The following is a 115,343-nucleotide window of genomic DNA, read 5'->3' on the forward strand; positions in this document are numbered from 1 at the left end:
GCTTTCCTTTTGTTTGTTGCATAAAAGCTTCCACAACTTGATTTAAAGTACGGAAGTCGCCTTTTACCTTTAAAAGTGTAGTTAGATATTTAAACTTTCCGATCTCGGTAGTACCAGCGTAATGATCATTAATCCAAGAGTTAATTAAACCGTCGTCAGACAACCGTCTATTTAATTCCGGCACAATAATATTTTGAACGTCAGTGCTAACATCCGAAACAACCTTATCCAAATTATCTGCCGTATTAACGCTCCACCAAAAATCGGGACTTCCCGACATAAACGAACCAATTCTTGCCTCCCACTGACATTGGCCGATTTCCGGCTTATTCAAATTATGAAAACCATTTACCAATTCCCCTAACACATTAGAGTAAACTCCAAAATTAATAGTAAATTTAAGTACGTCCTCAGTACTATCTCTACCTTTCTGAAAGTTAATGATGCCATAGTTTTTGTCGGCAACTTTGTAAAAATCATTACCTTTTTTAACAAAGTCAAATTGCTTCAAAAAAGGGCTTAATTCTTTAATAATATTTTTAAACATATGCGTTGAAATTACCAATTAGCAGGTTTTCGTACTAGGTTTACTTCATAACCCTGAGATCTAAGCCATCCATCTTTTAATCTTTGTAAAGTAAAATAACGAGACCCGCCAACCTTTGTCTCTATACCACCCAGATTAACTCCATTATACCACACATCCAAGTCCATATAACGTCTCCCAAACGGCGTCCATTTATACACCTCGGTTCTTACCACGCGCCCTTCGGCCCTTAATGCATCAGCCAACTCATCTCTAAATAAATTTCCAGCGGTCCTGTTTGCTTGAACCGTTGATTGAGTTCCAGCCCTAGCAATTCCGACATCAACAATTTGTTGCTGTGTATTTGATCTAAAAGGAATTCGAGGGCCAGCACCGACTTTAGGAAACAATCCTTGTGTTGCAACAAATATAGCGGTATTTGCCCCTTCTCTGAAAATTCCAGCTACGCCGCTTTGCTCATCCTTAATTCCGGCCTCAACAATTGCTATTCTTTTAATATCGCTAATTTGACCTCCACCACTTATTACAGTTCTATCCAACTTGTCAAAGTCATCCCTACACCACCAAGCCATCAAATTTAGGCCTTTTAAATAATTTGCAGCCATTGTAGTAACAACTGCTTTATCCAAATCCGGTAGAGCGTGTTGATATGCATAAAAATCAATTGCAAGTTTAAGTTGCGATTGCACAGCTGGCGAAGACAGTTTGTTATTTAACGCATCTGATGCTAATTGAGCCCTTACAACTGTAGCTGCGATGTTAATTGACGCCATTGCCAATGAAGCAACTTTTGATGTAATGTCTCCTGTTACTGTCACCGGTTTAACGGCCTTTATCGCAATAACAATTACCTCCGCTTGTTCGATTGTTTTGCTACCCTGGAAAACGTCCGAAACAATCCCGCTCCCTGGAAGGCTGACGCCTCCGCTTGGATCTGTCAAGGCTATAGGATCGTTACCCATACCAGTGTAGGGACTTGGAAACTGGTCAAACGGATCTTGTTGTACAAACCTTCCAATTTGTGCATCATAGTTTCGCAAAGCAAAATCCTGCCATTGAATATCTTCATCCAGTTCTGAATAGGCTCCTTGATATAAGTAATTATTTTTAATAGTGCCTTCGTTTGAGTTTGGCAGCTTATGGCTACTAAGGGCTGCTATTTTTAAACCAAAGGCATAATAATGATTCTCTTCAACAATGTTGCCAGCACTGGTTTGTACCTTAAAATTATCGAAGTACACGCTTTGGTCACTACGGTTACTCAAATACACGTATACATAACCGTTTTTCGGTGCTGTAACAGGCAGAGGCCCCAGAGACGATCCTTGATCACTCACAGAGCTTGATACCTGCGCTTGCTGTACTCCACCGTCTGCTGCTGGTATAAGATTAAATCGTTCGTCAAAAAATAAAATAGTTAGGTATGCCTGGGGGGCGCTCGGGTTACTGGTACTTGGCTGTACGTCATTGGCAAATGCGGGTAATGAGCCGAGTTGTGAAGATATACTGGTAGCTCCTGCTTTTACAGCACTACTTACAGGGCCACTAGCCAGGGAAGCGATAAGGCTGCTCAACACATTTGTTACAATATTCGAGTTATTACCCGGTGCTCCCGATTGAAACCAATACTGCGCAGAAGCGCTTATCCGATCACCTGCCATAACCTTTTGTAAAACATTCGGCCCAATATTATGTCCCGCGATATTTCCAAGCTCGCTCACCGAAGAGCCATCGCTAGAATTGTTCCAACCAATAGGTTTAGCAACACGTGTCGTGCTCACCTCATTGGCAGGGCCTAACTGCCCAAAGAGAGACTCCTCGCTGGTCGCAGTTGCCGTCTCCATTGTACATGTATTTGCAGCACTCTGCGTTTCTTCGGTAAGAATCATGCGCACATTTTGCTGATAATCCAGTACGAAATAGTCATAAGCTCCTTGTTTGCTATCCGGCAGTGTCATATTGCCGCTTATTAGAAGTCCGTTGCTCGCGTCACCTGTATTTACGGGAGTAATTGGACGAATCCTACCTTCTTCAAAGTTGATGCAATCAAGTACATCCGAACCTGTGCCGGTAGCTTTGTACACAAAGGCATCGATATAAGTTGTGGTGACAGCATCGCCGCTTTCGGGTGTAAATGTCCGTTTAAGTTTACGACCATCGGCATCATATACGATTTGAATGGTGCCTTTACCTCCGATTTTTATCAGTTCGGGTTTGTCCAGAAAATTGTAACTGATACCTGGGGTATTGGCGCCGCCATTATTGAGGTTTTGTACATTTTTGTTAAGATCCACAATCAAATTACCGTTGGCATCATACACATAGTCCGGCGTAGTTGAACTGTTTGCTCCATCTTTAAAATCGCCACTCATACCGTTTTGGCTAGGTGAAATCATATTATCCGTTACACTCTGCAACTTATTGCCAATTGCTGCGTAACTATAATGCAAGTCATCAACGATTAGTGGGGTATTTTGTCCTGGCACCACCCCTTTTTGCAACATAGTAAGCAAGTTGCCATTTAAGTCATAGGTTATTTTGCCACCTGTGCCGTTCACGCTGAAATCCATTTTGGCATTGCTCCAGCCATCACCCGGATGTGCCTGCTCATTAAAAGTTGCACTTGTTAATCTTCCGGCATTATCATACAGGTAATCATATCTACGCTGCACGTCATCACCCATGGTGTTCCATAGTTGCCCAGTGACCTGGCCATTTAATTGATTATTGGCAAATACTCCATCTTTATTGTCAAAACCCAGGTACATTCCAAAGTAGTGGCTCCATTTATTATAGGTGACAGTTTTTAGCGCAAAATCTTTATTGATTCCTGTGATCTGTCCATGAATATTATAGCTATAGTTAAGTGCTTCCAATTCAGCATTGCCCGTTGTCAAGTTGTTATAGCCCGGATCAAGATGCTTGGTTTTAAGACGTCCTAGATCATCATAGTCATATGATACTACCGTTTTAAAATCATTGCTGCCATACTTCTTTTGTAAAGAAGTAACACGACCAATCTTATCAAAATTGTATTTGCTTAGGGTAATAAAATTACTATAGGCCGTTCCCGGCGCCGTATGGGTATTACAGGTACTTAACACGCGTCCGTCCCAATGATATTGCCTAGTCGTGATATCGTTGCCGCCTTTTATATTATCCTCCTGCGATTGTAAAGGGCTTCCATCCTTATCATAATAGTCGGTCGCATTCAGAAAGATTGTGGTTCCGAGTACACGGGTCGTAGTGCCCGTTGTCATATTGAGCGTACGCATATCTTGCACAATGGGCAACACATTCACGTCAGCGCCGTATGCGCTTGTATTGGTAAAGCCAGTGTTAAAGCCTTTAGCTGTATTAAAACTGTAGTCATCATAGTATGAAAACTTCAGCATGGTTATGGTCAAGGGATCATTCAGATTAGCAGTGCTAATTGGATTAAGTGATGTAACCTTAGACGATACCGAAGCTGCACCCATTGTAACATTGATGGCAAAAGTGGTTGGTGCATTGTTGATGTCAGTCTGCAATGCATTGGGAGTTTTCGTGGTGTTGTAAAGCGCTGTGGCAAGCGGCCTATCCAGGTCGTCATACAAAGTAACCATCCATTGGTTATTGAGGCGCTGGTTGCCGTCCTGCGTAAAGACTTGCCTGTTACGATTGTCATACATAATATACAATGGGTCAGCGCCTGGCGTCTTTTTCCAGGTCATCCTGCCACGCTCATCATAGAAGTATTGAAAGCACCATTCATTAAGCACGTTCGTACCATTAGTACCTGCAAATGACCAACTGTTCGCATCAAGATATTTTACCGCTTCTGGCTGTAAAGTGAAACGTAAACGGCCAAAATCGTCATATACACTATAAGTACAAATCCAACCGCTGTAAGTAGCACCGGGCGCATCATCCAATTGTACTTTCTTTAGAATCGACCTTCCAGCGTTATCGGTGAATTCAACAATTTTCTTTCCATTTTCATCTGTATACGTGACTTTGAGTAAAGTACCAGGATTATAGATGCCTACTACGAGTGGTGCATCGCCTTTTACAAAATCTGCAGAAAGGATGCGAACAACGTCAGTTGGACTATTTACCTCATAAGTTATACTGGTGCCTGCTCCTGCAGCCCATGACGAACCCGGCTGTTTAGCATTAACCAACCGATTGAGCGGGCTATTGTCAAAGGTTAAGGAAGAAAAGGCGGATGTTTCATTAAAGACATTCGTGTAATATTGGGGATGTTCAGTGGCTGTTGCGGTTTTATATTTTCCAATTTCACTAGTAGTTGTGTATGACAAATATTTCTTTGCCTCTCGTCCCATCGCATCGTACTGCGAAAATTTAACCACATCGCCCCAAGTATTGCTTCCTTGTGCCGGCGTAGCCACTTCCCTACCCACCTGTTGAACTGGTCTGCCGAGACCATCGAGGTAAGTGGTGGTTTGAAACTTATTGCCAATGGGAAGTTGATCAACTTGTTTCCAGTCTGTTTGTCCCGATATTGTCACGACATGCTCCCGAATGTAATTGACATCTTCCCAGTTTTGCGATACAAGAGTTAGTTTGATAACATTTGAATACATTGATGATACTGCCCCAAATCTTGTCTGCCTTCTGTACCACATATTTTTTGTGAGTGCCGAAGTAAAATGATAGCTCGATCCTGAAGCTCCACTAATAGGCGTGAAAGTACCGGTTGGGGCATCACATGATTCCCACTGATAATATACTGTCAGGCCCAAAAGATTTGTCGTCACAGCAGGAATAACTTCCACAAGGTCGTCGGGAACCTGATTGTAGGAAAACGAGTAGACACCACTGACAGTTCCGATGGTATGATCAGGATTAAAAAGCTGTGCATTTACTTTAGCAATTGATCCTAACAAAAAGATTAAGACTAACCAACTGTATATTTTAAAAGCATGCTTCATATGCCTGATTGTTTTATTTTTAATTGGATAACGTCAAAGGTGAATTTCGAATCCTCGTTTTTATTGGATTATCGCGTCAAACGCCTGGCTTTTTATTGTTCGATGAATTCGCAGGATCAGCCACATTTTTATTTTTCGACGGCTTGGATAATATTCGGTCCATCACAGCATTTGAAAACGACACATGGTATCCAAGTACGCCATAAAGAGTACCTTGTTCATCGACAAAAAACTTCTGCCCTGGAGCAAGTACATCCTGGTCAAAGTGAAAGTTGTTTTCTCTCCTCGTTAGCCACTGAAAAAGCGAATCCTGTTGTTCGGCGGATTTTTTTGTGACTTTCATTCCTCCAGCAAGGATAAAGTTGGCCGGCATTTTTTGGTAAAGTGCTTTTATCTCGCGATCCATAGATTTCTGACAGCCAAACTCCACAGCCGGTATGCCGATAGCAACCAAAGAAGTATCATACTTTGACAGCAATCCTTTTAGCGACTTAATGTCCAGCAAGCTGTCCTGGGAAGAAACTGGCACCACTACAAAGAGAATCTTCTTTCCGTGAAATGCACTTATGCTTATTTTTTTATCATCCATATCCTTAATCGAAAGACTATAAATACTTCTGGCTTTCTGAATATTAAAGGAGAACAACAGCGAGAATAGAACTAAAGAAAAAATGTATCTCATAACAAATGATGTAAAAAATTACTATTTAAAAGATTAATGAATCTCCAACACGTTGTCGTACCCGGAATCATCAATGGTGACACCATACAAATACGCTTCAGAACCACCCCAGGTACTGGAAGTACCGGCTATGTATAAATGATCAAATGTGCTGGGATCATAGAAAGAACCCGAAAAATGGACGTCATAAGTACCCGGTAGAACATAACCCATACTTACGTTGGAACCAGGGTATTGTATATCAAAATAATAGTAGTCGTTGGTAGTCGTATTATGCAACTCAACTGTATAATAATTGGAACCAGAATAGTTGTAATAGATTTGAATAGGACTAGGTGTTGTACATCCGCCATATTGGTTTGCTTGTGATTGTGCATAAGCTATTACTTGGTTGTTCGCATCTGCTTGTGATATAGTAGATGAAAACTGCCCTGGTAGTATAGAAACATAATAAGGCAATGCGACATTGCCGCCACAGTTTTGTGAATAATAGTCATCATTGATGCCAATGCTGAAATAGGTGTTAGACGGACATTCATCCTGTACACCCATATCCAACCATTGTCTTTGATTATAAGTGGAGCTATTAGGATTGATGTCCCTCGCCCATCCGAACCGGTGGGCGGGTAGCTGCCCATTCACTGTAAAGCAATAGGCAGACTCGCCATCCTTCCAGACCCATTCCGCAGTGGTGTTAGGCGTACATACCTTATGTGCTGAATCATTTGCATTTACCTGTCCGTTAGCAGCAATTTCATCTAATGCCATCTGATTGGCAACCTCTTTACTTACAAGCGAGGAGTATTTATTGGCAGGTACTGAATATGTCACAGACCCACCTCTATAGCCTATACTGCATGCCCCATCATTCGTGGTGAAGGTTTGGGATTTGGGATCATTATACCAAATTATCGCGCATCCATTCGCGGAACTTGTATTATCTGCATTTACCTGGCCATAAACCAACAATTCTTGCTGTGCCAGCATGTCTGCATACCATTGTCCCAGAGGCGATGAATATTTATTTGCGGGTATGGTATAGGAGATACTCTTTCCTGCATAGCCTGTAGTGCAATTAGACTTAACAAATGTTTCGGCAATTGCCTTATTATAATACATGCCAGGACAGCCATTTTGCTTAGTAACAGAAACGTTATTGTACTCGTGCATTTTTATGATATTGCCGTTCTCGTCCTTTTCCAAGCGCATACGTCCGAGATTATCATATTCATAGTAGGTTATCCGGTTGTTTTCATCACAATCTGAAGTCTTTCCGATAACCGGATCATAGGTCACTGTGCGCATACGGGCATTCTGGGGGTATAAACGCAATTCGTCAATAATCGCAGTGCCGTACATCGTTACAGCATTCGTTGTAGGTAGCACCAGATATTCATAGTATGTCAAGCCATTAATAATGGGCCCTGACTTTGTCAGCGTGGCATTGTTGCTGGCTATGGTTAAAGGTGCCGTCGCCCACATTGAAAGAATATATTTCTTTGATGTATTAATAAAGGAAGAAAGCTGTTGTCCACTTGAAAGGCTTAATGCAGAATTACCGGTAACATATTTGACATTACTATACACCGGGGTACCTTGCAAACTCCAGATGCCAAAATCTCCAGATGTTTCAAAACTGCTATAGGCACATTTGTCCGCTATAGCATCAGCGTTTATAACAGATGCAACCACATATTTATCAGCATAACCATATATGTTAGTGACAGTCCTATTGCCTTCATCCTGCACTCCAATCAAATTATCTGTTGCACCATAAGTATTAACCTGGGTAATGGCATACGCACTAATATTACTGCCTGGGCCACCATAATAAGTAATATTAACTGAAGGATCCGTAAACCTTTGTTGCAAAAGCCGATAGGGTTTAATGTTTCCTGAAGAAGTTTGTATATATTCTGAAATTGCGTTGCCCACATTTTCCCATGTACCGGAAGCTTTTTGCACACGTTCGGTTGTCGAGACAGGAACCGAAAAAATATTATTGCTGGAAAGTGTTGACAAGGGAGCTGAACTATAATTACAGTTGTATGTAATATTTTTAAGACTAATGTCTCCATTGCTTTTCTTAACCAGTATTTGATTTACTTCATAATTGCTTGCCGGCAGTCCTGAGGTTTCGCCACCATCATTATATGCATAGTCAGTTTCGGTTTGGGCGTAGGTCTGATCATCGCCCGACTTATAAGATCTTTCGTAACTCGTAACTAATTCTACCCTTCCTGTATACGCACTATACAAATCAACCCCCATTGCTGCATCTGAAGTGGTAGAATATACATCATTGTTATATTTTGCAGGAGTCGTCCAGTCATCGCTCCTTTGAGAAGTGGTTTGTTTTACTAGACATTTACAGCCTATTAAATCACTCATCAAAGGATCGTTATTTTCAGTACCAGGGTATGGCCAAGCCAGCTTTACATCCTGGTCAACAAACTTTTGCGCATTATTAAAATTATAGAGGTTTTCTATTTCTTTAACCTTCTTACCATCTTTGTCATACACCGTGTTTTTCTTTAACAATCCATAGGCCCATGGTCCAAACCGTTGCTTAGGTGTAAACAAAGGATTGGTTGGATACCAGATGTTATGGTCATCGGAGCTGGTAAATTCACTGACCGTTTTTCCAGAGGTTCCCCCTCCTTCTGTGACCACGACCCTTTTAAACTGTGCGGGCAAAGGACTTACGGAGTTCAAATCCGAATTATAAAACACAGTCGAGAAATCGTCTTTTGCATTACTTCTACAGGTGAATATATACTGCAAAACACCAGCGATTACGTCTAGCACAATGGCTATAATGGCGAGTGGTCCTTGGTCCAGGCATATATTGACAATATCTACAACTGTTGATATCACACTAAGTATTCCCAACACCGGTGCCATGGTATTCATAAATTCCTGAAACCCGGTTAGGCTTATTGCGCCGCTTCGCGATAATATACCAGGATATTGATATTCCCAATAGCAACAGCCTGTTAAACACTGCAAGCCCATATGCCATCCCCTCGACTCAGGTTCCCAATGGCTGCCCATTCCCATCGAATTGACCGGCATTTCAAGGCCCCACAGCGAAGACGAGGTTCCATCACTGTTCACATAACTATAGTTGGTTACAATGGGGTTACCGCAGCCATTCGAGTAGCCCCCATCTGTTGAACTCGTTTGAGATACATGCACTCCACCAATTGTAACATCACCTGATCCTAATGAACCGACATTCTGTAAATATTGGTAGGATAAGGTTCCGCCGGTTGGATAAATGATTTGTCGCAACAACCCGAATTGCGCAAATCCGGATTTCGGATTTAAAGAAATGGTAGAGCCGTTGTTGTCGCGTAAAAAAACCAATCCCTTAAGTTGGCTATTGGTAAGCTGTGTTATTTTCCCGGTTAATGGTATTGGAGTCGTATTATCAGATGCAATACTACTGCTGCCGTTATAATAGCCCCAAATATCCTTGACATAACTGAATGGAGGGGGTACCATTTCATCCGTACCGGAAGATCCCGTATAATAGTCAAAATTATAGGGCGGGGAATCATCCTTTAAATCTACACCTATTTTTTTTACAGACTTCAGGCACAAACGAGCAGCGCCCTTTTGATAGTCAGATACCGGTTGACCGTATCTGTTTAAAATAAAATAGGTTGTATTTAATTTGTATTGTGACAGGCTCCTTGAGCCATACTTAATATCAACCGATGACAAGATGTAATCACCTTTTAAATCGGCCCTTTCGGCACCATAGTTAAAGGTTAAGGTGTGCGAGTCCGGGAACACAATTGAACTTAGCTCCGGTAATGTGGTAATTGATCTCTTGAAAGTTATTATCGAATAATCCTTGTCTTTATTATAAGTAATATCTGCACCTCCCGTGTTATCTAGTGTACGAACCACATAATTAAACGTAATGGTGCGCGATGTTAGTGGATCTTTTATTTCAGTGAGATACCACCCGTCAATAATATACGGGTTCGTCGTTACATTGTCGAAGCTACCCTGGTAATATACATTGCCTCCTTTGAACGTAGGCTGGGACAGAGCCTGTATCAGATTAGCATCGCAATACTCCGTCTTTAGCACTTTGGTCAATGCATGCTGTGAAAATTTATAAATAAGTCCATCCACATCTTGAATGGTAAATGAAGTAATCGTTGTTCTTGTATGCTCAGTATTTTTCAAATTATTATCTACTGTAAAAGTGATTTTCATTTTGGTATCACCCAATGCAGCACACACCGTCTGACCTTGCTTCGCTTTTACATCTAATACGAACATCCCCGCCTTACCATTAAACTGGAAAGCAAAGCGGTCCATCTCTCTGTCTTCTGCTGTGATGTTATGCTGCGCATACAATTGATTCATTGGATTGTAGATGGGATATTTAGTCAAGGCCCTGGGGCAACCCGTTTGTGCGCTTTTAGTTGCATACATATAACCGGCAGGATACTGGTTTTTATCTTCACCTCCGCTATATGCCTGCTGATCATCAGGTTCTCCTATTTGCAACCTCGTTATACAACCACCAGCGAGCAGGCTCCAATTTTGACCGACATTTGAGGCGATGTCATTCGCCTTCACTCCATTTCCAGAATTGTATGAAAGGGTAACCCCATTATACAACCGGCTTTTACTTTCCTGCCAGCTAAACATAGGCAAGGAAAAAACCGCGCTACCAGTTTGAAGATTCACCTGTGCTGAAAGTTCAAAAGCGCTTAACAGCAATAGAAAAAAACAGAAAACTCTAACCTTTGCCATTGAGATATATTTAAGATAAGATGTAAGCACAAAAAAATATTTGATTAAAATTTATACCTATTAAACCTGTGAATAACGACAATGTTGGACCGTATTACTAGTTTGTATAATGATCCGCGGTCTCAAAAATCTGTTGATCAATAATATTTTTAAAGAAGAAATTGACAGTCCCATATTTAGATCACATCCCAATCTATAAATCAAATGATCATCACTTAATAAGGGAAAATGTTTATTAACATCTTGGATGTCTTGTTGAGGAGACTGACACTCATCACTTAAATGCAGCATGTCTTGAATTATCAAACGAACGAAGAAAAGGACTTCGGGAATATTTTTTTTAAGCATTTTCTGATAAGGTATTTGATTACATTTGTATTTGCTCTCCGATTATTTCAACCCTATCCCAACTCTAAATTTCACGGGTTGGCCATTTGGTACCTGTTGACGCCACAGGAAGTCATAAAGCAATTGAACGTTATTGGTATATTTACCCACCGCTATTTTTTTGGTAACGCCAAGTAATGCGCTATGTTGCCAAACCGTAACGTTATCATGCAATTCCCGTAGACTTTTAAAGGATTGCATATAGTTCATTTCCACTCCTCCGCTGGCCCACCATCCTCCCTTTATCTTATAATCGAGATAGCTTCGCAATCCAAAGCCTTCATGGCTGATGTGAATGTCTTTTACAGGAGCGCCCCAACCCATTTTATAGGACAATCCAACCCCAATGACACTTTTATCATTTAGTTTATAGCCGAGAGTTGCGGCTATGTCGGTAGCTGCCGGAAGAAAAGTAGTGGCTCCTGCTGACTGGATATTAAACCCAGGTTGCAAGCGTTGTAAAAAGGTTTTAGTATGCTGTGTATTCGGCTTGAAATCTGGTTATTCAATATTACTGCTATTGCCAATATTGCTCAGTTTATTTCGTAACTGATCCACCTGGCCTTGCGCAGCACTAATATTTTGTTGCAACGGGTTGGCGACTGCATTTGTGGCGTTTGAGGGTGTTGATAAGGCAGATCCTGCTCTTTCTTGTAACAGTTGCTGCACTTGGGTTCTTGTTTGTAATCCTGGAATACTATTCGCAGAAGCCTCTCCTACACTTCCACCAGAGGGCGATGGAAACAACTCGGAGAGATAGCTATTGTGTTGCAAAAACTTTTGAAAAGCTGGAAGCTGACGAAGTGTTGACAGTGCTTTTTCTTCGAGTTTCTGTTGGTCATTAAAAATGCCTTTATATTCTTCTATTTGTTGTCGATAGTAATAGGCTTGATTTTTCAAGTTGGCTATCTCCTTGGTCATTCCAAATTTTTCGAGCTGTGCAGTTAACAACTCCTTTCTTTGCTTGAGATAAGCTTCGATCTGTTCTGCTGAATAAAAATTTCCTTCAAGCTTTTGCAAATCCCCACTTACTCGCTTAACATTATCAATTTGGGTAGAATTGATAAGATTACCCTGAGTTAAAAACTTTGACGCGGTTTGCAAACTATCCAGTTTGGGAATATAGTTCGATATCCTCTTACCATTGAGAGGATTATTTACGAGCTGTTTTAGTCTTTCTAATTCTTGTTGTGATTTCGCGAAGGTTTGATATGCCGCAGTACTGTCTTTTTTTGCAAGTTTTCGCTGAAGTCTACTTTCGAGTCTTTGTTGCTTACAAAGCTCGTTGGCTAAAAACTTATTTATTCGATTATTTAAGGAGGAGTATTTTTCATCAATTACAGAGAGAGATTTATTGGATATACCTTCGATGCTTAAATCATTTGATGAAGCAACTTGCGCCTTTATCTGCTGAAAATTAACGACAACCAAAACTGCAAACATGAATTTACCGGCAATTTCCCGGGCAGGTACATTTAGGGTTGATTTCATAAAGAAGGTTTAACGGGCAAATACAGAACGGTTACATTTTATGAACTAAAATATTATTCTGACGCACATATACAATCGTAGCTCTAATGTATTTTTCATTTTTAAATCTTGCAAGTGCCTAGTAACAGAAAAGAAATTTATTTCTGGCTTGAACCGTAAAATCCGAAGTAACTAAACAATAACTTCTTATGAAGTTTTCACTGTTAAAAGAAAATTGAACCATGCTTTTCTTTAACGGGAAAATTTGATCTGTAAAGGATCTACAATTTCGTTAGAGAATTCTTCGATTGCATTTTCAAACAATTAAACCGTCGAAAAACAGCGACCGGGCTAAGATGATTAACATACGTTAATCATTAGTTAACGCAATATTCAAACGATTGCACAACTTATCGGCAGAAAACTTATAATCAGATCAACTTATTACTAAGACTAAATAAGAAAACCTGTAAAACATCTTGTGTTGAGATTTGATATAGTATAGCCCTGATTAACGACTTAAAGAAGCAGATAAAAAAACACCGCGTTATAACTTCGGTAAAACTTATGCTGAACTGAACTCGATAGACTATGCTAAGGATATTCTCTTATCTCAACAATTTTCTAAAAGTGTGTGACACACTTTAACCTAAGTTCTCTATTGGAGGACGGATCACTATTCGGTTGTTTCAATTACCGAGACTCTACGATTTACTCGTGATTATTTTTCAATGACGCTAATTGCATTGTCCAAGAAGCCAATTAATACATTTATGTTTCCTTGCCCATTAAGCCATAGTAAAGTATCATTGTATTTAGTACAATGAATTTTCAGCGATTCTATTGGAATATCAGCGATTTCTAATAAAACGCTGCTCAACAAATAGCGGCATAATCTACCCCTCAATATACCACCATTGAGGCTAGTGACTAATTATTTGGCGTGCCTGTCAAATGAACAATATCGCAAACAAAGTCTACCTGATATTGTCTGGGCATGCGAGGCATGATTGTCAAGTATGAAATAATAGTTAAATGCAAAGCCACTAGAAATACCATCGTTGACGACTGCCACCAGGTTACTGGTGATTGATACCGCGGATAACAAAACCAATCTAAAAACACTCCGTCATACACAATAATCGAAGGCCGATAGCCAACAGATAACACGAGATATTATCAGGATAAAAGTTGTTGATTCAAGGAGTATGTGGAACGGTAAGCGCTACAAGTAAATTCAACTAATCCATTTGCTATCGAATTAAAACAAAAGGGCCGGACGGCCCTTAGTGATTAAATTTTCAATTAGAATTTGATGAACTTTTTAACAGCGCTTGCAGATTTACCATCTACCATTATCTGCATATAGTAAACACCTTGAGGAAGTTTGGAAACGTCCAGTTGTTGTTGGAAGTCGGAAGTGCGTTTATCGTAGTTCGCTGTCATTTGCACTTTGCCGGTAGCGTCAAATATTGCAATCTGCACTTTTCCGGTAAGTGTATTATTCAACAATAGCTTGTCTGATTCGCGTACCGGATTTGGATACAGCAATGCAGAGCCCCATTTGCACAAAGATCACCTCTAAGTGTTCCCACCAGCAACTGATTGGGAACAACAGTTTCGCTGTTGGATGGTATTACCGTAAACTGTTACAAAATCGGCAGATGAGAATCCTGGGTCATCTGTTACAACCATCACAAATCTGTAAACACCACGCGCTGGCCCTGAAACTGTTGGGAACATGGTATTTCCGCTTATAATGGTTGCAGTTGAAGTTCCGAATACCTGTTCCCATTTGAACGTTGCGATGTGACCTTCGAGATCGAAAGAACCTGCACCACTCAAGTATGTCCAAGAGTCAGATGTAACAAAGTCGAATCTTGCTTTGCTACAGGAGGAAAATCTGTTGTCACAATCACATGTATGAGCACAGAGTCTTGACCGCCCCTGTTATCTGTTACAACCAGTTTCACCCATGAATCACCAACGTTCATGACTCTTAACCACAGTTCCCGTTGTAGGATTGATTAGATTTAAAGGTTTGTCCGAGATAGTCCATTTGTATGAAACAACAGTGCCGTCAGTATCATAAGATTGAGTTGTATTGATATCGGCTTCACTTTTTGGTACTGTGATGAAGAACTGTGTGAATTCCCACTCAGCGCCTACAATCAATGCAGCCCCATACTTAAAAAAGAAATTTTCCTAGAATAGCGGCATTCAATTTTTTTCCACAGTTGCAAACCTTCTGTTCTCACAAGCTGTTGAATATTTTACGACAATCATTCCTCTGAAAGCACTAAATGTCCCTATTTAACAATTGAAGCGTCCCAATTATTCGTCCCAAGTGAGTAACACAAACTTTTAAAACCGAAATAATTTATCTGTAGGTTACAATGTTGCTACTCTCAGACTTGTGCTTCGAGTGCTACCACAACCCCACTTCACTCACAATTCACTTCCTCGGAGTGATTTCGCATCCTTGTCACCCTGAAAATCAATGCACGAATCCATTGAATACTAGTAAAGTTTACGTGATCCCTTTTGAAAAGCATATTTCTTGGATGTTTAAACGCTTATTGTATGAAGAAAACTTTCCTGCAAAATGGCAGACGCTATTATGCACTGCTTATACTTTTCATTGCACTTATAACTAACAGCGCCACCGGGCAGCTTACTCAATTCACGGCATCTACATCTGCACAGCCAATTAATATTTGCGGCCCTGCGGCAACATTTACAGTCTTAATGAATCCTGGTACCACTGCTTCCACCACCAATAAATTGACCATTACGCTACCTGTCGGATTATCATATGTGGCGGGTTCTGCCGGGATTGACAATGGTGCCAACATTAGCAGCATTGGCGGCACAGCCACAGCACCTGTATTCAATGTCCCGACCTTACCTGCATCCAGTGCCACGACGTTAAGTTTTAACGTGGTGGCCAATTGTAGCTATGGCGGTGGTTCATCGTTCGCCGCATCAATAACTACCGCCAATATTGGTAGCAGCTCAACCAATAGTTCTAATATTAATGCAAATGCTGCGGTATTTATCATTAATGCAATAACCAACCAAAATTTTAATGGTGCTTTGTTAACCAGCTACAGCCGGGCAATTACGATAACGAATACCGGAGGCGGCTATGTAGACACTTTATTATTTAAGGACACTGTAGGCAATGCACGTACAGCTACAAGCCTCACAGGTCCAGCCGGTTCTGTAATAACTTTGGTGAGTAAAGTAGCGATCAACAGTGGCAATGACACTGCGTATGTCTGGAAAATAACCAATTTAACTGGTGTTGGAGACGGAGATTCTCATTTTGAGAACAGTGAAAGTTTTACCGTAACTCAAAACCTTACCATTGTAAAATGCACCAATACCAGTGACCGCATGTCCACTGAATTAAATTGTACTGGCAACAATGCCTGCAATCAAGGCAAAGCAACAGGCGGCGTGACGATTCCCACTGTATCCCAACCCAATATCTCCATCACAGTAGATAATTATTCCTCATCACCCTACTACCCGTGTGTAGATGGCTCTACGCCCGTTACGCAAAGCTTCGTAATAAAAAACACCGCTGGACCGGCCTATAATGTACACATCGTAATAGGAACCGCGGATGCCAGTGGAGTAGGATTTGCGGAATCATTTGGCACGACATGGATTGACCCGTCTACTTTGCAAATCAAAACCAATACTGGAAGTTTTCAGACCGTAGCGTCTGACAGCACCCGCACCATTACCGGCGCCGCTCTTTCTTCCATGTGCGCATTTGGGAAAACACGTCTTGTGAGAATAACCGTTCCAGTATTAAATGCCAACGATTCGGTACGGGTGAAATTTAATGTGTATGCCTGCCTGTTCAATTTTACATCGTGCGTATCAACCGTAAATCTGGCCAAAGCACCAGTAATTACACAGATAGGATACTCCGCTTCCTGTGCAAGTGCTGAAGCCAAATCTGCCATTACCCAACTTCTGGCTATACAATCCGAAAGCACCACCGTGATAAAGGCAAGCGGCCTTAGCAGCATTTTCCCCAATGAAAATTATACATTGGTGTATACAAATAGCACTTCCTCATTTACAGCTACTCAGTTTCCAACGGCAACAACGGTTTTTAGTTATGAAGTAAAATTACCAGCATTTTTAAGTTTATCGCGTCTTACTTCGAATGTTGATCTTGTACCTAAAACGGGGTCGATTTCACATCCGGTAACCATTACACAGCTAGCGGCCACTTCATCGGATACTACCTGGGAGATCACTTTCCGGTCCACCCCCATTAGTGCAACTAATTTGAGCGGAACGCTTTTATACTTAAAAAACCTTGTATCAACTTCGTGTATCGCAAATACCGGTGTAACGTATGCGCCGGTGAATATAAAGTTTAAAATAAGAGGTGCGGAAACTTCCTGCTATCCCTACGAGTACTTAAGTTGCCTGAATGATACATTAGCGTTCAGCTGTCCGGCTAATTGTGTCAGGGGAGGTTTGTCCGGTGAACGATTTAACTTTACCCGCACCAACTATGGTCTCGCGGATTCCAACAATGATGGCATTCCGGATGGAACATTGGATATGAGCAAAGTGCGCACAGATCTTCTTATCAAGGGAGACACAGCGGCGGCGACAATTTCTGCCAATGTGGTAGCTGGTGCCAACGATTTTATCTATGGTTATTTTGAGCCCAATACCAGCAGCTTTTCATTCGCGGACAACAGCTTACAAATAATCGATGCCGGCTTATCCATTTATCGGGGCGGAAGCCTGTTGGGCACCTGTAATAATTTGCCACTTACAAAAACCCAAAAGAATCAGTGGCGCATGGATTTTAGTATTTCCAAAATAAGCACATGTATTGCCGGTTATTCGAAATTTGAAGATGGCGACTCTCTTGTCGCTCAAATGAGGTATTATAACGATTATGGAATACTTACTTCACCTCTCGCAACTGTGTCCGCAAACATAATGGGGGATTTTTATTTGAGTAACATCGCCAATCCTGTTGCAGCCGCAGATAAATATGCCTGCGATACCAGTTATGCCAGCCTGCAGATACTACCGGTTTATTATACGGAGGTCGTAAATGCAGCAACCGGCAATGGATGTGACACCATAGTCGTATCCAGCAACCACTACTTTAGCGTTGGACCATGTTGCAGCAATTACAACAATCTGCAGTTCTGGTTCGAATACCGGCCTGTTGCAGCTTTTGACAGAATTGTAATAGGGATACCTTCTAATTTGAAATGGGCGGGCAAAGCAACAATCACTGCTTTGACTAACCAGCCAGGCATTTTTCCGCTTGACATCAGCGGCTACGCTACAGTGTATGCTGATAGTGTCGTTTTTAATATCCGGCAACTGTATGCAGATAATGGAGGTCCGCTGCGAATTAACGACGAAGGGTTTGTTGGCACTGTTCAAACAAAATTCTTGCCTTTGTGTGCAACTGGACAAACAACTACCAAGCTCAGTTATCAAACCTATTTCAAAGGAATAAGTTCAACTGCCTATAATTCTGCGGCTGTTATCGTACCTATCCAACCTATTATTACTGTCAATGCTCCTGCGATAAATATTGCCACTTCGCCCCAGACAATCACGGTAACAGGCAATACAGCAGTGTGGGATCTGCAGATCAGTAATACTTCTTCATTGGCAGCCGCTAACTTCACTTGGCTCGCACAAAATATCGGGGGTACAACTTTTATCCAAAAACTTGAAAAACTTAGCGGCGTTAATGGCACAGTGATCGCTCTTGTAACTCCTGCAAACGGCATCTACCAGCTTGGTGACTTCGACAAGGCCACCAATACATACTACCGGTTAACGGTAGGTTATGCCAACTGTATAAAAGATACTATTAACCTGAAATATGGATACAGTTGCTTTGGATATCCTTCGTCGCTCAGTGCCTCTCTATGTAGCTTTAGCGCCCTACCACTTTACATCGTATCTCAACAGGCTCAATTGCAGTTCCAGGTACAGGTACAACCAACAGGACCGCAAACACTTTGTACGGATACGGTCTATCGTGTTAAGCTCACCAATGTGCAGCCAGGTACAGTGTATGGCCCCACCATTCAAAGTAATTTGCCTGCCAGTGGTTTTATTATTGAACCGGGCACCAGCCAGGTGGAATATCCCAGGAATACTTTTACCAACATTGCAGACCCCGTGCTTGTGAACGGGTCGTACAAATGGGATATAGCGGCATCTATCCCATCCCTGGCGGCTACCGGTATGGTTGGCAACGATTCGCTAAAACTTACTTTTAAAGGACAAGCTAAAGATTGCAGCTTCACTAGCGGAGACTATCTCACCTTCCAGGGTTCAGGTGTTACGGGATGCGGAACATCTATCTCAACACTAAAAACTTCCAGCAATCCATTTATTTTAGTTGGGGATCCCCTTACAAGCGTCAATAACTTCAAGCTTCGCAAAACAGTGGACAACTCCAATATACTTGCATGCGCCGGCCAAAGTTTTACCTACACCTATGTCGCAGTAAACAATGGTCCCAACGTAAGTGATGTTAGCCGTGAAGCGGTGGAAATTGAAGTGCCGAGCTGGCTGACGATCAGCAACTTTACACCCTCTTCAAATGGAGGCACTGCACCGGATAATGGTTCTATGCGGCAACAAAATACGGGCAGCATAACCATCTATTCGTGGACAATGCCGGCTAATGTCGCAGTTGGTGATTCAGTGAAGTTTAGTGTGCTGTTTACCGTTAACAATACAGTTCCGACAACGATTGGTTGTACACCCGAAAATGTTGAACTGCGTGACATGGTCGTTAATTCATTTTCTACTCCTGCCACCTGTGTACCAGGAGGATTATGTCAAAGCGCCACCATTAAAGGATCAGATACAATTAGCCTTTCTATACAAAAATACCAGGCAAAAGCTGCATCCCTGCAAATCAGCGCTGGTAACACCGCAACTCTTACAATCACTAATACGGGCGCCATTGCCATACCTGCGGGTACATTGCAATATTCGCTGTACGCAGACATGAATAGCAACGGTGTTTATGATGCGGCAGACAATGTGCTGCTGGCAGGCCCACTGGTGGTAGATATGGCGTTATCTCCTGCGGCTGTAGATAGCTTCGCGAAAGTGATCAACCTCACTCCTATCCCTGTCGATGCTTCGGGTAAATCTGTCTTGCTGGTAGTAAAACAAGGCTCTTGCAATTGTGAAAGCTGGAGACCTTCTCAAATAAATTCTGTACCGTTGCCTGTTGAATTATTAAGCTTTACAGTAACGAATATCAATTGTGAAAATACAATTAACTGGACTACCATTAAAGAACAAAACATCGTCAGCTATAGTGTGGAACGTAGTGTCAACGGTCGTAATTACGAGAGCGTAGCTGTGCTTCAGCCTGCGGGTTCTTATGAATTGCAGCACAGTTATAACTTTAGCGATAATCACATAACCAATGACGCCGTCTATTATTATCGCTTACGAACAAACGACGCAGACGGAAAATATAGTATTGGTACAACGGTATCAGTTAATGTGAAAAGTTGTAATGATGGAACAAATATTGTAACGATTTTTCCTAACCCGTTACGAAGCGGTGCACAAATGTTATCAGTAGAGATGAATAGCCTGCATACCGGTAGTTATCAATTACGTCTGTATGATATGTATGGTCGTGTTGTAAATCAACACCTGCTCTCAGTTTCTACAAGTACGGGCATTTTAAAAAACTTGATAAATGTTAAAGATTTATCAGCTGGAGTTTATATTGTTCAACTTATAAAAACCGACAATACCTTTAGTTATCAGAAGAAGGTGATTATACAATAAAAGAGTTGTATAAATAGATTGGCAAATGACAGCATACCTGAATTGAAATTTCAAATGTCACAATATCAGGTTTAGCTATAATGCTTTTACCAGAATTTGCTTGTTTTACCTAGTCGTACGGACATACGAACTGATAAACTTGGTCTTACAATTATACTCTTTAAAAAATCCTTAAAAGTACTCTAGTGGATTTGACTCACAAATGGCACATCACAAAGTTTCTGCTTTAGACGCCTTTAGTATGAACAATATTGGTATATCCTGCTTTATTTGCGAGTATTTTTTTTGAATAAATTCGTTTTGTACCGAACTCGAAATGACAATTTCTATATAGTTCGTCTGTTTTTTTTATTTGTTTAGTTTCGTTAGTGATGGAACAGTTAAATACCTTCAATTCTATTTGGCAATCAGGATCATCAGCCACCATCCCACGAAGTCACCACTGGAATGTGCTGAAATTCTCGAAGGACGATGATGGATACAAATATAAATACGAAGGCGGGAGCTTTATACTTAGGATGATTTTAAGGAAAAAAACGATGATAGATGTCACAGGGAGCCAAGAAGATATAGACAGTTCGAACGAATTTAGGATATGGTGCGATGAAAAAAACCGTCCAAAAATTATCAAAGCCTTTAATCATTTACCCAAACTCTTTGGGGCGCCGGCTCCTTTAACATTTTGAGCACGCTAATGAAGTATTCAGTAAAGACTCAAGTTTAAAAAGTACGAGCCTAGCGCAATAACACAGAAAATTTCTTTAGCCGTGAAACAATGCTATTCAGTAAACTTAAACAGTATAGCCCCGATAAACAGCAGCGGCCAGCATTTCTAATTGTCCCTTTTGACTCTCATTTTATTTTTGAAACGGCCGGTGGCATCCACCTTCCGTCCAACACTTCTTCTTTTGGCCAGTAAGTACGCAAGTAAAGGGAAAATTCACCTTTTTCCACTGCCGGCAACCAGTTCGATTCGTACTCTTTCGCCGGCGGTGCAGACTGGACATAAATCGTTAAGGATCCATCACTATTGGTCTTCATTGATTTATTCTTGGTTCCCAATGAATACCGGTTTAAATTGTTTAGTTCAAAAAAATGATGTTGATTATACAATGTGAGTGACCAAAATCCATTAACCGGTGGCATATTTTCTTTTGTAAATGTTATTTCGTATTTGTTGGCACTATTTAACCTTATACCCGCTGAATCACGATCCTGGTAAAAATATTTTGCCTCTTTTTCCTTATTCACCAGGATATTCGATTTAGCAGTAGCAGTCCGTGTAAAGTAATCGGTGCCAAATGCAGCACCATTGTTAATGGTACTCCAATAAAAAGGCAATTGTCGTCCAAAATTTCGGAACTCAAACAGTGGTTTAATCACCTGCGCTTCAACCTCTGCTGCTGCTTCTATCATGGCCTTTTTTATAGCCGGATCTTTTCTCGCGGCAGCAATCACAGCCAGGACCTGTGCATAGCGGGCCTCTTCACCAGGCATGGGAGGAGCGTCCGCAAGAACGATGGGCAATTCATCAAAGAATTTATCAGGAAACACCCAAGACATTTCCTGGTTACCCATCGACGCTGCTGGAAGTGTTTTCACATTTTTCCAATCTTTTTTCTTCATTTTCCCATCAAAATCTGATAAAGGATACATTACTACTGATTGCAAAACGGGCTGAATGGCCGCGCGATCTTCCGGCGTATCATCCATAAAAATCCTGGGACCAACAATGCCGGTATTGCTGCTGGACCGAAAAACTTTTGCAATGCCACCGGGAACTTTTCCATTCCAATTTGGTCCTACAAGCAAATAAAATCCAGGCTTTGTATCATACATCTGGCCAAGCTGTACAAATCCATCGGTACGAAGATCAACGATCTGGTACACCCAGAAACGCTTACCAAAATCAGGAACTTGTATTACCACAGGTGACAGGTCCAATGCCAAAGCACCGATACCATACACGACGTCCTGGTTCGGACATGCGATAGCCCTTTCAGTGGGTATGACATAATCTGTAAGTAACCCAAATTGATTGAGTGGCGCTTGTATCAAAGGGCCAGACATTACAATTTCTTTCACTTGCGAAAATGCGAGGCGCCGGTTGTAAATATTTACCATCGGCCAGGCCCAGAAATAGGCATCCTTCGCGACTAACCTGGCATATTCTACGGTAATTTTAGTAGTGGAATCCGGGCTGGGTGGCAGCACCCGTGAGGTTTGATTTGGAGTTGAGCTATCAGCTATAGTGGCCGCGGTGGTCGTAGCTTGTTTATTTGAGTTTTGATTGCAGGAACACATGATTACCGGCAATACAATCAGGAGGATTTTTTTATACATCTAAAAGATTTTATTTAGTGAGCGTTGCCTATTACCTTATTTTTTTTATGATCTTGTACACGTCAAGGATGGTTTGCGATTATGTACTTTGTCAATGACCTATTTCTCTTTTTCAATATCTCCAAGTTTCCAGGTTTTTTCAAACAATGCTTTTTCTGGTCCGTATAATCTAAATAACACTTCAAATTGCCCTTTGGGATCTGTTGGCACCCAATTAGACTGTTTGCCAGCAGGTGATTGCGGAGCAAAATAAACATCCACGGAACCATCCGTGTTTTTCTGAACCGTTTTATCGTTGGAGGCGCAACTGGCACGCGAAAGGTTCTTAATTAATGCGTGTGTTTGGCGGTCATATACGGTGGCTGACCAATACTGCTTCGTAGGCACATTGGCAGGCACATGAAGACGATAGATCTCGGCACCGCTGAGTGCATTGCCGTCTTTGTCCTTGCCGGCTATAAGATAAATCTGTGCAGTACCCAAACGCTTTATTCCGACATAACCAATTGCATAAGTCAAACTGCGCGCATCCACTGGATAAATGTCAGTTTCAGTATACCCTGACGACCCCGCTTTCACGAGCTCCGGCATAGCCGGCACTGCCCAATGCGCATCGCTATTAAGCGGTGGAAAACCTGCATCATACATTACTTCGATATAATCATGGGCTGCTTTTGCAGCAGCGTTTAGGATATCGTTGGTTTTAGTATCCGGATTAAATTGTTTACCTTTTTCTATGCCGATGGTTTTTAATAAATCAATCATCGCCTTATCGCGGGTAAGCCAGGGCTGGCTTTGCACAATGCGGTCAAGCGAACGAAAAAACTTCACATCATATTGAATAGTGGCATCATATAATACATCGCTCGCATCGGTAAACTTCGTTTCTGAGGGGTTACCCGCCTTTGATAAGGGGTAAACTTTGAGTTGTTTACCATAGTTGACAGCTTTGGCCACATCTGCATCATTATGGCTGGGCAGATTGGAACGCAATAGCGCATATCCTTCATAAGTATCCGCGGCCAATACAATGTACCCGGAAGGTGGCTTCTGCTGATATCCCGGAGGCAGGATAAGGTATTTTCCGCCTGCCCCTTTATCTGCGCCATAAGGTCCCGCGTCTTCTAATGGCATTTGAAACACATTGTCTATATTACCAGCAAATGATGAAACGCCGTCTGCAGGTGGAACACTGATCACCAGCGGTCCTGCATCCTTTGTATTAAAAAATATCATGAAATAAATCGCATCAGGATTAGGCGTGAGCGTTTGATTGTGCCAATCAACTGGTCTGGACCAATAAACAATCTCGTTTTGTTTGCCAGCTGTCTTTGTTAACATTTCCTGGAGCATCAGGTCATAGTTTACTGCCGGCATTCCCCAAATAACGGCTTGCAGTGCACGCTGATACATCATTTGCTCCTTGATATTTGCAGGTATAAAAGACGTTGTAGTTAAAGTATCTGCGTTTCCCTTCGTTTGTTTGGATTCGGTTGAGGATTGATTGCAGGCAATCATAATTATAACGAAAAGTGAGAAAATTATGCTTTTATACATTATCTGGATTTTTGTTCTTATTTATCTGAAGTTGTGTGTGTGGACAAATAACGTCTAGTAAAATTGTAAACTAAACATTTGTCAAACTTTCAGATTTGTAAACAATTTGGCCGACAAAATGTTTACGAAAAAAAATTGAATATCTTCTGAGCGGGAGCTGCAACCGACAGCCATTCTCCAGCAGATTAGTCAAACCTACTTTCTGGTTCTTCGATGCACAATGCACAAAATAAGTAACAGTAATATCCACGATTTGTTCAATTACAGACGCTCTCCAGTCAGCACCCCCATGTGTGGTTTGATGTTAGCTTTTTCAAACCATTCATTTGATCCTTAAACTTCCGCATGAATTGTGGAACAGATAGTAAGTATTATAACAATGGAAACGAAGTAATAAGGGGAGTTTTTTTTGCCTTCGGTCACAGGCACGAAAAGGAAATAGAATTGAATTATGCAACAAAGTTATGCATGTTATTTACTTCACGTCTTTATAGCATAAAACCACGTTAGACGAGTATCTTAATAGTACTAAGAATTTAAATTGGCCGTCCCGCTTCAACCCCTCATTTTTTTTGATCAACTACGATATACGACAATAATATACAACATAAGATTGCGACCAAGCAAAAAATAATGGCGTTGCGAGGACGGTTAAAGGAAACACTCATTTGTGCATCTACACACATTTTGCCTCTTGCGCCTTTCTTGGTAGTGATCAGTATTACGCCTGCTGTACCCCGGGAGCCGTAGATAGCTGTGGAGTAAGCGTCTTTCAGCACCTCAACGGAAAGGTTGATAAGTTAACCCCACCAATTAAAAGTTAAAACAATTTATATAGTCCAATAAAATATCTATTCTTTTGATGTCAACACAAAGTCTCACATACTTGAAACTTTTGATAAGATGACACAACTATTCGTTGTTCCCTATATTCTTCTGTGCATAAATTTTTACAATGTTGTTGACGGTGGTGTCGGCGGAGATGTAGCGTAGACATAAATTTCCGGTTTACCATTTCTATCAAAAGTAATTCCGCTTATGTCGAATTTATTGCGTACCTTACTCTAGATTTTTCTCAGGATACGATTTAAGATTCAAACAACAGGCTATCAGCTCTGTCTCTTTCTCTATTCTCCGCAAAGTTTTAAGCAATCAATTCTTCAAGCCCTGCAGGCATGGTTGAAATCTTAACGAACAAACCACGACTTTAATTTAATTAACAACATTCTTTCAATTTTTATTATGACAAAGAAATTATTATTAACCTTCACTGGTTTATTATTTATCTGTGCATCTATATCTGCTCAAAAGGCAAACACGGACTCTCTCTCTTTTCAAAAGGCTAATACAGATTCTCTCTCTTTGGTTTCTAAAATCAGCGAAGATCAACTGAAGCTGGGTAAACTTCAAAACCAGGTTGAGCAAAAAACAAAAAACAAACAAGATGCCTCACAACAGGCTCAAAAATCTGCAGATGCAAATACCACAGCAGCAGGTAAACTAAGCGATCACCCGGAAGACAAGAAGTTGGCCCGAACTGCAAATAACAATGCAGGTAGTGCCAAGTCAGATTCAAAAACCGCAAGGAAAGAATCAAGTTCATTGGATAAACTAAATGTGGACATCCAGGATCTGAAAAACAAGATTGCCGCTAATCAGGTGAAATTAGATAAGTTTGTAAAACCGGAATTGCTAGATAAGCCGTGAGTTAATTGCGTCTCTACAAACAGGCAAAAATGACAGAGATCAGAATTTACGTGATAAAGTAACATTCAGTTTAACATAAACTTGTTATCAATAACTTTCCAGAAAACGATTCTATTTTTATAGGAGCATTCAGTTTGGAAAGTTATTTTTTGGTATTTAATGCTTCAAACGGCGGACAATCCAACACATTTGTGCAATAGAAAAATTTATGAGCAGGATGCCTTTTACGGAGCATTTACTCAATTTACCGCGGTACGCTTTTTTATGAACGCAATACGCAGGCATCCCCGTTAACTAATAAGCCTACCTTACATTATGTTCCCGAAAGATGTTTTATGATGGAGAATTTCAAAGTGATTATATTAATCATGGCAGTGCTGATCGGGTTATCTGCTTTCATTGATAAAATCAAGCTCCCCTATCCTGTGTTGCTTGTACTGGCAGGATTAATAATTGCTTTTATTCCGGGAGTACCCCGCATTATACTCAATCCTGATGTTATTTTTGTGGTCATCCTGCCTCCTTTGTTGTATGATGCAGCGTCGCGTACTTCCTGGAAAGACTTCAAAGCCAATATACGCCCAATCTCTGCGCTGGGCGTTAATCTCGTGTTCTTTACGGTTCTTGCAGTTGCCATAACCGCTTATTATTTTATTCCCGCTTTTAACTGGCCTGCGGCTTTTTTACTGGGTGCCATCATTGCTCCGCCAGATGCGGTCGCTGCAACTGGCATACTCAAAGGCCTTTCATTGAATAAGCAGGTATCTGCCATTTTAGAAGGCGAAAGCCTGGTAAATGACGCAGCTGCGTTGATCGCCTATCGTTATGCGCTGATTGCTGTTCTTACAGGAAGTTTTGTACTGTGGCAGGCGGCGCTGCAATTTATATTTGTAGCTGCTGGTGGTATTTTAATCGGAGGACTTATCGGTTACATCATTACCCGGATACATAATAAAATTCATGAGCAACCTATTGTTGAAACTTGCTTTACACTCCTCACGCCGTTTGTCGTCTATTATGCAGCCGAACAGATAGGCGCATCGGGCATACTTTCGGTGGTAAGCGCGGGACTTGTTGTTTCGGTGCGTTCATCCGAAGTTTTCTCCTACGATATGCGCCTACAAACTACTTACGTGTGGGATACGATCATGTTTTTGCTCAATGGATTTGTCTTTATCTCTATCGGGCTTCAGTTACCGGTTATATTGCAGGAACTTAATTACTACTCATGGCACACGCTTCTTTTGTATAGCTCGTTAATTAGTGTTGTAACCATCGGTGTGCGCATTGGATGGGTTTTTTCCGGCGCCTATTTTGCGCGTCTTTTTAAGTGGAAAAAGACAGGGCATGAGTTGGGTTCTTCCGAAACAGATCATGACGATACATGGAAAAATGTAATGATCGTAGCGTGGACCGGCACCAGAGGCGTTCTATCCATGGCCGCAGCCCTTGCTTTGCCATTGACACTGTACAGCGGAAAACCATTTCCCGAACGCGCCCTGATTGTGTTCCTTTGCTTTGTGGTCATTTTTGTAACACTGGTGATACAAGGATTTTCCCTGCCGTTGCTTGTCCGGTGGCTTAATATAAAAAACACTGAAGAAGATAAAGAAGAACGACAAATACAATTGTATCTAATCAAGAATACGCTGCATTACATAGATCACGAATATCCCGTCCCATTGGAGGAATCAGTTAAGGCGTTACTGAAAAAAGAATTTGAACAAACAGCAACAAGACTGATGAGTGAGATCCGGGCACATACCTGGAATGAAACCGGAGGAAAACGGGTAGCCGTCAGGGTCTTGACACCTTTGCAACAAGCGCGTATAGCCATCGGAGGTTTTCAGAGAGACTTGCTGTTAAAATTACACAAAGACGGAAAAGTAAGTACCGCCGCTCTTAAAGAAGTAGAACGTGATTTGGATATAGAGGAACTAAATTTGAATCAGCAACTTCCGTCAAAGGAAGACCAACCTGAAAATTAAGAGTGCTAAATATTTTCTTTCATGCATCAACAAATTCAAGTGGCAACGTTAACAATTCAGCAATGCGATCCATTCAGTAATAATAGCAAACCGTGTCATAAAATACTTTAACCAAAGTTTTTAAATGACGATGTCAAATACTGGCAAAAAGAGCCTAACTTTATAGAGCGGAAATAAGTTCTCCATCATTTAGTTTTGATCAGTTTTAATTCTTACACAATTTTTCCTCCTCTTTGCTTTTTGCTGCAGTCAACTTAAACAAGCCTTACTTACTATTCCCATCACTAACTACGTTATAAGAACAAGTAGCAAATAAGAAGGGTAAAATATATACATCTCCTCAGGCTATTACTCAATACTACATTGCATTTACCATCTGTGAAGCAGCATGGCAACAGCATGCGGTTTGACCAGGGATAAAAGAAAGATAATTCCTGTAACAAATCTCAAATGGCTCATTAATATTTTATAAGAACTTATGGCATTTATCGATAAAATTCTGCGCAAGCCGTCTTATGGATGGCAGAATGAAAATCAAGAATTGATTGTTCCCACCAAAGCACAACTATTCAACGAAACACTTTCCCGATTGAATATTTTTAAATCGCGTAAAAACTGGATATCGTTACAGACCATCGTTATGATTGTTTGTATGGTGCCCTTTCTATTTCTTTTTATTACACAATATTTTTCATGGCAGCTTATGATTGTTGTGGTGCTTTATAGTGTAATCGTCATGGGAACGCATGGCACCATTTGGTTTCACCGTTATTGCACACATAAAGCTTATAAGTTCAGTCATCCTCTGTGGCGTTTCTTAACGCAGCACATGGTTGTTAAAACACTTGCTGAGGAAATTTATGTTGTATCACATCATGTACATCACTCTACATCTGATCAGCCGGGCGATCCTTATAATTCCAGAGGGGGCTTGTGGTATTGCATGCTGGCAGAGTTTAATCATCAGCGGGTATCTCCTGATCTTTCCGAAGAAGAGTTTTCAAAAGTCACACGCTTTATGCAGCATACCGGAGTAAAGCTTAATTCATTTAAGCAATATCGTAAATGGGGTTCTGTTGGCCATCCGCTTTATACAATCGCATCCTGGCTACTCAACTGGATTTTTTGGTACACCCTTCTCTACTTTATAGGTGGCAATGCTTTGGCCTGTGCTATTTTTAGCAGCACTTTGCTGTGGTTTATTTTTGTTCGTGCATTTAACTATACCGGTCATGCAAAAGGAAAAGAAAAGCATATTGATGGTTTGGATTTTGACAGAAGCAATCTGTCCGTTAATCAAACCAGGCCAGGTATTTTTACAGGAGAGTGGCACAACAATCATCACCTGTATCCCGGCAGCGCCCGGGCCGGATTTTTATCTTATCAAATAGATCCTGCCTGGATCTTTATTTTCTGTATGTACAAAGTTGGCGTCGTTTCTTCCTTTCATGATTCAAAAAAAGAATTCCTGAAAAAATATGTATTGACAACCAATAAAATATAAATTTCGAATCAACCCGTTACTTAAGAGCAATTTGAGTATGGTATGCTCTTATTGTAAAGCAAGGAGGTCGCTATTAGCCAATGGGCAAACAAACCTTTCGAGGAGTTCTATTTACATGAAACCGCCTCCCGGAAATGCTTTTTTTCATCCTACATTCAACCCTGGAAAGTACCGGCCTGTTGTAATTACATCAATGCACATTAATCTATTACGACAGCCTGTTATTCACAGATTTGGGCAAATTGTATCTCAAAATCAAAGTCCTCCTGAATGCTTGAAATGGAACAGAAAGGAACTACATTTGAATAGTAGACAATAGAGTCCCGAGAATTGTTTTTGTTTGCATAAAGAACAGTTAGTGAAGGCTATTGCAAAATCTAAAAGCAGTGCTATTGATGTAAAAGTTGAATGAGCGTATCCGATAATCCATGCCATGCACTTTGTTGATAATAGTTTTAACAATGGCTGTTTCTCCATGATATTATTATTGTTATTTACCCCTCGATAAAAACCGCTGAATTTGACGTTGTAGCTACGGTCTGGTATGATTATTAACGCACACATGTAATTAGCCTACTGAAAAACTTTATAATGTCCGAAAAAAGGTTAGATAAAAATAAAACAAAGCAATTGTCCTCAAATGGATTCCCCGTTGTAGGCGTTGGTGCATCCGCCGGAGGATTGGAGGCATTTAAAAAATTAGTAAAAGCCATTCCCGAAACTTCAGGCATGGCCTATATTTTAGTACAACACCTGGAGCCTACACACGAAAGTATATTAACAGAGCTGTTGCAAAAGATCTCTTCCATACCCATCTATGAGATTACAAATAATGTACGTGTAGAGCCAGACCGGATTTACATTATACCTTCCAATAAGTTACTCACGGCAACAGATGGCATACTCCAGCTAAGCCCGAGACCAGCTAAAACTGAAAAGAATATGCCTATTGATGTATTCTTTACATCGCTTGCTGAAATTCATGGCAGCCAAGCCATAGGCATTGTGTTGTCCGGCACTGCCACAGACGGTACCGTAGGGCTTAAAGCTATTAAAGAGCAAGGCGGTATCACCATTGCCCAAGATCCAAAATCTGCGGCTTATAATGGCATGCCGCAAAATGCCATCGATGCGGACGTTGTAGATTTCGTGTTTGCCCCCGAAGAAATTCCCTTGCAGTTGACAAGGCTTGTCCGGTCATTTCAGCCTGACTTTACCAGCGGCGGAGATGCCTTTCGCCAATTGCTGGCCATTCTTCAGGCACGGAGAGGTGCCGATTTTACCTATTATAAACAAACCACTATCCGCAGACGCATCATCCGTAGAATGGGATTGAATAACGTGGAAAATATTGTTGACTACGTCTCTTTTGTCAAAGAAAATATACAAGAGCAGGATTTGTTGTACCAGGATCTGTTGATCCCGGTTACCAGTTTTTTTCGCGACACAAAAACGTTTGATTTTCTCTGCGACACAATATTTCCGGTTCTCTTAAGAAACAAAGCGGAAGCCGCTCCTTTACGCATCTGGGTTGCCGGATGCTCCACCGGAGAAGAGGTTTATTCAATGGCTATCTGCCTGTATGAGTACTTTAAAGACAAAGCCATTGAGGATAAAATCCAAATTTTCGCCACTGATATTTCTGAAAAAGCCATAGGTAAGGCAAGGACCGGAACGTATTCGCAAAATGAAATCACAGGCCTGACCTCTGCCCGCTTGCAAAAGTATTTTACCAAATGGAAGGGCAATTTTCAAATAGACAAATCCATAAGGGATATGTGCGTGTTTGCCTGTCACAACTTTCTGAAGGACCCGCCATTTGCAAGAATAGATCTGATCAGTTGCAGGAACGTGCTTATCTACATGGAACCTTCTTTGCAAAAAAGAGCACTCACAACGTTCCATTATGCAATAAAAGATAACGGGTATCTGCTCCTTGGAAAATCTGAATCTGTAAGCCCTGCGTCCGATCTGTTTGCCATTTTCGGTATAAATGAAAAAGCATATATCAGAAAGCCGGCCGCAGGAAAATACTTAAATATCCTTACATACAATTCAGCATTTAAGAAAAGCAATATTGCTGCTAAAAATGAATTTGTTCAGGAAGACTTTCAAAAAAGTGCCGATGACATTTTACTTTCCAGGTATACTCCCGCAGGTGTGGTGATTAATGACCAAATGGAAATAGTGCAATTCAGAGGAGCAACTGGCAACTGGCTCGAACCCTCTTCCGGCAAACCAACGCTGAATCTTTTAAAAATGGCACGGGAAGGATTAGCTTTTGAATTGAGGAACGCATTGCACAAAGTAAAAGCAAGCGAAATACCCATTGTCAAGGAAAATATTCCCATGCAGTTCATAGGAAAAACGCTATGGGTAACTATTGAAGTGGTACCCTTATTAAACACTGCTGAACCTTATTTTCTGATTCTCTTCAAAGAAAGCATGTTTCCTCGCGAGCCATCCAATGCAGGTTCAACACTCGGTCCGTCTGCAGATACTGAGCAGCAAAGCGCTGAAGCTTTGCATATTCAAAGACTGTAAATGGAACTTGCCCAGGCACGCGAAGATATGAGAAGCATCACGGAAGACCAGGAAGCTGTAAATGAAGAACTGCAAAGTGCGAATGAAGAACTCCTTTCAGGCAGTGAAGAACTCCAAAGTTTAAATGAGGAGCTACAATCGACAAAAGAAGAAATACAAAGTACTAACGAAGAACTTACTATTTTAAACCAGGAACTTTTTGATCGTAACGAACAATTGAATATCGCGAGGCTATATGCTGAATCAATTATAGCCACTATCAGAGAACCGCTCATTGTGTTGGACAAGAATATGCATGTGAAAACAGCCAACAGGTCATACTATCAGAAGTTTAGAACAACTGAAGATGAAACGGAAGGCAAGTCATTTTATGAACTGGAGGAAGGACAATGGAATATCCCCTACTTAAGATCTATGCTGGAGACCGTTTTATTGGAAGGAAAAGAAATGAAGGATTTTGAAATCAGGCAGGTCTTTAAGTATTCAGGTGAAAGGGTCATGCTATTGAATGCCACACAAGTTTTTAGAAAAATAGACACTGAGCAATTGATTTTAGTGGTTATTGAAGATGTGACAGAGATAAAAAAACAGGAGGCCGAGTTAAAAAAATTCACACTTGAATTGGAAGAGAAGGTAGAAGAAAGAACCCATGATCTAAAAAACTCCAATGAATCACTAAAACATTCAAACGAGAACTTACAGCAATATGCATCCATAGCGTCTCATGATCTACAGGAGCCATTGCGGAAGATCAGGGCGTTTGCCAGTCTCCTCAATCAACGTTACAGTGATGATATAAAAGATGAAGCAAAACAACTACTCAATAAAATCGGTTTGTCAGCGGAACGTATGTCCACCCTTATTACGGATGTGCTCAGCTATTCAAAAATAGTTGAGTCGAAGCCCGTTTTTGAACAGACAGATCTGAATAAAGTTATAGAGGATGTTATAGCTGATTTTGATTTATTGATCTTCGAGAAGAATGCTACAATAACACACGACAAACTGCCCGTACTTGATGCGATGCCCTTACAGATAAACCAACTTTTTTATAACTTATTAAGCAACGCCTTAAAATTTTCTGTCCCCGCGGTTACTCCAGTTATAAGCCTTACTTCAACCGCTTTGTCAGAAGCGGGCATAGAAAAATATCCTGATTTAAATAGCAAGGTGCCGCATGTAGAAATTATTTTTAAAGACAATGGTATTGGCTTTGACCAAAAATTCTCAGAGCAGATATTTTTGATTTTTCAACGACTAAATTCCCGTGAACAATTTGAAGGAACAGGAATCGGTTTGGCCCTATGCAAAAAAATTGTGGTGCTTCACCATGGCGAGATATATGCAGAAGCCAAAGAGGGAGAAGGAACAATTTTTCATATTATCCTTCCTTTAAAACAATTAAGCTGACTGCCTGCACCAATTGATAACAATGATGATCCGAAATGTCGTCATTGCTAACATATTCATTTTATAGAATTGGGATGCAGGCACCTGTCCCAATAATCGAGTATGCTTTTTACCAGTTCTTCGAAAGTATTTACAGTTGATGGCTTTTGAAAGTAGCCCTGAACCGTAAGCTCGTAAGCTTTTCTTATCTCCCCCGGATTGCGACTGGTTGTCAAAAAAATAAAAGGAATAGATTTTTGCCGAAGGTATTCGTTTTCAGAAATCCGTTTGGATAATTCAAGCCCGCTCATTACCGGCATATTGATGTCACAAAAAATAACAAAAGGCTGTTCTGACGTTTGCAGAAAATAATCCAATGCCAATTGGCCATTTGCAAAAAATCTGTAAATACTTCTGGGAGCGATATTATCAATAATATGCCGAAGCAAATCACAATCATCCTGATCATCATCTATAATTATGATGGGGCCTTTTTTCAATGTGTGCGTTTCACTCACTTTAATTAGAAGTAGAAATTAGAAATAATTTTACACTTATCAAAGTTCTCTAACGTAGGAAGTACGCATATTATACCGTAAGTCGTCTTTTTTGCATCAGTTGTAAATCCATGGCACAGCATTTACAGACTATATATAAAACAAATAAATGGCAACACCATCAAAAAAGACAGCGACGAAAAAAACACCCAATACTAATAATGTATCAATGATTACCAGAACAGAGCCTGCTCTGGAAGAATTGTTTGTAGATGAGATAAAAGACATTTACTGGGCAGAGAAGAAACTAGTGAAAGCAATACCTAAAATGCAAAAAGCAGCAAGTTCTGAAGAATTGAGAACAGCTTTTGCAACCCACCTTGAGCAAACAAAAGAACATGTAAGCCGCCTGGAACAGGTATTTGAATTGCTCGGCGTGAAGGCGCAGGCTAAAAAATGCGACGCCATGGAAGGGCTCACTATGGAAGGCGAAAGCATTATTGAAGATACTGAAGATGGAACATCAACAAGGGATGTGGGATTAATTCTTGCGGGGCAGAAAGTAGAACATTATGAAATTGCTACTTATGGAGCGCTCAGACAAATAGCTATGGTGCTCGGAAAAGAGGATGTAGCCGAGATACTGAGCACTACACTTGAAGAGGAAAAAGAAGCAGACAGTTTGTTAAGTTCTATTGCAGAGAACAGCATCAATTATGAGGCATCTACAGAGGAATAAGTTTAAGCAAAGATAAACTGAGGCAACTACGGTTGCCTTTTTTTGTGTCTTATATGTGCTCTTTCTTCCTCAGCCTTTCCTCACTTGCATTTATCTCAGCACCCATTGCAATATAATCTATAGAATTCTCTTATTAGCTCGTAAATGTTAAATATCAGCTTTACCTGCATTTCCAGCGGGGAACAATCCCTACACATTCCGGTTATTATTTTTCAATCCCTGCGGCACATCATTCGCATGGTTATAGGTGCCACTCCAGAATACACTTCAGTTTCTAATACTTGATCTTACTCTTCAATGGCAGGCATCAATTTTACTCATCAATTATTTTATTTCTCATGGATATTATCTGTTTTTCACACCTCAGGTGGAATTTTGTGTTCCAGCGTCCGCAACATTTATTAGGCAGAATGGCGAAGCAGTATCGTGTATTCTATATAGAAGAACCGGTTTTCTATACGCTTGAAAATAAAAACATGGTAGCTGTTTCTCCTCAGAATATATGGGAGTAACCCCTTTTATCTCGCTGGATACCGACCCTGCAGATATAGAACAAGTGCAGACAGATCTTTTAAACGTACTACTAACTGATTTCAATATCCAGGACTATTACTGCTGGTACTATACGCCCATGGCCCTGCCATTCAGCAGGCATTTGAAACCACAGGTTACCGTTTATGATTGCATGGATGAACTGTCGGCATTTAATTTTGCGCCTACTTTGTTACACGAACTGGAGCTGGAATTATTTAAGAGGACGGACATTGTATTTACGGGCGGCTATAGTTTGTATTCTTCAAAAAAGCAGTACCATCATAATATTTACCCTTTTCCAAGCAGCATCGAAAAAGAACATTTTGAAAAAGCCCGGTTAGAACAACCGGACCCTGAAGATCAGGCACAGATAGGCTTTCCGAGAATGGGTTTTTTTGGTGTACTTGACGAGCGACTGGACATTGAATTGATAAATGCGGTTGCCATTGCAAGACCTAACTGGCAGATCATATTTGTTGGGCCTGTTGTTAAGATCGATCCGGATAGTTTACCAGTGCATCCCAACATTCACTACCTGGGGCAAAAATCATACAATGAGCTGCCTGCCTATATAAGCGGTTGGGATTTAGCAATGATACCTTTTGCCAATAACAAATCAACAGAATTTATCAGCCCCACCAAAACACCTGAATATCTGGCAGCCGGGAAGCCTGTTATCTCCTCGCCTATCCGCGATGTAATTGATCCCTATGCAGAGTTATCGCTAGTACACATAGCTTTTGATGCTACTGATTTTATTGAAATAGCCACGCTGGAACTAAACAATAAAGAAAGATCCATATGGCTCCGTGATGTTGATGATTTTTTACGACGCAATTCATGGGACATGACCTGTAACGCTATGAATGCTTTAATTAAACAAATAAAGGAAAACAGAGAGTATGTTTGATTATTTAATTGTAGGAGCAGGTTTTGCAGGTAGTGTAATGGCAGAACGATTAGCGTCCTCAGGAAAAAAAATATTGATCATTGATAAACGAAATCACATAGGTGGCAACACTTATGATTATTATGATGAATCAGGCATATTGGTGCATAAATATGGACCACATATCTTTCATACACACAGCAGAGATGTTTACGACTACTTAAGCTTATTTACAGACTGGAGATCATACGAACACAAAGTGCTGGCTGCTGTTGACGGGCAACTGGTTCCGTTGCCAATCAATCTCAATACGATTAATACGCTGTATGGCCTTCAACTTTCTACAGATCAGGCAGAAGCATTTTTAAAAGAACGCGCAGAAAAAATTTCACCCGTAAAAACATCGGAAGATGTAGTGATGGGGCGCGTAGGAAAAGAACTCTACGAAAAATTTTTCAAAGGCTATACAAAGAAACAATGGGACCTTGATCCTTCACAACTGGATGCAAGTGTAACCGCAAGAGTGCCCGTTCGTACCAATAAAGATGATAGATATTTTACTGACACTTACCAGGTAATGCCCTTGCACGGATACACCAATTTGTTTACGAAAATGCTTTCTCATCCCAACATTAACATCATGCTGAATACGGATTACAGGGACGTTATCACGTTTGTGCCACATAAGTATATTATTTACACGGGACCCATTGATAGTTATTTTGATTATTGCTACGGCCAATTGCCTTATCGTTCTATTGAGTTTAGATTTGAAACATATGATAAGGATATTTTTCAACCTACAGGTACTGTAAACTATCCTAATGGTCAGGCATATACTCGCATCACAGAATTTAAATACCTGACCGGGCAACAGCATAAAAAAACATCTGTGGTGTATGAATTTCCAAAAGCGGAAGGCGATCCCTACTACCCTATTCCTACGGCAGAAAATGCAGCGTTATACAAGAAGTATCAGTTGCTGGCAGAAACTGCCCCAAAAACATATTTTACCGGGCGGCTGGGCACTTACAAATATTACAACATGGACCAGGTAATAGCGCAATCACTCACGCTGTTCAAAAGTATCATGAAAGATCAACCCATCGAAATGCAAGCGAATGGATATAAGAAAACATTACAGCAAACCTGAAATTTGGGGAGGACTGGAATGCTCCATCAACAGAACAAGTGACCATTTTCATGATCAATTGGAGGATGGTGGCTATTATAATCGTTCCCATAATATTGAAGCTATTTCAAAACTAGGTATTACTACCTTGCGTTTTCCTTTACTGTGGGAACGTCATCAACCGCAAAAAGACGACCCTATTAACTGGGATTGGGCCACGGAGCAATTGAACAGTATTGTAGCCTGTAACATAACACCGATCATTGGTTTATTACATCATGGCAGCGGACCTACATTTACTGATTTAACAGACGATCATTTTCCTGAATTATTATCGAAGTATGCTGCAAAAGTAGCGCAGCAATTTCCATGGATAGAATATTATACACCTGTTAATGAACCTTTGACCACAGCAAGGTTTAGTGGACTGTATGGTTTGTGGTATCCACATCATAAAGACGTTCACAGCTTTCTTACAATTTTATTGAATCAATTGAAGGGAGTTGTACTTTCAATGCAGGCTATCAGAAAAATTAACTCAAATGCGAAACTGATACAAACCGAAGATCTCACCAAAGTACACAGTACCCCAGCTTTACAATATCAAAGTCATTTTGAAAATGAAAGACGTTGGCTCACGTATGATCTGCTCTGCGGCAGAGTTGGTGAAAACCACAGCATGTGGAACTATTTTATGGACAATAACATTGATGCAGAAAGTCTTTACTTTTTCATCCGTCATCCATGCGTACCACATATTGCCGGTTTCAATTATTACATTACATCGGAACGTTTTCTTGACGAAAATATTGATCAATACCCTGTACATACACATGGCAGCAACGGCAAACAAAGTTATGCAGATGTAGAAGCTGTGCGGACAACAAACATAGCAGGAATAAAATGTCTGCTGCACGAAGCATGGGAAAGATACCAGCTTCCACTTGCAGTAACAGAGGTGCATCTTGGATGTACACGGGAAGAGCAAATAAGATGGTTAAAAGAAATCTGGGAGGCTTGTTGCGAAGCTACTGATGAAGACATTGACATCAGGGCCATTACTGTATGGGCATTGCAAGGTTCTTATGATTGGAGCAGCTTGCTCACGCGGCATCACAAAATATACGAGCCAGGAGCTTTTGACGTACAAAATAGTATGCTACGACCAACGGCCATAGCCAAATTGGTGACATCCATCATCGGCAATATGCCCTGGGAACATCCGCTATTACATCAACAAGGATGGTGGCAAAAAATATCAATTAATGAATCATCTATAGAAAATAACAACGATGCTAAAATACAGGTTCCATTGCTGATCATCGGAAAAACTGGAACTCTTGCCAACGCATTTGAACGTATTTGCATCAGACGAAATATTTATTGCAAAAGCATTTCACGTGATGAATTTGATATTTTAGATGAAAAATCAATTGAGGCTATTATTGCATTGTACCAGCCTTGGGCCATGATCAATGCGACAGACCTGATAAAAGTGGATGATGCGGAAACCAGTGTTGAAGCCTGTTTTGCAATCAATATGCAAGCTCCCGTTTTACTTGCAAAAGTTTGCAAAAAATACGATATCCGCTTTCTTACGTTCTCTTCGGACCTTGTGTTTGGCGGTGACAAAACCTCACCTTATACTGAAACTGATGCAGTAAAACCTTTAAATGTGTATGGCAAAAGTAAGGTGGCAGGCGAAACGCAGCTATTGTTAGACAGCGACAATACGCTGATTATTCGCACAGGCGCCGTGTTTGGCCCGTGGGACAGCGATCATTTTGCGGGTTATATCCTCGATGCTCTTTCAAAAGAACAAACCTGTATAGCAGCCAGCGGAATAATTGTTTCGCCCACCTACATTCCTGATCTTGTAAATACTGCGCTGGACATATTGATAGATGGAGAAAAGGGTGTATGGCACATCTCCAATGAAGGAAAAATTTCCTGGGCAGACTTTGCACGTGAAGTGGCGGAAAGAGGCGGCCATTCACAGGAAAAGCTTATTGCCCGCTTTCCCAGCCAAATGCAATGGAAAGCCACCAGACCGGTGTATAGTGTTTTAAAAAGTGAAAAAGGTATTCTATTGCCCACCTTTGCAAATGCGATGGATAGATTTTTTCATGAAAAGGAGTTTTGATAATGACCGGTAATAAATTCATGTTCGCTACAGGAATAGAAAATAGTTACCCAACCATATTGTTGCCCGATGGTAAGGAAAAACGTGTGGATGAAATGGAAAAGACAGGACACTATCAAAACTGGCAGAAAGATTTCATGCTCGTAAAAGAAATGGGCATTGAGTTTTTGCGATACGGTGTACCCTATTATAAAACGCATATTGCGCCCGGCAAGTATGACTGGTCGTTTGCCACTGAAACATTTTCTTATTTAAAAAAAATAGGCATTACTCCTATTGTTGACCTCTGCCATTTTGGTGTACCTGACTGGATCGGAAATTTTCAGAACCCAGACTTCCCTGCCTATTTTGCGGAATATGCTGCTGCTTTTGCGAAGCAGTTTCCTCACTTACAACTTTACACGCCAGTTAATGAGATTTTTATCACCGCCATGTTTTCTGCACAGTATGGCTGGTGGAACGAACGACTACAATCCGATCACTCTTTTGTTACGGCACTCAAGCACATAAGCAAGGCAAATGTGATGGCAATGCAGGCCATTCTTGGTGTAAGAAAAGATGCTACATTCATCCAGAGTGAATCATCGGAATATTTTCATGCAGTGGACCCTGCTGCGACTGCGCTTGCACGTTTCCTCAATCAAAAAAGATTTCTTTCGCTTGATCTTACCTATGGTTATCCATTGAATGCAGATATGTATGAGTACTTATTAAGCAATGGAATGACCAAAGAAGAATACCGATGGTTTACTTACAACCAGGTTAAAGCAAGTTGCATAATGGGCAACGATTATTATGTAACTAATGAACACGTTGTTCATCCCGATGGATCTACACAAGCCTCGGGAGAGATATTTGGTTATTATGTAATTACCAGTCAGTATTACAGGCGATATAGATTACCCATCATGCATACAGAAACAAATATTAAAATGCCTTACTGCAACGAATGGCTCTTGAAACAATGGGCAAATGTGCACAGGCTAAAACACGATGGTGTGCCTATCGTAGGTTTTACGTGGTACAGTCTCGTCCATCAGGTAGATTGGGACACTGCACTTAGAGAAGACAATGGAAACATTAATGAACTAGGGTTGTATAATCTTGATAGGAAAATAATGCCCGTTGGTGAAGCGTACAAAAATTTAATAAAGAATTGGAACGATATCATAACCGAAGAAAGCTATGGACTTGTGTTTTACAACAGATGATGTTACCTGGTAAAAACTACTTTCTCTTTTAAAATATTCGCGGTAAATGACCCAAAAAGCTCATGCGCTTTCACCTTGTGTGAAGAAATATGTATATGCGCCTGTTCCATAAACACCGTTAAACAAGCATCTTTTTGCCTGCGATTACTTTTGTTTTTGTAAGAAGTAGAATGAGGACCTCCTAGTTGCGCAATTTTTTTCATAACGATCATATTGTAAACTTATATTCACAAATGGCATTCCACGTCTGCACACCGGCTAAAGTGAATTGCTTGTAAACGCCAATGGCGGGCGTGTAGTTAATCTTACCCAAATTCAGCAGTATCACAATCCCAATAACTCAAATCATTTCCCCAAAAAAAATAGCGCCTGATCAATTGATCAAACGCTATTAAGAGAACACATATAATACCAATGGAACAAACAAATAGAGCAGTGAGACGACCTTGAAATGGAACTATATTGTTTGACCATCAGTATACATTACGCAGGCACTTTTCTGGCTTTTTCTCTGGGCCAGAACCTATGCGCAGCAACGGCTTTTATAAAACTTTTTGTAAGTACTGCAATATCATCTTCTATAATCAAACCTTCTTCCTCAGTTTTTCTATCATTTAAATCTGTAGGAAGTTTTTTCGAAAAATAAGTTGCTTCCAAAACCTGCATCGTATCCGCATCTGCGGCGATGGCTTTGCAATGCTTGTAAGCCTCGTTGATGAAATGGATCGCATCAGGTTCAGCTTCAAGGCTGGCTACACTGTTGGTACCACCCGGCACATATACCGCATCAAACAACACTGAAGCTGCTGTAAGAAAACTTTGATCTATAGCAATCTCCTTGTCATTGGCACTCATTACTGTGCCTTGATGTGGCGCTATCAGCTGGTATTTTGCGCCCTGCTCAGTTAACGCTTTTGTCATTGCATCTACAGACATTTCATTAACGCCATCAGCCACCAGGATTGCTATGCACCTGGTTTGAATAGAATCTTTTTTAGTGCCCATCATACTTAGTGCATCTGATTTTTCCAAACTACTTTTTACAATGATGGACTCATATTCATTAGGATCACCATCAGCCGGAATGCTTTTATTGATAGGCATTTCAGGCTTTGGCACATTTAATCCAAGCTTGCGGGCCACATGGCTTGCAAGACTTTTATCAACCATCGATAATATACCCAACATACGTACCCTTATCTCTTGCGTATTCACTTTGCCCAGCTCAAACGCAAAGGCATCCACGATATGATCTTTTTCCGGCTGTGACTGACTATTGAAAAATAAAGTCGCCTGGCTAAAATGATCGAAGAAGCTGCGGCTGCGTTCCCTTATTTTTTTAGCATCAATGCGTTCAGCGTAAGAAGTAAAGCCTCCATCTTTGATGCCCGCCTGAAACGGACAACCACCGCCAAGTGTATTGGGATGATAGCTCACTTTACCGCTATTGATTTGCTGGCGCATGTGACCATCTCGCTGGTTGTTATGTACCGGAACTACTGACCTGTTAATGGGTATCTCATGAAAATTAGGTCCTCCCAATCTCAACAGTTGAGTATCTGTATATGAAAACAATCTACCTTGCAATAATGGATCATTAGTGAAATCAATGCCGGGTACAACATGTCCTACGTGAAAAGCTACCTGCTCTGTTTCCGCAAAAAAATTATCCGGGTTTCTATTCAGCGTCATCTTGCCAATCCTCTGCACAGGCACCAGTTCTTCCGGTACCAGTTTGGTGGGATCGAGCAAGTCGAATTCAAACTTATGTTCGTCGGCTTCCGGTATGATCTGTACACCCAGTTCCCACTCAGGGAAAGCTCCGTTTTCAATAGCTTCCCAAAGGTCGCGACGATGAAAATCAGGATCTTTGCCGGAAATATTCTGCGCTTCATCCCATGCTACCGAATGCACACCCAGCAAAGGTTTCCAGTGAAACTTGACAAAGTTTGATTCTCCTTTTTCATTTATAAAACGAAAAGTGTGTACACCAAATCCTTCCATCATACGATAACTACGCGGAATGGCACGATCGCTCATTAACCACATGATCATGTGAGTAGATTCCGGCATCAACGAAATGAAATCCCAAAACGTTTCATGCGCAGAAGCGGCCTGTGGAATTTCATTATGTGGTTCAGGTTTTACTGCATGAATTAGGTCGGGAAATTTAATCGCATCCTGTATAAAGAATACGGGCATATTATTACCCACTAGGTCAAAATTACCTTCCTGTGTGTAAAACTTCACCGCAAAGCCGCGTACATCACGCGCCAGATCGGTTGAACCACGAGAACCCGCCACTGTTGAGAACCTTACAAATACAGGCGTTTCACAGGAAGTGTCATTTAAAAAACCAGCCTTGGTAACATCTCCAAGTGATTTATACAAACGGAACACACCATGTGCTGCTGTACCCCTGGCATGCACGATCCGTTCCGGAATACGTTCATGGTCAAAATGGGTGATCTTTTCGCGTAGGATAAAATCTTCCAGCAGTGTAGCACCGCGGCTACCGGCCTTTAGGGAGTTCTGATCATCATTGACTTTTAATCCCTGGTTGGTGGTAAGCAACTCTCCTTCGTTCGACTGTGTATCCTGCACTAAGTCATCGATCTTTATACTTTCACTATTTTCAGACGAATCGTCTTTTTTACTTTTTGGCATAGAACATAATTATAATAAGCAATGAAATGAATGCATAATAATTATGCCATAGCGACATGAAGAATATGCCATACCAACTCCGCAAATATTATGGTAACAAATTTGCTTATTTAGTCCGTACAGGCGTTACGCAATCTTCTATCACCTGCGGATCATAGCACTTATTCACCTTTAGTGGAAAATAACATATCAACGCGTAGAGTGCTGCAATGAGAAGAAAGTTATTCATATGGATGTAAGATATTATTGATCAAAATCACAAACAATGAAACCGAATACAAATACACAAAATACTTCAAGCTTTTTTGAAACATTTGCCAATAAGGTAAACAAAGCAGCAGGCAGCACTGTAGCATTTATTGGAGCATTTTTAATTGTTATAGTCTGGGCCGTTTCCGGGCCATTTTTTCATTATTCGGAAAACTGGCAACTGGTAATCAATACAGGCACCACAATCATCACATTTTTAATGGTGTTTCTTATTCAAAAGTCACAGAACAAAGATTCGCTTGCCATCCAGTTAAAATTAAATGAACTTGTGGCAGCACATGAGTTCGCTAGCAATCGTCTTGTTAACGTCGAAAACATGACGGAGGATGAATTAAAAGTGATTCAGAAATATTATTCTAAACTCAGCGAGTTTACCAAGAGCGAAGAAAACTTACAACAGTCACATTCTATTGACGAGGCAGAAGAGATTCATGAGTTGAAAAAAGACATTGAAGAGGATGTAAAAAAGAATTTAAGAAAAAAGAATTAATTGAAAAATATATTGGGATCATTGTCCCGACGGACCAGTATTTGACGCAAGCTGGAATTTGGGGATTTTGAACAGCACATAGCTTCTAATAAGCAAGATAAGTCATCATCTTGCAAGCTAGCCTTTTGTGGAAACCTCCTAAAAGATATTAGTTTTCTCCTGTAGACCTATATTTATACACAATTCTAATGGTTGTAAAACCTTTAATAATGATTTGCTGTTAGTGATGGCATCTTTTCGCCCTTGTATCACTATTCCCTCCCATTGATGCGCTTTCCTGCCCGCCAGCGTTTTCCATTCTGACAGTATTTTATTGATTGTTTAAACCTATACTATGATGTCCAAATCCTCTTTCTTGCAAAGGATATTATGCCTATTTGCAATCAGTCTGTCATTATGTGCCACTGCACAGTTCCCCGGTGTTGAAACCTTTTCCAACAGCACAGCTCCTGGCTGGTTATTTACGGGATCACCCAATAAAGCGTATTTAACAGCTGGTGTCATTGATGCAGAAGGTGACGGCTATCTAAGGCTAACCAGTAACGAACATGACCAAAGTGGTATTGCGGCTAGCGGCCAGGTATTTCCCACGCACAAAGGGTTTATCATTGAGTTTGAATACCTGATGTATGATGGTTTACGAATTTTTAACAATCCGGCTAATCCGACCGGGGACGGTATTTTGTTTCTTTATGGAAGATTCAAGCGTGAACCGGTTTAATTTCCACGCAGGTGGATTTGGCGGATCGCTGGGGTATGCTCAAAAGGTGGTACCCAATGCCGAGGGCAATGGAGATACATTGATCCCTGGTATATCCAAAGGATATATCGGGATTGGTTTTGATGCTGTTGGCAACTTTTCGCAGGCCAGCGAAGGCCGTGTTGGAGGAACACCTACCATCGATACCAGTTCCGTCACAATAAGGGGTCCCGGAGAAGGAACAATTGAAACCATTACGACAGATTATCCTTGGGTTGCCACTACTGTTACATCGAAATTAGCAGTCAATCCTTTTCCACTCAATAACGAAGCTTCAGGAAGATCCAGGGATTCCACGGCGGTTGGCTGGCGAAGGGTAAGAATAGAGATGGTTCCCAAACTGGATATGAACGGACAGATTCCGCGTTTGTGATTTACCTGTACATGTATACAGAAGGGTCGCCTATTGTTAGACATACTATCTTTGACAGCCTCAATTATAATTTCAAGCCACCTGGTTACGTAAAACTTGGGTTTTCAGGTGGAACAGGCTTTGGAACGAATGTACAAGAGATCTACAATTTGCAGGTTCTGCCGCACGACTCACTGGCTGTAGTTGGAGCAGCACTTGACTCCCTGGCGGCTTGCAAAAATAATTCACTGGTGTTTGACCCGGCCGCAAATGACACTTCCCATAACGGTCCGCCCCCACTGTCGAAGGGAAGGGATATGAACAGGGCGACGATTGATTTGGATACGCTGATGGAGGGCATACAACAAACACGGGTTTTGCAGGATACCGGAACTTTTACTGTCAACAGCCAGGGCATTGTTACTTTTACGCCCGTCGCGGCGTTTGAAGGAGAAGCGGTCATTTATTACAGTATACAAGATCTGTATGGCGCAAAAAGCTATGGGGCACCGATTAAGGCAAACATCAGGACTAATACAGGGGATGCCATCACTATACTAAAGGATACAGTAGCAGCGTGTTCACCCAATACGGCGGATCTGACTTCGTCCAGCGTTTATACCACCACCTCGCCTGGGACAGTCGCCTACTTTAAAGATGCTGCCGGTACGACACCAGTGGATGACCCTACCCAGGTTGGTCAGAATGGCATTTATTATATTGAACTGGCGGGTGCGGATGGTTGTACCGATATAAAACCCGTGACAGTCAACATAAGTAATAATTCACTTTCCCCGGCTGCTTATCCAGGCAGTAGTTGTGAAGACGCCCAGGTGCTGCTAAAAACAGGTGGTGCAGTTGCGGGTGAGGCCTATAGGTGGTGGGACAGCGAAACAAGTGGAAATCCGTTACATGTTTCAGACAGTTACCTTGACAGTACCTACACAACGCCGGTATTAAGTACAACCACTTCCTATTGGGTGGAAAAATACCTTACCTCTCCTTTTGGCTGCGTGAGCACCACAAGAACAAAAGTAACGGCTACGATCAATACGGCCTCTCTCGCACCCGATGCTGGCCCGGATCAAAGCCTGGCCGAACGTAGCACAGAGGGTAGTTTGCAAGCCTCCCCTTTAACATCAGACGAGGTCTCGCAGGGAGCCATCGGTTACTGGCGCTTTTTATCTGGCCCCGCATCGCCGGTCATACAAAATTCAGGAAATAATACCACCGCTGTAAATGGCTTGAATGGCAATGGTGATTATTTATTTACTTGGACGGTGCAGTTAAATACCTGTTCAAAAACAGACACCGTTTTGCTGCGCATCGGTGCCCCACTTCCTGTAATCTATACAGATATTTCGGCAACGTTTTGGCAAGACCAAGTCGTGTTAAAATGGACCACTGCCACAGAATGGAACAATAGAGGTTTTGCGGTGCAGAGAAGTTTAGATGGCGTTCATTTTGAGAAGATCGGTTTTGTTGATGCCACAACAAGTAATTCAACAGAACAAACATCTTATCATTTTGAGGATAATGTAACAGGAATTACCTCAAGCCGTTTGTATTACCGGTTACAACAAATAGACATTGATGGTGATTTTGCTTATTCTAGAATTTTGACCGTAGTAAAAGGATCAAAGGAGTTGCAAGCTCAATTGTATCCCAATCCATTTACAGCAACCGAGCTTCGAATGACGATCAATACGCCGGTAACGGAAACGGTTACACTTCGTGTCGTCGATCCAACCGGGCGACTGATTCAAACAGAAAAATTGCAAGTAGAAAAAGGTTCCAGCAACATTGGTCTATTATCGATGTCTCAGTTGACAAGTGGTTTATACTACGCTGAAATATGGGTAGGTCACAAACGTGCCGGTATAGTAAAACTGGTCAAAAGATAACTTGTTCTTTTTTATCCTGGTGACGCAAGAGGGCAGTTTACCGAAAGTGGTGGTGAACTGCCTGCTAGCCAGTTTTGTGCAACAAAAAAGGCTTAGCAGGAATAAATATAGCATCGATGAAACTATAAATATTTTACTTATGCAAGTGCATATATCCATAGCCGTACTCGCAGTTGTTTTTGTATTATTATTATTAATCGGATACCTGGCAGGTTGTTTTGTACAATATAAAGCAGAACGAAAAAGGCAGCATATGGAAAAAGAAATTCTGCAAATTCATGCGGAGATCCTTTCATTGTATGCAAGGCTGAGGGAATGTTCTGAAAATCAAAAAACTTGCACACCCGTTTTTCCTTTTGAGCAAGAACTATCCGATCAAGAAGAAATAGTCGCACCGGCAACCACTTGGTGGTAAAGCATCTGATGGCGCATTCTCACGCACCTGCGTTCTTTTATCCTTCGTCTGAAATGGTGTCTCGTCCTTTTCATCAGCGTGTGCCAGGATCTTAATATTTAGCTGCTGACCGTCTGCGTATTCAATGTGCGCAACAAACCAGGCATATCAAAACATCTTTGCAACACCACAGTAAAAAGATAAAACAGGCACTTACCTTAATGACAGCAAAGCCTCCAAACTCGCTGTTTCTTTACGTGTGCCTGCAAAAATTATTCTTAAGTGCAATCTATATATGTATGACACGCGGCTTCAAAAGCAGTGCGCAATTGAAGGATATCGCTTATTGATCAGCGGAGGCGTGGTTTACTTTCTCGTTAAACTTTTATGGAGCAGCACGCTCGATATAAATTCTATTGGCACGATCCCGTAAACCTCGGCACTTGATTTGACGTTATATCCTATCGTCAAAAATACTTATTAGACTATGATTGCCTGGTCAGAAATAATTATCCGATTGACCCTTGCGGCTTTTCTCGGCGCACTGGTCGGACTGGAGCGTGAACGCAAGGATTGGGCTGCCGGCCTTCGAACGCATATGATGGTTTGTGTCGGTTCGTCTCTCGTTATGTTGGTATCAACGTACGGATTTGAAGATATACTTGGCACACACAATGTTGTACTCGACCCATCGAGGATCGCCGCACAGGTTATCAGCGGCATTGGCTTTATTGGGGCAGGCACCATCTTGTTTTTAAGGCAAGGCATCGTCCGTGGGTTAACCACCGCCTCCGGTTTATGGACAGTGGCCGCGATCGGTCTGGCAACAGGCGGAGGAATGTATTTTGCGGCCTCCATTGCCACGCTGCTTGCGCTCTGCATCTTGTGGCTGATGCAACCATTTGAAAAGAAAATCGGCAACCGCTTTCGCAGGCGCAGTTTAAAGATCGTAGTGACAGGCGACAACGCTACCGGTACCCTTGAAAAAATCCTACACCTCACCATAAGCGAAAGCAGCAATTGCCTGATAGAAAAAACGGACAGTGGTGATTTGTCGGTTAGCGTCGAAATGAAATCCTTACAAGGCGCTGGGCAGGCTGCGCTGATCAGCGCCCTACAGGCAATGCCGGGTGTAAAGGAAGTCGGTTTCCAACGCTAAGGCAGAGGCAACCTTACAACCCTATGCTCTTCGCCCTTCGGTCCTTACGCTGTAAGTGCTTTGCGAGCCGTGCAGGCTTCTTCCATTTTCGCTAATAGCGCCCATCCTGCAAGGTCTGGCATTTGAACACTTCTTTAGTGATGGTTTGTATATTCTCTCCCAATTCGGCAAGTGTACAATGAAGAACTTCCAGGTTCATGGGCAATCCTTCTCTGGTCTCCATCAAATCCATGTGAATAAAGCCTTCATCGGAATTAACCGGCCTCCCTTTTAGCATGCCAAACAGCCGCCTGGCGACCATATGATTGTTGCCTATCTCCAGTTTCCCAAACGACTCTATACCCTTTATTGTTTTAATGTTCAGTATGACGTAAAATGTAGTTTTCATAATTGCAAACATTATTCGTGTATGTGTTATAAAATGCAAAAGGGCGGAAGGTTTACTTCCGTCCTTCGCCTTCCCACAGTAACATCGTAACTTACTGTACCTGGATGGTGCGCGACACACTCGCACTGCCTTCTTTCTTAGGCAGGGTTACCTGCAATATGCCATCCTGGTAATGTGCGGTGATCTTTGCTGCATCTACTGCTTCATCGAGGGTAAAGCTGCGTGAAAAGCTTTGCCGGCGATACTCCTGGCGCACCCAGCCCTTATCTTGTTCTTCAACAGATGCAACCTGTTCAAAGGAAATGGTCATCAGATCCTTTTGAATGCTGATTTTAAAATCTTCTTTTTTCAGACCTGGAGCAACCAACTCCAGTTCATAGTGAGTTTGTGTCTCCCGGATATTTACCGGCACATGGTTGCCTCCTGCTGGGTTCACCCAAGCTCCTTCATCAAAAAAGCGACTGAGATTGTTTTGGAAGATTTGATCGACAACACTTCCAAAGGCTGGCACATGACCATTTTCTTTTTTAATAATGCTGTTCATAACTCCTCCTTTTTTTAAAAACGATCTACAATCAAAATGCCAACGCTCAAAAATGATTTTTTGACAGGAAAAATTTTCAGTTTGGATAGGAGCCGGTTTGGGTTCTAATTGAACATCAAATAATTTTGAATGCGGCATGTGTCCTGCCTCCTGTCAAAAATTCTTTTCTTTTTGTTGGTACAAACGCGTGATCATAGCTCAGCAGCACGAATGATTCTTTGCTGTCCGCAGAAATCGAAATTGCAGTTTACCCTTAATTAAAACCGATACCCTTAACCGCCGTAATTTTTGTTATTTTTTTTTAACGTGTGTAAAAATTTATTTCGCCTATTTACTTGACGGCAGTTGGAAGACAGGAGATTTTGAAGAAGTAAAATAAACGCATATCCGATAACGTGTTGCCATTTATATGAAGCTATATTCTTCAGTGAGAACCCCACGAGAACCTAATGCGTTAATTACATGTATGTCAATAGCTCGCCTGCGCTTTCTCGAAGCACTCTATGATTTACTCACATTCTTGACAATTAGATTTTTTGTTCTTGAGCCTGGATGATAGAAAGGCATATAAAAAAATGCTGCAAAGCGAAGTGAAAATTATGATAAAAAGACAATTGATAGTTGAGCGAAGATTTGACACGATAATTTAGCAAAGGTTATTCTATCACTACTTTAATATTTCTAACGATTTTATATTCTGTATCAGAATAGAATTACCCAATCAACGATTGGGTAATTATCAAATAAAGCTCAAAAAACACATCTTTCAATTCCCAATCAATGATTGGAAAATGTGAATATTCATTCTCTTTCAGTTGCTATCCTACTTCGACTTTTGTGTTACTTGAAATAGCGAGGACAACATCCATTAAGTTGATCAAAATAAAATTCACTCAACCAATTCCCTGATAGAATTTACAACGAAGTCAACTCTTCTCCTTTCATGATATTCTAAATGAGCGCTTATCCATTCATCCAGGTAAGAGTTTTTCAGTAAACTTTTAAACTCATTGATTAAATAGGAGCGGACAGCTTCATCCGAGTGTTTAATTTCATCCCAAATAGAACTACGATTATTTAAAATATAGACAATGTCTTCGAAATCTGAGCTAAACCGGCCGTCTCCTTCCCCACGGTGCTTGAATGCTTCCAGCTTGGTAGCGACGAAATAGGGTGATGTAAAAATCCTCACAGTATAATTACTCCCTAGGTCTTTTGTATTGGACTGTTTAACAGCTTCTGGATACCATCTATTTGAGAATCCCAATACATCTTCGGAACTTGCCATTACATCAACAATAATTCCATTTATCCTGTATCGGCAAAGAACACCTGATTCCCTGTCATTTTCAAAACCTTTCATCCTCAAAGTATTTTCCAAGGCTGCGTAATCTGCATAGTTATACAATTCAACAACGATGTCTACATCCTCCGTAGGACGAGATTCGGTAGCAGGTCGGTCAGCATATAAAGAAACGGTCGCTCCGCCAACAAAAACAACCTGGTCTTTTAATTCGCCCAGAGCATCGTGCACCGCTTTGATTCTTGTAATATTTTCATTGTAACTCATTGTAGAATATTTTTTTGTAGGATATCAATAGCAAACTTGATTTCACGGCTTTTGCCAACGCGTATAACATCGACACTTGCCAGAAGTTCATAAAGCAGTGCGTCTTTTTGCGCAGCGTCGGGCACACCTTTATGAAGTGGTTCAATGGCCAATCCCCGCATGTTGCCGTCATCACTCGGCCACACATAATTGTATTCGCTCTTAAAATGCCTTTTAAACAACGGATGCGAATGAGCTGTTCCGACGCCGGTTAACATACTGCCTGGGACTTGAGGAAAAACATAGTGAAGTCCATATTGAATAAATTCCATGAAGGATTGTTTATACACTTTTCTTTTACCCGGATCAATCAGCCCGGCTATACTACTTCTGTTTAGAGATTCAGATATTTCCGACACGCTTATTGATAAAGTTGCTGATAGGTCACGATATTGCCACTCCGAATTTTGCAAAGCAATAATCTTCAGAAGTACAACTATATCCTGTGGCCGCATTCCATTATGAGCTTTCATATTGCTAATATACAAATTGTTTTCAGTTCGCGAATCGCGAACAAAGAACAAGTAGAAACATATTTTCAACTATTTGATTGACAGATGTTTCAAAATTGAAGATCAAAATGAATTGAAGACCCCAATAATAAAATCAAGACGATATCCGAAGTATATCTCTATTGGGTCTCGTCTATTTGATGACATTTGCTAAAATGGGCATACTCTACTGAAAATCAACAGTTTCCTATTTGATGGCCATTTGATAAAAATATGGACAAAAATATTTGTCATTAAAATACACTCTGAATTGCCGTAAAACTGGATATACCCTAGCTTACTAGACAAGAGTTGGAACCGAATGCGAACTTTGAAAATCTATGGCTGCTAATAAGGAGAAATGTAAATATTTGTCGATAAGCCGTCTTTTAGTTTCAACCAATATTAAAGACTTTATGTAACACTGTAACCACTGCCGGTAGAAAAATAACAAAGTTTATCTTTCATTTTAAACGATGTAAAATAATTCTATTTGCAACTGGCCACTAACAATATGTCATCTGTGGATATTAATCTAAATCCATTATTGCAGTTAAATCACTATTCGGTCGCTTCAGGTGCTCAAGACGCTTGGATATACTCAAAATCCTTTTTCAATGAACCTGATTGCATTACCTAACGAGCCGATTAATAGATTTGTGTTTCCCTCCTCATCAAGCCACATTAAAGTATCATTGCATATACGACAATGAAGTTTCATCGATCTTACTGGGATATCAGCAATACCATCGTTAAAGTCAATTCTGATATTTTCAATTAGATAGTATCCATTATGTTCTTCATACTCTGCCGAGTAATAATTATCATCGTACTTAAAAGCTAGGCTCTTTTTCATATGAAATCATTTGTTACTTGGGTCCATTTTCATCTGCATAAGCAACAGTTTATAACCATAAAATTAAGAAGCTTGATCCATACTTCAATTGCATACAAAATTATCCATGCTTTAACATGATCGCAATCAAATGGAATCAAATGCAATGATGATGATTTACTAGCAAAGTGTCTATAAATGAAATAATTTTTGTTCATGGCCATCTGAACTATAAAGATCAAATCAAAATACTTACCTCTGTCTTACACTTTGGATGATACGAAGGATGGTATTGTATATATCCCAAATTTTGAAGAATAGTTATGCCCCTGTGATATGTATAATATGAGTTTATCTTCGCAAGGCCCATCACCTGCCTTCTCGAAATATAAACCTTATTCATTTTACCTTTCTCTACATAAAGAAAATAGATAGCCAAATATAATGTCATCAGGGTCGGCGTAATCCGTTTATCTTTCAAGAGACAACCAACAATATTTTCGTCTTTCTCATACATCGTTCCTTTCATTTTAAAGCATATCCTTGTTGCATCAAATTCTCAATATCTGTATATCGATAATAATGTATACCTCCAATTTTAGAAGAACGAAGCGTTCCTTTTACTCGCATACTCTGCAGTGTTCCGTTAGAAACACCTAATAATTTTCGAACCTCAATGGCTTTCAGCCATTCTTTTCGGGAAAATGTTTGGCTGTTCTGCATTAATCCTTTTATATCGTTAAGCAATGCCGCCCGAAAATTCTCCAGATCGTTTTTGGTGATAAAATCCACTTCCATAATGAATGCTTTAGTCATTGTTAAAAAGATAAAGCTCTTACCGAGCCTTATCCATGGGTTTATCATCCCCGTCTTCCATCTTATCGCTGGCAGGTTGCGCTCCCGCAGTGCCTGCGTCCTTTTCAAATGGAAATGAGTTTTCTGTATGGAAGTCAATAGTGAACATAAATTCTTGTTCGAATTTTATCAGGACATCCGTCAAAGCATTCTCTTCGATGAGGATTTTTTTTCCATACTTGTTCCTAAATGCTTGTTCGAATTCGTCGCTTACTTTGTATATCACAAACTCTACACCTTTTCGAACAATAAAGTATTTCATGTTAGACATCGTTTAACATTTTGCAATTAGGTTATCAAAAACTATTGAAATTGCTATTCAGAAATGGGCTTCGCTCTCACAAGTGTTTTGTATTTTACTGGCAGGATCAGTTCGCGGGAACCAGCTTCTTCGTTGATAGCAATCACCAACCTTTTTGACGATAGAATGGTGAAAGGGATGAACGCAGTTGCTATTGACTTATTTTCCGATTTCTTTATTATCGGTAACTGGATTGAGTAAATCGGCGAAACTTCCTGTTCCTGTATCGCTGTTCTTTTTGAACGACGTTTGTCTTTAATGAAGAACCGAATCTGAGCCGGTTTGAATTCGATGAAGGATTTATTTATTACCTCAAGCGCAAACCACATGGAGCGGTCTCCCAAATAAATACCTTTAAGATGCACACTGACTTTTTGATTGGTTCGTTTGAACTTCAAAAAAGAGCGTTGTTTAGGTATCTCGTTTCTTTCTTTTTCTAGTACAGATACATTCCTGTCTCTCATCAGCAATGTTGAAGTCAAATCTTTTACTTGCTGCTGACTGAGGTCGATGTTCAACATTGCTGGAGAATCCGAATAATCTACTAAAAAGGAATAGAACTTTCCATCTGCTGTTATGACGGTAAGGTTGGTTTCCTGGAACTTTCTTTTCGCAGCTTTTATTTGCAGAATATTTTCAACACCCTTTGCTTTTTGTAAAATGATAGATTGGCTACCTCTGTCAATACTGATAATTTTAGATGGGAAAACAATATTGCTTGTTTTACTGTATCCTACCTCTATCGAAAGGGATTGAATATTTGTTAATTCAGTATTTGCATCTTGTTGTTGACCAAATGTTGTAACAAACAACGAAACGGATATCACCAATGCGACTATTCTTTTACACTTTTCCATAACCTTGTTTTATTGTTTAAAATTTATTCGATTTTTTGTTTGACATCACGCAGTAAAACTTCATAACCGGCAGAAACTGTAATTCGCACCAATTTTGCCTTTTTACTTATTAACGTTTTTGCAGCCTGTATTCCGGCCGTTGCGGCTTGTGCGCCTAATGAATTGTCAAGCGTTGATAATGACATCCCCTGTGCAACCTGATCTGATGATTGTTTTGCAACATCTCTTGTAATAGCACCAGGAGTATAAATGCCTTCCATTCCGTCCAGGTCATACACTGATAATGCAACAGGAAGAATGTTATCAAGATATTTAATGCTTGATATACTTATTATCAATCTTTCGTTATTGATTGAAGAAGTGCCATACAAGAACGTTCCCTTGGGTACTAAGATGTCTTTGACATTGACATCATTTTTCAATTGCAACTTCATAACAGCGCCGTTAACAATTGTCTGGCTTTCCGGTATAACAGCTTCAATAATATTTGACGTAGCAACACTCTCTTCACGATCATCCCCAATTGAATAAAACTGGTTAAGCGTTGTCGCTTCTCTCGGCTCCTGTTGATCATAGATTGTATCGGCAACGGCAACGTTCTCCTCTGATTGTAAAGAAGAAACGGTCAATACATCGTTCTGCTTCACGACGGTCAAAAGTGAGGATTGCGATGATGGAAGCAACTTTTCTGAAAGCCTTTCCTTCACCCTTTCCGGGTGTTGTATATCCAATACTTTTTCGAGCATCGAGTTGATCTGCTCCATTTCAGGATTGGAATTATTTCCGGTATTCTGTACCTGTTGCATCATAGCTTCCAATCTTTCTACCTCATCCTTGTTGTTTTGTATTTTTGGTACAGCTGGTACCTTCTCACTATTATTCGAAAGATTAGCTTTGTCATTTTCAGTGGCTAAAGCTTTATTCAGTGCATCCAGCTTTTCGTAGACTTTTAGTTCATTCGGATCTTTTGTTGAAATATGGGATAACAAACTATTTGCAGGAAGTTGGTGTGCGGCGTTGTATTCACCTTTGCTTTTAGTAGAAACCGGTAACAAATTGGAATCAATGATCTCCTGATCTTCGAGCGGCGATAGCTGGTAATAAGGGTCATTTCTTGCGAGCGAAGCTTTCTTGGCAGCCTCTTTATCAGCAGCCTCGTAAAAGTTTAATTTACTCCAACTGCTATCCTTAGCAGTATTAGCACCAGGAAGTGTCATGTTTAACCCACCAGCTTTCATCGCAGAATTATCGATTGTTTGTGTGCTACCAATCACACCAACATACCAAAGCAAAAAACTAATAAGTGGCAATACAAAGGCTGGTAAGAATAAAAAGAATTTTCGTTGTCGTAAATATTTCTGGGTATATCCTCTTGTAATACTGGTATCCTGTAGCATATGATTTTATTTTGATTGTTCAGTGTATAATTCTATCAATCCATTTAAACTGTCCAAAAGATGAGGCTCTCTTCTAATTAATTCTTCAAAACCGGGTTTATTGCTCTCTTTTAAGCTATCCAGGTTATGTTTTAATTGTTGAAGGCAAAGCAGGGTTTTCCGTGTGTTGTTCGTATTTCTTTCAATTGGCGCCATTGGGGGAACTTTAATGATCTCTTGCACAGAAATTACTTCATTGGTGTTTACAAGAGCTGTATGGATTATCCAGCCACTAATAATAAATGAAGCTGTGGAAAAAACAATCAACACTGTCTGCCATCTTTGTTTGCTCCACAACCTGGTTTTCTGTTCACACCACCTTGCAAGACATTTCAACCTCGTTTGTATCACTTGCACCACACTATTCCAAAACGGATATAGAGGCGATGTTGGTTTCTGATTTCGTTTAACCTTGAACATTACTATCGATTGACTGTTTTCTCATCCCTGTTTTCAATCGTGTGCCATTTTTCGATCAGGAAGCCGTGACTATTGTTATCGCTTCTTTCCACATTACGCAAATAGCCTTCAGTAATCAGTAATCTATATACGATAGAAGTTGCCCGTATGATCTGCTGCGTGGCGTAGCACCGGAAATAATACGGATGGCTATCTACATTTATACTAATACTGTCAATACTGATTTGCTGACTGATATTTCCGGCAATGATGTTGGAATAATAACCCGATTCTTTCAGGTTTTCATATTGACGTTTAGCGGAGGCGTCTGAGAGATACAAGGCTTTGGTAATGTTTCGTTGTATAACTTTATCATCCGGGTCAAGGGTAAAAAAATAATGATGGAACATAAACACATGATCCCTCGCTTCCACGGGTACATTGTCTTTCCTATCGGTGGCGAGTGCTTCAAGAGCCTTACCTCCGGCTAGTACATATACCTTGTTCTTAGCAACTGTTGCCAGTTCATAGCTCTTGTAGATAACAAACCCTGAAAGCAGTAACGAACCCAATATAATAACGAACGTGAACATTCGTACATACCGGAAGGCTGTATCTATATGCTTCATTTTTGAAAACATTCCTTTAATTTTTTACTTGATTAAAGACCCATCATTTCACGGCCTTTTTCTGCAGTTTGATTGATGGCTGTTCCTGCTAGATTAGTGGTAGCATTAGCGGCTGTGGCGGCCATGCCTGTTGCCTTTGAGGTAAGTGCATCACCACCACCGACCCAAAGTACTTGGCTGGCGATTGATGGTACGGTAAAATATCCCACGATGCCAATAATTAAAAATACCAGGTAGCCCATGTCCGTCCGACTAAAGAATGTGTCTCCATTCTGGTTGATTTGGCTAAGATCGATCTTTAGCATATTCTCCTGTATCTTTCCAATGACGGCACCGAATATGTTGGCAATCGGCAACCACAAAAACACGTTGATATACCTCGCAAACCAATGGCGGATCGTATGATGAAAACCGTCGAACACAGACAAGCCAAACGCAAGTGGACCGAGAATGGCAAGGATGATCAGGTTAAACGTTCGGATGGTATTGATACAAAGGGAGGCAGCAGCAAACAACACCTGCAACACTTCGCTCATCCATTCTTTGATAGAGTTCCTAAAATTGTACGACGCTTTTGCCATCGCAAATTTTATATCATTGCCGATGCCGTCTATAATTTTTTCATCCTCAGGATCTTTTCCGGGATGCGTGTATTTATACCACTTGTCCCTGTCACCGATTCCAGTTACACCAACATACATTTCCCATGCGGTCGTTTGTTTAATAGCGGCTTCTTTTTGTTTTAAAAGTACTGCAATTGCGTCATCTGTGTGACTCACCATTGCAGCAGTTCCGCTTACGGTGGGTTGCATGACACCATTGATAAGCTGGATGAGAGAGGGAAAAATGATAATCGCGAATCCCACCACAAAGGGTCTGAACAAGGGATAAAAGTCTATAGGCTCTGCCCTGGCGAGATGTCCCCAAACACGATAAGCGATATACCACAGAGCAGCAAACCCAGCAATACCCCTACCCACTCCTATTAGCTGCGAACAAAGCGGGATCAGTTCCTTGTACAATTGATCGAGCACGGAATGAAGTCCCTTAATGTCATCACCCAAACCGTTTTGTGCGAAGAGTGAACCTGGCGATAATATACAAGCTGCCCACAACGCTACCTTTCTACAACGTTCCATACTTCACTTATTAATTGTTAGATGCTTATTATTTCATGGCTTGTAATAGCCCTGCATGTTTTTCACTTCGCGTTTTTCTTTAAGGCGTTGCACCATGAGTAATGAAGTGCTGCTGTTAAACGAACGAAGAAATATCAGCTTATCCTGCATGTCTTCAAAAATCTTGTCGATGGCCTTTAACCGTTCATCATCGTTCATCCGTAATTTTTTGGCTGTAACAACCGTTAGCAGGTCATCTAGGTTCTTCAAAGAAAGAGAAAACAAATTGTCATATACTTTGCTGATATAATCCAGTTCATCTGCATTGAACCAGCCGCCGTCCTTAAATCTTGTAAATGCCGCTTTATATTCTTTTACGAGTTGCAATTGATAGTCGACAACATCAGCCACCCGTTTGTATTTTTTTACTGTAGGACTTACTTCCAGCAATCCGTCTAAAAATACTTTATGTAGGTTAAAATTACCCTCCGACAAATCTTTTATGGTTTTGTAACCACCGGATAAAATTTCGTAACCCTTCTTTAAGTCTGACAATATCTGTTTGAACTGCGCCAGCTTTTCAATATTCAGTGCAAGTTGCGCCAGCTCAGGAGCCTGTGCCTTCGCTTCTATTGCGCTCATGTTTAACAAGAGCGTAAAACACAACAAAATAATCTTCGTTTTCATACACCACATTTTTTAGTTCTTACGGTATCATTTCAAATCTGCTGCTTTGCGGTAATTGTTCACTTCTTTTTGCTCCTTGGTTTTCTGCAAGACTAATATTTGCACATCCGATACAAACGCATTTACAAAGGAGTAAACATCAGCAGCAGCGTCATATACCGCCTCTATTCTTTTTATTCGTTCATCATCACTCATTTTCAACTGCGAGTCTGTTATTATAGTTTGGAGTATATCAAATTGTGTGACACATTCGCTTTGAACGTTTGTTCCAACGTTACTAACGTAGTCCTTTTCACTCGCGCTAAACAAATTATTGGTGTTAACAGCATTCGACAGGTTTTGTATTTGCTTCTTTGTCGAGTTGAGCAAAACGATTGAAGCAGCGACTTTTGCATAGTTCTTTACCTTTGGATTGATCGCTTCGAGGCTTTTGAAAAAATCTCCGTCCATTGTAAAATGTACCTGCTTGATATCCCCGATTGTCTTCCATCCTTTCTTCACAATCTGGTAACCTTTTTGCAAAAGTTCAATGTATGCCTTATTGGCTGCGATCTGTTGCAAATAGACTTTGATCTGCTGATTCTGTGCCGTTGCCTTTGCCTGTATCGCAAGGATTGCCATTAATATTATCACTATCAGCTTTTTCATAACATCATTGATTCTGCTTACTAATTGGAAAGACCGTAAAACTGCCGCATCGTTTTTAGTTCATTTTCGTCTTTGCTTCGCTGCAGGCTCAACCGTACACATTGCTGGTTAAAATCCCGGAGATCATTCAGGTTATCGTCAATCTGCCTTGCAACACTACTTATTATTTCCAATCGTTTACCGTCTGTCATCTCCGTGTTAAAAGCGTTGATGACTAAGAACAACCGGTCAAGGTTATCGATACTTTCATCCATGATACCAGTGTAGACTTTTGCCATGTATGAGATCTCATCTGCCATGAAGTGCTTGTCCTGTTTAAACTTGTTGAAAGCAATCTTGTATTCATCTACCAGTTGCTTTTGATGCTCCATTATTTCCCTGATCTTCTTGTAGGTACTGATAGCATCTTTCACTTGTTTAAGCTCGTCAAAATATTGCTGGTACTGCGCTTTGTGTTTCTTTGTCCAGTCGGTGATCTCATCGAGCTTCACTTTGGATAGAATATTTTCCAGGTTCTTTTGTGCAGATTGCAACCAGATGGTTTTATTTTGCAATCTTTGTACGGCAAGATCAGCTGCTTTGATAGCAGCAATAATGGCCTGCCTTACAATCTCCCAGATAAACGCATGGCTTTTTTGTGTAGGCATAACGATGAGTGTGCAACTAAGCACAATGGTGATGAATACTTTTTTCATAATTTACTTTGCTAGTCCTTGACTTTATTGTATTCCGTTCTTCCCTGTAAGAGTTTATTTTGTCCTGGTAAAAAGGTGAGAATATCTTCGGTGTTTTGAATTATTAATTGATGTGTCTTTGGGTCATAAACTCCTGTTCTTTTTTTCACCTTATATTCCGATGGGAATATCTTTCCATCCAGGTGTTGTTGATATCGCATCTTGCTATCAATAAAATAGACACCGCCCGATGGATCGTATTCAGAGATTATTAGGGTATCTGCACCACTCGTAAATTCATCGTGAAGTTGTCTAACATACATGCCGGGAATAAACTCGCGAATTTTATCAGAAGGTGAATTAGTGCAGCTCCCAAAAAATGTGGTTAATGCAATGGTCAATAAAAGGATCAATTTCATAGAAAATCTATTTGTAGGTTAATGAATACAATGATTAGTGTCTGCCTGCCTTCATTTCTTCCACCAGTTTAGCGATCCCTTTTTCCATGCTGCCATATCTTTCTGCATATTCTAATACTTTCACCCGTTCTCTTCCATCAGTGGTGAAAGCAAAATATTCTTCGGGGCAGAGTTCATTCTTATAGACCTTTGAGATCTGTCCGCCAAGATCAATGAATATCTCCCGGTTGTCTTTGTTCACCGATAAGAGAATTGTCTTTGCTTTTTCCGATAAGCCCAGCACGTCCTGCAACTTGTCAAACTTGTTAATGAACTTGCGCATATCCATGAGTATCTTAATATCTGCATTGTTGATGATGGCATCTTTAATGATGGGTGAACTTACCAGGTCATCCAGTTCCTGCGTGATCACACAAGGAACGCCGTTGAACTTTCGGATCGTCTTAAACGCATATTTTAAAAACTCCGCCATACCGGATTTTGCAATGGCTTTCCAGGCTTCATCTATGACCAGCACTTTTCTTTCGCCCTGTAGCTTGCGCATTTTGGAAATAAACATTTCCATGATGATGAGTGTTACCACTGGAAATAGTATGGGGTGATCTTTAATGGCATCCAGTTCAAATACCACAAAGGGTTGTTGTAACAATTCCAGGTTCTCTTTTGCATTAAGCAGGTAATCAAACTCACCACCTTTGTAGTAAGGCCTGAGCACATAGAGAAAATTGCTGACATCAAAATCGCTGTCCTTTACATTGTGTCCCTTTAACACACCCACATACTCTGCGTGCAGATATTCATAAAACGTATTGAAGCAAGGAAAAACGTTGCTATTGTTTTGCAAGTATTCGTAATAACCACTAAGTGCATTGGACAACGCGACATACTCGCTCCTGTTGAACTTTTCGTTTTCCTGTTTCCAAAGTGCAATGAGTAGCGCCTTTAAACTTTCTTTCTTTTCCGTATCCAATAGGTCGCCTTGGGCTATATAGAACGGATTAAAGCGGATCGGATTTTTTTCTTCATAAGTGAAATAATATCCCTTTACCAGTTCACATAATCCCTTGTAACTGCCCCCAATATCAACAATGACACAATGTGATCCTTGATCATACATTGAACGGAGTATGTGGTTCACTGTCATGCTTTTGCCGCCTCCGCTTGTGCCACAAACGAGCATACCCATATTGGAAGTAATGCCTTGCTTTCTTGGTGCATCAAATAGATCAACATACACCGGCTTGCCACTTAACCGGTCACAAAACCGGATACCTTCATTTGGATCGCAGCTTTCATAGTTGGTTTCGAGCGAGAGAAAACACGAAGCCTGTTCTGCAAAAGTTTCAAACGTGTCGTTCATCGGAAAGTCTGCCTCATTGCCCGGTATGCCCGCCCACCATATCTGTGCAGCTCCCACTGTTTCCTGTTTGGCAACCGCATTCATTTGGGCAAGCGAAGTAGCTACCAGGTTCTTGATTTCCTTTAGTTCATTCTTATTCGTTGTCCAGGTGATGATGTTAAAATGAGCGCTCACGGGTAATCGTGACTGGCTGATACATTCGTTTAAAAACTCGTTGACCGCATCTCTCGCGATGGCATTCTCGCGGCTGTAATTAGAAAGCGATTGCAAGCGAAGTCTTTTACTTTCTAATTTCTTTATACTGGCTTGGGCATCGCCGATCATGATATACTGGTTATAAATATGATCGCAAGGCAACAACAGACCAAGCGATGCCGCAAAACCAATACTAAATTTTGTCCTGTCTGTGCTATACTTTTCATAGGTCGTCTTCGCACCGCATAGCCCTGGCATTTCTTCGGTGTCAGCAATCGCGAAGAGCTGCAAATAATGGCTGCCTATCTTAAAATCATCTTTGAGTTGAATGTCTTTTATAAAACACTCTCCATCTGAAGTGGACAGGTTACAATACTGTTCGATCAAACCCGCCCTTTTTCGCCCGCTAAGTAGTTGTTCATCACGCAATCTTTCCAGGCCGATGCCTGTACTTTCAAGTATCTTTTGAAATTGCCCGCAACTATCTTCAAATTCTTCTATAGCAAGCAGATTAATAGTTTGCTCCGGCACTAGTGTCGGTCTCAGCAGATTACTGAGTATGGAACTGGCGGATTTTCTGCCGGGTGCTTTTTTGGTGAGAATAATATAACTCTCGTGCAGCAGGTAGGGACGGCCCTTGAAATGCTTTTCGCTACAACTGGTAAGAAAATTCGCTTCGTTGTTTATGTCAGAAGTATATAGGGTACGGATGAACCAATCCTGCTTATGAAACACTGCATCTTTCGGCAATACTTTGATCGCCTTAATCAACCCTTGGTGCAATGCTTCATAGTTCTCATCGCTTTGTGTGAAAATTTCCGGCAGCTTGCAGCTAAAGACTATACTGATATCTCCCTGCTTGCTGATAATGCAGTCATGTTCTACATCCATGATGGGCAATATGTCACGCATCCACTTTTCCATTGCTAGTTTTTGATAAACATTTTTCTTGAATGACATTTAATCACTTGCGGCACCTTTCTTTTCGCCGCCTTCTTCATGAGCCCATACGCACCATAGGTCTTACTCATTCGGTACACTTGTGTAAAAAGCACCGTACCACATCCGAGGATAATAATCAGGCAGATATAGGTATTTACGCCGACTACATATAAGATGGCAAAGAGTATTAACAATACTAACAATCCTCCCGCGAGATACCAGATGTATTGCGCTTTCAGGCCTTTGAACTCGATACTTTTGTTTACTCCTTTGTTGATGGTATAGATGCTTGCGGCCATAGCGATGGTTTAAATACCAAAGAATGATTTTAAAACGGTTGCCACCACCACTAAAAAAACGCAACTTCCAAACCAGGCAGCAGCCGTTGCACCTGTATCCGGATGACCATTTGACCATTTTTGGTAGACCTTCACAGCACCGATCAACCCGAGGATTGCACCAACGGCGTACATCAGGTTGCATCCTACATCAAAGTATCCGCGCACCTTTGTATTGGCTTCCTGTATACCGGCCACCCCATCCTGTGCATACAGTGCAGTGATGCTGCTACTCATCAGCACGGCAGACAGCAGCAGCGCTTGTTTACGCTTGCATTGCATTTTCCTTCTCAACTGTTCTTTCCACATAATGCTATTTTTAAATGTTACACAATCATTTCTAAAAACTTTCCGGTCGCATGCCTTACCGAACCAACACCATTCAATCTCTACCCGGCAGCTCCCGGAAAGTGTTAACCTACAACCTAACCCTCAACAGCCTTGTTACGATCGAGCGACTCTGTCGCTTTCTTTTGTTCCTTATCCACTTTTCTTATTCCAAAGAGATGGAGCAGCTCGTACTTATAATACTTTACTCCAATAACCCCGTAATACAGGATAAGTATCAGTAACATCATATTGCAGTAAGCGCCCCAATCAATTATTTGTGTCATCGTATTTTTGTTTCGTTTGCTTATCTCGTCGTTTGCTACACAAAGATGCTATCAGAAAAAAGCGTTTTTTCACACTACGACCGGTATACGGTATAACTTTTTTTTCACGTTTTTTTATCAGTCAAATGGTAGGGATTATATCTCGAATGGTAGATTATTAATAATTTCTATACCAATACGAAACTTCCCGGAACCCTTTCACACTACGCCCCGTATACGGTATTCATTTTCTTATGCACAAAGTCTCCGTTTGAAAGTTGTCGGCTATCTACCGGCGACTTTGCAATTATTCTTTTATAAGTATTGTTTGGGATTTTCGTCAGTATCATCCATTCGTTGCACAAGCTTTTCTGCGAGTGATTCGAGAAATGCGGCTCGATTGCCCTTCCTGATCCTGATCTCTTGAAATATCCTGTAATAGTTTCCTAGGTCAATCGCAAACATTTGCTCAAAATAAGTAGCCAGTAGCTTTATATCAGCTGCACCATTGTTAAAGACACCCGTAGACTGCAATGCATAAAGTAATTCAATTAGAGAAGTTTTAGAAGCAGTCCAGGCAAGTGGTTGACGAGCGTGGATGGGAGCCTTTGCTACATCATCCTTTCTTTCCAAATCTTCAAGTGCTCCGATCAGGTATATGCGCAACAATTCATGGGCATGAATTTTAGCCACCCTGAAATCATGACTGGTGGAGAAACTGGGATCGGCATCAAAGTGATAGGTATCGAGTGTGAGATAAATATCCTGGTGCCCTCGTAGAAAATATTTTTCATCCATGTAGGTGGCACCGGAGCGGTAATACTGATAAAACTGGAGATTGTCTTCGAAGTAATGTGTTAACCGCCGCAGTTCTTTTTGCAGATATTTTTGCTGTGTTTCATTGCTGCCTGTGGGACGGCGCGTTTCAATCCGGTAGATCTTCAAAAAGTATATAAGCTTGCTATAGAGCAGGGGTTTCTCTTCCTTGAAAAAATGAATCTCCTCCTCCTGCGTAATAAATACATAGGCAGCAACATCCATTCTTAATTGCTCCATAACGCTTTTGGCAACCTGTATAGATCGCTCGGCTAAAGGCAATATTCTTTCATCCTCTTCTTCAGCAATTTTCTCTAGCGCCTGTTCAAGTTCGTTATAGAGCTTCCTGCAAAAGGGAGCATACTAATCTTTTTGTTGTTGAAGGTCATAGGTAAAGTTTGACAGTAAAGTTCGCCGGAGTATAACCTATCTCAAAGAGTACTTGAACGGAAATTGTTTCGCAAAAAGAAGAATTACTTTCGCAAAAAGAAAAATTCACCTTAAGGTGTAGTACATTCAATTCCAATTATTATGGCCCAGCTAAACTTACAACAACAAATTACACTCCGCAAAGCGTTACGCTCCGAATTAATCAACATTGAGGGTATTGCTCGAAAAGCAATCCTGAAAAAAGACCTGGTAATTGATTTTGTTAGCGGTAAACCCAGCCTAAATAGCATGCAATTAACCGCACTTCAACAAACGGTGATCAGTTTATTCGCAGAAACCAAAACAATTTTATCAGAGCTTGAACGCCAGCAAACGCTGTCAGAGAAAGCGTTAGAAAGCCTCCAATCATTTGTTTCAAAATTTGAAATCTCACTGGAATCGCTATTAAATGAAGATGCTGATGCACTTTCTAAAATACAAAAATGGACCAGCGGTCAGGAAACCTTTCCTTTAAAATTGACTCCCATAATTAAACGAGGGCTTTTGAAGCTGGCCGGCGATATAGCACAGTAGTTGCCATCGTCCATCAATTTTATTGTTATTGTTTTTTATCCTTTGCCCATATTTTTAGAATATTCTAAAAAACTCGACATTTTAAAAATACAATACCACAAACCGGGTACTAATCATTGACGAACATTATCGCCGTAGTTGTCACACGTATTACTGCGCTTTCACCTCTTTATCATTTTTTGTATATTCCAGATTATTGTTCAGCATAACCTTATCCCTTATGACGCTGCTGTACTCAAACCTTTACGGAGAAATCCCGTTAACGCCCCATTTCAAAGATATTGGTAGGGATATAATTCCCGGTGCTGATGCGCTATACTACAAAGGTCACATAGGTGAAATCCTAATACAGCAGCAGATTACAGCGAGTTTCATCTTTCATTATGCCCACTATTATTTTAATAGCAGATCCATTATTTCTTTTCGTCACCAAGGTTTTGCCTTACAGTCACTCATTCCGTTAAACCAGGATATAAATACTCATATCACCGGAGCAGATAATTTCTTACTTAGAAAAGAACACCTGGTTCTCACTCATAACCCGGCAAGAGAAATGTCTTTTATTTTCGAAAAAGGTAAAAACTATTTCGCATTTGGGTCGTCTTTTAACCTTGACTTTGTATATAAACATTTGCAGCAATTCTTTAACCAAACAGAAATAGCTAAATTTTACGGACCTAATTTCTTTGCCCTTACGGGCACACCAAAATTTGCTTCCCATAAGATCATCGATGTAATCAATGATATTATAGGCTTTAGCGTACCATCTCCAATAAGGGGCAACTATAATGCTATTAAAATGGAAGAGTTCTTCGTGCTGCAACTGGCAAGAATTTTTAGCAAGCCCGAACCAAAATTAAAATTATCCGAAAGACAACTCGAGGGACTTGAGCAGGTCCGGCACATACTACTCGAAGATTTTACCAAACGTCATACACCGCGAGAACTGTGTAAGCGGACACATATTACCATGCACACATTAAAAAACGGATTTAAAGCGGTCTATGGCCTCGCGCCATACGAATACCAAAAGGATGCGAGATTGCGTAAGGCAAAAGATCTACTCACACACACCGACAAACCGATCAAAGAGATCGCTGCACTTGTCAATTATGCTAGCTTTGCAAGTTTCGTAGACGCCTTTACCAATCATTTCGGCTATACGCCTGGATACGTTAGAAAATAAATCACGCCTCTTTTTCGAAACTTTTTCTGCCATTTTGCCAAATAGATACTCCAAAAACTTAAGTAAAGAATTGTAAACTTTACATCAGCATTATTTACGAACCAATTAACCTTAACCTATATGCGCAAACTAGTAGTTGAAATCATTTCGTCCTTGCTCATATTTTTATTTGCTTATACAGCGTTCCAAAAATTTTCACATCACGCAACATTTCTGCATACGCTCGAGCGTGCGGGACTATCCGGCTTCTTTGCTATTTGCTTATCCTGGGTTGTCCCAATCATTGAACTGCTGGTGGCAAGTCTGCTACTTTTTCCTTCACTTCGAAGGACGGGTTTGCTGGTTTCAATAATCTTATTATCTGGATTTACGATATACATTTTGTACATGCTGTTATTTATCCCGAACCTCCCGTGTTCTTGCGGCGGCGTTATCAGCTATCTCTCCTGGAAACAGCATCTTATTTTTAATATCAGCTTTTTACTACTGTCGCTCTATGGCTGGCGCGCCTTGAAGACAGGTAAACATATTGCAATCAGGAATAGCCGAATACCTGTGATATAGTAGGCATTATTTTTAACTCAACTTGTAACGTTTATGAAACAGTACTTTTTAGGCGTTATTGCCCTCGTAACAGCGATCACGTTGAATTCATTTACTTTGAAAGCGGATAACCATCCAACAGCAACAAAGAACTTTGAATACAACGATTATCCAAACGATGCATTCCAGAACATTGCCTCCCATTATTCATTGACACCTAATGATGGGCAAGATGAACTGGACTGCCAGGGAAGCGCTCACCGTTGCGGTGTGGTGGCACAGGACAATGGTTCCGGCCTTCCGGATCTTACAAAACCTTATACCATTAAAGTTAGGGATTGATAGGTAAAGGTAAGGCTGGCCGTATGAATGCGCGGGGCATGTACGCCAGCCTTTTATTTGTGGTCTTCAATGACCAGCATATCAATCTCCCTGTATGCTTCTTTTATATCCAGCCCGCTTTGTTGTAATTCGAGTCGTACGGAAGCTAATTTTGCAGGATCATCCAAATGGTTGGGAAACTGCTTCAGCACCATATCGATACCCTTTGCATACCCGGTACCATCAATAATGGGCGTTTTTATTTGTGGGTTACAATTTTGCAGATAGGATAAAACGGAATTTTGAATAGTATAATTGGTAACGATCAAGCCCTGTTCAAGGCTGCTTTCATATGTCGAATCGCTCGCCTTCCCTTTGGAGGGCTCTATGCCTGAATTTATCAGTACCAGGCATTTTACCTTTTGTTTTTCTACGTGACCAACAAAGGGCGAATACATATTCAGGTCACGACGCATCATCATAAAAAGCAGTTTACTATCCGTTCCGGGCAACACCGCTTCATAGCTCGCCCTTGCCTTTTGTTTCCAGCCATTGATAAGACTGTCAGTTGGCTCTTCATAGCTAAAGAATGCGCTATTTTTTGTTCTGACGTCAAGCCTGTTATCAAGGTAAAATTCCCCTTCCCCGAATGACTCGTTGTAGGCATATTGAAAGAGTGTCCTGATCGGCACATTGATGGCCCGAATCGTTGAGCAATTGTTGACCGTATCTGTGTATAAGACGGGCATTACATTCTCTACCCCATCGAGGGATTTTGCATAAAGGGTATGAAATTGTATATCCTTATTCCACCTGCCTTTTCCTTCTGAGAACAAACTCACTTCATCATTAAAATCAACCAACTCTTTTTTCGTCGCCAGTTGCAATTGTTCACCCCTTAAAAATCGTTCAATATTGCTCCATGTGGCATTATGATCGTATGTAATAAATTGCACCACGCCCTGTTGATCTATCCAAACGTGATGCGGTACAGTCGTATGTGGAAACAATGTATGAAGGAGCGTATCATTCAACATCATGGGTACACGCGGATACTCTTTTTTTATTCTTTTAAAAAGCGATGCAACATTTTTGCGATTGCTGTTGCAAACAATGACAATTTGAATGTTATGATTAAACGCTTGCTGCAAGCTGTCAAGATGAGGCATCCCATGTATGCATCCCAGGCAACCCGTGGACCAAAAATCCAGGATGATAAGTTTTGCTTTTATATCATTGATGGTTTTCGCGGGTGCATTATCAAGTAAGGTTTCACCGAACAAAACTTGAGGCAAGGTATCACCAATCATTAATGGGCGCATGTTCTGGCCTTTTGCGTACAACACACAACTCAAGGCAAGACATAGAAATAGTTGTTTCATACCGGTGGCAGAAAATTACACATTATAAAAAATAGGTGGCTAGTATCCCAGGTTCTGAACGAGCGCGGGATTTAAATTGATTTGGTTAATGGGAACCGGCCAAAGCGTATCCGTTTCTTTCCAGCCCGGTTTTATTCCTTCCAGCACGGCTGTTGCCCTTCCCGTTCTTTGCAGGTCAAACCATCGATGCCCCCATTCAAAACAGAGTTCGATCCGTCTTTCCTGTGCAATAGCAGCTACTATGGAGGGTTGATCCGTTGCTGTTACAGGTGACAAACCCGCCCTGCTACGGATAATATTAATATCCTCTTTTGCCGCATCCAAATTATTCAAGTGTGCACTCGCTTCTGCCCGGATCAGATATTGCTCTGCCAGCCTGAACACGTTGTAATATTCACTCAACGTAGCGCTGGAGCGAACCTTGTATTTATACGGATAATACAACTGCTTCCCGCTATAAGTCCGCGAATTGATCCAGGCCACTTTTCGCTTGTCTCCTATTTCAAATGCATTCAGCAAATAGGAGGTTACCAGGTAAGTAGGTTGGCTGGAGCTCGATGCAGGAATAATCAGATTTGCTTCCGTGGTATTTAGGTTTGGTTTTACAGGTTGCAATTGCCAAATGGCTTCCTTACTGTCTTTTAGAAAAACGCTCGACGGATCGGTTTCAAGATGGTAAAGGTTGGAAGCAATCATTTCATCGGCCGTTTGCTTTGCCTTATTATAGTTTTTCTCATAGAGATACATTCTTGCCAGTAGCGCCTTCGCGGTAAACTTATTGGGTCTTACCCTGCCGGCAGTCGGATAGTTGTCCGTTAACAAACCTGCGGCATCCATGAGGTCCGAATTGATCTGTTCATAAACAGCCGCTTTATCTTTTCTTGGTAGAGACATATTACTCGTGTAAGCACTGCTAAGCACCAGTGGCACATCGCCAAATAAATCCACGAGGTAACTATAACAAAATGCACGGATAAATAATGCCTCGCCGGTCAACTGCAGTTTAACATCAGCAGAAAGCAGCGTAGATAATCGTAGCTGTTCCAGCGTGAGATTGGCGGCATAAATGTATTTATACATTGGTGACCAGAAAGCGCTATTAATCAGCCCATGGCTGCTTGCCGTTAGACTGCTGGCAACAAACTCATCACGAGGCCCCGGCGTGTAGTAATACAGTTCATCGGCGTACATGCCTGGGTAAAGGGTTGTAAAAGCACTGGAGAATTGCGACTGCCCGTTCATCATTTCACTGTAAATGCCTGTGATGGTAGAAGTTGCTGTGGCATCACTTGTAAAAGGGGCAGGGTTCACAATCTGGTTATCCGGCGGATCAATGGTTACAAATTTTTTGCATCCACCAATCGAACACACAAAGACCAGGATAAAAATTATAATAGGTTTCATACGGTGTTTTTAAAAAGTTATTTTAATACCCGCTGCCAGGGTAAGTAACGGCGGCAGTGAGCCTGTGCTTTGCGATTCAGGGTCGAGCCCCTTATACTTGGTAACAGTAAATAAGTTCTGTGCCTGCACAAATACCTGTGCATTGCTGAGCTTTACATGACGGGCAGCGCTACTTCCAAGACTATATAGCAGGGCAATGTTCTTAACACGCACAAAAGAAGCGTCCGTGAGTATGGCAGATGAGTTTGTCAAATAAGCAATTGCCTGACCTGCATTACTCGCATAATTTTGTGTGACCTGCTGATAGGGTACCCTGTCACCTACTTTTTGCCAGCGACGCTCCAGCAGTTCCGGTAAATTGGTCATGGTTCCCGGCAGCGTGTAGAAATTATATACGGGGTCTATTCCTTTTTGTTTGACAAACTGCAACCGGACATCGAGTTGCCACTTTTTGTATTTGAATGTGTTGGCCAGTCCACCATAGAATGTAGGATCTGTGGTTCCTATAAGACCATAGTCAAGACTATTTAATATCCCATCCTTGTTGAGATCACTATAGCCGTACACACCTGTTTGCGGATTGACACCCAGGAACTGGTAACCGATTCGAATATTCAAAGGTTGACCGATCATGTAAGTGTTTGCATAGCTGGAATTTTCAAGTCCTGGAAATTTTTCCAGCTTATTTTTTGTGATGCTTACATTGAAAAATGTCCGCCATTCAAATGACGCGTGACGAATATTGACGGTTTGCAATTCAAGCTCCCATCCTTTGTTGGACACCACTCCAGGAAAATTCATGAGTACGCTGCTCGCCCCTGTTTGGCCGGGCAAATTGAACCCAATGATTTGGTTCGTGCTTTTATTGCTGAACCAGGCGGCATTGAATAATATCCTGTTTTTACAAAACCCCAGTTCCATCGCCAGCTCAGCTTTGATATTATTTTCCCAGCTAAAATCAGGATTGTACAACCTCGCGGGTCGTAAGGCGGGGGCTCCCTGGTAAGGGTAAGTAGTGATCAGGTACGAATCAAGATATTGATAATTGCCGATCTTATCATTGCCGGTTATGCCGTAGCTTCCCCGCAATTTGCCGAAAGAAAGAAACGGCGCACGGTCATGGATCAAAGCCTCTTCTGAAAATATCCATGCTGCTCCCACCGCGCCAAAATTGGCAAATTGTTTACCCGGACCGAAACGGCTCGACCCATCTCTTCTGCCGGTCAGGTTAACAATATACCTGCTGTTTAAATTGTAGTTGAGTCGTGCAAAAAGAGCATTGTAGCGGTATTCATTCGACGCGTTGGTGGTGGTCACAAATGGAGCAGCGCCAATAGAATGCAAGAGCAGGTCGCTCTGGTAACCCGCACCATCCGTGGCTTCGTTGTTGTCCTTGCTTTGTTGGAAAGTAGTGCCTAGTAAGGCCGTCAATCGTCCTTTGTGACCTATATGATCATTGCTGTATTCAAGTTGAGGCTCCACGTTCCATGTCTTCTCGGTACTGCTTGCAAGCGAAACACTTCCCTGGGGTGCATAGTCAGGATTTTGAGAAGCGATGGGATAATAGGCAGCCTCCTGGAAAGCGATCTGGTTATATCCCAGCAACGCTTTAAAGGTAAGTGTCGGTAGCACTTTAAAACTGACAAGCCCTGAACTGGTGAACCTGTCTGTTAAAGTACTATAGGGTTGTTGCAATGTTGCCAGCGGGTTACCGACCGACACAGTGCCTGTTTTTTCCTGCCATTGTAAATTCCCGGACGAATCATAGGGTTCATACATATTGGGTGGCAGGAAAATAAAGGAGGTCAGGTCTTGCTGCGGTAAATGCGTTTGTTCATCAGTGTAAGAAGAAGTTACCTGTAAATTGAATTTCTTGTTCATTGACTGGTGCGATACGTACATAGTACCGTTAATGCGCCTGTCAAAAAAATTATCCGGGAAAACGGTACCGTCTTTTAAATAGCCCAGCCCAACACCAAACTTGGTATTAGCTGAACCTCCCGCAATTTGAAGTTGCGCATTGCTCGACCACGCATTACCACCAATTAAACGGTGTTTCCAATTAATATACCGGCTGGTGTCCCATACCGTTAGATCAGGCGCGTTGCTTGCATCTGGCGTTACTGCATCGTTCGCAAAAGCTTCTCTTCTCATTTGCAAATAAGTGGCCGAGTTCATGATTGGCATGGCATTTCTGACCCTTGACAAACTTTGCGTAAAGCTGAAGTCGGTTTGGATACCGTCTTGCTTTGCCCTTTTGGTAGTGATAAGAATAACCCCATTCGCACCACGACTGCCGTATATTGCCGTCGCATCGGCGTCTTTCAATACTTCGATGCTTTCAATAGTAGAGGGATCAATATTATTGAAAGGGCTGTTGGCGACAAGGCCACTTCTTTGCGTAAACCCACTCGTATTATTCAAAAAGGGAACACCGTCAATGATGTACAACGGATCGGTTCCACTTTGTATTGAATTGGTGCCACGAATAAGCACGTTAAAGTTCGACCCGGGAAGACCATTGCTTTGCGTGATCTGTAAGCCTGTTATATTTCCCTGTAGCGCTGCCAGCGGATTCGATACCGGTTGTTTCCCGATGTCACTGGCGGTAAGCCTGCCTACAGCACCGGTATTCAACTTTCGGGTGGTGGTGCCATAGGCAATGACGATCGTCTCGTCAAGGGCTGCAACCGCTATTTTTAAGAACACATGAGAAAAACCTGGCTTGTCTATCTTAATTTCCTGTGGCTGGTAACCCACACTGCTTATAATGAGTGTCGAACCTTTCGCCAATTGTTCCATCCTGAAATTACCCGTATTATCTGTATTTACAAAAGTCTGCGAACCCTTGATCTGGATAGTAGCTCCGGCGATGGGTTCACCTTTTTCGCTTAGCACCCTGCCGTTTATTTCAATCAGTCCTATCGTATCTTTTGGGTCCGGGATGGCTTTCTTACCGGTAGTTTTAATGGTAATATAATTTCCGTCCACATGGTAGCTAAGGGACGTGTTTTTAAAACAGGCATCCAGGATAGATGATATGTCTTTTTGTTTTGCATCGATATTTACAGTTTGGAGCGGAGCTACGTCCTCATGCGTATAGAAAAATTTGTAGCCGGTTTGCGCCTCAATTTGTTCAAAGACCTTTTCGACGCGTACATTCCTTAAAGCAAGGGTGATCTTTTGGGCTGTCAATATTTGGGGAATCATAAACAGGCAGCCGAGTAATAGCCATGCCACGGGTCGTAGCGCTGGTACAGGACATAAGCGTTTAGGCAATGACGTGCCATATGCAGTCACATGCATAGTTGTGTTGGTTTTAATTGAAAAAAATGCAGTTTAAAATAAAGGGATATACTTGCCGGTGGATACCGGCAGCCCTCTGGCTCAAATGGCAGCCGGGGTGCCTTAACTACCCACGGTGCATTTTGACTATATGATCATGGTTTTCCTTTTCGTTATGGACCAACCTCTACAGTGGTCCCATTGACGGCAAAGTGTACATGCCCTGTCTGTTGCAGTAATTGTAATATGGTAAGTAGTGGCTCTTTCCTTGGAACGGCCGCATTAAAATGGTAGTTGATATTGCTCTTGTAAACAACCTTTACGTCATACCATCTTGCCAGCTGCCTCATAATGTTTTCGATGGGCTGATTTTTAAATAAAAACTGATCTTCTTTCCAGGCCGTTACTTCCCGAAGGTTGGCTTTTGTTATCTCGATATTTCCTGGTGCATTGACGCAGGCCTGCTCTCCTGTGGTAAGTACCTTTTCCAAGCCTCCCGCTATCACTTTTATTTTCCCTGACACCAGTGTCGTTTGAGTGGAGGGCTCATCTATATAGGTGGATACATTAAAACTCGTTCCGAGCACCTTTATGCTCTGATTACTTGTTTGCACAATGAAGGGCTTCTGTTCATTTTTGGCAATATCAAAAAAAGCTTCGCCCTCTACTACTACTTTTCTTTCATTGCCCGTGAACGCGACAGGATACTTGATCGAGGATGCTGCATTTAACCACACTGTTGTACCGTCCGATAACTTCAATACATACTTGCCTCCCTTGGGAACGATGAGCGTATTGAATGCAGCCTCTGATTTTGATCGCTCCTCACCCGAATAGGTTATTGTTTGATCAGTACCATTGATTTCTACGCCATTTTGGTTGGCAATCTTTCCCTGTTGTTTCGGACCCAACTCTATCGTCCTACCATTCGCAAGCTGCAAAGTTGCTTTTGCAAAACCCGGCAGTATTGCTGTTTCATTTGCGCCATCTGGTTTTTCAGGCTGAGGCTCATCCCCTCCTGATTTTATGAGCCAACCAATACCAAAAGCGATAAGTACTATCGCCGCAATTGAGACCGGGAACAACCATTTTATTTTTTTTGCTGTAAATAGCTGCGATTTTATTTTTTTATAGGCTTTGTCTTTATTCAAGCCCGTCATGAAAGCCATCGCTTCGTCAATGTTCCGCTTGTCAGTAAGCTGGGCAAACAACTCCGTGTTGTCATCATTCTCCCCTACCCATTCATCGAGCTCGTCATGCTCTTTCGTGGTGAGGGTTTTATTGATAAACCCCGCCACGAGATAAGCAATACGTTGCGCTTTTTCTTCCGTTTCTTGAAATTGGTAGTTCATTGCTTTAAATTAGTACAATTATGGACTTTTTTTTCAGGTAATTATACTGAAATCCCGAAGATCGGTGTCCCATATATAGAACACGAAAACAGTAGGCTTCGTTACAAATTATTTTAAAAAAGTTTTACCTGTTTCTAAACCGTTGAAAACAATACAATAAAGACTGATGAAAAGTAACCCGTCAATACCGGCTGGAATTTTCCGCGACGACAGCCATTAATACGCCGCCAAATTTTCCAGGAACCTGGTTGATATACCTTTCTTTTAAAATTGACCCTTCGACTATCCCAACAGAAACATTGCGCTAAGATTTGCGTATGTGCACGCTTTTTCGTCTTTTATCGTTTGCATAATTTTGAGAAGCAAAAACATCGCCATCTATGGGGCTAACCTTCTTATACATCGACGATGACCAGGAGGACCAGGAGTTTTTCTCCATGGCTATCGAACAACTGGGCAAGCCGGCTACCGTGTTTTTTGCCGAAAGCGGCAGGAACGCACTTAATTTGCTTTCTACGGGCTTGCACGCTATACCCGACTTTATCTTCCTGGACTTGAATATGCCGCTCATGAATGGCTATCAGACATTAGAAGCCCTTGCACAATTGCCGGCGCTTCATGCAACAAATATTATCATTTATTCGGACTACGTTTTGGAAGAAAGGGAAACCTTAGCCACGATAGGTGCAAAGGATATGATCAGGAAATTCGTCAGCGTTGAGCATTTAAAAAAGTATCTTTCCTTGCTGGCAACATAGCAATGTTACATTGTTCCTTCAGCATACTTCGTTTTCCATTCGAAGCAGACAGGTATGGACCATTAGCTGATGATGCACACCTGTTATTATCTCCCGCATTCTTTTTGTCAGCTGGTAAGCATCCCACCGAATACGTGAATAAGAACAATGTAGATTAATTCCCCGGTACCTATCCGTGTGGGCATTCAAATAAAAATGCTGTCATATTCCGTTTAACGATTACTGGTCAAAACACCTTCGCTTACATGGAACCAGCATAATGTCGTAGTGGGCCAGCATAGTTGTCGCATTCACCCTGCACCTGTGATATGTTCATGGGCGAAATTTGTACATCACAGCAACAAGAAAATGTATGAAACTTCTGCTCACTTCTTCCGGCATTACCAACAAAAGCATTCATAACGCACTGGTTGAACTTATGGGCAAGCCCGTTGGTGAAGCAAATGCACTTTTCGTTCCGACCGGCGTTTACCCGTTCGAGTATGGACAGCGTTACGCTTGGAATCCTATTGCCGGGCAGGCAGCGCCATATATGTGCCAACTAGGATGGAAGTCTATCGGTATACTAGAGCTGAGTGTTCTGCCAAGCATCGATAAGAGCAAGTGGCTACCTTCCCTCGCTGAGGCGGACGCACTACTGGTCTGGGGTGGCGACCCGCTTTTCCTTAGCTATTGGCTGCAGGCGTCAGGCCTTGCCGAAGTCCTTTCCGACCTCCCAAATCTCGTGTACGTAGGGGTTAGCGCCGGCAGCATAACCGTAGCGTCACTCTTCGCGGAAACTTACAGTGCAGAACGCTGCTGCGCAGGCACGCCTCTGAAAACAGAAGAAATTATTTTTTCCCTGGACAACAGAGAAACTACAGCGACGCTTATTACTGCTAGCGGAATAGGACTAACTACGTTCGCGGTGATTCCGCACTTTAACAATAAGAACCATTTTGCCGGCTCATTGACAAACACGCAAAAATGGGCTGCAAAACTGCCTGTGCCTGTTTATGCAATCGACGATGAATCGGCAATTAAAGTTAATGATGGCACTGTTGAAGTTATCTCCGAGGGAGAATGGAAGCTGTTTACTCCTTAACTGAAACTAATTTTTTCAAGTTAGCCTTCGCAACCTGGCCTGAATCAACCGCTGTTGGTTACATCCTTCGCTGTTGAACACAGCGGCTTCTATTATTGATTAGGCCAAAAAATTATGATAGCGTCTCACCGTAAAGCCCACCTGCTCGCCTATTTCATTTCGCAAATAAATAAACCGGCTTGGCATGCATCCCAAAATCGGCTCGCCGCCGATGTCTTCAACGGTTGAATAAGTGACTACTGCACGATAAGTTGTCCTTTTAAAAAAAGGGCCGGGAAAAGAGAGAATGCTCATTCGATACTCTTTCGCAAAGCTATTGTCCTGCTCCGAATGTGCGAAGGTCTGCGCCTGCGGTAAACCTGCGGCTTGCACGTTTGCCTGAAAAAAATCTGCGTCCGCGCAACTCATTTTAACTGCTACATTTTTATTCCGTTGCACGGACAGTATTTTTTTCCGGCAAAACCTTCTTCCATCTCCGCATGACGAATGACTGGTCGCTACAAGTATGAGAATGAGGCGTAGCCGAATGATTCATAAACAATCACTCAAACTAAAACCAGTCACATGTACAACACACAACAACTATCAAAACTGATGTTCCTGTCTTGGGAAATTCAACGCAAAAGAAATATCAGCCGCACAAAAGCATTACTCTCCGCGTGGGCAATTCTTCAAAATGAAGATATAACGGTGTTTCACCTGACAAGAAAATTCAGCCACACCCATTACCCCAATAAAATACAAAACGGGTCACTAACACTTTTTTAATGCAACGCACATTTAATCACTCTTAAATATACAGTTATGGAAATCACAGGCAGATTAACACAAGACGCAACAAAAGCAACCTTAAAAGATGGTCGCGAAGTAGTAAACTTTTCTATTGCGATTAATGATCGCTACAAATCAAAAGGCAAAGAACCGGTCACCATAGTAACCTATGTAGCTTGTTCTTATTGGAACAACGCGGGCGTTACCACCTACTTAAAGAAAGGTTCAGTGGTCGAGCTTTTCGGCAAGGTGGGCGTGAATGTTTGGAATAATGACAAAGGCGAAGCCAAAGGATCATTAACCATGCACGTGCAGCAGATTAAAATTTTTACCGCTTCCCGTAAAGCAGAGGTTGAACCTGTTGCAGAAAATGCAGATTCCTCTAATGATGCTACAGACAACCTTCCTTTTTGAAAACAAACGCGTGGCGCTTTGCGGCGTCACGCTTTTTACAAACTTTTCAAATTAATTATTATGGCACATAATCTTAATTTCAACAGCAATACCGGAAAACATAGTTTCTTTAGTGTTCAGCAAAAAGCGTGGCACAACCTTGGAACAATCGTTGACAATTATCCGACCAGCAAAGAAGCCCTTGCATTTGCAGGCCTCAATTATACCGTGGAAAAACGTCTCTTGTTTACTTACGACAACGAAAACCAGCAAGCAAATGAAGACACCGAGATAAAAATCCCTGAAATCAATGTCCCGAATTATTACGCCACCATTCGCACCGACACCGAACAGGTTTTAGGCGTAGTAGGAAAAGATTACGAGATCGTTCAAAACGTAGACGCCTTTTCTTTCTTTGATGCGATTGTAGAAGGAGACGGCATCCAATACGAAACCGCCGGAGCTTTGGGATCGGGAGAACGAATTTTTATTACCGCTAAACTTCCGGGTTATATTAAAGTAGGTAAAGAGGATTTAATAGAACAATATCTTTTCCTCACTACCTCGCATGATGGATTCGGCAGCATCACCGCAGCCTTCACGCCCGTGAGAGTTGTATGCGCCAACACATTAAGTGCCGCCTTAAAAAACTGTAGCAGTTCAATTAAAATAAGACATACCGTAAATGCAAAAGAAAGACTCGAACAGGCGCACACATTAATGGGCATTACAAATAAACTGTCTGCTGAACTCAACGAAATTTTCAACCAGTGGACAAAAGTTAAAGTGACTGATGAGGAAGTAAAAAAACTAATTCAGCTTGCCATGATCCCGAATAAAGAAGTGCTCAAAAAGATTGAGACAGGACAGGAAGATGAACTCTCTACCCAGTTTGTAAACATTTGCGAAAAAACGTTTGAATATACCATGAGCGCCCCTTCGCAAAGTTTAGAAACCACAAAAGGCACTTTGTTTGGTGTTTACAATGGTATCACAGGCTATTTTCAAAATGTAAAAGAGTACAAAAATGACGAAACAAAACTAAAATCAATTTTATTTGGTGGCGTGGCACAGCAAAGAACACAATCCGCGTTTGATCTTTGCCTTGATCACATGCGCCTTGTATTGTCTTAAATTAAATTTAAAAATTTTCGCCCCCTCCGGGGGCGTTTTTGTTTTCCGCTTTTCTTTTCACACGCCAAAGAAAAAGCTTGGCAAAAGAAAGGCTCCCAGAAGAATTGTATTTTTTGTAGCTCTTTTTTAAGTTATTCATTATCCTCGATGCATAGCAGGCAAAACACTCACCCTATGTCGCCAAAGAAATTGTGTGAGGGAAGCGGACTTCGATTGCATAAGTATTGAATTCATCTATTGCGAGCTATCTAAAAAAGAAATATTTGTCGGATAAACAATCGGTCTACATAGATAGTATGTAGCAAAAACACCTACAGATCCCTAGTGAATATTCATACTGTTAACTGCATAATACCTCATGAAGGATTGAACTTATCAAAAGATGTGATAATACTTTTTTTGTCGTCAGTAATATATAACGCTGAATTAAGCAAATTGTCTTGCTGAATATAATTTGTCAACTTATAAATATATAACTGTTGGTTTTCTCTAACACTCACTCTATTAGGTTTTCCGAAAAAATTTTCGACCCTATCCCATCGCACCCCAATTATTGAACACCTACAATTAAGGTATTGTATGAACACTTCACGAAAACCAGAATTCCCAATACTATCAGTTTTCCAATAACCACTATAATATTGCATTAAATTTAAACAACCTTTATCATTTAATTTTTGGACGCTTTTATCTGAAACGTTGGCGTTTTTTTGTTGAGCAAAGCCAATTTCAAAAACAATACTTGAAAAAAGTATTGAAAGTATGATTAGCTTGTTATTCATGATTAATTATTTTCAATTTTTGTTGCACCAATTCCTGATATCGAGTAATGTCATCGTCAGGAATCAAAGAATGTGAATATTCTCGACTCCGTACCGGAGAATTCCATCGATTTTCTTAAGAAAACATGATAATGTTAAATCACTTTTTTCTCCATCAATCCATAAATTAAAATCGAAGTTAATTTCGTTGTCATTTATTTGATAGATGTCGAAATCATCAAACGCTTTTGATGGTGGCAACGTTAGCCCCCCACCGTATTCGATAATCTCAGACTGCAACTCATCGACGTTCAATCGTTTTAGATAGTCGTTGTTATAAAGGGTTACAAAGTCTTTCTCTACTATTATCGAAATTATTTCGATAAGTGCGTATCTAATTTCCGATTGATTCATTAGTTTTTTGGAATTGCAGCGATTGTTTTCATGTCAGCGTTCAATCTCATTTGAAAAATAATGTGGATGTAAAAACTTTCCAGGCATTAAATTTAATACCAATGATTTAAACAAGATTCGTCAATTTACCAGTTGCTCTCTCAATTTTTGATAATTAAATCAGCTTCTTTAGGTGAAGAAACGTTCTGAGTTAAGCGCCAATTCGTTTTATAATATTCGACGGCCTCTTTTCCAACAAAATAGGATTCAATTTTGATACATTCTTTATTTCAATTTCCTCATCTTTTTTTACAACTAGATAAGCAATGCAAAGATTACTGTCGCCTTTCGAGCAAATGCCAATTTTTTCATCAAATAGTGAAGAATAACTTATTAAGCCATCTTTATCTAATAACCCGCTCTGTGATATTTTACCATTGTTTCAGACTCAATTTGACTGAGAATTTTTACGAGGTCATTTTTAGCTGCAAAAAAAGACATTGCTTTGTAGCCATTTTATTTCTTTGGTATTAAAATTAAGTGATCGCTAGCCTATATTTCTTACAAGTTTGCGATTGTTTGCAAAAAATATTCGTGTTCTATCATCTTCAGAATGCCTTCTATTCGCTTATTACAGTTCCTTAAGGCATTCCAGATATACTTATTTCCAAGCGACAAAAGAGTCTCATTTCTAATATAAAGTCGACAAATAACAAAAAAGCTATCTCAATGAGATAGCCCTTAATTCGAATACCAAGCATTGCTGGAATCAATCTAGTTATCCACCTTAACAGGAGGCGTGACCGGTGCTATTTTTAACGATGGGCTTAAACTCGGAAACGCCTTTCGCAGAGTGTTAAGATCTTTTCCAGCAGTATCAATAAATGTCCAGTGGTTACCATCATCTGTAGAAATGGCTATTAAGATTGTTGTTTCAATATATTTTCCGTCTGTCATTATAATTTGAGTATGCTGAGCGATTGTAGATTGCAGTTCTTTGTTAACCGAAAGTAAACTATATGGATTATCCAAAGTTATGTTTGTCATTATCATTCCCCTTTGTTGTAATCCCTGAACCATTTTCTCTATAGCTTGCTGAGTCTTAAGCTGTCCTCCCATTGACTTAATTATTGCTGGATACATATAGTTTGTATAAACACTGTAGTCGCCATGTAGAAATGAACTTGCCATAATTGATGCTTGACTTTTCAAATTTTCAAGCTTGTTGGAAATTTGTCCTTTTACATTGATAACCGAAAATAATATTAAAACACCCAAGTAGAAGCCCTTATCAAGATAATTGAGAACTTGTAGTTTTTTAATATTATTCAGATGAAAATGCCTATACCTTAAACTCATAAAAGACATGTCTTATTTTTTTATTTGCCAAATTAATTTGACACAAAAACTGTTACAATTGTGTCATCTGCGTTAACCCAAATTTGCAATCCAGCTTCATCTATATCATAGACTTGTTGATCTTCGTCAGTAAGCTCCAATTTTTCTGATTTTATTTCAGCTTTTGAAAAAAGAGTAAGTTTAAAAAATTCATCAATATTAAGCCCTATCAAATTTTGGTCAAACAAATAGCAATTTTGTCGACATGCAATCGACTCAATTAATTTAGTCTTTTTATCTACGTAGACTTCTATTGAATCATCAAAAAAATCATATTCATCCCACATTTCGTCTTCTGAATATTCAATAAAATTAAAGGGATAGACTTTTAGGTGTCCACTTATCGGCTCTCCAATATAAAATGGATTTACACCCTTTTTTAATTCGATGTTGAACTTCATATGATTATCTTTTACCAATTCGACTGTGTTCCTGCCCTTTTGCCTTCTGGGCAGCATCTTTTGTGATATTCTTTATCTTTTGTTCTATTTTTTGCTTATCGCGTCGATTAACAGTATTTTTTAGGTCCTCTTTTAGTTTTTCAATTTGTTTCTCAGCTTTAGACTTTGCACGACCGCCATCCCCGTGCTTTTCATTTTTGCTTGATCCTTCCTTCTTTGAAGTTTCTTTTTCTACAGTTTCTTCCGTTTCTTTCGTTGCAGCTTTTTCTTCCTCTTTTGCAGCGTCTTCACCAATTTGTTCCGCCAATTCCTTTTCTGCAGTTTCTTCGATTTCATCCTTTACAAGCAACTCAGCTCCTTCCTCTAAAGCTTTTTCGCCTAAATTGAGTAACTCTCCTCCTTCCCCGAATGTTACAGCATCAACACCAATAATCAAAATTCCTAGTCCTGCTTTTAAAATGTTCCCATCTCTTACTCCTTCATAAAGCTTTTTTCCTCCCCCAATAAAAGGCATTACATCTGCAATCTTGCCAAGCAATGATTCTTTCTTCTTCTTGCCGGTAACAACAACCACCGGTAATACTTGCGCTCTATGTTTTCTATCCTTAGTAGGCTCATAATCGCGTTTTACTTCACTGTCAATTGTCAAGGGATCTTTACCGTCTGCCGTTAAATCATCTGCTACCATTCCTCCTGGGTCTGTAAATCGTAGAGGATTATCAAAAGAGTACGTATAAGGACTATGTCTTGGCATATACTCCGCTAACGGATCCTCATTAAAAAATCTTCCCAATTGTGGATCGAAAAATCTTGCACCAAAATCATAGTCTTCCAAGCCCGATCCATCACCAAACTCATGATTCTGCAATTCTTTATCCAGAAACTTATATTTATTTTCCGAAACTTTTCCTGCTTTGCTGCTTATACCAGACATCGTCAAGCCAAATGGATAATAATGCGATTCTTCCATTAACGGTCCCGGCATATGGGTTACTGTCAAATTATCAAAGAACACGTTGAGATTACTCTCATTGCTCACATAAATGTAAATATACCCATTCTTGGTTACGTTTACCGGCGCTGTGATAAACTTGTTATGCAATTTATAACTAGGAGTATTTGCAGTAAAAGTGTTCACTGGATCTAAATCACCGGCTACATATCGAAACTGATCATCAAACAAGAGATAATTTAAGTACGCTTTCGGTCGATCGCCCGCTTCGGAATGCTGGCTTTGAAAAGCTGGTAGAGATCCAGGTGATAAGCCATCTAGTGCGGTTGCAGTTAACCCTTTTCCCGCCATTGCACCACTCCCTAAAAATGAACTGAGTAGATCTGTTATGGTTGCTGTAGCAGGGTTGCTCAAAGTCCCCGTTGCGGTATATATCGACTGTACGGAGAAGGTCACTTTATCCCCAGCCATAACTTTCAATACAATACCTAAGCCTGCTTTACTAGCATCAGTACTCCCATTAATTCGATAGGCCTTAGATTGAAATTGAGGATAACTTCGTGCACCATTAATTAAGCTTGTATCAGTTATCTGTCCATCGTTAATTGCATAGAAGAATTTCTCTTTTGAGAGAGTTGGGGGTTCCAAAGTAGCTGTTGGCAACTTAATTGTATCACTTTGTTCTGTCAAGACCATTCGCACATCGCCAAGCTGGTCTTTAATAAAATAATCATATACAAATCTTGCAGTATCCAATTTTCTTATTCGTCCTTCTTCATAGGAAATCAATTGAAGACTGTCTGAATAGTCTGTTGAGTCTGACGGAGTAGTTACTCTACTTTGATAGACAAAACCATCCAAATAGTTGGTAGTCGTGACTATTTTTTTATGTAGTGTTGTGTCAGTGGTGATTTTCTGCAATTTTATTCCCCCAGCATCATAGACATACTTGATGGTTCCTTTTGCAGTGACAGTAATACTGTCCGGTAGGCTAAGATGATTATATTTAATGTTGGCTATCGCTTTATTTTTATCAGATAGCATATTGCCATTACCGTCATATGCATAATCAACTGCGCCTTTGTTAGCAGCAATATAATGAAAATCCCCAAGTGTAGTTTGCTCGTCATTAGCACCGTCACTGATGATCTTTAATTTATTCGAGTTAGCAACATATCCATATACTAAACTGTCAATTGTTGCCGACATACCACCTTTCAACCCACGTTGTTTCATCGACAGAATATTACCATTTGCGTCGTAGGCAGATTGCGCGTTTATACCATCCCCAAGTTGTACACTATAATCATATCCCTTTGTATCAGTGAAGCCCGCTTTTAGTAATCGGTTTGCCGCATCATAAGAAAAATCATATTTCCTCACTACGCCATCGCCTGCACTTTTCCAGGCTGTGCCCGCAGTATTACCATTGTATTGCTTTCCGGCAAACGTTTGGGTCCCATTTTTATCATAGCCAACATCAAAGCCAAAGAAATTATTCGAACTCCCACTGACATAATTTCTATTACTTCCTAACAACCAACCTCTGATATTATATTCATCTGTCACTGATTCCAGACCAGTATTGTTATTGTAAGCGGGGGACAGGATTTTTTTATTGACCTGGCCGAGAGCATCATACTGTAGACTGTCTATTTTCCTCCAGCCCTTAGCATTAATATTTTTATCAATCGAAGTAAGCCTTCCTAAAGCATCGTAATTATTCTTGGTAACAACTTCATATGTTTGATTTTTAGTTCCTATAAAGTTGTGTTTTAAATGTGTTACCAAAACCGACCCGGCCCAACTATGTTGTGTCGTAAAAACATCTAACCCGTTTGTTTGATTAATTGTCTGCGTTTGGATCAATTCCCCTTTATCGTCATATATATTCGCTGTCGAAATATACTGGTTAGAACTGCCAAGGACCTTTTGCTGGAACCATGTCACTAAACCTTTAGTATGAAGTGATGCTGAAATTGGCTGAGCATATGGATAAATAGAGTTTGATGCGCTAAGGAAATAACTACTGTAACCGCTATTAATCAAACTTGCGCTTAACCCTGAAGGCAAACTTGTATAGTCGTCGTAGTGAGTTATCTCAAGCAATTCAAAATTTGAGGCTAGCGATGTCGATGTAGGATAATTGTAACTTGTGTCGGCATATACCTTGTGAGCAAAAAAGGATTGTGCATTTGTCCATAGTCCTTCTTTTATCGCTCGGTTGAAATTATCATACACTGTTACAAACCATTTCCCTTGCTGCCTTTGCAACGAATCTTGCTGCATGACCAACCTATCTCTCGTGTCATAAATCATATATTTTGGGCCGGCTCCAGGCACCTGTTTAACGATCATTCTTCTTCTTTGATCGTATTCAAAACGGAAACATTGTTCATTTAGGATGTCTCCACCTAATGCAGCGATGTTCCATGAACTCGCAATGAGTAATTCAACGCCCTTCGGTTGTATTATACACCTCAAGTTACCAACGTCATCGTATACGTAGTACGTATTTAACCAACCTGAATATCCATGTCCCGCGCCATCCAAGTCTTTAGCGCCAGCAGATAGCAACACCTTCTTTAATATCAAGCGCCCTTCTTTATCCTTGAATTCAAGAACCTGGTTGCCAAGCTGGTCAATGGTGCCGTTTTTATACAGTTGACCTGCCGAATAAAACCCTGCGGAGGCATAACTTCCAAATTGGCCAAGAGCGCCACTATTAGTTACTGTCCACACTCTTACAGAATCACTTGCAGTATTTAACCAATATTTTTTCTGAATTCTTCTACGCAAGCTATCTGTAGCATTTGCTTCACTTCCAACCCAACTGTTTCCAGGAGCGTATACTTCCTGCAGCCTACTTAATGGAGATATTTCATAGTTGGATTTGCCGTAGTAATAGGTTTCACCTTGGCCGCCAAATTGGCTTTTATTAAAAGTAGAGTCCTGCTGGAAAGGATTGTTCTTAAACAAGCCGTCACTAATTGAAGTATTAGCACCAGTATTGTTTGCTGCAAACGGTAAATAACGATAGGCTTCCCGACCGTACATATCGTAAACATATGGACTAACCATATCGACCGGCTGCTGACCTGTAATCATGGATCCTTGTTTGGCAACTGACTGTATGGGTCGTCCTAACCCGTCATAATACTTGGCACTTTGTTTTATATCTGTCAGTGGTCTTACCGTCAGAGTCCCCTCGTTTTTTTCCGGAGCAGAAGTTTCCCATACCTTAATGGAATTTACGGGCGTGCTGGCGGAATATGGTGAAGGAGTTATAGTTTGGTTATATGCCTTGATTGAATTAGTAAATTGGAGAAAAAGGCTTATAAATAAAACTAGAAATATATTATTTCGCATAATGGTTTTAATAAAGGTTATTGTGGGCGAGTGTTTAACCCTCGATTAATTTCTTCACTTAAAGGTTTCACACTGGAACGAAAAATTCCTATAAGCATACCCGTTTCATCGATCAAATATTTTTGAAAGTCGTCTTTTACTACACTCTCGAATCGTTCGTTACTACTCTCAGAAGTAAGCCATTTATATAAATCAATCTGCGAAATGCCTGTCACTTCGGTTTTGGCTGATACTTTAAAATGATACTTATTCATTTGTAACTTCAATTGATCGCCGTTTAGTGGTTCATTGCCAAAACTATTTGACGGGATTACCACTACTACCAAACTGTCGCTATGAAGTTGTTGCAAAGAATCAAGCTGCGACAGCTGTTCGGCATATTTACTTTGTGACGCAACGTTAACTACCAATATTTTTTTACCACCGAAATCACTAAAATTAATAGCGGGTCCATTTAAAGACGATATACTGTAATTGTATACCGTGTTGGCTATTATAAAAAAGGAAAGAATTAATTGCTTTATCATGATAGTTAGTTTAATATTAAGCAAGGGGATATCTTAGTTTCTGTATAGTCTTGGCTAACAGAATCATCCTCCAAAAAGTAATAGTGGTAGGTACACAGATAATGTTTAGGACTTTGATAAACAGATGAGGTATAAACTTTTGTTCCTGTTACACAACCACTTATTGTACATTTCTTTCCTTCACCTATACATCCTACGCACGAAACACATATTCCGTTTGCGTTCGCATATGCCTGACCCAAACTATTAAAATTGGAACTGGCTAATGCATCAGCCGCCGCCTGGCTTGTTGTTGATGTGTATGCACCGGCTGGTAAAGTGTAGGTTACAGGGGCAGTGATAGTATTTGCTCCGCAATTGTTTCTTGAAAACGAACCGGTAATCGCAGCGTTTTGATACAAACAACTTGCGTGGCTGTTGGCATAGTTTAATCCGTTAGTATTTATGTCAGATTGGGCTAACAGATCTGCTGCTTGTTGACTTTCATAAGATGTATATGCAGAATCGCGAACAGTGTAAGTTACCGATGAAGGAGTTATTGTAGCTCCAGAACCACAACTTATCGTCGGAGAAAATGCCTGGCTTTTTGCTTTACTGTAATAAAGTGTAAAACAATTTTCCGGTTGACCATAGTAATTATAACAGATCTTTTTGATAATGTTGCTGTCTTCATCTCTTATAGTAGTCAGCTGACCGTTACTATTGTAATCGTAAAAATAGATATTGGCATTGGGATCACATTTGGACGTAATACCGATCATCGGTTCATATGTTAGAGATGTCATTTGTGCGTCAAAAGGGTATAATCGCACCTCATCCACATTTCCGGTTCCAGATATAGACACAGATGTTACGCCTGTAATTTTGTGCTCATAATATGTCCAGCCATTAATTGTTTTACCTTTTATAGGATATCCTGAGATTGTTCCGGAAATACTGTAAGAGATTGCATTTTTCGTCCAATATGAAACAGTATAACTTGTCGCGGATGTTAGGGACGTTTTCGTAAGAGCTCCTTTACTCAGGTCATAGGAATAACGGCCAGTGAATCTAGTTATGCTATCCCGAACCGTCGATCCAATCGTCCAGTTCCCGCTACTTACCGGTTCAAAAGAAGTATATGCCACGTCATTAGTTGAAGCGTTTTGAACTTGTGCGATTGGCAACGTTTGTTGATATCCCCAAATTAATGCATTCGGAGTATTTCTTTTGCTAAAAGATGTTATGTTTTCTTTACTGTCGTAAACAACGTTGGAAATATCATTAAATACAGGTTGTCCTTCATTAGACTGATTGACATTTAAAAGCTTGATATTTCCTGATGACAGCGTCTGATAATCAAATTGGTTGCGCGACAATTCTTTTGTATTGTTGAGGCTATCTACCTCTTGCAATGCAAGATTGTAGAGCCCTCTTGTTTTCATTGCCTGTACGATCGTTGCTGGATTAGATACGTCATTGGGATATTGATGCCATTTAGATCGCACTACATTCTGGCTATTCTTAAAATCTTCGTGGACAAGTTGTCCTAAGTTATTATACTGTAGATTCTTCTCAACAAACAATGAATCAGAAAATCTTGAAGGATTATAAGTTATCTCTTTACTATAGGTTGGGACAAACCACTTAGAATATAGTGGATATAAGAAAGCTGACCATCGATCCAAATCGGGATTCGGACGGGTGCAATTCTGAATACCAGGAACATCTTCGTCTGCTTCTGGGCCAAATATCAAATCGTATATTTCAGCATAACGATTGACAACTCTTTCAAGCGATGTATAATTATATAGAGCCCTCTTTAGCGGGTGAAGTGTGTCAGTCCCATAAATTTGCATGGAATCTAACAGCCCATTGTCATAATATGGAATATTTGGTAACGATTTGGCAAAGCTGGCAACTGGGCTTATCGTAACAGTCGAAGGTGTGTTCCTGTAGTAATAAACACTTTTTCCGTTTGTCGCGTTCGCCGTATCGCAGTTTGTCGTTTCTACTCTACTGTACCCTACGATAGCTCCCGCCGCATCATTTGAAATGGGAACATAACTATAGGTCGAAAGCTGATAAACATATACAGGGACTTTGATTGGAGCATAAATGCCATTTGGCTGTAACCTGACCAAATTATTGTAGGAATAGTAATTAATAGGCGACATCAAGACACCTGAGGTAAGAGAATTGCCTGCTTGGGTGAATTTATATTTTGTTATGCCTGTTACGTCATTTAAAGTAGTATGATTGACTACACTGGCAATTCTAAGACCACCACCGATACTTTCTTTTTGAAAAGTAGAATAGTCTATTGTCGAAAATGAAAATGAGGCTCCTGCTTTTGGAATCAATGTTCCTTGAGGTGTTAACTCCGGGATATTCGGCAAATATGCTTCTACTAAATACCTATCAGTTGGAGAACCGGAAAACGATAAAAAAGTTGGATCCCAAGAAGACCCTTGGGCAGTTTGATGGGAAACATCCCCTCCAGAAAAATACATAAGCCTTGATCGAACCCCATTAACTATTTTATAAATAGTGATTTCCGCAGCTAACAAATATGTATTATTAATCGTCTGATCGACTTTGCCAATACTCGGTCTAAAATTTTGGAACACCATTACACCATCTGAGTTAGGCTTTAGTGTGTCACTTAGCACCGGATCGGTATTGTAATTATTATCGGATGCACTATAGAATTTTATCCCTTCATTACTATTATGTTCATCTGCAGAAAATACTCTATAATTCTTGAACCTGTTTATTTCAAAATTGAAGTCGCTATAACCTCCCGTCGGATAATGTACAGATTTTATAACAGCAGTCTTTGCAAAATCTTCCCTCGCGCCTCTGTTAGCTGTTCCGGCACTTGAGAGATCATTTACTACCTTGTCAGGTGCATTACCGGCGAGCGGATAAATATTGGTGAGTATTTCGTTAGTTATATTGGGCAGAAAACTAAGATTATGCTCTCCGTTGAAAAACCCCCAATGATCCCTCGCATACGCATCCTTTTTAGGCAAAAGATGCGCTTCATTATAGTCAAAAGTATAAACGCTGTTAGGTGCAGATGCGATACCGTTTTTATCATATCCGATTTCTTTAACCGACAGCAACTTTAATCTTTTTGTCATATAATCCGCAGTATTGGAACTACGTGCAGCATACGAAAGATCTGAGGTAAAATAATCGTAGCTGAAATAATAAGATTTTATTTTCCGGTTGTTTATTTTATCATAAATATGGATTGCTTTGAGTCTCTTTGCGCCATACCCGTTAGCAATATTTTCACCATTTAAATCAAGCCGGTCAGCAGAAGTATCACTTAATTCGAAAACGATTCTTTCTTTATCTGTTTCTAACGATGAAAGATATTTTACCGCATAAGTATTATCGTAATCTCCGCCAGTTGCTGCACCCGGATTCTGGTAACTGTTAAAAGGCACTGTTTCCGTAAAAGTAGATATATGATACTTTCCATCAACATAAGAAAATCTTACCGTATCATTGGATGGCAATATGATGTAAGAGAGCTTGGTATTAATACTGGTTATGGGATTTGTAACAGGACGCGTCGAATTTTCCTGATCATTCTTGGAAAAAAAATACGTATTACCTTTTGTATCCTTTATGGTCCATTCGGACTCGTAATTGCTATAAAAATTTGCGCCTCGAGTGATGGTATATTGCTCAGATTTATTTCCGTACTGAATTATTTGCTGCGAGGTGGGGTCCATAAAAAACTTACCGGTTCCCGTAGGTAAGGTTATGGTGAATAAGTCGGGACGACCCCAATCGTAAGCTTTTAGTGTTTGTACAACTGTAATGTCATTGAGAGTAGGACATCCGCCACTTATAAAGAAGTTCGCGCCAGTGGTTGTATACTCAGTGCCCGCATAACTGTCATTCACCTGGTTTAAACCAAGTATTTGGAAATATGTATTTGAGTTACGATGACCGTCACTATAGTCAGTGTTCTGATCAATCAATCCGTCAATAGCCTGAGCCACAGTTCCACCTACTGTTAAATCCCAACCTAATCCAACCCAAGTTGCCTCTTGCTCTATTTGAATTCCTCCGGAATGGTATTTTAAAACAATCGGAATTTCCATATCACCTTTTTTGACCGTGTATAGTGGAATACTAATATCCGGTACGCCTGTATAATTGCTTACCGGAACGTTCCCAAATTTCCCCAAACTTGCCACTTCAGGAGATGCAACGGATTTAGGCAGAAGCTCTTGACCTCTTCCTAAAAAGACATTTCCCAAGAGTAATGCAAACAAATAGAAGCGCTTCAACATTTATTTAATATTTATTTATTTTAAACTGTATCCTATTCTAAATTTAAAAGGTTGTGCATTCGGAATTTGTTGCTTCCAAAGCACATCATATAACAGCTGCACGTTGGAAGTTGTCTTTCCGATTTTAGTTTTTTTAGTAAGCCCAATGAGTGCGCTTTCCTGCCATACATCAACGTTTTTGTGCAAGGTTTGTAGATCTTTAAACGCTTGCATATAGTTGTATTCAAAGCCTCCTGATATCCAAATACTACCTTTTAGTTTTATGTCCAGGTAAGAACGTAACCCTACCCCTTGGCTAGTAATATTAATATGTTTAATATCCTGTCCCCAACCGATTTTATAGCTCAACCCAATTCCAATTACTTTATTACTGGTTATTTTGTAGCCGGCACTTAGCCCAATGTCTGTAGTAATGGGGAAAAAACCATTGGGTTTTGCACTTTGCAGATTGGCACCTAGTTCTATTCTTTGTACCAGGCTTTTTGTTTTTTGAGGATTAGGAGAGAAATTGGGTATAGAAGCATCGCTGTTGCCCATGCTACCGCTGGTTAAATTATTTAAGCGGTTTTGAAGGCTTTGGAGTTCACCTTGCCCTTGCTCCATTCCCTGCTGCACGGCTTGCTGTGCGGCACCTGGGCCTCCAAGCCTCTGTTCCAGTTCCTGCATAACAGACGATCGGGTTTGCATGCCAAGTATTTCCTGCTCAGTGATATCATTGCCAGGTAACCGAAACAAAGAAGCCAGCTCACTGTGTTTGTTAAAAAATGATTGGTACGCAGGTAGCATGCGGACGGTTTCCAGCAATTTCGCTTCCAGCTTATCTGCATTATTAAATAGGTTAGTATATTCTTCTACTTGAGCTTTGTAATAGTAGACTTCTTTTTTGAATGGTGCGAGATACTTATCCAGCGTATATTGCTTAAGCTGGCTTGTGAGGTATTGTTGTCTTTGCGCCAGGTATTGCTGCACATTGGCGGCGCCGTTGAATTTGTTTTGTAACTCACCGTATGAACCCATCGCACTTTGCAACTGCCCGGGTGTTTGAATTCCATTACCCAACAATTTGTTTTGATCAAGGAATTTGAGCGCTGTTTGCATGGAGTCTAGATGACCGTTATAAATATTTTGAAGCGTCGATGTTTTATTGGGCGTTTTCATTCCCTTTTCTAATGCCGCATAAGTAGAATCGATATTGCCAAACACGTCTTTAGCGGCTATAGAATCAGTCTTTGCCAGTTTTCGTTGAAGCCTTTTTTCTTGCTTCTCCAGTTTATGTAAATACTTAATTGTTTGATTTTGTAACTTTTGTTGATACTCAGCTGACTTTTTATCAATAGAACCGAAAAGCTTATCAGGAAATGAAAGAATGGAATGCAGCGTTGAATCACCGAAACACTTGGTGGTCAAGGCATACGTCTTTGCTGAAAATGCAAAGAAAAAAATGAGTAGGACACAAAATCGGTTTAATAGGGTCATAATTAAGTCTAGGGCTGCAAAGGAATTTCAAAATCCTGATCGTACAAATACCACAAAGCGGTATAAATAACCACACCGTAATTTCCCAATAAAAGGTTTCCAACTAAAAAATTAAAAGTCAATAGATTTGCCCATTGCAGTCAACGCGAGGTTAACCAAGCATTAACAAACTTGAACCTCTAAGACTTATTAATGAGACGAAATGGCTACTAGCGTGAAGTGATTTACAAACAAGTGTGTAATGGATCGAACTTTAGCTATATTAGTTTTGAAACCAGGTCCTTAAAGAGACAAAAATGCGTTCAATGATTTGTTCATGCTAAGTAAAATAGGATGTTTTAATAAAACAAGGCCATTAAGTCTATTTATCATCATAGAACTATAAGTAAGATAAGAGCTGTGAATGGTAGTTTTTTTCGCAGTAGTATTAGCGCACGCATTTTTTGAATACGAATATTATTCACGGATGTATTTAACCCGTCAGCGATTTCAGCGTAAGATTTTCCCTCCATATATAATTGTTGGAAGATATCCTGGTAACGTTTTGGCAGATCGTTCATGGCCAGCAAAACCGCATGATAGGTTTCAGACCTAAGCAAGAGTTCGAAATCATTGGACGAAACTTCGTCTTCAACAAACATCAAGTCGTAAAGACTCCTCTCATTTTTCCCGCTTCTTTTAGAATTCAGGCTAGCGTTCCTTGTCACCAGGTATAGAAAACTGCGTAATGAGTTTTCCGCAAAAAAGCGATCATGCTTATCCCAAAGTTTGACAAATGAATCGGCAACAATCTCCTCTGATAATTCTTTGCTCATTGTGATTGAATTGGCATAATGGACCAGGGCTGGATAATATTTATTAAAAAAATAGCTCAACGCTTTTTCGTCTCCTTGTTGCAAGGCGATCAATTGATCGTCATTCGTTTTGTTTTGAAGCGGACTCATAATCAGCAGATTTAAAATCATGAGTCTGGTAAGCATTGTCGCAGGAATAAAAAATGGCGCGGAACTCAACTTACCGTCTTGAGGCCCTCGGAGGCCCGACCACGAATAAGTGAGCCCACGCCAAAACGTGAGCTCTTCACTTATTATCTCGCGGTCTTAGAAATTTCCGAGGTTTCAAGACGAGACTCAAAGCGAATTGCTTCAAATTAGTTTATGAAGAATCGCAAATATCAATGTGTAAGTTAATACATTTTCCTATACCTGTATAGGAAGCCTATCTAAAATCTTTCCATTCCTTGCATTTTAGGAATGGCGTACAAAATTCAAAAAAGTAAAATTGATTGGTATATTATCACCGAAGTCATCAATAAAAGGATGAAGGGAGAATATACACAAGAGGATGTTGCCATTCATCTAAATCTTTCTACGGGCTTTATAGGGCAGGTTGAAAGCCCAAGCAGCAGGGCAAAATACAACAATCAACATTTAAATGAACTTGCAAAGTTATTTAAATGTTCGCCAAGAGATTTTTTACCGGAAAACCCTCTTTAACATATGTTATTAAGAATATACCTACAATTGAATGAGTAGTTCATCCATTATGCTTTTTGGCATTGCGGATTTTCATTTCAATTTTTCTTTCTTAATATAATCACTCAAAATATTATCAAATTCATGAAATCTTAGAGCGTTATGTTGATTTACAGGAGTTCTGATTTGTTTTGAATATACAGTAGCTCATGAATCTCACTCCATGTAATCCGTGATCCGCAATTCATCAAGGTCTTCTCAATTACTTTATTCGCAACTACATAGTTCTTTATTTCTAACCAACAAAGATTCATTACTTTTCAAACAACGATCTTCGATTATAAAGCTTCGGAATTGTTTTTTATTACACCCGAAAATTCTTTAGCAATTACAATTGTCCATATTGGTGATCATCGGTGTCACTTTGAGAAAACACGTTTAGACGATTGAATATGCAATAAAAAATAGGAACTCTATTTTCTTCTTTGCTAACTATTCGGCTATTTGCCTGTTAGCTCCTAATATAGTCTGCATATTGCTCAAGCCATGCAGTTTGATTATTCCAATCGTTTTAAACGGAAAAGTAATTGTTGAATCGCTTCCTGCTCGTCGTCAATAATCGATTGGGAAAATGATTCTGGAAAAAGTGCCTTTCGTTTGTCTTCTACATGCTTATAAAATCCCTCAATATGCTTGATGTATTCCTTGGGCTTGGCCGTCTCAGGAATAATTATTTCCAGGGTACCATCCAAAGCAAACGATGTTTCCACCAAACGATCTGTTATATCAACAAGTGATTCTATGGCCTGATCAAGAGATATATGGGCCTCATAACTTCCCTTACCGGTGATTGCCCAGTGAATTAGCTTTAGGGAATTACGAAAAGAGATCAGCTCACCAAGGAACGTTGCGACTTCTGATTTGTTTACTTTACTGGCCATGTCTATATAATTTTATGGTTATTAGTTATAATAAAAACTACTCGCAGCACAATCCGCTAGAATACACAACAACGTTAGAACCCTTTTGTTGTCTTTTTTGATAGCTTTATTCAAAATCGAAGGTGGGTCTTTTTTTAATGACCTCGCAGTAGTGCCGGCTATAAAAATGCGAGCAGGCTACCTGAGTCGATTTGCAAAATTTTTTCCATCGAGCATCTGTAATCGCTTTATGAAATGGATTTGCCAGCTGGCTTTCGAAGTCTGGGAAGTCATCTTCCGTCCAAGCCCGTGGGTAGAAAATTCGTTTCGTTACTTTGTCAGTCAGATAATCAAACGACCTTATTTCAGCACCGATTTCTTTTCCAATTTGATTTCTCTTTTCTATCTCATAGGGATTATCTGTTCGCCTCCCAATGACGATAGTGAATTTCAACTGGCTGTCAAAAATCACCCTAGTATTGATCGTCGGCAAATAGGCTTTAACCCAAGCCTTATTATCAACTAACCAACGTTTCCAATCCCTTATTTGCTGCACAGCGCGGTTAAAGTCGGCCGTCATCGTCCCTTTCTCAGTGAATAGTCTGGCGCTTGGCTGCTTAATCTCTATTAATTCAAAAACATTCCCGTTACTAAAGCCATCTGTGAGTGACACAAAATCGGTCTCCAACTCACTCCCTAATTTCAGCTTTGAGATAACCAAATGGCAATTTTCATTGCCCCAGAAAATCCCTACATACTTTGATAGAAACGTTTGATAAAAACGTTCAGACAAATGCTGTGAAAGCATACGCTCCCATTCAGCTTTTATTAAGTTTACTCTTTTCTGGTGGTTATCGTACCAATTCGTGTCCATAGTGTAAGCAGATTTATTTTGGTGTGGTGCTTGTCATATGCCGTAACTAATATAACCTGTTTTGGGCAAAATCTAGGCGGTCAGTGGATGATGAAAATTGCACGCATGATTTGTCCACCTAAACTATTTGTGCCGAGTCGCCCACTTTAATAATCTGTTAGCAGAATATACTATCTTAAACAAGCAAAAAAGATAAACAACCCGGTGGATGATAGCATTTATTACAGGGATGAAATGGAAATAAAAATATGATAAACGAAAACTTTGTATATGCCCGAATCGGTATGGCGCTGATCTCTGCGCAAAGAGTGGAATATATAGCCAATCAACTTGTAGACATTCTGAGAGAGTTTGACGTGGACATTTTTGGTATCACCGGGCAAGAGTTTCTCACAACATCTAAAAAGGCTAATCTCGCGAGGGCCACACTTGGCACCGTATTTAATTTACTTAAGCTAAATCACAAGCTCATCATTAAAGAAGAGCTTGACGACTATGTGGGCAAGCGAAATATTCTTGCACATAATTTTTGGAAAAATCACCTGCATACAAAATCAGTTGAGCAGGCACAAAGTGCAGTCGACTTCTGCCAGGACTTTGGAATCCATTCGCAAAAACTGGAAAGTTTTTTCAAAGGCTTTGTCTTCTTTCTGGCACTGAGATATGTCAAAGACAGAACCCAAATCGATAATGAATTAAAAAAATGGGAAGGAGACTTTGACTATTTTATGGAAAGACTACAGGAAAAGCGTTTACAAGAGTCCGCAGGTTAATGACAAATTCGACTGTGAATTAATAACAAGCTTAGAGGCAGGAGAAGATTTTTGCTGCATCAATTATTCCAAAATTTCGGTTTTTACTTTTGATAAGTTGGCAAGGAACTACGCCATAAACACGAGTACCCTCTCACAAAGCCTTCCTTTATTGCGTTCCTCCATGCACTAATCAAAGTAAAAGCCGGTGAATGGTTCCATAATTTATTTACAATTAAAATCATGAATTATGGAAAAGTCAGCTAACACAACAGCCTGGATGAAAGTTTCAGAATTGGAAATTGTGTACAAATCTAAAATGCGGCCATCTGAAAGACCACAAATTAAAGGCTCACACGACGCTTATAAATTATTCCTTGACACATGGAATCTGGATAAGATTGAACTGCTCGAACAGTTCAAAGTAATGGCATTGAACCATGCCAATCGCGTGCTGGGCATTTGTGAACTTTCTAGCGGTGCTATCAGCGCTACCATCGTTGATCCGAAACTTGTTTTCGGATTGCTATTGAAGGCAGGAGCTTCCGGCGCGATTATCTGCCACTGTCATCCGAGCGGGAATCTAAAACCCAGCAATAGTGATGTGGAAATGACGCATAAAATTTGCGGAGGAGGAAAACTGTTGGATATAAAAATCCTGGATCACCTCATTATTACAATGGACAACTATTATTCATTCGCAGATAGCGGGGCGTTGTAACGCCCTTTCTTTATTCATCAAATTAAAATTTATCAGGAAACAAATTGCCTTAATATTTTTTGCTATCCAGTTTAAAAGTAAAAAATGCCTGCTCTTAGGCGTGCTGTCCTCTATCCAATGCATCCTTCATAGCGGCCAATAAACCTTGTTGCATTGACATAGCAAATGGCAAATCTTCAAGAAAAATAGGCGCATCGTGATTGCATATCCTTAAAAGAGTTGCCAGCGTATTCTCAAACCACGCGTAATAACTACGGCTTGGAGATCCCGATTGCCTAGATATATAATTAATAGCCCCAATTAATATTGCCTGGCTTTTGGGTAACTCATCAACCAAATGATATAACTTCTCGGCAATCTCAACGAATCCCTTCGTCATTTCTCCCGCTCTTGCTGTATACTCTTCTATATTGTCAACATAGTTATTATCCCTCGCCCAGGCCAAATCCGCTACAAGGGTAAAACAAGCTTCATATAATTTCTCTTCAAATTTCATAGTAGAAAATTATCGTTATTCGCAACCTCCATAGTTGTGTTGATGTTATTTCGGTTATTGTAAATTATACCATCTCATAGTACTTGTCAACCGTATTTATACTTATTCGGCAAGCGCAACACTGACCGCTGCTGCGAACCTAACAAAATATTATCCCTGTTTTTAACGCTATAAAAACTCAAGGCATCGCACTGATCACATGTTCATTTTTTAAACATCTTGACGAGCATTGTTGCACAACCTATTTTTGTCTTATAACATTTAAATCGCTCAACATTTGAAACATAAAAAGCACATCTGTGACTTGCAAGAGTGATTTGCTATTCTTTCATATAAATCAATCACTGACAGTTTTACAGAGCCTGCATTGATCGGGCTTGTTGTTTAGTTCGGTGTAATTATTATGAACCAGACAGCATTGCTACTATGAAACAGCCGTTGCGTCGCACTCTTGTACTTTTTGTTCTCTATGGAGCAATACATCGATTTGCAAACACAAAGACTTTTTGCGTGAGAAGCCTAATCGTTATTAAGACGTGAAGTTCATAAATGCTCTCGGTCATTTCTCAAACATATAAATCACAAATATCCAAGTAAGAAAAACCGAAGACAACCGAGGTTGCCGGTCCCCGCAACCGGCGAGGTGTACAAATGTTGCACATTCGGACCTCGCTCCGACACTCCGGAGTCGTTGCGGAGAAAAGCGGATGAGGATTTTATTGTGATTGCATCTGTAGGATGCAGTGATTTTGAAAACGTGAAAATGAAAATGTGATGAAAGAACAAATCAAAACACCCAAAAATTGGATCAGCTTCCGCGTGAAGCACGACGAGTATACTACCATCTATCACTACTTTGAATCGACTACTTGTCGCAAACTAAGTGAGTATGCAAGAAAAGTTTTACTCAACAAACCTGTTACGATTAACTACCGCAACCAGTCTGCCAATGAAATTTTGACAGTGATGAATCAACTCAAAAATGAATTGAATGCCATCGGCAATAATTTCAACCAGTCCATTCATAAGCTGCATACTTTAGACACAGTGCCGGAAATAAAAACATGGGCATTGCAAAATGAAGCTAGCAAACAAAGCTTGTTGCAAAAGGTGGAAGAAATCAGGGTAAACATGATACAACTCTATGAACAATGGTCCCGCAAATAAAACATCCAAAAAGCATAAGGCGCGCTCTGAACTATAATGAACAAAAAGTGCAGAAAGGACAGGCTGAATTGATCCATGCCAGCAATTATTTAAAGCGTGCGGATGAGATGAATTTTTATGAAAAGTTGGAACGTTTTCAGAAGTTAATGGAATTGAATGACCGTGCACAAACAAAAGTCATGCATGTATCGCTGAATTTTCACCCGGATGACTCTCCAAAATTATCCAGAGAATTTCTGCAAAAGATCAGTGATGAGTACATGCAAAAAATTGGTTTTGGTAACCAACCCTACCTCGTCTATCAACACCATGATGCAGGGCATCCCCATGTTCATATTGTATCTACACTTATCAAAGATGATGGCAGTCGTATCCCGACTCACAATTTGGGAAAAGATATTTCCGAACCTGCTCGCAAAGAATTGGAGAAAATGTATGGACTGGTGAGCGCTGATAAAAAAGAATTAAATCAGCAATTGGAAAAACAAAAAGTGGCGAATGCACAGAAAGTACAGTACGGAAAGTCGGAAACAAAACGAAGCATTACCAATGTTTTGGATACAGTTATTGATCAATATAAATACACTTCACTTGCAGAATTAAATGCAGTGCTCAAACAATACAACGTGATGGCGGACCGTGGACAGGAAGAAGGACGCATCTATAAGAACAGAGGGTTAACATACCGTGTTCTGGATGAGCAGGGACAAAAGACAGGTGTTCCAATAAAAGCCAGTGACATTTATTCCAAGCCAACCCTTGACAAACTCGAAAAAAAGTTTATTGAGAATGAAGAAAAAAGAGAGGCTGACAAAAAACATTTAAAGACAATGATTGACTGGTCGCTGCTGAAAAATCCGCATACGATGGATGAACTGGTAAAGGCCCTAGAGAGGGAACGCATTGCAGTAGTCCTACGTAGGAATGAACAGCGAAAAATTTATGGCATCACCTATATCGACCATGAATCAAAAGCTGTTTTTAACGGCAGCGATCTTGGGAAAGAATATGCCAGCAACCGAATGCTGGAACGTCTCGGAATTGAACAACAACAAACCCAGGATAAGGCAAATCAAAAAGAGCTGCGACAAGAAACGTCATCATACAAAACATCTCAAAGCGCAGCTACATCCTTACAGAAAGAAGTGCCACAAAATGACCCAAAAGAAAAGCAGCGAGAATCTTCACTTAAAGAAAATGTAGGAAAAGATCTGTCCAATATCCTGAAAGAAATGCTACAACCTGAAAATGACCAGCAATCCTTAAACAGTGAATTGCAAAGAGAGGAGGAAAAACGCCGCAGGCGCCGAAACCAAGAACGTGAACGATAAAATATAAACACGATGAATACAAGAACCAGTGAAAATGATATGGGTTTAAAAAAGATGATGGACATGACCAGGATGATAAGTGTCGCTGTATTGCTATTGCATTTTTATTATAGTTGTTATGCAGCCTTTAAAATATGGGGATGGACGCATCCCATTGGTGACAGGCTACTAACCAATATTCTTCACACAGGCCTATTCAGCAATTTTCATAGAGCCAAATTGATAGCATTGGGCTTCCTTAGTTTATCATTGTTAGGAACACAAGGAAGGAAAGGCACTACTTTTAATTACAGGACAGCCTTTGCTTATCTTTTGACAGGCGTGTTGCTTTACTTGATTAGTGTATTAATCTTGTATATGCGCATGCAACCTACTGAAGTTGCCTTTGCGTATATTGTTATTACCAGTCTTGGCTATATCTTGTTTATGACAGGTGGTTCTCTGCTCACACGTATCCTTAAGCTAAAGTTGCAAGGTGATGTCTTTAACAAACTCAACGAAACTTTTCCGCAGGAAGAAAGACTACTTGAAAATAAATACAGTTTGAATTTTAGGGCAACCTATAACTTGAAAGGTAAAACAAGGCCAAGTTGGATTAATGTCGTCAACAGTTTCAGGGGACTTTTGGTAATGGGAAATAGTGGGAGCGGTAAGACAGCTTTTGTTGTAAAAGAAATCATCAAACAGCAGATACAAAAAGGCTTTGCCATGTTCATCCATGATTTTAAATATCCTGATCTCACGAATGTTGCTTACTATCACTTCCTCCAAAATAAAAACAAGTACAAAACAACTCCTGAATTTTATGTGATCAATTTTGACGAACCGGTTCACCGTTGTAATCCCCTAATGGCACAGTCAATTAGAAGTATTACTGATGCTGCTTCCGCTTCAAGATCAATCCTGTTGGGATTAAATCAGGATTGGATTGAGAACCAGGGAGACTTCTGGATTGAATCTTCTATCAATTTTGTGACAGCCTTAATTTGGTTCTTACGCAAATACAAAGATGGAATATACTGCACCTTACCCCATGTGATCGAACTGGCACAGGTGGAATTTGAAAAACTGTTTACAATTTTACGTGCTGAACCCACTTTGGAAATATTGGTTAGTCCTTTTATAAAAGCCTACCAGGAAGATGCAGGTAAACAACTAATTGGTCAGATCTCAGGAGCGGCCGTTAGTCTCGGCACTTTATCAACAGAGAATCTATATTATGTTTTATCAGGTGATGATTTTATGATGACCATCAATGATCCCAAAGCTCCTAAGATTGTATGCATTGCCAACAACCCTCAAGTTTCAAATATTTACAGCGCGGTAATATCCCTTTATCTAAACAATTTGCAAAAACTATTAAAGGAACAAGAAGAGCAACCTTGCGGGATCGTGCTCGAAGAGTTTGCGAACATTTCATGGAATGGCGTTGATAAATTTCTTTCTGTTTGCCGCAGCTATCTCGTGAGTACTACACTTGTCATACAAGATGCCAGCCAGCTAATTTTACATTACGGAAAACACCAGGCAGATGTAATCATGTCGATGGCGGGTAATATTATCTCCGGGCAGGTTACGGGTGATAGTGCTAGAGTTCTTGCTGATCGCTTTGGAAAGATTATGCAAGATAGAGAAAGCGTTTCCATTAATAGTAGGGATACATCTGTCAATCACTCTAAACAAATGGACTTTGCAATTCCACAATCAACAATTGCAAGTCTTTCGTCGGGGGAATTTGTTGGAATGGTGGCAGATACTCCTGGACAAAGAATTGAGAAGAAAATGTTTCATTCGGAGTTCTTGATTGAGATAGGAAGTCAGGCCGGTCAGCAAATTGCTCCTTCGGATTTGCCACAATTGACTGTTGATAACTACGTTATCATGGAGAACTACTTGCGCGTCAAGCAAGAATCCAAAAACATCGCACAGAATGAACTTGAAAGGGTGATGAATACTCCAGAGTTGGAAATCATGATTGTTAAAATGAATGGGAAAAGCTGAATAGTAATACCTTACATTATTGCTCCTTCTCAAATTGAATGAGATTTTATATATTTATTTTCTATAAGCCAAAGATTTGGTGAAAGACTTAGAATAAATAAGGCAATTTTTCTGGAATTCTAAACTATAATAAAAGACTTTCTAAAGAAGTAATCAAAAAGTTAGCTATTTTATTCAAAGAAGAAAGAATTGGCTATTGCATAAATCACCCAAAAAAGCTTGCAATGTTTACAATCCTGACCGTAGATGATTTATATATCGCCAGGCGTTTGTTTCAGTTGGAGATACATCAAAGAAATGGACAAGACTATGAGAACTTATTTTCAAAAGTCATGAGATTACACAATGTAGATTTCATCCAAATTAAACCCCAGGGACAATATGGTGACAGAAAGAACGACGGGTTTATTAAATCAACCGGTCAATATTTTCAGGTGTATGCTCCGGAAAATCCTCATCAAAAGGAAAAGGAAGCAATTGAAAAACTGGCAACTGATTTTAGTGGATTGTACGCATACTGGCATGGAACAGTCACACCTGTTAAAGAGTTCAATTTTGTTTTAAATGATAAATATAAGGGTACTTATCCAACGTTACATCCTGAATTAACTAAAATTGAGACTAATTATTTAGGAGTAACATGCAAAGCATTTTTAAGCCAACATTTAGAAGATATCTTTCTCAAACTTCCGCATCATCATATTATTGATATTCTCGGTAAGATACCTATGGCGGAAGATATAAGTTTGGATACGTCGATACTGGGAGAGGTAATAGGACATCTAATCTCATTAAAAGATGGATTGATTATTGAAAAATTCCCCGTAAATCCAAATTTTGAAGAAAAAATAATATTTAACTCGTTAAGTCAGCATGTTGCTACTTTTTTACGTTATGGTTCATATCAGGATGGCGCATTGAAAGAGTACTTTAAATTAAACAGCACATTTACAAAGGATGACCTTAAAAACACTTTTTCCCAACTATATAAAAATGCTGTAAATGAAATTCCCGATTCCTCAGAAAAAAATGACTTAGTGTTTTTCGATATTGTGAAAAAGGCATGTCCGGCGTCAGATAAAATATATCGTGATGCGGTTTTTGTGTTAATGGCCTATTTCTTCAGTTATTGCGATATATTTGAAGAACCTATTTTGAAGCAGCAACAAGAATTATTTTAATGATTTTACCTTCCAAGCACATAAGAATATCGGAATCCCTGCTGGGTTTAGGTGCTTATCTTTTAAAATATTTACATGATGGACCTAAATCAGTAGATGAGCTTTGGTTTAAAGTTGGTAAACAAAATGAAACTAAAAAAGCTTTCGCTTATCATGGTTTCGATAATGTAGTTTTGGCGTTAAATTACTTATTTATAATTGGAGCTATTGATATTAATTCTGAAGGACTAATTTACAATGCGGTTAATAAAACTATCAGCAAATAATCCTGGGTTTAAAACAATTGAGTTTAACAGGTCTGGACTTTCACTCATAGTTGGAAGAAGACACAATAATGATTATACTCAAAATAAAAAAGATACTTATAATAGTGTTGGCAAATCACTTTCAATAGCCTTAATTAATTTTTGTTTAGGTTCCCAGAAAAATCCTGAATTTGAAACAAAACTTCCAGACTGGGATTTTAGCTTACAATTTGAAATTGATGATATTCCTTATACAGTCACACGTAAATGCAATAATCAGAATATAATCTATTTGAATGATGAAGAAAAATCACTCAAAGAATTTACTGATTTCCTTGCATCAAAAATTTTTAATATTCCTGATTCAGCAAAATATCTCACTTTCCGATCCTTATTGCCACGATTTATTCGCCCTCAAAAAGCAAGCTATAACTCATTTGATAACTTTATTCCAGAAGAGCAGGAGTTTCAACGTACTATTAATAACGCTTTTCTTCTAGGACTAGATATTTTTCTAATCTTAAGAAAATTCAATCTTAAAGATGAACTTGATAAGATTGAGGACATGAGGAAGGCGTTTGAAAAAGACACCATTATAAAAACTTTTTTTGAACAGAACGATGATGATGATTTTGAAATTGATGTAGTGGATTTAAAGCTAAAAATTCAGAAGCTAGAGCAAAATTTATCGAAGTTTGAAGTTGCCGAAGATTACCACGAGGTTGTAAAAGAAGCAGACGATTTGAAAATTCAAATCAAAATGCTAGACAATAAAACGGCTACAATAAAAACAGCTATTTCCAATATTGATAAAAGCCTGGATATTACTCCTGATATTCCTAAGAAACGTATCGAACAGCTGTATAAGGAAGCAATGGTTAGTTTGCCTGACTCCGTAATAAAGCAATTAGCAGAGGTAGAAGAATTCAATAAAAAAATATTGGATAATAGATCTCAACGCTTGGTGAAAGAAAAAGAAGGATTCGAAAAAAAGCTTTATGAACTTGAATCGTTATCTAAAAGATTGGGAAAGTTAAAAGATGTAAAACTTGAGTACCTGAACAGCAAAAGTGCTTTGGATGAATTCACTAAGATGAATGAGCAACTTAAAGAACTGAAAATAAAATTTGATAGCATTGAAAAATATCGCCAATTAAAACAAGAATACAAAAGCAAGTCAGAAGAGCTTAAAAGAGAGTTTAGTTTAGAAAACACTAAAACATCAGAATATTTAGAAAAAAACCGACAACTAATTGAAAGCAATATTCTTATTTTTAAAGCTTTGACTGAGGAATTTTATGAACATAAAAGAGCCGGCATAGAAGTTAAAATTAACGAAGGAATCAATAAAAACCGCTTTGAAATTAAGGCTAAAATAGATGACGATAAAGGCGATGGAGTAAATGATGTAAAAATTTTTTGTTTTGACTGGACGTTGCTATTAGCAAAGCACAATCACAAAATGAAGTTTATTTTTCATGACAGTAGATTATTATCTGAAATAGATTCAAGGCAACAGGCAACACTGTTTAATGTAGCTTATGAAAAAACTATTTCCAACAATTTGCAGTATATAATTTCCGCTAATCAAAATACACTCGATTCTTTAAAATTGGAGATGGGGGAAGACGAGTACAACAAAATTATTTCGGATCATATTGTGCTTGAGCTCACCGATGAATCTGAAGAATCAAAACTGTTGGGTATAAAGATTGATTTGGACTATGATAAAGAGTAGGGCTGCTTCTGAGCCAGTTTAAAAGAATCGCTTTATCCAATTTCGTACATTATAAAATCAGAATTTCCTAACAAAATTCACTATATTAAAGACCTAAACCCAGCTACATGAAATTATCTCCATACAGCCACTGTAAACTACTTGTATATCTTCGCGCTGCGAAGGGTCAAGGTTCGTGCATCTTTTCAATACGGCTTACTTCAATCCAAAGCTTGTAAATTAATCTTTAGCTATGATGCAGCCCGAAGGAACTTGGCTCGGCCTTAATAATTCTCATCACTTAGTATTTTATTGATCAACAATCCAAATACACAGAATATTAATTCCGCAAAACGTCCATGCTGTACGAATAGCTGTAATATTAGCTCCTAAATAAAACATTCCTTACATTAATAAATAAGACTAACTAAAATGGTTTTAGAAAAAAAAATAAAAGCCAAAATTGACACTGTAAAAAAAGGTGAATGGGGATTATTGGAATTAAGAAACTGTGGCCTTACTGAAATTCCGGAAGAAATTTTTGAAATGCCATATCTAACTAGTATAGATTTTAGTAATGACGATTTTTGTGAAGAACAAAACAAAAATAAAATTAAAGAATTACCTGATAAGATTAAACACTTGACAAATCTTTACAGAATTAACTTATCAGGAAATGCAGTTTCATCAATTAGCGAAAGTTTGATAAAACTAAAATCCTTTGAATTGCTGAATTTAAAAAATAACAAGCTAACCGATTTTTCAGCTAAGATAGCAAATATGCCATCTTTAAAACAGTTAATACTAGATGGGAATCCATTTGAAATGATTCCACCAGAAATTGTTGCAAGAGGAATTGAATCGCTACGTAATTTTTTTATAGAGTTAGAGGAGAAAGATTTTCTATATGAGGCTAAGTTAATTATAGTCGGAGAAGGAAGAGTTGGCAAGACTTGTATTTCAAAAGCCTTAATTGATCCAGGCTTTAAACTAATAGATGAAGAAAGCACTGAGGGAATAAATATAAATCGATGGGTAATTCCAAAGGATGAAATACAATTGATTAATCCTAGAATTCAACGAGATTTACAAATAAATATTTGGGATTTTGGAGGGCAGGAAATTTACCACTCGACACACCAATTCTTTTTGACAAAAAGGTCAATGTACATGATGGTTACGGAGTCGAGAAAAGAAGATAGCCACGATGACTTTTATTATTGGTTGAATATAATTAAACTTCTTGGAGACAAAAGTCCTGTTACACTTGTTCTAAATAAATGTGATCAACCTACCAAAGAACTTCCCGTAAAAGAATTTTCTATAACATTTGCCAATATCGTCGATTTCAAAAAAATAAGTTTGAAGTCAGGATACGAACAGACAATTTCGGATTTGAGAAATAATCTCAAAACTATTGCCTCTAATTTGCCGCATATTGGAAATCCACTTCCGAAGAAGTGGGTAAATATTCGAATTGAGTTGGAAGGATTAAAACTCGCTGGAAAGAATTATATTTCCGAACAGCAATATTTAGAAATATGCCGTTCTCATTATAGAAAAACAGAGAGCGCATTGTTTTTAAGTGAGTACTTTCATGACTTAGGTGTTCTATTACATTTTCAAGACGATATCGACTTAAAAGACACTGTGATTTTAAATCATGAATGGTTAACAACGGGAGTTTACAAGATTTTAGATGATCAACAAGTAATTGATAAGAAGGGCAAATTTTCTATCGAAGATCTTAAACGAATCTGGCATGAAGAAGAATATCGATATAAAATTAGGGAGCTCATTACATTAATGAAAAACAAAAAATTCGATTTATGTTTTGAACTTTCTAATGGTGAATATTTAGCTCCAAGGCTACTTCCTGTAGACGAGATAGAACATTCATGGGTAGACGACCCAAATAATTTACGGTTTGAAATACATTATCAATTTATGCCCAAAGGTATCTTGACAAGACTTATCGTAAAAATGAATCAAGATATTTTAGATAACAACTACTGGAGATACGGCGTTGTTTTACACTACCAAGGGACGAAAGCAATCATACGTGAAAAGTATTTTGAAAACAAAATTTCGATTCAGCTCTCTGGTGTAAATAAAAGAGAATTTCTTTTTTTAATCAGGAAAACTATCAATGAAATACATAGGGATTTTAATAAACTCGAATTCAAGGAAATGGTGCCATGCATTTGTTCGCAATGTAAGCAATCTAATGAGCCATACTTCTATGAATTTGACTTGCTATTAAGATATGAAATGAATAACCTTGCTAAAATAAGGTGTAATAATAGTTTAGAAGAAGTGGGCGTTTTGCAACTTACAACAGATGTTATTAAGGGCCGCTTATCCGAAGAAAAAATGATTTTTTGTGAGAATACAAATGAAGCATTATTTAGAGAAACTGCAATTGCCAATGCGGTTTTTTGTGCTGAAAAAGATAGTGCTTCTGTTTTTTTCCAAGTTAGAACACGGCCACAGTTCTTTGGCTTAAGAGATAGAGATTTTTTAATTGATGGTGAAATAGAGAAAATCAGGAAAGTTTATCCTAACTATTTCATTCTCGACTACTATTGCATTGAAAATTACCTGTATCACCCGGAAAATATTGCAGAATTAAAACTAGATGGTTTCGATAAAAAAGCATACACTCAAGATCTAATTTCACAAAAAAATAGTAGAAAATTAGAGATAGTTTCAATCTTTAAAAAATCAAGGGATGGGTATCAGGAATTTAAAATTGAAAGAGAAAATTTGAGAACGAAAATTGATGAGAATGAAATAATTAAATATTTAGAATCTGACGATTTAGAGACATTTCTGAAGTCTTATAGCGTAAAAACATACTTTAAAAAGACTTCAATCGAAAAGTATAATTTAAAGCAGACTGAATTAGTAAAAACTAAATGGTTTCTAGAAAGAATGGACAAACTAATGAATCGTAAATAGGGATTAAATTGTCATCCTAGTTGACGAATAGATATTCAGTCTTTTACAAACCATCGCACCTATCTGGAAAAACCGCCAATCCTGACCCCAGCTTCGTCACGACGATTTACACGTATTTTCTCGTGCGGAAGAGGGGTCAACGTTGGCAAATTTTCCACTCACAGGCTAAAGGTGCCTGTCAATTTGCTTTTTAACACTTGCATATCTTCGCTTGTTTTCACAGCTAATACACGCGCATAATGCAAAGTTTGTTTTAAGGTTTTGTGTCCCAACATTTCCTTTATTGTCGTGATTGGAACTCCGTTACCTAACGTCACAGATGTTCCAAATGTGTGTCTTGCAACGTGCGATGTCAGCTCCTTGTTAATATTGCATATAACGGCAATCTCCTTTAAATACGAATTATACTTCTGGTTACTTAGAACAGGCAGTAGCATATTGTTGGCACAACACATAGGATCGTTTTCATATTTCTTCAATAGCTCAATACAAACCGGCAACAGTGGAATTTGTGACAGCACCCCTTCTTTTTGTCTGTCCTTACTGATCCAATATTCTCCGTCAAAACCTTTGACAACCTCAGATCTCTTTAATTGCCTTACATCAATAAATGCGAGTCCAGTAAAGCAGCAAAAAACAAATACATCGCGAACTCTTACTAACCGATCATTTGTGATTTCTTTTTCCATAATGGCTTTTAATTCGTCCATCATCAAAAATGTTGGCTTCACTTCAGTTCTTGTCATATCAAATCCTGCAAATGGATCACCCACTAACCATTTTTTCTCAACACAATCCAAGACTATTTTTTTCATGTTGGCGAGGTTCTTAATTGCTGAATTATGAGCGCATTTTTTCTCTGTTCGTAGCCACGCATAAAAATCTTTTATAAATTCAACATCAAGCGAAAGAATATTCATGTCGGCCGCCTTGTATTTGTACTTTATAAATTCCTTCGTGTGAGTAAGCGACGTATTAAAGTTTGTCCAAGTCCCTTTAGCAACTCCGTTACCAATCATTTTACTCATTTCATCATTGTGCTTTTGAAAAAGGTAGATGAACATACGCCGCTGTTGTTCTACACCGCTCAAGATATCCTTAATGGCATTTGCGGTGACGACTTTGCCCCTGTCAAGCAATATTCGTTTTGCTTCGTAAGCTTTAGTCTGCAGGGTATCCAAATAGATATTTAATTCCCTGGAGTCCTCCTTCTGCCCTGTAGCCCGGCCAGCGTCGACACTCCATCGCGACGGTTCCCATTTTCTTTTGCATGACAACTCCCTTGGAATTCCATCTACTGTAACTTTCAAATACACATCTTTTGCTCCACTTTTGTAATTTTTTGGCTTTTTTAAAAAGAAAAACAGCCCGATACTTTTTTCTAACATGATCACAAAATTTTCCGGTTAACAAATATGAGAAAGTGATCATTTGAAGACAAGATGTTCAATTAATGAACCCCTTACTGGGCGTAGGTTTCGGCGGAAACCGTAGAGTACTTTTTGTCCGTTTAAAGTACTCTACGATCTACTCGCGTTTATTATGAGATATTTTGGGCTTTTTTGATAGGTCGTAAAAACAAAAAAGCCCGTCAAATCTGCATTTGCGGGCTTTTGAAATGATTTATCAATGTACTCTGCGGTGAGGGTGGGATTCGAACCCACGGTACAGTGTAACCCGTACGACGATTTAGCAAACCGTTCCTTTCGGCCACTCAGGCACCTCACCTACCTAGTCCCGATTTACGGGAGGGAGGCAAAAGTAAGACTTCATCTTATACAATCCAAAAACATCGCAAAAAGTTTTTTAAATAGGCGCCAAAGACCCACAAATAGGCAGATAATCTGATTCTTATGTCGGAAAAATAAAATATCTGTCCCTTACTTTTAACCTGAAATGAAACCGCGATTTCCACATCGGTTTGCCCAATGTTTCCTCCCAGCGATTCAGGTCGGCTTTTAGCTCCTTTGCTTTTTCAGGAAAATTCGTGGAAACGTCATTACGCTCTCCGGGATCTTTTGAAAGATCATACAGGAATTCCACTTTTTCCTTCTCGTTTATGTAGAGCTTATACTCCCCTTTTCGTATTGCTTTGGAGTAGCCATTTCGCCAGTACAAAATATCATGTGGTGCATTGCTGTTCTCACCACTTACAAACGGAAGCAGATTTACGCCATCATACACTTTGCCCGCAGGCGCAGCAATGCCCGCCACACCAACTGCTGTTGAAAAAATATCCAGCGTGCTTACGGGCGACTGATAAGTTGCTCCTGCCGGAATTTTATCTGCATAGCTCATGATGTAGGGCACTTTTATGCCGCCATCAAATTCACACATCTTGCCTCCTTTGAGCGGTTCGTTGTCGGTAGCCGTCGTGTAAGTGGCGCCGCCGTTATCGCTGGTAAAAATGATGAGCGTGTTTTTGTCGAGCCCGGTTTCTTTCAGCTTGCCTATTATTTTCCCTATCGCATCATCAAGTGCAGTGATCATTGCATAGTACACCTGCTTTTGCGGTTCCGCAACGTTTGAAAATCTTGCCACAATATCTTTCGGTGCCTGGAAGGGAGTGTGTGGCGCATTAAAAGGCACATACAAAAAGAATGGACTGCTCTTATTTTGCTCGATGAATGCAACGGCCTCTTCTCCAAATTTGTTGGTGAGATATTCCGTTTCGTCCACAGCTTCGCCATTTCTTACCAATGCACTGTATTTATGCCTGAACCATGTTGGCCTATCCAGAATATCATCGATGTGCTGGTTAACTATTGTTGGATCCTTTTCCGACGCATACAATCCTGCGGCAGCATAAAATCCGTAGAAGTAATCAAAGCCTTTTGCACCGGGCAGCTGATAGTCTGCCACTCCAAGGTTCCATTTCCCTATTGCTCCGGTTTTATAGCCATTTTGCTTTAACACCTGTGCGAGTGTTATTTCATCTTTTGGCAAACCATTGGGCACAACAATTGAGTCCTTTGAAAGATCAATAATATCGCCTTCCTTGTGTGCCCTTCTATAAAATTTTTTCTTCTGCATCAGAGAAAGCTTCCCAATCGGTGCATCCTTTTCCTGGAACTCAAATCCAAAACGTTGCTGGTATCTTCCGGTCAATATAGCTGCTCTCGAGGGACTGCAGATAGGTGATGTACAGTAACCATTCAGCATTTTTACACCACTCAATGCAAGTGAATCAATGTGTGGTGTTGGCACCACTTTATTGCCATACGTGCCTATGTCATGGTAGCCAAGATCATCTGCAAGTATGAATACGATATTAGGCTTCTGCTGCGCCTGCAGAACGTGTGCATTTATGCTAAACACCAGGAAAAATATGGTAATGGCTCTCAACAACATATTTACAAATTAAACAGAATTAGAAGCAATTAATAATTAATAATGAATAATTAATAGGTGAAGCACCAAAATGCTAGAACAACTTGCCTATCATTTAACACCAATGTTAAGGCCGCATTCGTTAATGAATGCGGCCTCCTTAATTATTAATTATTCCCGCCTGCTGACGCAGTCGGGCAGGAATTATTAATTTATTTTCGTTCTTTCTTCCGGATTGTGCAACTCAACAGGCTTGCTGCTTTTTCTGCGCAAACGCATGTTCAACAGCTCAACTCCAAAGGAAAACGCCATGGCGAAATACACATAGTTTTTCAAGTGCAGATCGTGTGCTTTGTCTCCATCCCACCCTTCAACGATCAATACCACACCTACCATCACGAGAAACGAAAGTGCAAGCATTTTTAATGTAGGGTGTTTGCTGATGAAGTCAGCAATTTTCTGACTAAACAAAAACATGATGAACATGGCAATGATAACTGCAATGATCATAATAGGAACGTGCTTGGCAATACCAACGGCGGTAATGATGCTGTCGAAAGAAAACACCATATCCACCAAAATAATTTGGCCAATGGCTGCACCAAAGCTTCCCGCTGCTTTTACGCCGCCGCCTTCTTCGTAACCTTCAAGCTTGTGGTGAATTTCTTTTACCGTTTTATAAATAAGGAACAAACCACCGGCCAGCATTACAAGACTGGCAAGGTCAAATCCTTTGCCACCAATTTCAAATACCGGTTTTCCTTTTTGCTGCACGAGCCATCCCAATGCGATCAGCAAAAGCACGCGAACGGCAATACCGGCGAACATCCAAATTCTGCGGGCCTTTAATTGTTGATCCTTGGGCAATCTGCCCATGATGATGGAAACGAAAATAACATTGTCGATGCCCAGCACAATTTCCAGCACTGTAAGCGTGAGTAAGCTGATAAGGGAATCAACGGTGAATAAATATTCCATTTGAAGAGGGTTGTTAATAAGTTAAAAGTAAAAATTAAAAAGTAAAAAAGTTGACGATGCCACATTCATTCAGGTAGGCGGGGCCAACTTTCTACTTTTTACTTTTCACTTTTGAGTTTTTACTTTTTATAAGTCTTTGTATATTTTTTTGACAATGGTCGGACCTTCGTAAATAAAGCCTGTCCACACTTGCACGAGACTTGCGCCTGCTTGTAATTTTTCTTCGACATCGGCTCCTGTAAAAATTCCGCCACTTGCAATCACAGGAATCTTTCCGCCAGACTTTTGATGTATGTATTGCAAAACTTCTGTGGATCTTTCCTGCACCGGCTTTCCGCTAAGTCCGCCCATGCCGATCGCCTCTACTTCCGCTTTGTCTGTCACCAGTCCTTCACGGCTTATGGTGGTGTTGGTTGCAACAAGTCCATCGAGGTTTATTTCAATGGCAAGGTCAATCACATCATCTATTTGCGAAGGTGTAAGATCAGGCGCTATCTTCAGCAGCAATGGCTTTGGTTGCGCCTTTTGACGGTTGATGGTTTGCAGGTGCGACAAAATTTTGCGCAGCGAATCTTTCTCCTGCAGCTCACGCAGGCCCGGCGTATTTGGAGAGCTTACGTTTACCACAAAATAATCTACGTAATCAAAAAGTGCATTGAAGCAAATCTCATAATCCTTCCACGCATCTTCGTTCGGGGTTACTTTGTTTTTTCCAATATTTCCCCCAATGATCAAATCGCTTTTGCGTGTTTTCCACTGCTGCAGGCGCTTTGCCACCACTTCTACTCCTTCGTTATTAAAGCCCATGCGATTGATGATCGCTTTGTCTTTTGGCAAACGGAACAACCGTGGTTTGTCATTTCCCGCTTGTGGCTTGGGCGTTACGGTTCCAATTTCCACGAAACCAAAACCCATGGCTTCAAGCTCTTTTAAGTACAAAGCGTTTTTATCAAAGCCCGCCGCAAGCCCCACGATGTTTTTGAAACGCAATCCCAAAAACTCTTTTGGTTGTGTGTTTGACGGAGCAAACGATGACCGGATAATACTTCTTACAAATGGAATGGAACAAAGCGTTTTAAAAGAATTCATTGAAAAGTAATGAACACCTTCAGGAGAGAAACGAAAAAAGATGGATCTGATTAGAGGATACATAGTGGCCGCGAAGATAAGGAAGTTGTGAGTTTTGAGTACTGAGTTTTGAGTTTTTGCTCGGGTTATTAGTTCTGGGTTTTGAAGTAAAAAACGAGGCACAAATGACCTCGGGAATCTTACTCAAAACCTAAAACTCAAAACTCAAAACTTTGTTTTTTCACTCAAAACTTTTCCTATCTTTGAAATACAAAGTTGCATAAACAACCATTTTTTTAAAACCTTACGATTATGCAAGAAGCTTATATAGTGGCAGGATTTAGAACGGCGGTAGGTAAATCAAAACGCGGCGGCTTTCGTTTTTATCGCCCGGATGATCTTGCAATAAATGTGATCCAGGGGCTGATGGCCTCTGTTCCTCAGCTTGAGGCCAAACTTGTGGATGATGTAATTGTGGGAAATGCTGTTCCTGAAGCGGAACAAGGTTTGCAGGTGGGCAGAATTATCGCGGCAAAAGCATTGGGCATCGAAGTTCCGGGAATGACGGTGAACCGTTATTGCGCCAGCGGACTTGAAACTATTGCAATTGCAACGGCCAAGATCAGGAGCGGACTTGCAGATTGCATTATTGCCGGTGGTACAGAAAGCATGAGCCTTGTACCAACAGCAGGATGGAAAACGGTTCCGGCGTATAGCATCGCTACTACCGAGCCAGACTATTATTTGAGCATGGGCCTTACCGCTGAAGCGGTTGCAAAAGAGTACAACGTGTCCCGCGAAGCGCAGGATGAATTTTCATACAACAGTCACTTAAAGGCTATTAACGCAATTAAGAACGGACATTTCAAAAACGGTATCCTTCCCGTTACAGTAGAGCAAGTGTTTGTAGATGCCAAAGGCAAGAAGCAAACTAAAAGCTATGTGATGGATACGGATGAAGGCCCAAGAGCCGATACAAATATGGATGCGCTTGCCAAACTGAAACCTGCATTTGCAGCAGGGGGAAGTGTTA

94 protein-coding genes, 1 tRNA gene and 1 pseudogene (2 of these 96 cut by a window edge) are annotated in these 115,343 nt (G+C 40.1%); 39 read left to right on the forward strand and 57 right to left on the reverse strand.

From position 1 onward, the window contains the following. From KTO63_RS17810 to KTO63_RS17845, 8 genes and pseudogenes are all read right to left on the reverse strand, one after another. Positions 1-547 carry the 5' portion of a DUF4304 domain-containing protein gene (locus tag KTO63_RS17810; protein ID WP_217792867.1) on the reverse strand. The gene continues 53 nt to the left of window position 1, outside the view, so only the first 547 of its 600 coding nucleotides appear in the window; its start codon is at positions 545-547; the stop codon falls past the left edge of the window. Between the two features lie 11 nt (positions 548-558). Next, a complete protein-coding gene (locus tag KTO63_RS17815; protein WP_217792868.1) occupies positions 559-5,481 on the reverse strand; it encodes a DUF6443 domain-containing protein in 4,923 nt (1,640 codons plus the stop codon). 76 nt (positions 5,482-5,557) lie between these two features. Next, on the reverse strand, positions 5,558-6,163 hold the full coding sequence (locus KTO63_RS17820) for a thioredoxin domain-containing protein (protein WP_217792870.1): 606 nt from the start codon (positions 6,161-6,163) through the stop codon (positions 5,558-5,560). Between the two features lie 33 nt (positions 6,164-6,196). Further along, positions 6,197-10,942, reverse strand: a complete 4,746-nt coding sequence (locus tag KTO63_RS17825) for a DUF5977 domain-containing protein (protein ID WP_217792872.1) — start codon at positions 10,940-10,942, stop codon at positions 6,197-6,199. 390 nt (positions 10,943-11,332) lie between these two features. Then, positions 11,333-11,782 carry a hypothetical protein gene (locus tag KTO63_RS17830; RefSeq protein ID WP_217792874.1) on the reverse strand — a complete coding sequence of 150 codons (450 nt, stop codon included), beginning with the start codon at positions 11,780-11,782 and terminating at the stop codon, positions 11,333-11,335. Between the two features lie 48 nt (positions 11,783-11,830). Continuing rightward, positions 11,831-12,820 carry a hypothetical protein gene (locus KTO63_RS17835; protein WP_217792876.1) on the reverse strand — a complete coding sequence of 330 codons (990 nt, stop codon included), beginning with the start codon at positions 12,818-12,820 and terminating at the stop codon, positions 11,831-11,833. A 1,284-nt stretch (positions 12,821-14,104) separates the two neighbouring features. Beyond that, positions 14,105-14,350 carry a T9SS type A sorting domain-containing protein gene (locus KTO63_RS17840; RefSeq protein WP_217792878.1) on the reverse strand — a complete coding sequence of 82 codons (246 nt, stop codon included), beginning with the start codon at positions 14,348-14,350 and terminating at the stop codon, positions 14,105-14,107. 30 nt (positions 14,351-14,380) lie between these two features. After that, positions 14,381-14,656, reverse strand: a pseudogene (locus KTO63_RS17845) (PKD domain-containing protein); the annotation flags it as partial. Between the two features lie 726 nt (positions 14,657-15,382). Between KTO63_RS17845 and KTO63_RS17850 the strand changes: the two are divergent. Next, complete coding sequence (locus KTO63_RS17850; protein ID WP_217792880.1) at positions 15,383-20,638, forward strand: T9SS type A sorting domain-containing protein; 5,256 nt, start codon at positions 15,383-15,385, stop codon at positions 20,636-20,638. Positions 20,639-21,490: 852 nt separating this feature from the next. Here the strand turns inward: KTO63_RS17850 and KTO63_RS17855 are convergent. From KTO63_RS17855 to KTO63_RS17865, 3 genes are all read right to left on the reverse strand, one after another. Further along, the gene (locus KTO63_RS17855; RefSeq protein WP_217792881.1) at positions 21,491-22,981 is read right to left on the reverse strand and encodes a DUF1254 domain-containing protein; all 1,491 of its coding nucleotides are present in this window, start codon (positions 22,979-22,981) and stop codon (positions 21,491-21,493) included. Positions 22,982-23,080: 99 nt separating this feature from the next. Next, on the reverse strand, positions 23,081-24,538 hold the full coding sequence (locus tag KTO63_RS17860; RefSeq protein ID WP_217792882.1) for a DUF1254 domain-containing protein: 1,458 nt from the start codon (positions 24,536-24,538) through the stop codon (positions 23,081-23,083). 563 nt (positions 24,539-25,101) lie between these two features. Continuing rightward, the gene (locus tag KTO63_RS17865; RefSeq protein ID WP_317195783.1) at positions 25,102-25,317 is read right to left on the reverse strand and encodes a hypothetical protein; all 216 of its coding nucleotides are present in this window, start codon (positions 25,315-25,317) and stop codon (positions 25,102-25,104) included. A gap of 463 nt (positions 25,318-25,780) precedes the next feature. On the opposite strand from KTO63_RS17865, the gene KTO63_RS17870 reads away from it, so the two are divergent. The 5 genes from KTO63_RS17870 (at position 25,781) to KTO63_RS17890 (ending at position 33,691) form a co-directional block, all read left to right on the forward strand. Further along, positions 25,781-26,245: a hypothetical protein gene (locus KTO63_RS17870; RefSeq protein ID WP_217792883.1), complete on the forward strand. Its 465-nt coding sequence runs from the start codon at positions 25,781-25,783 to the stop codon at positions 26,243-26,245. 335 nt (positions 26,246-26,580) lie between these two features. After that, entirely contained in the window at positions 26,581-28,233 is a 1,653-nt protein-coding gene (locus tag KTO63_RS17875) for a Na+/H+ antiporter (protein ID WP_232373234.1), read from the forward strand. Positions 28,234-28,711: 478 nt separating this feature from the next. Next, positions 28,712-29,737 carry a fatty acid desaturase gene (locus KTO63_RS17880; RefSeq protein ID WP_217792884.1) on the forward strand — a complete coding sequence of 342 codons (1,026 nt, stop codon included), beginning with the start codon at positions 28,712-28,714 and terminating at the stop codon, positions 29,735-29,737. A gap of 591 nt (positions 29,738-30,328) precedes the next feature. Further along, positions 30,329-32,281 (forward strand): CheR family methyltransferase, encoded by a 1,953-nt coding sequence (locus tag KTO63_RS17885; RefSeq protein ID WP_217792886.1) that lies wholly within the window; start codon positions 30,329-30,331, stop codon positions 32,279-32,281. Beyond that, a complete protein-coding gene (locus KTO63_RS17890; RefSeq protein WP_217792887.1) occupies positions 32,282-33,691 on the forward strand; it encodes a sensor histidine kinase in 1,410 nt (469 codons plus the stop codon). Positions 33,692-33,747: 56 nt separating this feature from the next. Here KTO63_RS17890 and KTO63_RS17895 read toward each other — a convergent pair whose 3' ends face one another. Further along, positions 33,748-34,170 carry a response regulator gene (locus KTO63_RS17895; RefSeq protein ID WP_217792888.1) on the reverse strand — a complete coding sequence of 141 codons (423 nt, stop codon included), beginning with the start codon at positions 34,168-34,170 and terminating at the stop codon, positions 33,748-33,750. Positions 34,171-34,396: 226 nt separating this feature from the next. Between KTO63_RS17895 and KTO63_RS17900 the strand changes: the two genes are divergently transcribed. The 6 genes from KTO63_RS17900 (at position 34,397) to KTO63_RS17920 (ending at position 40,815) form a co-directional block, all read left to right on the forward strand. Further along, the gene (locus KTO63_RS17900) at positions 34,397-34,906 is read left to right on the forward strand and encodes a YciE/YciF ferroxidase family protein (RefSeq protein WP_232373235.1); all 510 of its coding nucleotides are present in this window, start codon (positions 34,397-34,399) and stop codon (positions 34,904-34,906) included. A gap of 338 nt (positions 34,907-35,244) precedes the next feature. Beyond that, on the forward strand, positions 35,245-35,418 hold the full coding sequence (locus tag KTO63_RS26310) for a hypothetical protein (protein WP_232373236.1): 174 nt from the start codon (positions 35,245-35,247) through the stop codon (positions 35,416-35,418). Then, complete coding sequence (locus KTO63_RS17905; RefSeq protein WP_232373237.1) at positions 35,409-36,350, forward strand: glycosyltransferase; 942 nt, start codon at positions 35,409-35,411, stop codon at positions 36,348-36,350. The genes KTO63_RS26310 and KTO63_RS17905 overlap by 10 nt, the downstream gene beginning before the upstream one ends. Continuing rightward, positions 36,343-37,482: a UDP-galactopyranose mutase gene (gene glf / locus KTO63_RS17910; protein ID WP_217792891.1), complete on the forward strand. Its 1,140-nt coding sequence runs from the start codon at positions 36,343-36,345 to the stop codon at positions 37,480-37,482. The genes KTO63_RS17905 and glf overlap by 8 nt, the downstream gene beginning before the upstream one ends. After that, positions 37,451-39,604 carry a family 1 glycosylhydrolase gene (locus tag KTO63_RS17915; protein ID WP_217792892.1) on the forward strand — a complete coding sequence of 718 codons (2,154 nt, stop codon included), beginning with the start codon at positions 37,451-37,453 and terminating at the stop codon, positions 39,602-39,604. The genes glf and KTO63_RS17915 overlap by 32 nt, the downstream gene beginning before the upstream one ends. A gap of 2 nt (positions 39,605-39,606) precedes the next feature. Beyond that, the gene (locus KTO63_RS17920) at positions 39,607-40,815 is read left to right on the forward strand and encodes a family 1 glycosylhydrolase (protein WP_232373238.1); all 1,209 of its coding nucleotides are present in this window, start codon (positions 39,607-39,609) and stop codon (positions 40,813-40,815) included. A 2-nt stretch (positions 40,816-40,817) separates the two neighbouring features. On the opposite strand, the gene KTO63_RS17925 is transcribed toward KTO63_RS17920, so the two are convergent. Together KTO63_RS17925 and KTO63_RS17930 are read right to left on the reverse strand one after the other, a co-directional pair. Beyond that, a complete protein-coding gene (locus KTO63_RS17925; RefSeq protein ID WP_217792893.1) occupies positions 40,818-41,018 on the reverse strand; it encodes a hypothetical protein in 201 nt (66 codons plus the stop codon). Positions 41,019-41,298: 280 nt separating this feature from the next. After that, positions 41,299-43,482 carry a catalase gene (locus KTO63_RS17930; RefSeq protein ID WP_217792894.1) on the reverse strand — a complete coding sequence of 728 codons (2,184 nt, stop codon included), beginning with the start codon at positions 43,480-43,482 and terminating at the stop codon, positions 41,299-41,301. 265 nt (positions 43,483-43,747) lie between these two features. Between KTO63_RS17930 and KTO63_RS17935 the strand changes: the two genes are divergently transcribed. The 6 genes from KTO63_RS17935 (at position 43,748) to KTO63_RS17960 (ending at position 48,811) form a co-directional block, all read left to right on the forward strand. Further along, positions 43,748-44,242 carry a low affinity iron permease family protein gene (locus KTO63_RS17935; protein WP_217792895.1) on the forward strand — a complete coding sequence of 165 codons (495 nt, stop codon included), beginning with the start codon at positions 43,748-43,750 and terminating at the stop codon, positions 44,240-44,242. A gap of 334 nt (positions 44,243-44,576) precedes the next feature. After that, a complete protein-coding gene (locus tag KTO63_RS17940) occupies positions 44,577-44,963 on the forward strand; it encodes an L-type lectin family protein (protein ID WP_217792896.1) in 387 nt (128 codons plus the stop codon). Then, positions 44,935-45,375: an L-type lectin family protein gene (locus KTO63_RS17945; RefSeq protein WP_217792897.1), complete on the forward strand. Its 441-nt coding sequence runs from the start codon at positions 44,935-44,937 to the stop codon at positions 45,373-45,375. Before KTO63_RS17940 ends, KTO63_RS17945 begins: the two co-directional genes overlap by 29 nt. Next, a complete protein-coding gene (locus KTO63_RS17950; protein ID WP_217792898.1) occupies positions 45,372-47,258 on the forward strand; it encodes an Ig-like domain-containing protein in 1,887 nt (628 codons plus the stop codon). Before KTO63_RS17945 ends, KTO63_RS17950 begins: the two co-directional genes overlap by 4 nt. 1 nt (position 47,259) lies before the next feature. Further along, on the forward strand, positions 47,260-47,673 hold the full coding sequence (locus KTO63_RS17955; protein WP_217792900.1) for a hypothetical protein: 414 nt from the start codon (positions 47,260-47,262) through the stop codon (positions 47,671-47,673). 466 nt (positions 47,674-48,139) lie between these two features. After that, on the forward strand, positions 48,140-48,811 hold the full coding sequence (locus tag KTO63_RS17960) for an MgtC/SapB family protein (protein ID WP_217792902.1): 672 nt from the start codon (positions 48,140-48,142) through the stop codon (positions 48,809-48,811). A 91-nt stretch (positions 48,812-48,902) separates the two neighbouring features. Here the strand turns inward: KTO63_RS17960 and KTO63_RS17965 are convergent, their stop codons facing one another. The 21 genes from KTO63_RS17965 to KTO63_RS18065 all read right to left on the reverse strand — a co-directional run bounded on the left by KTO63_RS17965 (position 48,903) and on the right by KTO63_RS18065 (position 65,185). Beyond that, positions 48,903-49,199: a hypothetical protein gene (locus KTO63_RS17965; protein ID WP_217792904.1), complete on the reverse strand. Its 297-nt coding sequence runs from the start codon at positions 49,197-49,199 to the stop codon at positions 48,903-48,905. A 91-nt stretch (positions 49,200-49,290) separates the two neighbouring features. Beyond that, positions 49,291-49,743: an Hsp20/alpha crystallin family protein gene (locus KTO63_RS17970; RefSeq protein WP_217792906.1), complete on the reverse strand. Its 453-nt coding sequence runs from the start codon at positions 49,741-49,743 to the stop codon at positions 49,291-49,293. A gap of 889 nt (positions 49,744-50,632) precedes the next feature. Then, the gene (locus KTO63_RS17975) at positions 50,633-51,313 is read right to left on the reverse strand and encodes a nucleotidyl transferase AbiEii/AbiGii toxin family protein (RefSeq protein WP_217792907.1); all 681 of its coding nucleotides are present in this window, start codon (positions 51,311-51,313) and stop codon (positions 50,633-50,635) included. Beyond that, positions 51,310-51,825, reverse strand: a complete 516-nt coding sequence (locus tag KTO63_RS17980) for a hypothetical protein (protein WP_217792908.1) — start codon at positions 51,823-51,825, stop codon at positions 51,310-51,312. The genes KTO63_RS17975 and KTO63_RS17980 overlap by 4 nt, the downstream gene beginning before the upstream one ends. Before the next feature lie 619 nt (positions 51,826-52,444). After that, the gene (locus KTO63_RS17985) at positions 52,445-52,699 is read right to left on the reverse strand and encodes a hypothetical protein (protein ID WP_217792910.1); all 255 of its coding nucleotides are present in this window, start codon (positions 52,697-52,699) and stop codon (positions 52,445-52,447) included. Between the two features lie 504 nt (positions 52,700-53,203). Then, positions 53,204-53,494, reverse strand: a complete 291-nt coding sequence (locus tag KTO63_RS17990; protein ID WP_232373239.1) for a helix-turn-helix domain-containing protein — start codon at positions 53,492-53,494, stop codon at positions 53,204-53,206. A gap of 19 nt (positions 53,495-53,513) precedes the next feature. Beyond that, positions 53,514-53,795 (reverse strand): hypothetical protein, encoded by a 282-nt coding sequence (locus tag KTO63_RS17995; RefSeq protein ID WP_217792912.1) that lies wholly within the window; start codon positions 53,793-53,795, stop codon positions 53,514-53,516. Positions 53,796-53,848: 53 nt separating this feature from the next. Further along, positions 53,849-54,691 carry a conjugative transposon protein TraN gene (gene traN / locus KTO63_RS18000; protein WP_217792914.1) on the reverse strand — a complete coding sequence of 281 codons (843 nt, stop codon included), beginning with the start codon at positions 54,689-54,691 and terminating at the stop codon, positions 53,849-53,851. 23 nt (positions 54,692-54,714) lie between these two features. Then, entirely contained in the window at positions 54,715-56,088 is a 1,374-nt protein-coding gene (traM, locus tag KTO63_RS18005) for a conjugative transposon protein TraM (RefSeq protein ID WP_217792916.1), read from the reverse strand. 6 nt (positions 56,089-56,094) lie between these two features. Further along, positions 56,095-56,547, reverse strand: coding sequence for a hypothetical protein (locus KTO63_RS18010; protein WP_217792918.1), 453 nt, complete (start codon positions 56,545-56,547; stop codon positions 56,095-56,097). 2 nt (positions 56,548-56,549) lie between these two features. Next, positions 56,550-57,155: a conjugative transposon protein TraK gene (traK, locus tag KTO63_RS18015; RefSeq protein ID WP_232373240.1), complete on the reverse strand. Its 606-nt coding sequence runs from the start codon at positions 57,153-57,155 to the stop codon at positions 56,550-56,552. Positions 57,156-57,187: 32 nt separating this feature from the next. Continuing rightward, a complete protein-coding gene (gene traJ / locus KTO63_RS18020) occupies positions 57,188-58,294 on the reverse strand; it encodes a conjugative transposon protein TraJ (protein WP_217792922.1) in 1,107 nt (368 codons plus the stop codon). Between the two features lie 33 nt (positions 58,295-58,327). After that, positions 58,328-58,960 (reverse strand): TerB family tellurite resistance protein, encoded by a 633-nt coding sequence (locus KTO63_RS18025; protein WP_217792924.1) that lies wholly within the window; start codon positions 58,958-58,960, stop codon positions 58,328-58,330. 27 nt (positions 58,961-58,987) lie between these two features. Next, positions 58,988-59,608 (reverse strand): hypothetical protein, encoded by a 621-nt coding sequence (locus KTO63_RS18030; protein WP_217792926.1) that lies wholly within the window; start codon positions 59,606-59,608, stop codon positions 58,988-58,990. A gap of 20 nt (positions 59,609-59,628) precedes the next feature. Then, entirely contained in the window at positions 59,629-60,303 is a 675-nt protein-coding gene (locus KTO63_RS18035) for a conjugal transfer protein TraI (protein ID WP_232373241.1), read from the reverse strand. Positions 60,304-60,314: 11 nt separating this feature from the next. Next, on the reverse strand, positions 60,315-60,701 hold the full coding sequence (locus KTO63_RS18040; protein ID WP_217792928.1) for a hypothetical protein: 387 nt from the start codon (positions 60,699-60,701) through the stop codon (positions 60,315-60,317). A 34-nt stretch (positions 60,702-60,735) separates the two neighbouring features. After that, on the reverse strand, positions 60,736-63,180 hold the full coding sequence (locus KTO63_RS18045; protein WP_217792930.1) for a TraG family conjugative transposon ATPase: 2,445 nt from the start codon (positions 63,178-63,180) through the stop codon (positions 60,736-60,738). Positions 63,181-63,182: 2 nt separating this feature from the next. Then, complete coding sequence (locus tag KTO63_RS18050; RefSeq protein WP_217792932.1) at positions 63,183-63,497, reverse strand: DUF4133 domain-containing protein; 315 nt, start codon at positions 63,495-63,497, stop codon at positions 63,183-63,185. A gap of 9 nt (positions 63,498-63,506) precedes the next feature. Then, positions 63,507-63,845, reverse strand: a complete 339-nt coding sequence (locus tag KTO63_RS18055; RefSeq protein ID WP_449580025.1) for a DUF4134 domain-containing protein — start codon at positions 63,843-63,845, stop codon at positions 63,507-63,509. A gap of 116 nt (positions 63,846-63,961) precedes the next feature. Next, a complete protein-coding gene (locus KTO63_RS18060; protein WP_217792934.1) occupies positions 63,962-64,150 on the reverse strand; it encodes a hypothetical protein in 189 nt (62 codons plus the stop codon). Between the two features lie 294 nt (positions 64,151-64,444). Next, positions 64,445-65,185, reverse strand: a complete 741-nt coding sequence (locus tag KTO63_RS18065) for an RteC domain-containing protein (RefSeq protein ID WP_217792935.1) — start codon at positions 65,183-65,185, stop codon at positions 64,445-64,447. Positions 65,186-65,476: 291 nt separating this feature from the next. Between KTO63_RS18065 and KTO63_RS18070 the strand changes: the two genes are divergently transcribed. The 4 genes from KTO63_RS18070 to KTO63_RS18080 all read left to right on the forward strand — a co-directional run bounded on the left by KTO63_RS18070 (position 65,477) and on the right by KTO63_RS18080 (position 67,979). Then, positions 65,477-65,908, forward strand: coding sequence for a hypothetical protein (locus KTO63_RS18070; RefSeq protein WP_217792936.1), 432 nt, complete (start codon positions 65,477-65,479; stop codon positions 65,906-65,908). 220 nt (positions 65,909-66,128) lie between these two features. Next, on the forward strand, positions 66,129-67,094 hold the full coding sequence (locus KTO63_RS18075) for a helix-turn-helix transcriptional regulator (protein ID WP_217792938.1): 966 nt from the start codon (positions 66,129-66,131) through the stop codon (positions 67,092-67,094). Between the two features lie 120 nt (positions 67,095-67,214). After that, the gene (locus tag KTO63_RS26560; RefSeq protein WP_394371636.1) at positions 67,215-67,658 is read left to right on the forward strand and encodes a MauE/DoxX family redox-associated membrane protein; all 444 of its coding nucleotides are present in this window, start codon (positions 67,215-67,217) and stop codon (positions 67,656-67,658) included. 33 nt (positions 67,659-67,691) lie between these two features. Further along, positions 67,692-67,979, forward strand: a complete 288-nt coding sequence (locus tag KTO63_RS18080; protein WP_217792940.1) for a hypothetical protein — start codon at positions 67,692-67,694, stop codon at positions 67,977-67,979. Between the two features lie 53 nt (positions 67,980-68,032). On the opposite strand, the gene KTO63_RS18085 is transcribed toward KTO63_RS18080, so the two are convergent. The 4 genes from KTO63_RS18085 to KTO63_RS18100 all read right to left on the reverse strand — a co-directional run bounded on the left by KTO63_RS18085 (position 68,033) and on the right by KTO63_RS18100 (position 75,381). Next, positions 68,033-69,340: a TlpA family protein disulfide reductase gene (locus KTO63_RS18085; RefSeq protein WP_217792942.1), complete on the reverse strand. Its 1,308-nt coding sequence runs from the start codon at positions 69,338-69,340 to the stop codon at positions 68,033-68,035. A gap of 39 nt (positions 69,341-69,379) precedes the next feature. Then, complete coding sequence (locus KTO63_RS18090; protein ID WP_217792943.1) at positions 69,380-70,744, reverse strand: RagB/SusD family nutrient uptake outer membrane protein; 1,365 nt, start codon at positions 70,742-70,744, stop codon at positions 69,380-69,382. 9 nt (positions 70,745-70,753) lie between these two features. Beyond that, positions 70,754-74,050, reverse strand: coding sequence for a SusC/RagA family TonB-linked outer membrane protein (locus KTO63_RS18095; protein ID WP_217792944.1), 3,297 nt, complete (start codon positions 74,048-74,050; stop codon positions 70,754-70,756). 152 nt (positions 74,051-74,202) lie between these two features. Next, positions 74,203-75,381, reverse strand: coding sequence for a FecR family protein (locus tag KTO63_RS18100; RefSeq protein ID WP_217792945.1), 1,179 nt, complete (start codon positions 75,379-75,381; stop codon positions 74,203-74,205). A 380-nt stretch (positions 75,382-75,761) separates the two neighbouring features. Here KTO63_RS18100 and KTO63_RS18105 point away from each other — a divergent pair, with 380 nt between their 5' ends. The 3 genes from KTO63_RS18105 to KTO63_RS18115 all read left to right on the forward strand — a co-directional run bounded on the left by KTO63_RS18105 (position 75,762) and on the right by KTO63_RS18115 (position 77,223). Continuing rightward, positions 75,762-76,139, forward strand: coding sequence for a response regulator (locus KTO63_RS18105; protein ID WP_217792946.1), 378 nt, complete (start codon positions 75,762-75,764; stop codon positions 76,137-76,139). A 2-nt stretch (positions 76,140-76,141) separates the two neighbouring features. Next, entirely contained in the window at positions 76,142-76,297 is a 156-nt protein-coding gene (locus KTO63_RS18110) for a hypothetical protein (RefSeq protein ID WP_217792947.1), read from the forward strand. 194 nt (positions 76,298-76,491) lie between these two features. Next, positions 76,492-77,223, forward strand: a complete 732-nt coding sequence (locus KTO63_RS18115; protein WP_217792948.1) for a Type 1 glutamine amidotransferase-like domain-containing protein — start codon at positions 76,492-76,494, stop codon at positions 77,221-77,223. Positions 77,224-77,322: 99 nt separating this feature from the next. On the opposite strand, the gene KTO63_RS18120 is transcribed toward KTO63_RS18115, so the two are convergent. Continuing rightward, positions 77,323-77,661, reverse strand: a complete 339-nt coding sequence (locus tag KTO63_RS18120) for a hypothetical protein (RefSeq protein ID WP_217792949.1) — start codon at positions 77,659-77,661, stop codon at positions 77,323-77,325. Positions 77,662-77,787: 126 nt separating this feature from the next. Here KTO63_RS18120 and KTO63_RS18125 point away from each other — a divergent pair, with 126 nt between their 5' ends. The 3 genes from KTO63_RS18125 to KTO63_RS18135 are packed head-to-tail and all read left to right on the forward strand — an operon-like array spanning position 77,788 to position 79,521. Then, complete coding sequence (locus KTO63_RS18125; RefSeq protein WP_217792951.1) at positions 77,788-77,991, forward strand: hypothetical protein; 204 nt, start codon at positions 77,788-77,790, stop codon at positions 77,989-77,991. A gap of 36 nt (positions 77,992-78,027) precedes the next feature. Next, the gene (locus KTO63_RS18130; protein ID WP_217792953.1) at positions 78,028-78,408 is read left to right on the forward strand and encodes a single-stranded DNA-binding protein; all 381 of its coding nucleotides are present in this window, start codon (positions 78,028-78,030) and stop codon (positions 78,406-78,408) included. Positions 78,409-78,468: 60 nt separating this feature from the next. Continuing rightward, a complete protein-coding gene (locus KTO63_RS18135) occupies positions 78,469-79,521 on the forward strand; it encodes a DUF932 domain-containing protein (protein WP_217792955.1) in 1,053 nt (350 codons plus the stop codon). A 356-nt stretch (positions 79,522-79,877) separates the two neighbouring features. Here KTO63_RS18135 and KTO63_RS18140 read toward each other — a convergent pair whose 3' ends face one another. The 9 genes from KTO63_RS18140 to KTO63_RS18175 form a co-directional block, all read right to left on the reverse strand. Continuing rightward, the gene (locus KTO63_RS18140) at positions 79,878-80,303 is read right to left on the reverse strand and encodes a hypothetical protein (RefSeq protein WP_217792957.1); all 426 of its coding nucleotides are present in this window, start codon (positions 80,301-80,303) and stop codon (positions 79,878-79,880) included. A 63-nt stretch (positions 80,304-80,366) separates the two neighbouring features. Further along, on the reverse strand, positions 80,367-80,696 hold the full coding sequence (locus tag KTO63_RS26570) for a DUF7668 domain-containing protein (protein WP_449580026.1): 330 nt from the start codon (positions 80,694-80,696) through the stop codon (positions 80,367-80,369). Between the two features lie 753 nt (positions 80,697-81,449). Continuing rightward, positions 81,450-82,043: a hypothetical protein gene (locus tag KTO63_RS18145; protein WP_217792959.1), complete on the reverse strand. Its 594-nt coding sequence runs from the start codon at positions 82,041-82,043 to the stop codon at positions 81,450-81,452. A gap of 23 nt (positions 82,044-82,066) precedes the next feature. After that, positions 82,067-82,474 (reverse strand): hypothetical protein, encoded by a 408-nt coding sequence (locus tag KTO63_RS18150; protein ID WP_217792961.1) that lies wholly within the window; start codon positions 82,472-82,474, stop codon positions 82,067-82,069. A 4-nt stretch (positions 82,475-82,478) separates the two neighbouring features. Beyond that, positions 82,479-86,795 (reverse strand): DUF6443 domain-containing protein, encoded by a 4,317-nt coding sequence (locus tag KTO63_RS18155; RefSeq protein ID WP_217792963.1) that lies wholly within the window; start codon positions 86,793-86,795, stop codon positions 82,479-82,481. 17 nt (positions 86,796-86,812) lie between these two features. Continuing rightward, a complete protein-coding gene (locus tag KTO63_RS18160) occupies positions 86,813-87,322 on the reverse strand; it encodes a hypothetical protein (RefSeq protein WP_217792965.1) in 510 nt (169 codons plus the stop codon). Positions 87,323-87,327: 5 nt separating this feature from the next. Continuing rightward, entirely contained in the window at positions 87,328-91,323 is a 3,996-nt protein-coding gene (locus tag KTO63_RS26475) for a DUF5977 domain-containing protein (RefSeq protein WP_217792966.1), read from the reverse strand. A gap of 309 nt (positions 91,324-91,632) precedes the next feature. After that, complete coding sequence (locus KTO63_RS18170) at positions 91,633-93,024, reverse strand: hypothetical protein (RefSeq protein ID WP_217792967.1); 1,392 nt, start codon at positions 93,022-93,024, stop codon at positions 91,633-91,635. 440 nt (positions 93,025-93,464) lie between these two features. Next, positions 93,465-94,037 (reverse strand): RNA polymerase sigma factor, encoded by a 573-nt coding sequence (locus KTO63_RS18175; protein ID WP_217792970.1) that lies wholly within the window; start codon positions 94,035-94,037, stop codon positions 93,465-93,467. A gap of 309 nt (positions 94,038-94,346) precedes the next feature. On the opposite strand from KTO63_RS18175, the gene KTO63_RS18180 reads away from it, so the two are divergent. Beyond that, positions 94,347-94,589: a helix-turn-helix domain-containing protein gene (locus KTO63_RS18180; protein ID WP_217792972.1), complete on the forward strand. Its 243-nt coding sequence runs from the start codon at positions 94,347-94,349 to the stop codon at positions 94,587-94,589. Positions 94,590-95,125: 536 nt separating this feature from the next. Here the strand turns inward: KTO63_RS18180 and KTO63_RS18185 are convergent. Next, a complete protein-coding gene (locus KTO63_RS18185; RefSeq protein ID WP_217792974.1) occupies positions 95,126-95,509 on the reverse strand; it encodes a DUF5856 family protein in 384 nt (127 codons plus the stop codon). A 106-nt stretch (positions 95,510-95,615) separates the two neighbouring features. Next, a complete protein-coding gene (locus KTO63_RS18190) occupies positions 95,616-96,362 on the reverse strand; it encodes a Shedu anti-phage system protein SduA domain-containing protein (RefSeq protein WP_217792976.1) in 747 nt (248 codons plus the stop codon). A gap of 248 nt (positions 96,363-96,610) precedes the next feature. Here KTO63_RS18190 and KTO63_RS18195 point away from each other — a divergent pair, with 248 nt between their 5' ends. Both KTO63_RS18195 and KTO63_RS18200 read left to right on the forward strand, forming a co-directional pair. Beyond that, complete coding sequence (locus KTO63_RS18195; RefSeq protein ID WP_217792978.1) at positions 96,611-97,135, forward strand: hypothetical protein; 525 nt, start codon at positions 96,611-96,613, stop codon at positions 97,133-97,135. Positions 97,136-97,364: 229 nt separating this feature from the next. Continuing rightward, a complete protein-coding gene (locus KTO63_RS18200) occupies positions 97,365-97,835 on the forward strand; it encodes a JAB domain-containing protein (RefSeq protein WP_217792980.1) in 471 nt (156 codons plus the stop codon). A 94-nt stretch (positions 97,836-97,929) separates the two neighbouring features. Here KTO63_RS18200 and KTO63_RS18205 read toward each other — a convergent pair whose 3' ends face one another. Next, the gene (locus tag KTO63_RS18205; protein ID WP_217792982.1) at positions 97,930-98,331 is read right to left on the reverse strand and encodes a hypothetical protein; all 402 of its coding nucleotides are present in this window, start codon (positions 98,329-98,331) and stop codon (positions 97,930-97,932) included. Between the two features lie 774 nt (positions 98,332-99,105). Between KTO63_RS18205 and KTO63_RS18210 the strand changes: the two genes are divergently transcribed. The 7 genes from KTO63_RS18210 (at position 99,106) to KTO63_RS18240 (ending at position 108,934) form a co-directional block, all read left to right on the forward strand. Then, on the forward strand, positions 99,106-99,498 hold the full coding sequence (locus KTO63_RS18210; protein ID WP_217792984.1) for a plasmid mobilization protein: 393 nt from the start codon (positions 99,106-99,108) through the stop codon (positions 99,496-99,498). Next, positions 99,483-100,829, forward strand: a complete 1,347-nt coding sequence (locus KTO63_RS18215) for a relaxase/mobilization nuclease domain-containing protein (RefSeq protein WP_217792986.1) — start codon at positions 99,483-99,485, stop codon at positions 100,827-100,829. Before KTO63_RS18210 ends, KTO63_RS18215 begins: the two co-directional genes overlap by 16 nt. A 12-nt stretch (positions 100,830-100,841) precedes the next feature. Beyond that, positions 100,842-102,830 (forward strand): YWFCY domain-containing protein, encoded by a 1,989-nt coding sequence (locus KTO63_RS18220; protein WP_217792988.1) that lies wholly within the window; start codon positions 100,842-100,844, stop codon positions 102,828-102,830. A gap of 224 nt (positions 102,831-103,054) precedes the next feature. Further along, positions 103,055-104,011 carry an ABC-three component system protein gene (locus tag KTO63_RS18225; protein WP_217792990.1) on the forward strand — a complete coding sequence of 319 codons (957 nt, stop codon included), beginning with the start codon at positions 103,055-103,057 and terminating at the stop codon, positions 104,009-104,011. Beyond that, a complete protein-coding gene (locus tag KTO63_RS18230; protein ID WP_217792992.1) occupies positions 104,011-104,277 on the forward strand; it encodes an ABC-three component system middle component 6 in 267 nt (88 codons plus the stop codon). Before KTO63_RS18225 ends, KTO63_RS18230 begins: the two co-directional genes overlap by 1 nt. Continuing rightward, positions 104,249-105,994: a DUF2326 domain-containing protein gene (locus tag KTO63_RS18235; protein WP_217792994.1), complete on the forward strand. Its 1,746-nt coding sequence runs from the start codon at positions 104,249-104,251 to the stop codon at positions 105,992-105,994. The genes KTO63_RS18230 and KTO63_RS18235 overlap by 29 nt, the downstream gene beginning before the upstream one ends. A 411-nt stretch (positions 105,995-106,405) precedes the next feature. Continuing rightward, positions 106,406-108,934: a COR domain-containing protein gene (locus tag KTO63_RS18240; protein WP_217792996.1), complete on the forward strand. Its 2,529-nt coding sequence runs from the start codon at positions 106,406-106,408 to the stop codon at positions 108,932-108,934. A gap of 158 nt (positions 108,935-109,092) precedes the next feature. On the opposite strand, the gene KTO63_RS18245 is transcribed toward KTO63_RS18240, so the two are convergent. The 5 genes from KTO63_RS18245 to KTO63_RS18265 form a co-directional block, all read right to left on the reverse strand. After that, on the reverse strand, positions 109,093-110,322 hold the full coding sequence (locus KTO63_RS18245; RefSeq protein WP_217792998.1) for a site-specific integrase: 1,230 nt from the start codon (positions 110,320-110,322) through the stop codon (positions 109,093-109,095). 251 nt (positions 110,323-110,573) lie between these two features. Then, positions 110,574-110,662 (reverse strand) — tRNA-Ser (locus tag KTO63_RS18250). A 123-nt stretch (positions 110,663-110,785) separates the two neighbouring features. Continuing rightward, positions 110,786-112,285 carry a sulfatase-like hydrolase/transferase gene (locus KTO63_RS18255; RefSeq protein ID WP_217793000.1) on the reverse strand — a complete coding sequence of 500 codons (1,500 nt, stop codon included), beginning with the start codon at positions 112,283-112,285 and terminating at the stop codon, positions 110,786-110,788. Positions 112,286-112,471: 186 nt separating this feature from the next. After that, on the reverse strand, positions 112,472-113,242 hold the full coding sequence (locus tag KTO63_RS18260; RefSeq protein WP_217793002.1) for a TerC family protein: 771 nt from the start codon (positions 113,240-113,242) through the stop codon (positions 112,472-112,474). A gap of 126 nt (positions 113,243-113,368) precedes the next feature. Further along, on the reverse strand, positions 113,369-114,394 hold the full coding sequence (locus KTO63_RS18265) for a quinone-dependent dihydroorotate dehydrogenase (protein ID WP_217793004.1): 1,026 nt from the start codon (positions 114,392-114,394) through the stop codon (positions 113,369-113,371). Between the two features lie 228 nt (positions 114,395-114,622). Between KTO63_RS18265 and KTO63_RS18270 the strand changes: the two genes are divergently transcribed. After that, positions 114,623-115,343: the 5' portion of an acetyl-CoA C-acyltransferase gene (locus KTO63_RS18270; protein ID WP_217793007.1), read on the forward strand. The gene runs 458 nt beyond the window's last position; 721 of the gene's 1,179 nt are visible here — the first part of the coding sequence; it begins with the start codon at positions 114,623-114,625; its stop codon lies off the right edge, out of view.

It is taken from the genome of Pinibacter aurantiacus (genome assembly GCF_019130065.1).
GTDB classification, from domain to species: Bacteria; Bacteroidota; Bacteroidia; order Chitinophagales; family Chitinophagaceae; genus Pinibacter; species Pinibacter aurantiacus.

Excerpts from the sequence above, each read along its gene's own strand:
- KTO63_RS17900 (WP_232373235.1), top strand. The coding sequence starts at position 34,397 with ATGATTACCAGAACAGAGCCTGCTCTGGAAGAATTGTTTGTAGATGAG.
- KTO63_RS18155 (WP_217792963.1), bottom strand. The coding sequence starts at position 86,795 with ATGCGAAATAATATATTTCTAGTTTTATTTATAAGCCTTTTTCTCCAA.
- KTO63_RS17985 (WP_217792910.1), bottom strand. The coding sequence starts at position 52,699 with ATGAAAAAGAGCCTAGCTTTTAAGTACGATGATAATTATTACTCGGCA.
- KTO63_RS18215 (WP_217792986.1), top strand. The coding sequence starts at position 99,483 with ATGGTCCCGCAAATAAAACATCCAAAAAGCATAAGGCGCGCTCTGAAC.
- traN (WP_217792914.1), bottom strand. The coding sequence starts at position 54,691 with ATGGAAAAGTGTAAAAGAATAGTCGCATTGGTGATATCCGTTTCGTTG.
- KTO63_RS18100 (WP_217792945.1), bottom strand. The coding sequence starts at position 75,381 with ATGAACTACCAATTTCAAGAAACGGAAGAAAAAGCGCAACGTATTGCT.
- KTO63_RS18175 (WP_217792970.1), bottom strand. The coding sequence starts at position 94,037 with ATGAGTCCGCTTCAAAACAAAACGAATGACGATCAATTGATCGCCTTG.
- KTO63_RS18190 (WP_217792976.1), bottom strand. The coding sequence starts at position 96,362 with ATGGACACGAATTGGTACGATAACCACCAGAAAAGAGTAAACTTAATA.
- KTO63_RS18095 (WP_217792944.1), bottom strand. The coding sequence starts at position 74,050 with ATGCATGTGACTGCATATGGCACGTCATTGCCTAAACGCTTATGTCCT.
- KTO63_RS18045 (WP_217792930.1), bottom strand. The coding sequence starts at position 63,180 with ATGGAAAAGTGGATGCGTGACATATTGCCCATCATGGATGTAGAACAT.
- KTO63_RS17995 (WP_217792912.1), bottom strand. The coding sequence starts at position 53,795 with ATGAAATACTTTATTGTTCGAAAAGGTGTAGAGTTTGTGATATACAAA.
- KTO63_RS17870 (WP_217792883.1), top strand. The coding sequence starts at position 25,781 with ATGACAAAGAAATTATTATTAACCTTCACTGGTTTATTATTTATCTGT.
- KTO63_RS18180 (WP_217792972.1), top strand. The coding sequence starts at position 94,347 with ATGGCGTACAAAATTCAAAAAAGTAAAATTGATTGGTATATTATCACC.
- KTO63_RS18255 (WP_217793000.1), bottom strand. The coding sequence starts at position 112,285 with ATGTTGTTGAGAGCCATTACCATATTTTTCCTGGTGTTTAGCATAAAT.
- traJ (WP_217792922.1), bottom strand. The coding sequence starts at position 58,294 with ATGGAACGTTGTAGAAAGGTAGCGTTGTGGGCAGCTTGTATATTATCG.
- KTO63_RS18265 (WP_217793004.1), bottom strand. The coding sequence starts at position 114,394 with ATGTATCCTCTAATCAGATCCATCTTTTTTCGTTTCTCTCCTGAAGGT.
- KTO63_RS17905 (WP_232373237.1), top strand. The coding sequence starts at position 35,409 with ATGGGAGTAACCCCTTTTATCTCGCTGGATACCGACCCTGCAGATATA.
- KTO63_RS18150 (WP_217792961.1), bottom strand. The coding sequence starts at position 82,474 with ATGAAGTTCAACATCGAATTAAAAAAGGGTGTAAATCCATTTTATATT.
- KTO63_RS17825 (WP_217792872.1), bottom strand. The coding sequence starts at position 10,942 with ATGGCAAAGGTTAGAGTTTTCTGTTTTTTTCTATTGCTGTTAAGCGCT.
- KTO63_RS17920 (WP_232373238.1), top strand. The coding sequence starts at position 39,607 with ATGACCGGTAATAAATTCATGTTCGCTACAGGAATAGAAAATAGTTAC.
- KTO63_RS18195 (WP_217792978.1), top strand. The coding sequence starts at position 96,611 with ATGATAAACGAAAACTTTGTATATGCCCGAATCGGTATGGCGCTGATC.
- traM (WP_217792916.1), bottom strand. The coding sequence starts at position 56,088 with ATGCTACAGGATACCAGTATTACAAGAGGATATACCCAGAAATATTTA.
- KTO63_RS18010 (WP_217792918.1), bottom strand. The coding sequence starts at position 56,547 with ATGTTCAAGGTTAAACGAAATCAGAAACCAACATCGCCTCTATATCCG.
- KTO63_RS18240 (WP_217792996.1), top strand. The coding sequence starts at position 106,406 with ATGGTTTTAGAAAAAAAAATAAAAGCCAAAATTGACACTGTAAAAAAA.
- KTO63_RS18070 (WP_217792936.1), top strand. The coding sequence starts at position 65,477 with ATGGCCCAGCTAAACTTACAACAACAAATTACACTCCGCAAAGCGTTA.
- KTO63_RS18025 (WP_217792924.1), bottom strand. The coding sequence starts at position 58,960 with ATGAAAACGAAGATTATTTTGTTGTGTTTTACGCTCTTGTTAAACATG.
- KTO63_RS17945 (WP_217792897.1), top strand. The coding sequence starts at position 44,935 with ATGGAAGATTCAAGCGTGAACCGGTTTAATTTCCACGCAGGTGGATTT.
- KTO63_RS26560 (WP_394371636.1), top strand. The coding sequence starts at position 67,215 with ATGCGCAAACTAGTAGTTGAAATCATTTCGTCCTTGCTCATATTTTTA.
- KTO63_RS17935 (WP_217792895.1), top strand. The coding sequence starts at position 43,748 with ATGAAACCGAATACAAATACACAAAATACTTCAAGCTTTTTTGAAACA.
- KTO63_RS18030 (WP_217792926.1), bottom strand. The coding sequence starts at position 59,608 with ATGAAAAAGCTGATAGTGATAATATTAATGGCAATCCTTGCGATACAG.
- glf (WP_217792891.1), top strand. The coding sequence starts at position 36,343 with ATGTTTGATTATTTAATTGTAGGAGCAGGTTTTGCAGGTAGTGTAATG.
- KTO63_RS17820 (WP_217792870.1), bottom strand. The coding sequence starts at position 6,163 with ATGAGATACATTTTTTCTTTAGTTCTATTCTCGCTGTTGTTCTCCTTT.
- KTO63_RS18115 (WP_217792948.1), top strand. The coding sequence starts at position 76,492 with ATGAAACTTCTGCTCACTTCTTCCGGCATTACCAACAAAAGCATTCAT.
- KTO63_RS18160 (WP_217792965.1), bottom strand. The coding sequence starts at position 87,322 with ATGATAAAGCAATTAATTCTTTCCTTTTTTATAATAGCCAACACGGTA.
- KTO63_RS18040 (WP_217792928.1), bottom strand. The coding sequence starts at position 60,701 with ATGAAATTGATCCTTTTATTGACCATTGCATTAACCACATTTTTTGGG.
- KTO63_RS18145 (WP_217792959.1), bottom strand. The coding sequence starts at position 82,043 with ATGTCTTTTATGAGTTTAAGGTATAGGCATTTTCATCTGAATAATATT.
- KTO63_RS17970 (WP_217792906.1), bottom strand. The coding sequence starts at position 49,743 with ATGAACAGCATTATTAAAAAAGAAAATGGTCATGTGCCAGCCTTTGGA.
- KTO63_RS18065 (WP_217792935.1), bottom strand. The coding sequence starts at position 65,185 with ATGGAGCAATTAAGAATGGATGTTGCTGCCTATGTATTTATTACGCAG.
- KTO63_RS18090 (WP_217792943.1), bottom strand. The coding sequence starts at position 70,744 with ATGAAACCTATTATAATTTTTATCCTGGTCTTTGTGTGTTCGATTGGT.
- KTO63_RS17930 (WP_217792894.1), bottom strand. The coding sequence starts at position 43,482 with ATGCCAAAAAGTAAAAAAGACGATTCGTCTGAAAATAGTGAAAGTATA.
- KTO63_RS18105 (WP_217792946.1), top strand. The coding sequence starts at position 75,762 with ATGGGGCTAACCTTCTTATACATCGACGATGACCAGGAGGACCAGGAG.
- KTO63_RS17965 (WP_217792904.1), bottom strand. The coding sequence starts at position 49,199 with ATGAAAACTACATTTTACGTCATACTGAACATTAAAACAATAAAGGGT.
- KTO63_RS17875 (WP_232373234.1), top strand. The coding sequence starts at position 26,581 with ATGATGGAGAATTTCAAAGTGATTATATTAATCATGGCAGTGCTGATC.
- KTO63_RS17925 (WP_217792893.1), bottom strand. The coding sequence starts at position 41,018 with ATGAAAAAAATTGCGCAACTAGGAGGTCCTCATTCTACTTCTTACAAA.
- KTO63_RS18210 (WP_217792984.1), top strand. The coding sequence starts at position 99,106 with ATGAAAGAACAAATCAAAACACCCAAAAATTGGATCAGCTTCCGCGTG.
- KTO63_RS17835 (WP_217792876.1), bottom strand. The coding sequence starts at position 12,820 with ATGAAATCAACCCTAAATGTACCTGCCCGGGAAATTGCCGGTAAATTC.
- KTO63_RS18035 (WP_232373241.1), bottom strand. The coding sequence starts at position 60,303 with ATGAAAAAAGTATTCATCACCATTGTGCTTAGTTGCACACTCATCGTT.
- KTO63_RS17890 (WP_217792887.1), top strand. The coding sequence starts at position 32,282 with ATGGAACTTGCCCAGGCACGCGAAGATATGAGAAGCATCACGGAAGAC.
- KTO63_RS17915 (WP_217792892.1), top strand. The coding sequence starts at position 37,451 with ATGGATATAAGAAAACATTACAGCAAACCTGAAATTTGGGGAGGACTG.
- KTO63_RS18055 (WP_449580025.1), bottom strand. The coding sequence starts at position 63,845 with ATGTGGAAAGAACAGTTGAGAAGGAAAATGCAATGCAAGCGTAAACAA.
- KTO63_RS17940 (WP_217792896.1), top strand. The coding sequence starts at position 44,577 with ATGATGTCCAAATCCTCTTTCTTGCAAAGGATATTATGCCTATTTGCA.
- KTO63_RS18130 (WP_217792953.1), top strand. The coding sequence starts at position 78,028 with ATGGAAATCACAGGCAGATTAACACAAGACGCAACAAAAGCAACCTTA.
- KTO63_RS17975 (WP_217792907.1), bottom strand. The coding sequence starts at position 51,313 with ATGAGTTACAATGAAAATATTACAAGAATCAAAGCGGTGCACGATGCT.
- KTO63_RS18220 (WP_217792988.1), top strand. The coding sequence starts at position 100,842 with ATGAATACAAGAACCAGTGAAAATGATATGGGTTTAAAAAAGATGATG.
- KTO63_RS18260 (WP_217793002.1), bottom strand. The coding sequence starts at position 113,242 with ATGGAATATTTATTCACCGTTGATTCCCTTATCAGCTTACTCACGCTT.
- KTO63_RS18245 (WP_217792998.1), bottom strand. The coding sequence starts at position 110,322 with ATGTTAGAAAAAAGTATCGGGCTGTTTTTCTTTTTAAAAAAGCCAAAA.
- KTO63_RS18185 (WP_217792974.1), bottom strand. The coding sequence starts at position 95,509 with ATGGCCAGTAAAGTAAACAAATCAGAAGTCGCAACGTTCCTTGGTGAG.
- KTO63_RS17980 (WP_217792908.1), bottom strand. The coding sequence starts at position 51,825 with ATGAAAGCTCATAATGGAATGCGGCCACAGGATATAGTTGTACTTCTG.
- KTO63_RS17815 (WP_217792868.1), bottom strand. The coding sequence starts at position 5,481 with ATGAAGCATGCTTTTAAAATATACAGTTGGTTAGTCTTAATCTTTTTG.
- KTO63_RS18050 (WP_217792932.1), bottom strand. The coding sequence starts at position 63,497 with ATGGCCGCAAGCATCTATACCATCAACAAAGGAGTAAACAAAAGTATC.
- KTO63_RS18125 (WP_217792951.1), top strand. The coding sequence starts at position 77,788 with ATGTACAACACACAACAACTATCAAAACTGATGTTCCTGTCTTGGGAA.
- KTO63_RS18205 (WP_217792982.1), bottom strand. The coding sequence starts at position 98,331 with ATGAAATTTGAAGAGAAATTATATGAAGCTTGTTTTACCCTTGTAGCG.
- KTO63_RS17880 (WP_217792884.1), top strand. The coding sequence starts at position 28,712 with ATGGCATTTATCGATAAAATTCTGCGCAAGCCGTCTTATGGATGGCAG.
- KTO63_RS18075 (WP_217792938.1), top strand. The coding sequence starts at position 66,129 with ATGACGCTGCTGTACTCAAACCTTTACGGAGAAATCCCGTTAACGCCC.
- KTO63_RS26570 (WP_449580026.1), bottom strand. The coding sequence starts at position 80,696 with ATGAATCAATCGGAAATTAGATACGCACTTATCGAAATAATTTCGATA.
- KTO63_RS18080 (WP_217792940.1), top strand. The coding sequence starts at position 67,692 with ATGAAACAGTACTTTTTAGGCGTTATTGCCCTCGTAACAGCGATCACG.
- KTO63_RS18135 (WP_217792955.1), top strand. The coding sequence starts at position 78,469 with ATGGCACATAATCTTAATTTCAACAGCAATACCGGAAAACATAGTTTC.
- KTO63_RS17960 (WP_217792902.1), top strand. The coding sequence starts at position 48,140 with ATGATTGCCTGGTCAGAAATAATTATCCGATTGACCCTTGCGGCTTTT.
- KTO63_RS17850 (WP_217792880.1), top strand. The coding sequence starts at position 15,383 with ATGAAGAAAACTTTCCTGCAAAATGGCAGACGCTATTATGCACTGCTT.
- KTO63_RS17990 (WP_232373239.1), bottom strand. The coding sequence starts at position 53,494 with ATGACTAAAGCATTCATTATGGAAGTGGATTTTATCACCAAAAACGAT.
- KTO63_RS17860 (WP_217792882.1), bottom strand. The coding sequence starts at position 24,538 with ATGTATAAAAGCATAATTTTCTCACTTTTCGTTATAATTATGATTGCC.
- KTO63_RS18225 (WP_217792990.1), top strand. The coding sequence starts at position 103,055 with ATGTTTACAATCCTGACCGTAGATGATTTATATATCGCCAGGCGTTTG.
- KTO63_RS26310 (WP_232373236.1), top strand. The coding sequence starts at position 35,245 with ATGGATATTATCTGTTTTTCACACCTCAGGTGGAATTTTGTGTTCCAG.
- KTO63_RS17855 (WP_217792881.1), bottom strand. The coding sequence starts at position 22,981 with ATGTATAAAAAAATCCTCCTGATTGTATTGCCGGTAATCATGTGTTCC.
- KTO63_RS18110 (WP_217792947.1), top strand. The coding sequence starts at position 76,142 with ATGTTACATTGTTCCTTCAGCATACTTCGTTTTCCATTCGAAGCAGAC.
- KTO63_RS18085 (WP_217792942.1), bottom strand. The coding sequence starts at position 69,340 with ATGAAACAACTATTTCTATGTCTTGCCTTGAGTTGTGTGTTGTACGCA.
- KTO63_RS18060 (WP_217792934.1), bottom strand. The coding sequence starts at position 64,150 with ATGACACAAATAATTGATTGGGGCGCTTACTGCAATATGATGTTACTG.
- KTO63_RS17885 (WP_217792886.1), top strand. The coding sequence starts at position 30,329 with ATGTCCGAAAAAAGGTTAGATAAAAATAAAACAAAGCAATTGTCCTCA.
- KTO63_RS18140 (WP_217792957.1), bottom strand. The coding sequence starts at position 80,303 with ATGAATAACAAGCTAATCATACTTTCAATACTTTTTTCAAGTATTGTT.
- KTO63_RS18200 (WP_217792980.1), top strand. The coding sequence starts at position 97,365 with ATGGAAAAGTCAGCTAACACAACAGCCTGGATGAAAGTTTCAGAATTG.
- KTO63_RS18235 (WP_217792994.1), top strand. The coding sequence starts at position 104,249 with ATGCGGTTAATAAAACTATCAGCAAATAATCCTGGGTTTAAAACAATT.
- KTO63_RS18230 (WP_217792992.1), top strand. The coding sequence starts at position 104,011 with ATGATTTTACCTTCCAAGCACATAAGAATATCGGAATCCCTGCTGGGT.
- traK (WP_232373240.1), bottom strand. The coding sequence starts at position 57,155 with ATGAAGCATATAGATACAGCCTTCCGGTATGTACGAATGTTCACGTTC.